Source organism: Pseudonocardia halophobica (assembly GCF_027922425.1).
Lineage (GTDB): Bacteria > Actinomycetota > Actinomycetes > Mycobacteriales > Pseudonocardiaceae > Pseudonocardia > Pseudonocardia halophobica.
In genome coordinates this window covers 1-115343 of sequence record NZ_BSFQ01000013.1, presented here as the reverse complement: position 1 = coordinate 115343, position 115343 = coordinate 1, and the positions used below count along the sequence as shown (strand labels likewise).

Below are 115343 nucleotides of genomic sequence, written 5' to 3'. Positions count from 1 at the left end.
CGAGCTTCCCGGCCAGCACGCTGCTCACGTACCCGAAGGCGCCGCCGACCAGGAACGAGATCAGCATGACCGTGAACGGGCCGGTCGGCAGCGCGAAGTCCGTGCCGGAGGCCCCGGTGAGCAGGCCGAACATCACGGTCGTGGCGAAGCCGAACACCGAGCCCGGCACGAACCCCAGCGCCGGCACCAGCGCGCCCAGGATGAACACGGCGGTGAGCCCGCCGACGATCACCCCGACCACGACCGGGCTCGTGGCGAGCCCGAGCAGGACCAGGGTCACCGTGCCGCACACGATGCCCCACACGTTGGCCGGCACCGACCTCGTCAGCGCGGCCCTGTCCCCACCGGCGGCGAAGTAGCTCGCCGCGCCGATGAACGTCGCCGGGACCATCAGTCCCAGCCCTCCCAGCGGACCCACGTACAGGTACGTGATCACCGCACCGATCACACCGATCACCAGAGCAAGGGCGACGGGCAGCCTCATACCGGAATCTCCTCGTAAAGCTCGACGAGCACGACGACACACCACCGGACGGCGGGCGACGGTCCGAACGGACGAGTGAAGAGTGATCGCGGGTCGGTGCCGCGGCAATGGAGCCGGTCGACGCGTGACCGCATGTTTTCCGGTGGCAACCGTCCGGAAATGTCCACACCGGATCGAGGGAGGCGGGCGGCCGGGCGCCGTAGCGCAGAGTTCTCCCGGTGGTTACCGGCGACTGTCAGCCGCGGACCTCGCGGAGGTCGCCCCGCTCGAGCAGCCACGTCACCCCGAACCCGGCGAGCAGCCCCCAGAAGGCGCCGCCGATGTTCAGCACGGTCATGTCGGAGACGGTCACGACGAACGTCACCAGCGCACCGAACGTGCACCGCGACCCGAACGCCGTGACGAACGCGGACTGCAGCACGCGCAGCATCGCGAGCCCGCCGAGGGTGGCCACGAAGGCGGGCGGCGCGGCCAGCACGAGCCGGGTGAACAGCGGCGCGAACAGGCCGAACACCATCGCGAGCAGGCCGCACGAGATTCCGGCGATGTACTGCCGGTGCCGCTCGCCGGAGGCGGTGAGCAGGGCGTTCGTGGGCCCGGTGAGGCAGGTCGACACCGCGCCGACGCCCGCGGTCAGCAGCGACCACGCGCCGCACGCGATCGTCACGACGTTGACCGGCGGCTCGTGCCCGGCCGTCCGCAGCACCGCCACGCCCTGCCCGTTCTGCACCACCAGCACCGTGATCGCGAGCGGCAGGACGAGCTCGACCATCGCCTGCCAGGACCACTGCGGCGCCACGAGGACCGGTGCGGCCAGCCAGCCCGCGGCGTCGCCGCGTGGGTGGAAGCGGCCGGACACCGCCACCGCGACGACGCCGACGACGAGCGCCCCGAGGATCGGCGGCACCTTCCGGCCCGCCGCGCCCCAGGCGCTGAGCAGCAGGAACACCGCGACCATCGGCGCGGCGACGAGGACGTCGCCGGTCACGGACTTCACCAGCCCGGTGCCGAAGCTCAGGAACACCCCGGCCACCATCGCCATCACGATAGGCATCGGCACGGCGGCCATTGCCCGCCGCACCCAGCCGGACAGCCCGAGCAGCAGCATCAGCAGCCCGGTCGCGAAGTAGGCACCCACCACCTGCGGGAAGCTCAGGTGCGCGAGCGCCGGCCCCACCAGCACGGTGCCGGGGATCGTCCAGAAGAACGCGAGCGGCTGCCGGTAGAGCCAGCACGCGAGCGCGGTGAGGATCCCGTTGAGGAAGAACACCCCAAACAGCCACGAGGCCAGCTCGCGCTCGGAGAGCCCGCCCTGCACGCCCACCGCGAGGATGACCGCGACGGGCCCGGTCGCGGCGAAGATCAGCCCGATCAGCCCGTTGGCCAGGTACTGCGCCCCCAGGTCCGCGCGCAGCCGGCGCGCCCCGGCGAGCGGGCGCGGCGGCCGCTCGACGCGGGCGGCTGCGGTCGGTGGGGCGTGGACATGGGGCGTGGTCACGGGGGCGCCTCCGTGCGGGTCGTACGGGTCGTGCTCCCCGGCGGGGCCGGCACCGCGACGGTACGTGGTCGGCCCCGCCGGAGCGGTCAGCAGTGGACGGACCTCAGCGAGCGGTACGCGGCCAGGCCCTCCGGGCCGAGCTCGCGGCCGATGCCGCTGTCCTCTCGGGTCGCACGGTGCTCAGCCCACCGCCGGGTCGGGCAGCACGTCGGGGTTCGCGGGCGCCGGGACCGGCGCCGCGGGCCGGGCCGTCTTCGGCACGACGACCGTGAGCAGCGCGCCGACGACGGCGAGCACGGTGAGCACGTAGAAGATCGAGTTCAGGGCCAGGCCCGAGGCGATCAGCAGGCCGCCGATCAACGGGCCGCCGATGCCGCCGAGCCGGCCGAACCCGGCGCACCAGGCGACGCCCGCGCCGCGCACGGAGGTGCGGTAGTAGGTGGCCACGAACCCGTAGATCAGGATCTGCGTACCGCTGGTGCCCAGCCCGACGACGGCGATGAATGCCAGCAGCAGACCCACCGGGAAGCTCACGGTCAGCAGCGCGATCGCCACGGCGCCGAGCAGGAAGGACCCGGCGACGACCGGCTTCGGGCCGACCCGGTCGGCGACCCGCGAGGCGATCACCGCGCCGACCACCGCGCCGCCGTTGAGCACGAGCAGGAACGCCAGCGAGCCCTTGGTGGAGTAGCCGGCGCGGCCCATGAGCTCGGGCAACCAGGTGTTGAGCGCGTAGACCAGGAGCAGCCCGACGGCGCTGAGCAGGCCCAGCAGGATCGTGGGCAGCAGGTAGGAGCGGCTGAGCAGGCCGGCGAAGCCCGCCCGCTCGCGCTCGGCGGGCGCGTCCGGCGTCGCGGCGGGCTTCTCGTCGAGCACCACGCCGGTCCGGTCGGCCACCGCGCGCGCCTCCTCGACCCGCCCGCGGGCGAGCAGCCAGGCGGGCGACTCCGGCATCGCGAACAGCGCCAGCGGCAGCAGGGTGACCAGCGGCAGCGCGCCGATCAGGAACATCCCGCGCCAGCCCACGGACTCGAGCAGCAGGATCGCCAGGAGCGCGGCGAGCAGGCTGCCGAGCGGCACGCCGGAGTAGGTGATGGCGTTGCAGAGGTTCTTGCGGCCCTTCGGCGCGAACTCGGCGACCAGGGCACCGGTGGTGGCGACCAGGGCGCCCACGCCGATGCCGGTGCCGAACCGGAGCAGGCCGAACAGGGTGGTCGTCGTGGTGACCGCGGTCAGGCCCATGCCGACGGAGAACCAGGCGTAGGCGGTGAGCATGACCTTGCGGCGGCCGATGATGTCGCCGACGGAGCCGGCCAGCAGCGCGCCGACCAGCACGCCGATCAGCGCGTAGCTGCCGAGCGCGCCGCCCGTCGCGGGCGTGACCGCGCCGATCTGGCTCGGGTCGCGCAGGAACTGCGGCAGCACCGTGCCGTAGACGACGAGGTCGTAGCCGTCGAAGACGAGGCCGACGGTCGCGAGCGCGACGATCCAGGTGACGGTCCTGCGGCGGAGCACGTCCCGGGGGACGTCCCGCTTCTCCCTGACCGAGGTCATTGTTGTCTCCCGAGGGGAAAAGGGCGTGCGGGGGCACCGGCGCCGGTCGACGCCGGTGTCGTACTGACGTGCAGGAGTGCAGGGCGCGAATGCGCAGGGCGCGAGGTGTGCAGGGCGCGAGGTGCGCGAGGTGCGCGGGGCGCGAGGTGCGCGGGGCGGCCGGGGGCCGGCGCCCGGGAGTCGTCACCGGGGGCCGGCCGCCGTCGAGCCGCGGACCGTGGTGGACGGTCAGCCGAGGTGGACGTCAGACGGGTGGCCGGCGAGCGGCGTGACCGTCATCGTCATGTAGGGGAAGAGCGGCAGGCCCCAGAGGATCTGGTGGAGCTGCTCGTTGTCCTCGACCTCGAAGATCGAGAGGTTGGCGTACTCCCCCACGCAACGCCAGATGTTCTTCCAGTGCCCGGACCGCTGCCACTCCTGCGAGTAGGCCTTCTCCCGGGCGAGGAGGTCGGCGCGTGCCGCCGGGTCCATGTCCGGCGGCAGCGCCACGTCCATGCGGACGGCGAAGAGCTGGCTCATGCCTGCGGGTCCAGGGCGAAGTCGTAGGTGACCTCGTTGCCCTCACCCGACGCGGCCGGGGTCGGACGCAGGATCAGCTCCGGCTTCACAGCCTGGGCCACGTCGTCGTCGACGTAGGCGCCGCCGTCGAAGTACAGCTGGGTGGTGACGAGCTGCTTGCCCGGGGCCGACACCTTGAGGTGCAGGTGGGCCGGGCGCCACGGGTGCCAGCCGGCGGCCTCGATGAGCTTGCCACAGGAGCCGTCGGTCGGGATCTGGTACGGCGCGGGCTGGATGGTGTGGAAGGCGAAGTGCCCGTCGGCGCCGGTGCGGATCTGCCCGCGCAGGTTCCACTCCGGGATACCCGGGGCGAACTGCGAGTAGTAGCCGGCGTCGTCGGCGTGCCAGAGCTCGACCAGCGCGCCGTCGATCGCCGCCCCGTCGAGGTCGGTCACCGTGCCCTGGAACAGCAGCGGGGTGCCCGCCTCGTCCTCGCGCATCGGCAGCGTGGCCTCGCTCGCGGACTCCGGCGCACCGGGGATGTAGTACGGGCCCTCGATGGTGCCCACGGCGCCCTTGCGGTCGGCGTTGGCGACCTCCTCGACGACGTGCTCGACCCAGACGTCGAGGAACAGCGGCCACTCGCCGTTCTCGCCGACGCTGATCAGCCACGCCTTCAGGGCGTCGTACTCGGCGTAGGTCACCTGGTGCTTGCGGACGACCTCGTGCAGCGCGGCGATGGCGTCGGTCGCGATCGCCGACACGCGGGCGTGGTCGACCGGCCCGGAGGCGCGCTCCTTGGCGGCGAACGTGGCGGTGGCGTTGCGCCCCGATCCGGCGGCGGTGGGGTTGGGCTCGGTGGTGGTCATGGGTGTGTCTCCTGACGCGTCGGTGCGGTTCGGAAGGATCAGTCCGTGCGGTAGTGCGCGAGCTTGTCGGGGTCGATCTCGATCCCGAGGCCCGGTCCCGGACGCACGGCCAGCTCCCCGCCGCGGATCTCCAGCGGCTCGGTGAGCAGGTCGTCGCTCATGTCCAGGAAGTTCGACAGCTCGCCGGCGCGCCGGGAGCTGTGCCGGTGCGCGGCACCGAAGGCGACGGTGCACGCGGTCCCGACCTGGCCGTCGACCTGGTTGCCCATCACGACCTCGACGCCCATCCCCTCGCACTGGTGGAGGATGCGCTGCGAGGTGTGGAACCCGGTGCGGGCGGTCTTGATGCTGATCATCGTCGCGGAGCCGCCGAGCAGCTCGCGGGTGACCTCGCCGGGGGTCGTGGCGCTCTCGTCGGCCACCGTCGGGATGGTGGTCTGCGCCGTGAGCCAGCGCCGGCCCAGCACGTCGTCGGCGGGGCAGAGCTCCTCGGACAGCGTGAGGTCCAGGTCGTCCATGGCACGCAGCGCACGGGCGGCCTCCGACGGCGTCCAGCCGCGGTTGCCGTCGACGTAGAGCTCGACGTCCGGGCCGAGGGCCGCACGCAGCGCCCGGCAGGCGCCGACGTCGAGGGAGACGGGCCGGCGGCCCACCTTCACCTTGAACACGGTGATCCCGTAGGTGTCCCGGACGCGTTCGGCGTCGGCGACCATCGCCTCGTCGGAGGCGAAGCCGACCATGTGCGACACCCGCATCCGGTCGGTGAACCCGCCCAGCATCTGGGTCACCGGCAGGTCGAGGGTCCGGCCCAGCGCGTCCCACACCGCCATGTCCAGGGCGGCCTTGGCGGCGGGGTTGCCGACGGTGCGCTCCAGCCGCGCGTGCATGACCTCGCGCTCGAGCAGCGAGAGCCCGACGACCTCCGGGGCGAAGATCCGGTCGATCACGGCGACGATCGACTGCTGCGTCTCCCCGTAGGTGAACGGGCGCGGGGGCGCCTCCGCCACGCCGACGACGCCGTCGTCGGTGTGCACGCGGACCAGCACGTGCTCGGCGGTGTGCACCTCGCCGGAGGCGAAGCGCAGCGGTTTGCGGTACGGGATCGCGAAGGGGATCGCCTCGATGTGCGCGATCTTCATCGGGCCTCTCCGGGGTGGGCGGGGACGCGGTCGGGGTACGGGACGGCCGGGGGCTCGGGCGGCACGAAGCCGTTGGCCTCCAGGACCTCCACCAACCGCGCGAGGGCGGGGTTCACCTCGTCCGCCCGCCAGGCGAGCGCGAGGTCGACATGGGGTGCCTCACCGTCGGCGTCGGGGGCACCGGAGCGGCCGGGGGCGATCGGCACGTACCGCACGCCGTCGACGCGCAGGGCGAGCGCGGACTCGGGCAGCAGCGCGACGCCGAGCCCGGCGGCCACGAGGGTGAGCATGACCGAGGTCTCGGCGACCTCGTGGGTGCGCCGCGGCAGGAAGCCGGCGCCGAGGCAGGCCTGCGTCACGGCGGCGTCGACGACCGAGTCCCGGGCGCCGTAGACCACGAAGTCCTCGTCGCGCAGCTCGTGCAGCCCGACGGGCTCGTCGCCGGCCAGCCGGTGCCGGGCCGGCACCGCGAGCGTCAGGCGCTCCCGGGCGACGGGCCGGGACGCCAGGCCCGGGCGGCGCAGCGGCGGGCGCAGCACGGCGAGGTCGATGCGGTCCTCCGCGAGCGCCTCCTCCTGCGCGGGCGTGAGCAGATCGGGGACGTAGCGCAGGATCAGGCCGGGCAGCTCGCGGGCGGCGATGCGGGCCAGCTGCGGCAGCTGCTTGTAGGCCGCGAGGCCGGTGCACCCGACCCGGAGCAGGCCGCTGTGCCCGTCGCCGATGCGCTGCACGCGCTCCCGGGCCGCCTCGACCGAGTCGAGGATCCGCAGGGCGTCGCGCAGGAAGGCCTCGCCGGCCGGGGTGAGGTCGACGCGGCGGGTCGTGCGGTTGAACAGGGTGGCGCCGACCTGGGCCTCGAGCTGGCGGATGGCCTGCGACAGCGGCGACTGCGCCATGTGCAGGCGCTCGGCCGCCTGGCCGAAGTGCCGGGTCTCGGCGACCGTGACGAAGTAGCGCAGCTGGCGGATCTCCACGCCGCTCTCCCTCCGTCGGGTAGCCACCGGGCTCTCCGGTGTCGGGCCTCCACGGTAGGACCGTCGACCAGCACACACAAAGACCTAGTACAGCTTCATTGAGACATCCGAAGTCTGAAAAAGTGCTGGGTCAGAACTAGGCAGAGTGCTGACGCGAAGCGATCGGCCTCCCGGAGACAGTCGGTGCCGGTTCCGAACTCGACTCACCGCCGACTCGACCGGGAGGCCCTCCCATGACCGCCACCGCCGACGTGTCCCACTCCCGGGTGCGCACGGTCGTCGACAGCAGCGTCGTCGAAGACCCCGCCGCCGGGGTCTACCGCGCCAACCGCCGCATCTTCACCGACGAGGAGATCTTCGAGCTGGAGATGCGGCACATCTTCGAAGGCAACTGGGTCTACCTGGCCCACGAGAGCCAGGTGCCGAACCCCGGCGACTACTTCACGACCTACATCGGCCGCCAGCCCGTGGTCATCACCCGCGGCAAGGACGGCGAGCTGCACTGCCTGATCAACGCGTGCGCGCACCGCGGCGCGATGCTCTGCCGCCGCAAGACCGACAACCGGATGACCCTGACCTGCCCGTTCCACGGCTGGACCTTCCGCAACGACGGCAAGCTCCTCAAGGTCAAGGACCCGGACGGCGCCGGCTACCCGGACACGTTCGACGTCGACGGCTCGCACGACCTCACCCGAGTCGCCCGCTTCGACTCCTACCGCGGCTTCCTGTTCGGCAGCCTGAACGCGGACGTCGTGCCGCTCGACGAGCACCTGGGCGACACCGTGAAGGTGATCGACATGCTCGTCGACCAGTCCCCCGAGGGCCTGGAGGTGCTGCGCGGCAGCTCCACCTACACCTTCGACGGCAACTGGAAGGTCCAGGCGGAGAACGGCGCCGACGGCTACCACGTCTCGGCCACGCACTGGAACTACGCCGCCACCACCTCGCGGCGCGGCACCGGCGAGTCCAAGAACTCCACCAAGGCGCTCGACGCCGGCGGCTGGGGCAAGTCCGGCGGCGGCTACTGGTCCTACCCCCACGGCCACCTCTGCCTGTGGACCTGGGCGGCGAACCCGCAGGACCGCCCGCTGTGGAACCGCATGGACGAGCTCAAGGAGCAGTTCGGCGACGCCAAGGGCGAGTTCATGGTCAAGGGCAGCCGCAACCTCTGCCTCTACCCGAACGTCTACCTGATGGACCAGTTCTCCACGCAGATCCGGCACTTCCGGCCGATCGCGCCGGACAAGACCGAGGTCACGATCTGGTGCATCGCGCCCAAGGGCGAGAGCGCCGAGGCCCGCGCGCACCGGATCCGCCAGTACGAGGACTTCTTCAACGCCTCCGGCATGGCCACCCCCGACGACCTGGAGGAGTTCCGCTCCTGCCAGCTCACCTTCCGCGCCACCGCCGCCCCGTGGAACGACATGAGCCGCGGTGCGGAGCACTGGCTCACCGGCCCGGACGAGGTCGCGAAGTCCCTCGGCATGGACGGCGTGATCTCCGCGGGCATGCGCAACGAGGACGAGGGCCTCTACCCCGTCCAGCACGGCTACTGGCGGCAGACCATGCTCGCCGCCCTCGCGAAGGAGGAGGAGCAGGCATGACCACGGCCGAGATCGTGACGGAGCCCCGCGTGATCACCCAGAACATGATCGAGCAGTTCCTCTACCGCGAGGCACGCCACCTCGACGACCGCGAGTTCGAGAAGTGGCTCGAGTGCTACGCCGACGACGTCGTCTACTGGATGCCCTCCTGGGGCGACGACGACAAGCTGACCGAGGACCCGCAGCGCGACATCTCGCTGGTCTACTACGACAACAAGGGCGGCCTCGAGGACCGGGTCTTCCGGATCCGCACCGAGCGCTCCAGCGCCACCTCGCTGCCCGAGCCGCGGACCAGCCACAACATCACCAACGTCGAGGTGATCGAACGCCGCGGCGACCTGGTGGACGTGCGCTTCAACTGGCACACCATGTACTTCCGGTACAAGACGGTGGACCCGTACTACGGCACGTCGTTCTACACGATCGACTTCTCCGGCGACGCGCCGCTGATCCGCCGCAAGACCGTGGTGCTGAAGAACGACTACATCCACCACGTCGTCGACGTCTACCACTTCTGAACGGAGGCGCCATGACCGCCGCACACAGCGTGGCGCTCTCCTTCGAGGACGGCGTCACCCGCTTCATCACCTGCGCGGAGGACCAGACCGTCACCGACGCCTCCTACCGGGCCCGCATCAACATCCCGATGGACTGTCGCGACGGGGTCTGCGGCACCTGCAAGGCGGTCTGCGAGTCCGGCGAGTTCGACAAGGGCAGCTTCCTGGAGGACGCCCTGTCCCCGGACGAGGAGGCCGAGGGCTATGTCCTCACCTGCCAGATGAAACCGAGGACGGACCTCGTCCTGCAGATCGCGTCGACCTCGGCCGTCGCGAAGACCAGTGCCGCGACCCACCGCGGCACGGTCACCGCGCTGGACCGGCTCTCGCCGACCACCGTCGCGGTGACCATCGAGATCACCGACCGGGACGAGCTCGCCTTCCTGCCCGGGCAGTACGTGAACATCGCCGTGCCGGGCACGAACGAGTCGCGCTCGTACTCGTTCAGCAACGGCCCGGACCAGGACGCGCTGACCTTCCTGGTCAAGCTCACCGACGGCGGGGTCATGTCGACCTACCTGGACGAGCGGGCGCAGGTCGGCGACGACATCTCCTTCACCGGCCCGCACGGCAGCTTCTTCCTCCGGGACACCTCTCCCGGCAGCGGGTCCGACGCGCCGCTGCTGCTGCTCGCCGGCGGGACCGGGCTCGCGCCGATCCTGTCCATCCTGCGCACCCTCGACGCCCTCGGCAGCGAGCGGCCGATGCACCTGCTCTACGGCGCCACCACGGACGACGACGTCGTCGAGGTGGACACGATCGAGGCGCTCGCCTCGTCGATCCCGAACCTGACCTGGGACTACTGCGTCGCGGACAGGAACACCACGGCGAAGAACCAGGGCTACGTCACCGCGCTGATCGAGCCGGAGCACCTGCACGACGGCGCCGCCGCCGTCTACCTGTGCGGGCCGCCGGCGATGGTCGACGCGGTGCGGGGTCACTTCTCGAACCAGGGCATCACGCCCGGCGGGTTCTACTACGAGAAGTTCGCCCTGGCCGCGGCGGCGAAGGACACCGAGGCGCGCGTCCCCGAGGCCGCTGCCGAGCAGCCGGCCGAGGACACCGGGATCGGCGAGGTGACCGAGGAGGGCACGGAGCAGGCCACGGTCGCCGTCCTCACCCCGGTCGAGGACGGCGACGGGCTGATCCTGCTCGGCCACGAGGGCCGCGGCGTCGTCGGGCAGGAGCTGGTTCCGGCGCTCGAGCTCGAACCGCTCGTCGCGAGCCCGAAGGTGTCGGCCGACCACGCCCGCGGGATCTGCGGGCAGGAGCTGTTCCCCACCGGGCTGCCCGAGGGCGACGCCGGCCCGCTCGACGCCGACGAGGCGCTCGTCGTCGCCGGGGACCGCGGGATGACGGGGCAGGAGATCTTCCCGGCCACGGACCTCGCGCCGCTCCACGAGCCCGCCCCGGTTCCCGCGTCCCTCCCGCCCGGAGCGGTCGGCGAGGGCGGGTACGAGATCGGCGAGGAGCACCCGTCCGTCCACGAGTCCGACGCGATCTTCGACGCCCGCCGCGCCCTGGAGCTCGGCGCGCTCGAGCTCGTCGTCGGGCGGCTGACCTCGCAGCAGGTCACCGGGTACCGGCTGCTGGCCGAGGCCACGCTCCCGTACGTCGACGACGACCGCTTCGTCGACGCCGCCGGCTACACCGAGGCCAACGCGGCCTTCCACGACTACCTGTTCACGCTCACCGGCAACGAGCACCTCTCCCAGGCCTACACCGCGCTCGGCGTCAAGGGGCACATGGAGCAGTCGTTGCGCACCGCCACCTGGTGCCACCCGCGCTGCACCCAGGACCACCTCGACATCGTCGACGCGATCGGGGCCGGGGACCGCGAGCGCGCCCGCCGGCTGATCGGCGAGCACGCCGACCGGTCCAAGGAGACGACGCGGCGGGCCATGGCCGACAACGCCGCCGCCCGTCGTCCTCGGTTCGTGACGCCGGGCCGCTTCGACCGCAAGGTCGTCGTGGTCACCGGGGCCGCGCAGGGCATCGGCCGGGCGGTCGCCGAGCGCGCCGCGGCCGAGGGCGGACAGCTGGTGCTGGTCGACCGGTCCCCCCTGGTGCACGAGGTCGCCGAGGGCCTGCTCGCCGACGGCGCGAAGGCCCTGGCGATCGAGGCGGACCTCGAGGGGTACGCGGGTGCCGAGGCGGCGATCCGCGAGGCGGTCACCTGGCAGGGCCATGTGGACGTGCTGGTCAACAACGTGGGCGGGGCGATCAACTTCAAGCCCTTCACGGAGTTCGGCCCTGCTGAGATCGACGCCGAGATCACCCGCTCGCTGATGCCGACGCTGTACTGCTGCCGCGCGGTGCTGCCGGCGATGGTGCAACGTCGCGGCGGGGTGATCGTCAACGTCTCGTCGGCGGCCACCCGGGGCGTCCACCGGATCCCCTACTCGGCGGCCAAGGGCGGCATCAACGCGCTCACGGCGTCGCTCGCGTTCGAGTACGCCGACAGGGGCGTCCGGGTGGTCGCGACCGCGCCGGGCGGCACGGAGGCGCCGCCGCGGCGGATCTCCCGGGGCACCCCGGAGGCCCGGTCGGAGCAGGAGAGGGCCTGGTTCCAGGCGCACGTCGACCAGACGCTCGGGTCGTCGTTCCTGGGCCGGTACGGCACGCTCGACGAGCAGGCTGCGGCCATCCTGTTCCTGGCGTCGGACGAGGCGTCGTACATCACCGGGTCCGTGCTGCCGGTCGCCGGCGGCGACCTGGGGTGAGCCGCCTTCTACGGTGACGGCATGAGCAGGCGGGTCGGCGACGGCGCCGGCGGGGACGGCGGGGAGCCGGCGCACGTCGTCGGGCAGGAGGCGGAGTCCGCCCGGCTCGAGGCGGCGTTGGCCGACGCCGTCGCCGGCACCCCCGTCGTCGTCGTGCTGGAGGGCGTGCCCGGGGTCGGGAAGACGACGCTGCTGCGGCGCTTCCTCGCCCGCCGGCCCGCCCTCGCGACCGTGCAGGCCGAGGGCCTGGCGTGGGAGTCGGGGCGGCCGGGCGCGCTGGTCAGGCGGCTGGGTGGGCTCCCGTCCGAGGGGCCCGTCGACCCCGGCGCCTGGGGCGAGGCCCTGGCCGCGTGCTGGCGGGCCCGCGCCGCGGAGGACCCGCTCGCGGTGCTGATCGACGACGCGCACGCCGCCGACCCGGCCTCGCTGCAGGCGGTCGCGTCGGCGGTCGTCCGGATGGCCGAGGGCCGCCTGCTGGTCGTGCTCGCCGCCCGGACCGGCCCGGACACCCCGGCCCACCCGGACACCCGGGACGTCCTCGACCGGCTGCCCGGCCGGCGGATCCGGGTGGCGCCCCTGACCTCCGAGCAGACCCGGCTGCTGGCCGCCCGCGCCGCGGGCATCGACCTGCCGATCCCGGTGGCCCGCCGGCTGCGCGAGCACACCGGCGGGGTCGCCCGGTACCTGCTGGAGATCCTGCGCGACAGCCCGCCGATGCGGTGGTCGGACTGGCAGACGCGACTGCCCGCACCCACCTCCGTGCAGCAGCGGGTCGAGGCCGCCCTCGACGCCGCGTCGCCGTCGGCGCGCGCGCTCGTCGAGGCCGCGGCCGTCCTCGGCAACACCCCGATCCTCGCCGAGGCCGCCGAGCTCGGCGGCATCGCGGACCCCATCGCCGCGCTCGACGAGGCCTTCGCCGCCGGTCTCCTCTCCCCCGCCGCGGGGCACGGGCTGGACACGCTGACCTTCCCCGGGCGCTTCGTGCGCGGCGCCGTGCACGCCACGCTCGCCCCTGCCCGCCGGCACGACCTGCACCAGCGCGCCGCCGCCGTCGTCCGGGACGAGACCGAGCGGCTCCGGCACCGGGTCGAGGCCACCCCGCTGCCCGACGCCGCCCTGGCCGACGAGCTGCTCGACCTGGCCCGCCGCAAGGCGGACGAGGGCGCGTGGGCGGTCGTCGCCGGGGCGCTCATCGACGCCAGCCGGATCAGCCCGAGCCGCGCCGACCGGGAGGACCGGCTGCTCCAGGCCGTCGACGCCCTCGCCGGGGCCGGGCTGCTGGGGCAGGCGGTCGACGCGTTGTCCGACGTCGAGGCCCTGCCGCCCGGCGCCCGGCGCGACGCCGTCCTGGCCTACGTCGCCATCCAGCGCGGCCGCCGCGCCGAGGCCACCTCCTACCTCGACGGCGCCTGGCGCAGCCGCGGCACCGACCGGGCCACCGCGGCGCGGATCTGCCAGCGGCAGGTGCTCCACGCCCTCGCCGACTGGGACGGCGCGCAGCTGGTCCGGTGGGCCGGGCGGGCGATCGAGCACGCGGACCCGGGCTCGCCGGCGGCGGTGGAGACGCGCGCGATCGTGGGGCTCGGGTACGCCGCGCAGGGCGAGATCGAGGAGGCGTTCACGGCCTACCGCGCGGCGACCCGGGAGAGCCCGGCCGGCCCGCAGCACCAGCGGGCGCGGATGGGCCTGGGCTGGCTGCTCCTGGCGCAGGACGAGCCGGAGGCGGCGCGGCGCGAGCTGGAGTACGCCGTCGCGGGCGTGGGGCAGGGCGGGTCGAACCGCATCCTGCTGTGGGCGCTGTGCTGGTTGGCGCGCACCCGGTTCGCGCTCGGCGACTGGTCCGGCGCGCTGCAGAACGTCGACCAGGCCCGGCTGCTGCTCGGCGCCACGGACCTGGAGCTCCTCCGGCCGCTGGTGCACTGGACGGGCGCGCAGGTCCACGCCCTGCGCGGCGACGCCGAGGAGGCCGCCCGGCACGTCGAGCTCGGCACGGCCGCCGAGCACGACTACCTCGTCATGACGGTGCCGGCCCTGCTGGCCCGCGCGCACGTGGCGGAGGCCGCCTCGGACTACGACGCCGTCGTCCGGCACCTCGCCCCGCTCGCCACCCGGACGCCGCGGGGCGGGCTCGACGAACCCGGCTTCTGGGCCTGGCACGACCTGTACGCCAACGCCCTCGTCGTGACCGACCGGCTCGGCGAGGCGGACGAGTTCCTGCGTCCGCTCGAGGAGCTCGTCCGACGGCGTGGGCACCGGTCCGCGGCCGCCCGGCTCGGCTACGTCCGCGGCCGGCTCCTCGGCGCGCGCGGCGACACCGCCGCCGCGGAGGAGGCGTTCGTGGCGGCCCGGGCCCGGCTCGAGGGCCTGCCGCTGCCCTACGAGAAGGCACGCGTCGACTTCGCGCACGGCATGATCCTGCGCCGGGCGGGCCGGCGGCGGGACGCGGCCACGGTCCTCGCGACCGCCCGGCAGCGGTTCGCCGCCCTCGGCGCGCGGGTCTACATGGAGCGCTGCGACCGGGAGCTCAAGACCGGCCGGCCCGGCTCCCGCCTGCACGACAACGACCTCGACGCCCTCACCGAGCAGGAGCGGACGGTCGCGGGCCTGGTGGCGGGCGGTATGACCAACAAGGAGGTCGCCGCCGAGATGCTGCTGTCGGTCAAGACGGTCCAGTTCCACCTCACGCGCACCTACGCGAAGCTCGGGGTGCGGTCGCGCTCGGAGCTCGCGGCACACTTCCCGCGGTCCACGGGCTGACCGCGGCCCGTTGCCGTGCCGCGCCGCGTGGTCCTACCGTGCGCGCATGGGAGCCCACGGGCACGGGCACGGCGTGGGGGTCGGCACCGACCGGCGGTGGCTCGGCCTGGCGCTGGCGCTGATCCTCGTGTTCATGGTCGGGGAGTTCGTCGTCGGCCTGCTCGCGGGCTCGCTGGCGCTGATCTCCGACTCGGCGCACATGCTCACGGACGCCGCGTCCCTCGTCCTCGCGCTCGTCGCGATCCGGCTCGCGGCCCGTCCCGCCCGCGGCGGGTACACCTACGGCCTGCTGCGTGCGGAGATCCTCTCGGCGCAGGCCAACGGCATCACGTTGCTGCTGCTCGCGGTGTGGTTCGTGTACGAGGGCATCGAGCGGCTGCTGTCGCCGCCGGAGGTGGCGGGCCTGCTCGTGCTGGTCACGGCGCTGGTCGGGATCGTCGTCAACCTGGCCGCGACGTGGTGCATCAGTCGGGCGGACCGCTCGAGCCTCAACGTCGAGGGCGCGTTCCAGCACATCCTGAACGACCTCTTCGCGTTCGTCGCGACGGCGGTCGCCGGGCTCGTCGTCGTGCTCACCGGGTTCGACCGGGCCGACGCGATCGCGGCGCTGGTCGTCGCCGCGCTGATGGCCAAGGCGGGGTGGGGCCTGGTGCGCGAGTCCGGGCGGATCTTCCTCGAGGCCGCGCCGCGGGGCGTCGACCCCGACGCGCTCGGTGCCCGGCTCGCCGGGGTCGCGGGCGTGGCCGAGGTCCACGACCTGCACGTCTGGGAGATCACCTCCGGGCAGGCGGCGCTCTCGGCGCACGTCCTCGTCCGGCCCGAGGCCGACTGCCACGACGTGCAGCGGGCGATCGAGGTCGTGCTGCGCGAGGAGCACGGCCTGTCGCACACCACGCTGCAGGTGGACCACTGCGAGGACGAGTCGCTCGACGACCACTGCGCCGACCCGCACGGGCCGGTGCACCTCGGCGAGCAGGTGGGGGACGCCACGCCCTGACGCCCGCTCTTCCTCCGCACCCGGTCGGTCGTTTAACGTTCGTTCGTTCAGGCCGCGAGGAGGACCGCAATGCCGGTGGAGATCGACCGCCCGCGGGAGGGCGTCGTCCAGCTCACGCTCAACCGCCCCGACCAGCTCAACGCGCTCGACGCCGGCACGGTCGCCGAGCTCACGACCGTCTTCGCCGAGATCGGCACCGACCCGTCGTGCCGGGTGGTGATCCTGACGGGGGCGGGTCGCGGGTTCTGCGCCGGGCTCGACCTCGCCCACTACGACGACGAGCCCCACCCGCCCGCCCGGCAGCGGCACCCGATCGACGGGCTGACGCGGCAGCGCCAGATCGCCAACCTCGCCGTCTCGCTGCACCAGCTCCCCCAGCCGGTCATCGCCGCGATCAACGGCCCCGCCGCGGGCGGCGGGCTCGCCCTCGCGCTGGCCAGCGACATCCGCATGGCGTCGACCTCCGCACTGTTCGCCGTCGGGTTCATCCGGGCCGGCTTCTCGGCGTGCGACATCGGCCTGTCCTGGCTGCTCCCCCGGATCGTCGGGACCGGGCGCGCCCACGAGCTGATGCTCACCGGCCGCCGCTGCTCCGCCGAGGAGGCCTACCGGATCGGCCTGGTCACCCACCTCGTCGACCCCGCCGAGCTGCTCGAGGCCGCCTACGCCGAGGCCGCCGAGATCATGCTCAACCCGCCCTTCTCGGTGGAGATGACCAAGCAGGGCATGTGGGCCTCGGTCGAGAACCCCAGCTTCGTCGGGGCGGTCGAGTTCGAGAACCGCCAGCAGATCCTCACCGCCCTCACCGAGGACCGGGACGAGGCCACCCGCGCCTTCCTGGAGAAGCGACCTCCGGTGTACCAGCGGTACTGAGGGTCGGAGGTCGGAGCGGGAGGGGGTCGGGGAGGGAGCGGGTCGGGGCGGGAGGGGGTCGGGGCCGGGCTGCTCAGCCGCCGTTGTAGCGGCGCATCGTCTCCTCGGCCCCCGGCCCCTCGCAGTACACACGGCCGTTCTCGAGCATGTCGCAGGCGGCGATGTCCGTGCGGTCGGAGTTCGGCACCACGCGGGTGGTCGTGGGCCGGGTCGTCGGGGGCGTGCGGGTGGTGGTGGGACGGGCCGTCGAGGGGGTGCGGGTGGTGGTCGGTCGTACCGCGCTGGTCGTGGGAGCCGCGGCACGCCCCAGGGTTCCGGTGATCGTGATCGTCTCCACGCCGTGCCGCCAGGTCGCGACGAGGGTCACCGGCTCCCGCGACACCTCGGCCCGGAGCACAATGCGTTTGGACCTGCCCGGGCGCAGGGGCCCCGCTGCGTCGGTCGACGAGGTGGCCGCCTCCTCCGCCGCCGCTCCTGCCGGCTCGCTCGTGAGTGAGGCGTTGTCCGCCGCCACCCGAGCTGCCGAGAGCTCGGTCGACGAGTCGTTGAGAAGGGTGAGCACCAGCTGGACGCGCCGGTCCGCGCCGCCGCCTCGCTCGACGGGAGCCGTCGCGGTGACCGTCAGGCCGTCGGGGAAGCGGTGGGACTGTCCCCACGACAACACCAGGAGCGGGGCGGCGACGGGCTGGCCGCTCACGGAGGTACTGCATCCCGCCACGAGGACACCGGCGGCCGCGAGAAGCGCGGCGAGCGCTCCGCAGAGTCTCAGCACTGTCCTCACCCCCGGGAACAGCGTGAGGCGAGCCGAGGCGTCGCGCCGGGAGCACGGGCGGTGTGTGCCCGGATGGGTGACGGCGGTCCCTGCCGGGCGGCGGCCGATCTCGCCCCATCGCCTCGCCGCGTTCGTGAAGATCGATCTGTGCCCGAGAGCTGGAAGTGCCCGTTTCTGTCGGGGGTCGAAGATATGTTCGATCCGTGCAGCTGACCGGGTGTCTTCCGGCCGGGCTGGCGGACATGCCGCCGGGTCCGGAGCTCGGTGCTGCGCTGGCCGGGATCGAGCTGTCGGCGGTGCCGGCGTCGGAGCGGTTGACGGTGCTCGAGGCGTGGCACCGCCAGGACAGCCACACCCGGGCCGGGTTCTACCGGGCCATGGTCGCGGTCGGGTACGCCGATCCGACCACACCCGACTCCGCGGAGGACCTCCCCGACCCGCACCTGGACTGGACCGACGAGGTGCGGGCGGCCCTGGCCTGGACCCGGCGCGCCGCGGACGGCTGGTCGGACGAGGCGTGCGCCTTGGTCAGGGAGCTGCCTCGGGTGCTGGCGGCGCTGCACGAGGGCCGGATCGACCCACCGAAGGCCTCCGTCTTCGTGCGGCATCTCGCCGGCCTTCCTCCGGCGCAGGTCGCGCACCTCTGCGCGCTCGTCCTCCCGCGGGCGCCGCGGTGGACCACGAGTCAGATCTCCCGCCGGCTACGGCGGCTCATCATGGAGATCGACCCGGACCATTACGAGCGGCTCTTCCGCCGCGCCCACGCCCGCCGCGGAGTGGGTGCGTACGTCACCGAGGACGGCACCGCCACGATCACCGCGAGCGGCATCACTCCCGAAACCGCTGACGCCGCGGTCGAACGGATCGACCACCTCGCCCGCAGGATCCGTCGCTGCGGCCACCCCGGCACGCTCGACCAGATCCGGGTCGACCTGTTCACCGGCTTCCTCGACGGCACCCTGCACACGTTGAGCGACGACGAGATCGTCCACGCCCTCCTCCTCGACGCCGGGATCTCCACCGGCGACGACGGCGAGACCGGAGCGACGGTCGAGGCGGACGCGACCGCGACAGGGCCGACCCAGGGCTCGACGAACAGCGCGGGGACGACAGAGCGAGGACCGGCCGACGAGGCGAGCGAGGCCGGCGATCCCTCAGCGGACGAGCCACAGCAGGCTCTTCACTCACGACATCCGGCGCGACCGCCGAATCCGCGTCGGGGCGTGCACCTGCAGATCTCGCTCGGCACGCTTCTCGGGCTCGACGATCGCCCGGCCACCCTGCCGAACCTCGGACCGCTCCCGGCCTCGCGGGCCCGAGTGGTCGCGGCGACCCAGCTACGGGCGCCCTGGCGCTATGCCGTCACCGGACCAGACGGACGACTGATCCGTGCAGGGGCACTCCGCACGCGTCCCACTGCCGGCGATCTCGGCCCCGCCGAGGACACGACCTCTCCGGAGGCTCCGGGCATGGTCGACCTGCTCGTCGACGCCGGTCTGCTCGCGCGCCTGACCGGCCCCGACAGCGACCTGCCGGCGTCGTGGCGGCCCGTCCTGGCCGAGATCCTCGCGGCCCGCGGACGCGACCTCGACGACGACCCGGACGCCCGGTTCCCGCACACCGGCTTGCGCCGCCACGTCGAGTTCCGCGACCGGCACTGCACCTTCGTCGGATGTCTGACGCCGGCCCGGAAGGCCGACCTGGACCACACGCACGACCACGCGCAAGGCGGCCGCACGACCGCCGACGACCTGGGTCCGGCCTGCCGCCACGATCACGGCCTGAAGCACCGTGGCTGGACACTCACCCAGCCCGAGCCCGGCGTCTTCGTCTGGCGCAGTCCACTCGGCCGCACCTACCGAACGCGCGCCGAACCGCTCCTCCCACCGTTACCGCCGCCGCTCCCCCGGATGCCGGACGAGGACCTCTGCTGCCCGTCCGACACCACCGACGACCTGGACGAGGCAGGAACCGACTCGCTGTTCGTGGTGTGGCGGCCTGCGCCGCCCGAGGAGCCGCGGCCTCCGCCGCCACCGGTCACCGACCTCGACGAGCCGCCGCCGTTCTGACATGGTGCCGACCCCGCGCGGACCGACACCGTCGGCCCGCGGGATCGCTGGTGCCCGCGGCCGGTGGCCGTGAGGTCAGGGGCGGGTTCGCCCTGGCACGCGGCCATGAAGGCCCGGGAGTGGGTGACCAGCACCATCCCGAGGAGGATGGGCGGGCATGAGCGTCCTGCAGCACCGTGCCCTGTTCGCCGCGCTCGACGAGTGCCGCCACGAGCCGGTCGCGAAACGCATCCGGGCGGAGCTGGGCGGGGCGACGGTCGTGGACTCCACTCGCGCGGTGCTTCTGTGGGAGCCGCGGCGGGTCGTGCCGAGCTACGCCGTGCCGGAGGAGGACATCGCGGCGCACCTCACGCCGAACGACGTGCCGAAGAGTGAGATTCCGCAGGGCGTCACCCTGGCCTCGGTCTCCGACCGGCCGGTACTGGACCCGTCCGTGCCCTTCGCCGTACACACCGTCGAGGGCCGGCCGGTCGACGTCGTCACAGACGCCGGCACCCGGCCCGCCGCGGGGCTCCGGCTCGCCGATCCCGACCTGGCGGGGTACGTGGTCGTCGACTTCGACGCGTTCGACGCCTGGTTCGAGGAGGACGAGCCGAACGTCTCGCACCCCCGGGACCCGTTCCACCGCGTGGACGTCCTGACCTCGTCGCGCCACGTCCGCCTCGAGCTCGACGGCATGCTCCTCGCCGAGTCGCGACGGCCGGTGCTGCTGTTCGAGACCATGCTCCCCACCCGGTACTACCTGCGCCGCGAGGACGTCGTCGCGCCGCTGGAGCCGACCGCGACCCGCACGCGCTGCGCGTACAAGGGCGAGGCGTCCTACTGGTCGGTGACCGTGGGCGGCCGCCCCGTGCCCGACCTGGCCTGGACCTACCCGGACCCGCTGCACGAGGCCGCGCACGTGCGCGACCTCGTGTGCTTCTTCACCGAGCGGACCGACGTCGTGGTCGACGGGCGGCGTCAGGAGCGCGCCGTCACCCCGTGGTCGTGATCAGGCCCCATGGCCGTGATCACGCAGGGGCGCGCAGGTCCGGCCCGGTCGACGGGTTGGCCATGCGACCGATCTCCTCGGCCGCCCAGCCCGAGCCCAGCACGCCCGCCCACAGCAGCTCGGGCAGCTGGCGCTCGCGGTCGACCCGCCCGCTCACCCACGACCTGGTCGCGGCCAGGCGCTCGGCCTGCACGCACAGTTCCCAGGCGCGCGACCCGCGGTCCGTCACGTCCTGCGAGAACGGGGCGCCGCAGGTGCGGTGGCGGTAGCGGCGCTCGGGACTGTCGATCGTGTGGACGAGCGTCAGCGCGAGCCCGGCGAGGCCGGTGCCCACCACGACGCCGACGGCGGCCCACAGCAGCGTGAGGAGCCACCCGTCGCCCAGCAGCAGCCCGGACACGGCCCCGACCGCGAGGACGGCGAGGGCCGTCGAGCCGGCGGGTAGCCGCGTCCAGACGAGGGTGCCGGTGTCGTCGATCTGGTAATGCGTCCCGGCGATCAGCGCCGGATCAAAGACGCGGTAACCCGATCGGGTGCGGACGAGGGTGGGCAGGCGGTCGGCCGGGGCCTGCTTGACGAAGTCGACGGACGCGTCGCCGGGGAACGTGCTCATTGCCTCTTGCTCTTGCTGGTCGCACCGGGGAGGAGGGCGGCGTTCGCGCCGGGGTAGAGCGCCGCCACGCCATTCATCGGAACTGATGAACGGCCTGTTACGACGCGGAAACGTGACCGACCCCTCACCGGAACGGGAGAGGTCTCGATCACAGGGAGGAACGCCCGGTTCGCCCGTTGAGGTCAGCCACCGAGGTGCCCGCGGCCCCGCAGCGTCGTCGTGCTCGACACCGGCGAGCTGGACGGCGTCCTCGCCCTCGGCGTCACGCCGGTGGGGGCGACCTCGCCCGTCGCGAACGGCCCGCTACGCCCCGATCGCGGCGGACGAGGTGCTCGACGAGCTGAGGACGCACGCCACCGCCTGAGCTCAGACCGTGCGGAGCGGGGCGGGCTCGCGGTCGGCCAGCGCGAGCCCGGCCCGCAGGGCGCTGGCGGCGTCGAAGGCGGCGTCGTGGGCGGCCCGGCTGAGCGCGGTGAAGCTGGCGTAGCCGTGGATGAGCCCGGGGAACCGCCGCGCGACCACCGGGACACCGGCCTCGCGCAAGCGCTCGGCCAGCTCCTCCCCCTCGTCGCGCAGCGGGTCGAAGCCGGCGGTCGCGAGGTAGACCGGCGGCATGCCGGAGAGGTCGTCGGCGCGCAGGATGGCGCCGCGGTCGTCGTCGGCGGGCACGCCCTCGGGCAGGTACATCTGCTCCATGGCGGCGAGCACCTCGGCGCTGATCCCGAACCCGGAGCCGAACGCGACGCGCGAGCCGCCGGTCCGGTCGGCGTCCGTCGCCGGGTAGAGGGCCACGACGAAGGCGGGCACGGGCTCGCCGCGGACCGCCTGCTCGTGCGCGACGACCAGCGCCAGGTTCGCACCCGCGCTGTCGCCGCCCACCGCGACCAGCGTCTTCTCCGCGTCGAGGTCCTCGGCGTGGGCGAGGGTGTGCCGGTAGGCGGCGAGGGCGTCGTCGAGCGCGGCGGGGTACGGGTGCTCGGGCGCGAGCCGGTACTCCACGGACAGCACCCGGACGCCGGCCTGCGCCGCGAGCAGCCGGCAGAGCGGGTCGGCGGAGGCGATGCTGCCCAGCACGAACCCGCCGCCGTGGAAGTAGACCAGCAGGCCGGAGCGGCCGGCCGGACCGTGCGGGCCCGGCGGTGTGTAGAGCCGGGCCGGGATCGGACCCTCGGCGCCCGCGACCTCCAGGTCCCGGGTCACGACGTCGTCGAACGGGCCCTCGGCGGCCAGTTCGGCGGCGTCGTCCGCCTGCCGGCGCTGCTCGGCCAGGGCGGCCGCACCCAGCTGCCCGCTCGCGGCGGTGAGCCGCGCGAGCCACTCCCCGGCGCGGTTGAGCAGCTGCAGGTCGAGATCGAGGAGCTGTCCCTCGAGGCGCACCTCGGACCCCGCGAGCAGCCTCTTCAGCGGCCGCGGGAGTCCGAAGAGGAACCGGAACGCGAGTCGCAGACCGAGGACCCGCACGGAGCGCGCGATCACACACCGATGTTACGCCCGGGTAGCCTTCTGCCGCGGGGACCGCGCGCGGCTCACGCCCCGAACGTGTACCGCAGGACCGGGAGCATGGCGTCGGCGTCCGTGCGGGACGAGTCGTCCGCCACGCAGGCCGCCAGCTCGGCCTCGACGGCGGCGGTGTCGATCCCCGCGCCGATCAGCACCAGGCTCGTGCGCCGGGGCTCGCCGGGCTCCCAACGGGCGCGGCGGAACCGGACGTACCGGCCGACGGTGTGCAGCACGTACTTCTGCCGGTGCCCGGGCACGCCGAACGCCACGAACCCCTTGATCCGGTAGACGCCGGCGGGCCGCCGGTCGAGCAGGTCCCGCAGCCGCTGCGGGTCCATCGGGGCGTCGGAGGTGAAGGAGACGCTGTCGTACGCGGCATGGATGTGGTCGGCGTGGTCGCCGACCTGCTCCCCGAGCAGCAGCTGCCGGCCGGGTACGACCTCGATGTCGAACAGCAGCCGGGGGTCGACGACGCCGTGCTCGGCCGGGACGATCGGGGCCAGCCCGTTGGCCTCGCGGAGCAGCCGCCGGACCCGCCAGACCTTGCCCGGGTCCACCCGGTCGACCTTGTTGAGCACCAGCAGGTCCGCCAGCCCGACGTGCGTGTCGACCTGCGGGTGCCGCCGGCGCGTGGCCTCGAACTCGACGGCGTCGATCACCTCGATCAGCCCGCCGAAGACCAGGTGCGGGTTGGCCGCCTCGAGGATCAGCTGCACGAGCGTGCCGGGCTCGGCGATGCCGCTGGCCTCGATCACGATCACGTCGATCTCGTCCCGCCGGCGGGTCAGCCGGTCGAGCAGCGGCCCGACGCCGTCCTCCCCCACCGCGCAGCACAGGCAGCCGTTGCCGAGCGAGACCATCGCGTCCGACCCGCCGACCAGCATGGCGTCGATCCCGATGGCGCCGAAGTCGTTGACCACCACGCCGATCCGGGCGTCGAGCGAGTGCGCGAGGAGGTGGTTGAGCAGGGTGGTCTTGCCCGCGCCGAGGAAACCGGCGACGACCACGACCGGAATCCTCCGCATCCCGGAAGAGTTACCAGGCGCCCCTGCGGCCGCGCCCCGCGGGTCCGGGGCAGGATGGACACATGGCACAGGTGACCGCGACCGCCGAGCGAACCGTCCCCGCCCCCGTCGAGGCCGTCCGCGCGGCCGTCGCCGACTACACGCAGACCCGTCCCGAGATCCTGACCGAGCAGTTCACCGACTACGCGGTGCTGACCGGCGGCCAGGGCGAGGGCACCTCGGCCACCTGGAAGCTGCACGCCACCAAGAAGCGCGTGCGCCACGTGAAGGCCGACGTCACGCAGCCGACGCCGGACACCGTGGTGGAGAAGGACGCGAACTCCTCGCTGGTCACGACGTGGCGGGTCGCGCCGGCCGGGGAGGGCGCCAGCCTGGTCACGATCACCACGACGTGGAACGGCGCGGGCGGCATCGGCGGGTTCTTCGAGCGGACCTTCGCCCCGAAGGGCCTGACCCGGATCTACGACGGCGTGCTGGCAAACCTGGCCTCCACGGTCGGCGGCTGAGCATCGGGAGCTGAGATCGGGCCCCGACCTCTGGCACGCTGTCGGCGTGGCTGACAACGGTGTGATCGCGGTCGCGGGCGAGGCGCTGGTCGACGTCGTCCCCGCCCCCGCCGAGGGGTACTTCGAGTTCGCTCCCGGCGGCAGCCCCGCCAACGTCGCGGTCGGTCTGGCGCGCCTCGGCGTGCCCGCGCGGATGCTCGCCCGGCTCGGGTCGGACTTCCTGGGCCGCCGGCTGCGCGCGCACCTGGAGGGCAACGGCGTCGACCTGTCCCACGTCGTCGACGCACCCGAGCAGTCCTCGCTGGCGCTGGTCGAGGTCGGGCCGGACGGGGTCGCGGACTACGACTTCCGCATCGCCGGCACCTCGGACTGGCAGTGGACGCCCGACGAGCTGACCGGCGCGCTCGACGGGATCGTCGCCCTGCACTCCGGCTCGCTGGCGCTGACCGTCGAGCCCGGCGCCGCGGTGCTGCGCGAGCTCCTGGCCAAGGCCGCGGGCTCGGCCACCGTGAGCTACGACCCGAACTGCCGGCCGCGCCTCATGGGCGATCCCGCCGAGGTGCTGCGCGGCGTGCACGAGATGCTCGCGATCGCCGACGTCGTCAAGGTCAGCGACGAGGACCTCCGCTGGCTGCTGCCCGACGTCCCGCCCGGCGAGGTGCTCGACGACTGGGCCGGCCGCGGGCCGGCGGTGGTCGCCGTGACCCTGGGCGGCGACGGCGTGCTCGCGGCGACGGCGGCCGGGATCCGGACGTCGATGCCGGGCCGGGCCGTCGAGGTCGTCGACACCGTGGGCGCCGGGGACAGCTTCTCCGCCGCCCTGCTGGCCGCCCTGCACGCGCGGGACCTGCTCGGACCCGCCCGGCGCGAGGTCCTGCGCTCGGTGCCCGCGCTCACCCTCGACGAGGTGCTCGAGGAGTGCGTGACGGCGGCCTCGATCACCTGCTCGCGGCGGGGCGCCCAGCCGCCGACGACGGACGAGCTGCGGGCCGCCCTGCACTGAGCGGCGGCACGATCCAGCGTGGACGGCGGCGAGGGCTCCCCAGCACCGCCGCCGTCCACGAGGCCGTAGGTGGCGGGACGGCCCCAGTACCTTTCGCCCCGCCACCCACGAGTCCCAGGGGTCAGCCGCCCTGCCGCGGCTTGTTCGTGCCCGGCTGCGGCGCCCCCTGCTGCGGCGACGCCGGCAGCTCGGACACGGGCTTGGGGGTGCGCTCGGGGTGCAGGTCGGGCTGGCCGGTGGCGGGGGCACCCGGCGCCAGCGACAGCTCGGCCGGCACGCTCTCCGGCAGCGACCACTGCTTCGCCCAGTCCAGGTGCATCGCCGTGCTGCCGCCGGCGGGCGGGAACAGGTCCAGCTGCACGGTCATGTTCATCGCGCCGGGCGGGAAGTGGCCGGTCTCCGTGGTGGAGTACCACTCCTTGCCGTTGAGGTAGGCGGTCACCTTCTCGGGCGTCCACTCCAGTGCGTAGGCGGTCCACTCGGTGGCGTCGTGCCGGACCGAGCCGCTCTCCTGGGAGTTGTCGGCGCCGTAGTGCAGGAAGAAGTCCGTGCTCTGCCGGTCGTCGGCGCTGATCTCCATCCAGTCGATCTCGCCGCCCACCGGCCAGTCCTCCTTCACCGGCCACAGCAGCAGCACCGGGTGGTAGCCGCCGGGGCCCGGGTCGGACTTCACGCACACCTCCCAGCGGCCGTACCACTGCCCGGGGTGCCAGCTCATGGCGCCGGTGTTGCCCTGCTCGTCGCCGCTCACCGTGACCTGGCCGTTCGCGACGGTGATCGCCTCGGGCGTCCGGGTGCCCTTCTCGTCGTGGCCCGGCTCGGGGCCGTAGGGGTGCCAGTCCGGCGGCAGCGCGGTGCCCTCGAAGTCCGCCTGCCGGGTCGGGGTGCCCCAGCCCAGCGCGTCCGCGGCGGTCTGCGGGCACTGCGACGCCGCGGCCTGGGCCGCCGTGCCCTGCGACGACGGCGCGCCCGGGACCTCCGGGGCCTGCGAGGCGCCGGCGGGACACGCGGTGAGGGTCAGCAGCGCCGCACCGCTCACCACGACGGCCAGGGTTCGCACCAGACCGGACGACCGCATCGCCAGCACCTCTCGTCACTCCTGCATCAGAACTGTGCTCATTTCACCGCAGATCGTGAGCAACGCGAGCCCTGCCACCCGGTCGGGTACCGCCCGTTCGTGCACGCACCACGGCCGCGGCCCGACATCCGTCACGGCAGGTGACAATTCCTGATCACCGGACGTGACAGGGCCGGCGGGGACCGCGAGACTCGAGCCGTGTCGCCTCCCGCCCTCGCCACCACCCTCGACCTGGCTCCCCACCCGGAGGGCGGCTGGTACCGCCGCACCTGGACCTCACCGGTGACCGTCGAGACCGACCACGGTCCGCGACCGACGGCCACGGCGATCCTGTACCTGCTCGACGGGGAGTCACGGTGGCACCGGGTGCGCTCGAGCGAGCTCTGGCTGTGGCACTCGGGCTCGGCCGTCGACCTCCGGATCGGGCAGCAGCCCGAGGCCGGGGCCTCCTGGACGTTGCAGGCGCACGCCCCGCAGCAGCTCGTCCCGGCAGGTGCGTGGCAGTCCGCGCGGCTGCTCGGGACCGAGCCGGCGCTCGTGTCCTGCGTGGTCTCCCCCGGCTTCGACTTCGCCGACTTCGAGCTGGCCGATCCCGGCTGAGCCGGGGCCGGGTCAGGCGCGGACCGCGAGCAGGTCCTGCAGCTCCCAGGTGTTGCGGATCTTCTCGGTCGGCACCCCGCACTGCACCGCCCGGGTGCAGCCGTAGTCGAGCCAGTCGAGCTGGCCAGGCGCGTGCGCGTCCGTGTCGACGGTGAACTCGCAGCCCGCCTCGACCGCGAGCCGCAGCAACCGCTTCGGCGGGTCCAGGCGCTCCGGCCGGGAGTTGATCTCGACGGCCACGCCGTGCTCGGCGCAGGCGGCGAACACCGCGTCGGCGTCGAACTCGGACTCGGGGCGCTTGCGGTTCCCGGTGACCATCCGGCCGGTGCAGTGGCCCAGGACGTCGACGTACGGGTTCGCGACGGCGGTGAGCATCCGCTCGGTCATCTCGTCCCGCGGCATCCGCAGCTTGGAGTGCACGCTCGCGACCACGACGTCGAGCTCGGCCAGCAGGTCCTCCTCCTGGTCGAGCGCGCCGTCCTCGAGGATGTCGACCTCGATCCCGGTGAGCACCCGGAACCCCGAGAGCCCGGCGTTGAGCTCCGCGATCTGCTCCAGCTGGCGCCGCAGCCGCTCCGGGGACAGCCCGTTCGCCACGGTGAGCCGTGGCGAGTGGTCCGTGACGACGAGGTAGTCGTGCCCGAGGGTGATCGCGGTCTCGACCATCTCCCACAGCGGGGAGCCCCCGTCCGACTGGTCGGTGTGGCTGTGGCAGTCGCCGCGCAGCGCCTCCCGCAGGTCGGCGGCCGCCGTGTCCAGCTCGACGCCCTCGGTGGCCTCCAGCCGCCGCAGGTAGACCGGTACCTCGCCGCGCAGGGACTCGGCGACGCACCGGGCGGTGACGTCGCCGACCCCCTTGAGCTTCCGCAGCTCCCCCGACCGCTCGAGCGCGGCGAGCTGCTCGACGTCCTTGCCGCGCAGCGCCGCGGCCGCGGTGCGGAAGGCGCGGACCCGGTAGGTCGACTCGTGCGCGCGCTCCAGCAGGAACGCGATCCGCCGGAGGTCGCCCACCGGGTCCCGTGCGTCGCTCACGCCGCCGATTCTGGCAGCGGACTCACCCCCGCCGCAGCTGCGGCAGCTGCGCCTCGACCCGCTCCGCCTCCGCCTGCGCACGGCCGTAGAGGATGCCGAAGGTGAAGCCGTTCTCGCCCTCGGAGTACGCCTGGGCGCCCAGCTCGCGCAGCAGCTGCCGCTCGACGACGACGTCCTGGTGCTCGCCGAGCGCCTTGGTGATCGCCTTGAGCTTCTTGGCCTGCTCGGGGGTGCCGGCCAGCTCCGTGGCGTAGCGCAGCCGCTTGCCGGCCTTGCGGGCGTCGTGGATCGCGGTGTCCGAGTCCTCGCCCGCGGCCAGGGCGTCGAGCGCGGCGGCGACCCGCTTGTCGAACCGCTTGTCCGCCTTCTTCAGCGCCGCCGGCAGCAGCTTCTTGCCCGCCTTCTTCGACCCGGCCGCCGACGCCAGCGGCGGGTCCTGCAGGAAGCGCTCGATCGCGCCGCGCAGGGCCGCGTAGCGCTCGCTGTCGAGCGCGGCGACCGCGGCGGCCTTGGCCTCCGCGCCCGAGCGCGCGAAGTGCCGGGTGACCTGCGCCTGCACCGGGCCGAGCACCAGCTCCGGCGGCAGCGCCCGCAGCGACTCGGTGATCAGCTCCTCCTGGACCTCCAGGTCGCGGGCGGGGGCGAGGGCGCGGCCGAGCCAGCGCAGCTCCTCGATCAGCGCCTCGGCGCGGGGGCCGTCGAAGACCGGGGCGAAGGCCTGCAGGGCGCTGCGCATCCGGCGGGCGGCGACCCGCAGCTGGTGGACGGCGTCCTCCTCGTCCCGGCGGGCCCGCAGGTCCTCGGCGGCGAGCCGGTCCGCGTGCTCGGCGAGGTAGCCGAGGACGCCGGTGGCGGCGGCGCCCTTCTTGCCCTTCCAGCGGGCCGGGGGCGGCGGGGCGGCCTCGCGCAGCAGCCGGTCGAGCTCGGCCTCGGCGGTCGCCTCCGCGGGGGCGGCGCCGGTCTGGGCCAGCCGCTCGGCCAGCACGTCGAGCAGCCCGACCGGGCCGCCCGAGATCGTCACCGCGTCCTCGGTCCAGTTCTCCAGCGTGGTGGCGTCGCCGAAGGTGGCGAGCTGCACCTCGTCCCGCCGGATCTCGGCGATCTCGCGGCGCCGGCCGTCGCGCAGCGAGTCGACGGTGCGGACGCGGCGGATCCGGCCGACGGGCCCGATGTCCGCGCCGCGGAGCACGCCCTGCACCAGCTCGCGCAGCTCGGCGGGCACCTCCGGGTCGAGGCCCTCGACCTCCGGCGGCGCGACCGGGATGCGCAGCTGCTCGCCCTCGACGGCGTCGGGCAGGTCGAGGCGCCAGTACGCCTCGGGGTGCGCCGGGTCGTCCGTGCGGTGGATCGCGAGGACGATGCCGGAGGTCGCCAGGCGCAGGTCAGGCGAGTCGTACCGTTCGAACTCGAGCACCACCGGGTCCCCGGCGACGGTCGAGCGCACCCCCTCGACCCCGGTGAGGTTCGGGGCGCCCGCCGCGGCGGGCCCGCGGTAGCTGGCCGTCGGCCGGTCGGTGTCGGTCGTCCTGATTGTCCTGGTCGTCGGGGTGCCGGTAGCCATGGGAGCAGGATGCCCGATCCGGGTGATCCACAACCATGATCGCCGCCCGAATCGTCACGGTGCGCTCACAGGAGCTTCTTCTGCACCTTCCCCATCGCGTTGCGCGGCAGCGACTCCACGAACCGGACCTCGCGCGGCCGCTTGTGCGGGGACAGCAGGGCGGCCACGTGGTCGACGAGCTCCCGCGCCTCGGGTGCCTCGCCCGCCGGCACGACGTGCGCGACGATCTTCTCCCCCAGGTCCGGGTCCGGCACCCCGACGACGGCGACCTCGGCCACCGCGGGGTGCTCGAGCAGCGCGTTCTCGATCTCCCCGGCGCCGATCTTGTAGCCGCCGGACTTGATCAGGTCCGTGGCCTGCCGGCCGACCAGGGCGAGCAGCCCCGACTCCGTCCAGCGGCCGATGTCGCCGGTGCGGAACCAGCCGTCGTCCGTGCGGGAGGCGGCCGTGGCCTCGGGCAGGTCGAGGTAGCCGGAGAACAGCTGGGGCCCGCGGACCTCGACGGCCCCCAACCCCTCGTCGGGCTGCTCGCCGTCCACGGCGGGCAGTGGCGCCAGCCGCACCTCGGTGTTCGCCAGCGGCCGGCCGACCGTGCCGACCTCGGGCTCCTCGTCCGCGCGCGCGGCGGTGAGGATCAACGTCTCGGTGAGCCCGTAGCGCTCCCGGACCGCGAGCCCCGTCGCCTTCTCGATCCGGGCGTGGTCGACGGCGGTGAGCGCGGCCGAGCCGGAGATCAGCAGCCGGGCGCCGCCGACCGTCCGTGCGGTGTCCGGGTCGGCCTCGAAGTCCGCGGCCAGCCGGTGGTAGTGCGTGGGGACGCCGAACACCATCGTCGCGCCGTCGGCGACGGCGGCGGCGAGCTTCCGCCCGTCGATCGCGCCGAGGTGGTGCAGCGAGCCGCCGCGGCGCAGCGGGCCGATCGTGCCCAGGACCAGCCCGTGCACGTGGAAGATCGGCAGCGCGTGGGCGAGCCGGTCGGCGCCGGTCCAGGCCCAGGCGTCGGCCAGGGCGTCGAGGTCGGCGGCGACCGCCCCGCGGGAGAGCACCGCGCCCTTGGGCGGGCCGGTCGTGCCCGAGGTGTAGACGACCAGCGCCGGGGCGTCCGCGGGCGGCTCGGCGGGCAACGGCTGCGGGTCGGGCCGCGCGGCGACGTCGACGTCGATCCGCGGCAGCCCGGCGATCGCCGCGGGCAGCTCGACGCCGGGCGCGACCAGCACCACCTCGGGGGCGGAGTTCGCGACGATGTGCGCGAGCTCCCGCTCCCCCGCCTTCGGGTTCACCGGCACCACCGGCACGCCGGCCAGGAGCCCGGCCGTGATGCCCGCGGCCGCGGCGAGGGTCGGGGTGGCCCAGACGGCGATGCGGGAGCGACCGGCGACCCGGGCGCCCAGGTCCGAGGCCAGGGCGGCGAGCTCGCGGTAGGTGACGGCGCCGTCGGGGAAGCGCAGGGCGGGCCCGTCCGTCGGGTCGGCGAGCGCGGGCAACAAGCGGTTCATGGTTCTACAGCACCTTGCCGGGGTTCAGGATCCCGTCCGGATCCAACGCCTTCTTGATCGCCTCCTGCATCGCCAGCGAACCCGGGTCGAGCTCGCGGCGCATGCCGGCGCGCTTGAGCAGGCCGACGCCGTGCTCACCGGTCACGGTGCCGCCCAGGTCGATCGCGGCGTCGACGATCTCGTCGAACGCCCGCTGGGCCCGCGCCTTCGCCTCCGGGTCCCCCGGCGGCACCATGATCAACGGGTGCAGGTTGCCGTCGCCGGCGTGCGCGACCGTGCCGATGAAGGTGTCGTGCCGGGCGGAGATCTCCTCGATCCGCTCCAGCATCTCGGCGAGCCGGTTGCGGGGCAGGCAGACGTCCTCCGTGAGCTGGGCGTCGCCGCGCTGCTCGAACGCCGGGTAGGCGAGCCGGCGGGCGGCGAACAGCGCGTCGGCCTCGACGGGGTCGGTCGAGACCAGGGCGTCGCGGGCGCCGTTCGCCTCGAACGCGGCGAGGATGCCGTCGGCCTCGGCCGTGGCGGCGGGCTCGGGCAGGTCGGTCTGGGCCAGCAGGAGCGCGGCGGCGTCCTCGGGCAGGCCCATGTGCTTCCAGTCGTTGACGGCCTTGAGGCAGTGCCGGTCGACCAGCTCGAAGATCGCGGGCTGCAGGCCGGCGGCGGTCACCGCGGCCACGGCGGCGCCGCAGTCGGCGAGGGTGTCGAAGAACCCGACGACGGTGCGCGGCGGCGCGGTCCGGGCCGGCCGGAGCCGTACGGTGATCTCGGTGATCACGCCGAGGGTGCCCTCCGAGCCCACCAACAGCCCGGCGAGGTCGTATCCGGCCACGCCCTTCGCGGTCCGCCGGCCGACCCGCACGATCTCGCCCGCCGCCGTGACGATCTCCAGCGCGAGCACGTAGTCGCGCGTCACGCCGTACTTCACGCAGCACAGCCCGCCCGCATTGGTCGCGACGTTGCCGCCGATGGTCGACCAGGGCGCGCTCGCGGGGTCCGGCGGGTACCAGAGGCCCTCCTTCGCGGCGGCCGCGCGCAGGTCGTCGTTCACCACCCCGGGCTGGACGACGGCGAGCCGCTCCCCGGCGTCGATCTCGACGATGTCACGCATCCGCTCCAGCGACAGGACCAGCCCGCCGTCGACGGCGTTGGCCCCGCCGGACAGGCCCGTGCCGGCCCCGCGCGGCACGACCGGGACGCGGTGGCGCGCCGCCGCCCGCACGATCGCGGCGACCTCCGCGGTGGACCGCGGCCGGACGACGGCGAGCGGGGCGCCGTACTCCGCCCACTCCGCCTCGTCGTGCACGTAGGGGCGGGCGGTGTCGGCGTCGGTGAGCACCCGGTCCGCGGGCAGCGCCGCGGCCAGCTCGGCGAGCACCGCACGGCCCGCCTCGCCCGGCTCCGCCATCCGGGCCGCCGAGGTGCCGCGGTCCCAGCCGAAGGGCCGCTCCGGGGTGGGGGTCTGCGGCGTCGCGGTCCGGGTCTCGCTCATTCCCCAGACGCTACGTCCTGCCTCCCGGCGATCGCCAACGAGAGCGGGTCAGCGCTGCAGGCGCTTCACGATCTCGCGGCCGAGCAGGGTGCCGGAGCGCCAGGCCGTCTCGATCCGCGAGCTGCCCCAGCCGTCGCCGGCGAGCCCGATGCCGTCGTCGCCGAGGTGGAAGGGCTCGGCCCGGTCCAGCTCCGGGGCGGCGAACCGCCAGCGGTGCGCGTCCGTCCACACCGGTTCCTCGGACAGTCCGAGCAGCTCGCGCACGGCCTCGATCACGGTCGGGACCGCGCCGGCCGGGTCCGCGTCGTAGGTCCGCGCGACGGCGGAGGTGGTGTGCGCCACCAGGACCGGGACACCGTCGCCGCGCCGGGCGCCGTCGTCGGCGACGAGGGTGAGCACGGGGTGGTCGTTGACGAACGCGGCGGAGAGCTCCGGCCACTCGCGGGTGGGGAAGCAGGCGGCGACCGTGAGCACCGGGCGCCACGGGCGGTCCGAGGTGAGGGCGACGGCGCCGAGGCCGGGGGCGAGCACGCGCAGCGCCTGCGGGTCCGGCATGGCGAGCACGACGACGTCGGCGGACTCGCCGTCGACCCGTGGCCCCGCCTCGACCCGTTTGACCTCGTGGTCCAGCTCGACGTCGAGGTCCTCGGCGAGCGCGGCGACGAGGCTGCGGAGCCCCTTCGGCGCCGCCCAGCGCATCGGCCCGGCCGACCGTGACCGGTCCCCGTGCTCGAGCACCGCCATCTCGGCGGTCCACGGCCGGGCGAGCCCTGCGCTGCGCCAGCCCGCGACGACCTCGGCGAACTCCGGGTCCCGCACCGTGAAGTAGGCCGCGCCCATGTCGACCGGGCGCCCGTCGTGCGGCGAGCTGGCCATCCGGCCGCCGACCGTGTGGGCGCGGTCGAGGACCTTCACCGGCAGGCCCGCCCGTGCGACCTCGCGGGCGCACGCCACCCCCGACAGCCCGGCCCCGACCACGACGACGCTCATGACGAGGTCAGCCTAGAGCGGCGGGACACCGGCCGCCGCCCGCCGGTGCCGACACGTCCGGGTGTGCCCCGCCGTGCGCGGACGAGCGTCCTCACAGGAGGGCGACCCGCTCGGCGCGGGCCCGCCACCAGGCCTCCCGCTCGGGCCCGGCCGCGACCTCGGCGCGGCGCACCGGCTCGGGGGCGGTGCGCAGCACGGGCAGCACCCCGTCGCGCGGGATCAGCCGGTCCGCGTCGGGCACGACGTCCGTGGTGAAGAGCCGCCCGGTCCCGAGCCCGCAGGCGAACTCGAGCTCGGGCAGCGCCGCGGCCAGCGCGATCTCCGCCGCCAGCCCGACGCTCGACTCCAGCGCCGACGACACCACGCACGGCAGCCCGCACGCCTCGGCGACCCGCAGCGCCCGGCGCACCCCGCCGAGCGGCAGGCACTTGAGGATCGCGACGTCCGCCGCCCCGGCCACCGCCACCCGCAGCGGGTCCTCGGCGCGCCGGATCGACTCGTCGGCCGCGATCCGGACGTCGACACGCCGGCGCACCGCGGCCAGCTCCTCGACCGACGGGCAGGGCTGCTCGACGTACTGCAGCCCACCGGCCGCCGCGTCGAGCGCACGGATCTCGCGGACGGCGGTGTCGACGTCCCAGCGGGCGTTGGCGTCGACCCGGACGTGCCCGGCCGGCCCCAGCGCGTCCCGGACCGCGGCGACCCGCTCGAGGTCCTCCCGCGCGGAGTCCGGGTGGTCGGCCACCTTCACCTTGGCCGTGGCGCAGCCGGAGGCGCGCACCATCTCCGCCGCCCGCTCCGGCCCCACGGCCGGGACGATGCAGTTCACGGGCACGGTGTTGCGCACCGGCTCCGGCCAGCCCTCCTCCGCCGCCTCACGTGCCGCGGCGAACCAGGCCGCGGCCTCGGCGTCGCCGTACTCGGGGAAGGCGCAGAACTCGCCCCAGCCCGCGGGACCCTGCAGGAGCATCCCCTCGCGCACCGTGATCCCACGGAACCGGGTGGTCATCGGGATCGCGTAGACGGCAGCGGAATGCATACCCCGGGAGGGTACTCAGGCCGGGTCTGACGCGCTCCGCGGGCCTACGCGACGAGTTCGTGGTGCCCGGGGTCGAGCTTCCGCGTGCGGCGGCGGAAGTCGAAGGTGTACCCGGGCCACAGTGTGCGGTTGCGGCCGTGCTCGTCGAGGTACCAGCTCGCGCAGCCGCCCTTGGCCCACACGGCCCTGCCCAGCCTGCGCTGGATCTCGGCGTTGAACTCGGCCTGCGACTCGCTGCGCGTGTCGATCGCGACGGCACGGTGCCGGTCGACGGTCCGCATGGCGTCGAGCACGTAGTTCAGCTGCGACTCGACCATGAACACCATCGAGCTGTGCCCGAGCCCGGTGTTGGGCCCGACGATCGTGAACAGGTTCGGGAACCCCGCGACCATGGTGCCGAGCAGAGCCTCGGGACCCTCCGCCCAGGCGTCGGCCAGCTTGACGCCGTCCCGCCCGGTGACGTTCATCCGGGCCAGGCCGTCGGCGACCTTGAAGCCGGTGCCGAAGATGATCGTGTCGACCTCGTGCTCGGTCTCCCGGCCCGCGGCGTCGACCGTGATCACACCGGTCTCGGTCACGCGCGCGATCCGGTCGGTCTCCACGGCGACGTTGTCCCGGCGCAGGGCCGGGTAGTAGTCGTTGCTCATCAGGATCCGCTTGCAGCCCATGGTGAAGGTCGGGGTGACCTTCTTGCGGAGCTCGGCGTCGCCGGCGAACACCGTGTGCAGGTAGGCGAGGCCGAGGCGCTGCACCACCTTCATGACCGTGGGGTGCAGGAAGCCGAGCACCAGCGCCTCGTGCCGCCAGTACAGCGAGAGCCGCTGGAGCCGCTGCAGCAGGGGGAACCGGCGGAACGCCCGGCGGGTGCGCTCCGGGATGGGGCGGTCCGGCTTGGGCAGCACCCAGGGGGCGGTGCGCTGGAAGAGCGTGAGCCGCCCGACCTCCGGCGCGATCGCCGGCACGAACTGGATCGCGCTGGCCCCGGTGCCGATCACGGCGACGCGCTTGCCGGCCAGGTCGTGCCCGTGGTCCCACTGCGCGGAGTGGAAGGCGGCGCCGCGGAAGCGGTCGAGGCCCTCGATCTCGGGGATCGCGGGGTCGTGCAGCGCGCCGGTGCCGAAGAGCACGTAGCGGGCGCGCAGGGTCTCGCCGTCGCTGGTGCGGACGTCCCAGGCGTTGCCGTCCCACTCCGCGCCGGTCACGTGCACGCCGAACCGGATGCGGTCGCGCAGCCGGTACCGGTCGGCCGTGGCCTCCAGGTAGGCGCGGATCTCGGGCTGGCGCGCGAAGGTGCGGGTCCACTCGGGGTTCGGGAAGAACGAGAAGGAGTAGAGGTGCGACTCCACGTCGCAGGCGCAGCCCGGGTAGACGTTGTCCCGCCAGGTGCCGCCGAGGGTGTCGCCCTTCTCCAGGATCAGGAGGTCCCGGCGACCCGCCTCGTCCAGCTTCACCGCGGCGCCCAGGCCGGCGAACCCGCTGCCGACGATCAGGGTGTCCAGCATCTCCGCTCCCCTCCGGTGGGTGTTACCGCCGGTAACTTACCACGGGTAACTTAGCTCCGGGTAGGGTCTGCGAAATGGAGACGAGCCCGGCCGCACCGTCTCCGCGGCGCCGGGTCTCCCGGGCCGAGCGGGAGCGCCAGATCCTCGACGCCGCCGTGGCGGTCTTCGCCGAACGGGGCTACGCCAACGCGTCGATGGACGCCGTGGCCGAGCGCGTCGGGGTCACGAAACCGGTGCTGTACACGCACTTCGGCTCCAAGGAGGGCCTTCTGCTGGCGTGCGTCGCGCGGGCGCGGACCGAACTGCTCGACGTCACCTCCGAGGCCGCGTTCGCCGCCGAGGGCCCGGAGGACATGCTGCGCCGCGGCACCCTCGCCTTCTTCCGGTTCCTCGACGACCGCGCCCCGGCCTTCACGCTGCTCTACTCGGAGGCGAGCATCGCGGCGGAGGCGGTCGAGGCGATCCGCGCGCAGCAGACGGACTTCATCGCCGGGCTGCTCGGCGTCGCGGCACCGGGGGCCGACCCGCTGCAGCTGCAGGGTTGGGCGCAGGTGATCGTCGGGGCCTGCGAGCGGCTCGCGGTGTGGCGCAAGCGGGACCCGCGGGTCACGGCCGAGCAGGCCACGGAGTACCTGATGGACCTGGCGTGGAGCGGGTTGGCGGGCCGCACCGACCGCAGTACGGATCCATAAGGCGTCCACAGCGGCGTCATTTGCGCAGTATGGATCCATAACGCGGTCAGAGCCGGGGTTCCGAGCGCAGTATGGCTCCATGACGCGTCGAGGGCGGGCGCCTGCGCGCGTTGTGGTTCCATGGTGCGCCGTGACCACGACCGCCCCCCGGCTGCTGCAGGTCAGCCGCAGCACCCGGGTGACCCCGAAGATGATCCGCGTGACCCTGACCGGCGAGGAGCTGGCCGGGTTCCCGGGCGAGGGGCCGGACCGGCGGATCAAGATGTTCTTCCCGGTCGAGGGGCAGGACCGGCCGGCCGTGCCGCGCGCGAGCACCGGCGGCCCCGTCTGGCCCGCGGGCGAGCCGCGGCCCACCATCCGGACCTACACCGTCCGCCGCTTCGACCCGGCCGCCGGGGAGCTCGACGTCGACTTCGTGCTGCACGACGGGTACGGCCCGGCCGCGGCGTGGGCGCAGGCCGCCGGGCCGGGGTCCTGGGTCGGGGTCTCCGAACCGGGCGGGCGCTGGGTGCCCGACCCGTCGTCGGCCTTCCATGTGGTGATCGGGGACGAGTCCGCGCTGCCCGCCGTCGCGACGGTGCTGGAGGCCCTCCCCGCCGACGTGCCCGCGCTCGCGATCCTCGAGGTCGCCGACGCCGGCGAGGAGCAGGAGCTGCCGGGCCACGCCGCCGTCACCTGGGTGCACCGCGGTGCCTCCCCGGCCGGCGAGCCGCTGGTGGCGGCCGTGCAGGCCGCCGCCTTCCCCGAGGGCGCGGGGCAGGCCTGGCTCGCCGGCGAGTCCGCCGCGGTCAAGGAGATCCGCGCACACCTGCTCGGCGACCGGAAGCTGAACCGCCGGGCCGTCTACGCCACCGGGTACTGGCGGGCGCGGTAGACGGGGTCCGTCAGGCGGGGTCCACCTGGATCCGGTCCCCGACCGGCCGCACCCGCACCTCACGCCCGACGACGGCGGGGCCCGCCAGCCGGCCGGGGCCCTCGGGGAACACCGTGAGCTCCCGGGCGCTGGCCGCGTCGCCCTCGGCCGTGCAGCCCGCGAGGCGGCGTCCGTCGGTGGTCCGGGCGACCAGGAACCCCTGCGCCGGGTGGCCGTCGCGGTCGTACTCGACGGTCGCGGCCTCGACGCGCACCGGCTCGTCCGGTACCTCCGCGAGCGGGCACGGCGCCGGCCCGGGCTCGGCGGTGTCGTGCGGCTCCGGATCGCCGATGTAGCCGTCGACGTGCGCCTCCCGCCCGAGGACGACGGCGTGCTGGCGGGTCAGGTAGCCCCCGTTGGCGTGCACGAGCGCGACGCCCGCCCCGCTGCGGATGCGCTCGGCGCAGGCCGCGAGCGAGTGCAGGGTGTAGGTCGAGAGCGGGCCGCCGAAGGACGAGTGGCCGCCGGTCGCGCCCGCGAGCGCCTTGGTGGGCAGCCCGAGGTAGCGGCTCGCGAGCCGGGGCACCACGGGGAAGCAGGAGTAGACGTCGACGACGTCGACCGCCTCGGCGGCCAGCCCCGCGGAGGCGAGCGCCCGGTCGAGCACCGAGCAGAGCGCCGGCGAGCCGGTCAGCGCGGGCCGGGCGAGGACGTCGGCGGCGTCGGCGGCCCCGGCCCCGCCCCAGACGTGCACCAGCCGCTCCTCCGGCACGCCGTGCTCGAGGGCGACGGCCCGCGAGGTCAGCAGCAGCGCCGCGGCCTGGTCGACCAGCGGGAACGCGTTGACCGCGAGCGGATAGGGCTCGCAGATCATCCGGTTGTCCGGTCCGACGCGCAGGATCTCCGCCGGGTCCCGCGGCGCCGGGTTCCAGGCGATCGGGTTGGTGGCGGCGACCTCGCTGAGCGCCGCGAACACCGCTGCGCCGGAGGCCATGGTCTCGGCGGGCGTCTCGCCGACGGAGTGCCCGAAGGCGGTGTCCACCATCGGGTAGACCCGGGTCGGCAGCACCATGCCCGCGGCCTGCATGGCGCGGCTGCCCAGGTCGTCGGCGCCGATCGGGGCCGGCCCGCCGGGCTCGGTCGTCCAGCCGAGGTCGGCGCCCGGGTCGACGCCCGCGCGCTGCAGCACGCCGAGCGACGCCGAGGCCTCGCCGCCGGCCACCAGCTCGATGCGGGACTCCCCCGCCGCGATCCGCGCGGCGGCCGCGTCGACGAGCGCCGCCGGCCACTGCCCGCCGACCGGCGCCGAGAAGGTGCGCGCCGGGCTCGCCGCGAGCCGCTCCGCGAGCAGGGCGGGCAGGTCGGCGTAGGCCCAGCTGGCGACGTGCGGGACGGTGATCGCGTCGACGTCCCGGAGCAGCCGGGTGCCGGTGCCGCAGGCGTCGGCGGCGGCCGCGTGCACGGCGTCGGCGATCAGCCGCAGCGGCTCGCGGGCCGCCGCGACGGTCCGGTCCCGGTTGGCCAGGACCTGCCCGACGCCGACGACGACCGGCGATCTCTCCGCGTGCACCGGCGAGAAACTAGTACAGGGCGGGCCGGCCGAGCGGGCCGGGACCGCCCCGTGATCGAACCGTGCCCGGACGTCAGCCGGTCGTCGCCGCGGCGCCCGGGGCTGGGGCGAGGTCGGCGCAGGCCGCCATGGCCTTCGTCCAGGTCGCCGAGTCGACACCGGGCGGGGCCTGCATCGTGCCGGCCTCGTCCACTCCGCTCCCTGCCTGCGGCGGGGTGCCACCGGCCTCGGGCGCACCGCTCGGCGGGGTGCTCCCGGCCTGCGGCGCGCCCGACGGCGGGGTGCCGCCATCCGGTCCGCCGCCCGGTCCCCCGGCCGGCGCCTCGACGCCGTTCTCGGAGAGGCAGGCCTGGAAGGCGTCGGTGTCGGCGGTGCTCGACCCGCTCGCGGCGGTCGACCCCGAGGAGCTCGAGGTCGAGTCGGCCGAGTCCGTCGACGAGCCGCAGGCCGCCAGCGCCGCGGCGGCGACCAGCGCCACCGGGAGGAGGGCGAGCCGGCGGGCCCGGCGGGAGTCGAGGAGGGACATCGCGTGCTCCTGATCCGGTCGCGGTGTGAGAAGGAGGTAAAGCGGAGATCCGCGACCGGCGCCCACCGTGCTGACGGAACCTGTCCGCGCGCTGTGCGACGGACCAGCGGAGCGTGTGCGGCGGGCGCCCGGCTCGCGCACAGGGAACGCACAGGAGGCGCCCACCGGCGACACAGCCGCGCGGGCGAGGCTCTCCTACCATGACCGAGGTGACCGAACAGTCCGCACCACTCCGCCGCGCCGACGGCAGCCCCGTCCGCGTCCTGGTGGTCGACGACGAGGCCACCCTGTCGGACCTGCTCTCGATGGCGCTGCGCTACGAGGGCTGGGAGGTGCGCAGCGCGGGCGACGGGCTCACCGCGGTCCGGACCGCGCGGGACTTCAAGCCCGACGCCGTCGTCCTCGACATCATGCTGCCGGACCTCGACGGGCTCGAGGTGCTGCGCCGCCTGCGCGCGGACAACCCCGAGGTCCCGGTCCTGTTCCTCACCGCGAAGGACGCCGTGGAGGACCGGGTCGCCGGCCTGACCGCGGGCGGCGACGACTACGTCACCAAGCCGTTCAGCCTGGAGGAGCTGGTCGCGCGGCTGCGCGGGCTGTTGCGCCGGGCCGGGATGACGGCGGCGCGGCAGGGCTCCGAGCTCGTCGTCGGCGACCTGGTGCTCGACGAGGACAGTCACGAGGTCCGCCGCGGCGACACCGACGTCGAGCTCACCGCCACCGAGTTCGAGCTGCTGCGCTTCCTGATGCGCAACCCCAAACGGGTGCTGTCCAAGGCACAGATCCTCGACCGGGTGTGGCACTACGACTTCGGCGGCCAGTCCAACGTGGTCGAGCTGTACGTCTCCTACCTGCGCAAGAAGATCGACGCCGGTCGCGCGCCGATGATCCACACCGTCCGCGGGGCCGGGTACGTGCTCAAGCCCGCCGCGGGGTGATGATGGGCCCATGGCCGCACGGGTGACCGACCGGGTCGTGGCGCGGAGCCGGACGCTGCGCGCCCGGCTCGTCGTCACCGTGCTGCTGCTGATCGCGCTGGCCTGCGCCGTCATCGGGGTCGCGACCGCGATCGCGTTGCGCAGCTTCCTCTACCACCGCCTCGACGAGGACGTCCTCGGCGCCGCGGCGCGCTTCCAGTTCTCCCGGTACGAGCCCGCCCCGCCGGGCCTCAGCCGGGCGGACTCCTTCCTCGGCCCCGCGCAGAAGCCCGGCACGCTCGGCGCGGTGGTGCGCGCGGGCGTCGTCGAGGAGGCGGCGGTCACCGACCGCCGCGGCTCCTCCCGAACGGTGCCCGAGGCCGACGTCGCCCAGCTCGGCGCGTTGCGGCCCGGCGACCACCCGCGGACCGTGTCGCTCTCGCTCGGCGACTACCACGCCGTGGCCGTGTCCGCGCCCGACGGCACCGTCCTCGTGCTCGGCCAGCCTGCGCAGGAGGTCGCGGACATCGTCAACGGGCTGGTCGTGATCGAGCTGATCGTGATCGGGGCCGCCCTCGGCGGCGCGGCGATCGCGGCGACGGTGCTGGTCCGGCGCGAGCTGCGGCCCCTCGAGGAGGTCGCGGGCATCGCCGCGAAGGTCTCCGCGATGCCCCTCGACCGGGGCGAGGTCGAGCTGGCCACCCGGGTGCCCGAGCCCGACGAACACACCGAGGTCGGGCAGGTCGGGGCCGCGTTGAACCGCATGCTGGACAACGTCGAGGGTGCCCTCGAGGCGCGCCAGGACAGCGAGACCCGGCTGCGCCGGTTCGTCGCCGACGCCAGCCACGAGCTGCGCACCCCGCTCGCGGCGATCCGCGGCTACGCCGAGCTCACCCGCCGGGACGGCGCCGCCCTGCCCGAGGGCACCGCGCACGCGCTGACCCGCATCTCGTCGCAGGCCGAGCGGATGAGCACGCTGGTCGAGGACCTGCTGCTGCTCGCCCGCCTCGACGCCGGCCGCCCGCTCGAACGCGCGCCCGTCGACCTCACCCGGCTGGTGCTCGACGCCGTCTCCGACGCCCACGCCGCCGGCCCCGGGCACCGCTGGCAGCTCGACCTGCCCGAGGAGCCGGTCACGGTGCCCGGTGACGCCTCGCGGCTCACCCAGGTCCTCACCAACCTGCTGGCCAACGCCCGCACCCACACCCCCGAGGGCACCGAGGTGACCGTGGGCCTCGGCGTGTCCGACGGGTCCGCGCTGCTCAGCGTGGTCGACACCGGCCCCGGGATCCCCGCCGACCTGCAGCCGCACGTCTTCGAGCGCTTCGCCCGAGGCTCCGCCGGCCGCGCCCGCGCGGTCAACAACACCGCCAGCACCGGCCTCGGCCTGGCGATCGTCGACGCCGTCGTCGCCGCCCACGGCGGACGGGTCGGGCTGGAGAGCCGCCCGGGCTGCACCGAGTTCCGGGTGACCCTCCCCCTCACCCCCGCAGCCGTTCCCGCCGAGGCGCCCGCGCGGGTGTGAGGAGCGCCCCCGCGAAGATCGTTCCGAGAGTCACGGGAGCGCTGCGCGCGCAGCAGTGGTGTGACCCTCGCGCGGCCAGATCAGCCGAGATCCTTCCGAGTGGCACGTGAGTGCGGCCGACACCGCGACCAGGTGACGGTCGCCATGATCAAGGACCGGCTCCCGCGGGCGCTTCCTGCGCTGGTCGCCCTTGATCGCCTCGGCGGGGGCGCTCACAGGCGGCGCACAGGTGCGGCACCGGGGCGGCACAGCGGGACGCACCAGCCTCGGGCAGCGTGACGAGCACCCTGACCGCACGGCCCGCCGATCCCCCCGTGGCCGAGGGCCCGCCCCCGCGACGGCGGCGGGAGCTGGTGGAGCGCGCCTCGCTCGCGGTCCTGCTGGTCGGGACCGGCTTCCTCTACCTGTGGAACCTGTCGGCCTCCGGCTGGGCCAACGCCTTCTACTCGGCCGCCGCGCAGGCCGGCGGGGAGAGCTGGGAGGCGTGGTTCTTCGGCTCGTCCGACGCCGCCAACGCGATCACCGTGGACAAGACACCTGCGGCGCTGTGGGTGACCGGGCTGTCGGTGCGGCTCTTCGGGCTGAGCAGCTGGAGCATCCTCGTCCCGCAGGCGCTGACGGGCATCGCGGCCGTCGGGCTGCTGTACGCGATCGTGCGGCGCACCTCCGGACCCGCGGCCGGCCTGCTCGCAGGCGCGGTGCTCGCGCTGACGCCCGTCGCCACGCTGATGTTCCGCTTCAACAACCCCGACGCGCTCCTGGTGCTGCTGCTGGTCGCGGCGGTGTGGGCGACGCTGCGCGGGCTGGAGCGCGGGCACGGGCGTTGGCTCGTGCTCGCCGGCGTGTTCCTCGGCCTGGGCTTCCTCACGAAGATGCTGCAGGCCTTCCTGATCGTGCCGGCGCTCGCGGCGGTGTGGCTGGTCGCCGCACCCACAGGTATCGGACGACGGGTCCGGTACCTGCTGCTGGCGGGCGTCGCCCTCGTCGTCAGTGCGGGCTGGTGGGTGCTGGTGGTCGAGCTGTGGCCGGCCGCGTCGCGGCCCTACATCGGCGGCTCGCAGAACAACTCGGTGATGGAGCTGGTGCTGGGTTACAACGGCGTCGGCCGGCTCACCGGGGACGAGACCGGCAGCGTCGGCGGCGGCGCGGGCGGCGGCTGGGGCCAGACGGGCATCGGCCGGCTCTTCGGGTCCGAGATGGGGTCGGAGGCCTCCTGGCTGCTCCCGGCGGCGCTGATCCTGCTGGTGGGACTGCTGTGGCTGACCGCCCGGCGCCCGCGCACCGACCGGGTGCGGGCCGCGGCGCTCGTCTGGGCCGGCTGGCTGCTGATCACCGGGCTGGTGTTCAGCTTCATGGCCGGGATCATCCACCCCTACTACACCGTCGCCCTGGCTCCGGCGATCGGTGCGCTCGCCGGCATGGGAGCGGCCGAGCTGTGGCGCCTCCGCTCCACCGCGACGGCGCGGGTCTACCTGGGCCTCGCCGTCGCGGCGAGCGCGATCTGGGCCTTCGTGCTGCTGGACTCGTGGCTGCCCTGGCTGCGCTAGACCGTCCTCGCGCTCGGCGTGGTCGCGGCCGGGGCGCTGCTCGGCGTGCACAAGCTCCCCCGGCTGCTCTCCGCCGGTGTCGTGACGGCGGCGGTGCTGGCCTCGCTGGGCGGCACGGCCGCGTGGTCGGTGGCGACCGCCGCCCAGCCGCACAGCGGCGCGATCCCGAGCTCCGGGCCGTCGGGCGTCGGGCGGGGGCCGGGCGGCACGGGCGGGCCGGGCGGCGGCTTCGGTGGCGCAGGCATGCGCGGCGGATTCCGCGCCGGGCAGGCGCCGGGTGGGCAGGCCGGCGCTCCCGGCGGCACCACGGCACCCGGCATCTCCCCGGGCACGACCGGGACAGGCGGCACCGGCTTCGGCGGCATGCGCGGCGGCATGGGTGGCGCCTTCGGCTCCCTGCTCGGCACCACCACCCCGCCCGCCGCGGTGACCACGCTGCTGCAGGACGACGCGTCCGCCTACACCTGGGTCGCGGCCGCCGTCGGCTCCAACGCCGCCGCGGGGTACCAGCTCGCGGCCGAGGCCCCGGTCATGGCGGTCGGCGGCTTCAACGGCACCGACCCCGCCCCGACGCTCGCGCAGTTCCAGCAGTACGTGGCCGAGGGGAAGATCCACTGGTTCGTCGGCGGCGCGGGGTCGGACGCCCGCGGCTCGGACACGGGCGGCAGCGACGCGGCCGCCGGGATCGCGGAGTGGGTGCAGCAGCACTTCACCGCGCAGACCGTCGACGGCGTCACGCTCTACGACCTCACGGGCGGCACGACGGCCTGATCCGAAAGCCGAAGGGGCCTGATCCGAAAGCCGAAGGGGCATGATCCGGGAGCCGGCGGGGCGTGATCGGGAGCCGGGGGGCGGGATCCCTTGCGGGACCCGCCCTCCCCCCGCAGACTGAACGCGCGTTCAGCGAGGGGACACCGCCGTCACCGGGAGGCCGCATGCAGGAGGTCGTGTTCCGCGACCTGATCGACCGCTGGGCGGCGGAGACGCCGGACCGCGTCGTCGCCGTGTTCGACACCGGCGAGCCCGAGTGGACCTTCGCGGACCTGCGCCGCCAGGTGCGGGTGACCGCCCGCGCCCTGCAACGGGCGGGCGTGCGGCAGGGTGACCACGTGGCGTCCTGGCTGGAGAACGGGCCGCTGTCGGTGCGGGTGTGGCTCGCCGTGGCCTACCTCGGCGCGGTGCACGTCCCGTTCAACACCGCGTACAAGGGCGGGCTGCTCGAGCACGCGGTGGAGCTCTCCCAGGTCCGGACCATGGTGACGCACGCCGGGCTCGCCGAGCGCCTCGCCGCCGTCGACACGGCCCGGCTGAGCACGGTGTTCACCGAGGGCGGGGAGCCGGAGCTCGCGGGCCTCGACGTGCGGCCCGTGGCGGACCTGCTCGACGGGCCGGACGACCCGGACCCGCTCGACCGCCCGCTGCAGCCGTGGGACACCGCCGCCCTGCTCTTCACCTCCGGCACCACCGGCCCGTCGAAGGCCCTGCTGTCGTCGGCGATGCACCTCGCCACCATGGGCCGGGTCTCCTACCCCGACACCGGTCCGGACGACCGCGGCCTGATCTTCACCCCGCTCTTCCACATCACCGGCATGTCGGCCGTGTGCTGGGCGCTGGTGCACGGCGGGTCCTTCGGTGTGATCACCCGGTACAGCACGGCCACGTTCTGGGAGGACGTGCTGCGGGTCGGCGGCACCTTCCTCGTGATGATGGGCTCGATCGGGACCATGCTGAACGCGTTGCCGCCGTCGGACGCCGAGCGGGACACCACGCTGCGGATGGCGCTGCTCGCCCCGATGACCCCCGACGCGATGGCGGTCTGCCGGCGGGCGGGGATGCGGTACTACAGCGTGTTCAACATGAGCGAGACCTCGGTGCCGCTGCGCACCGGGTTCGACCCGGAGACGCCGTACAGCTGCGGCGTCCCGCGGGAGGGCGTCGAGGCCCGGCTCGTCGACGAGCACGACATGCCGGTCCCGCCCGGCGCGGTGGGCGAGCTCGTGCTGCGCTGCGCCGATCCCTGGGTGATGACCACGGGCTACTTCCGCAACCCGGAGGCGACCGCGGAGGCCTGGCGCAACGCCTGGTTCCACACCGGCGACGCCCTGCGGCAGGAGCCCTCCGGCGAGTACTTCTACGTCGACCGGGTCAAGGACTCGATCCGCCGGCGCGGCGAGAACATCTCCTCCTACGAGGTCGAGGTGGAGGTCCAGGCCCACCCGGCCGTCGACGAGGCGGCCGCGATCGCGGTGCCGAGCGAGCTGGGCGAGGACGACGTGCTGGTCGTCGTGGTCCCCCGCGCGGGCGCCGAGATCGACCCGGCCGAGCTGCTGGCCTTCCTGGTCGACCGGATGCCGCACTACATGGTGCCGCGGTACGTCCGGGTCGCCGACGCCCTGCCGCGCACACCCACGATGAAGGTGCAGAAGGCGCGGCTGCGGGCCGAGGGCTCGGCGGCCGCCTGGGACCGCGAGGCGGCCGGCATCCGGGTGCGGCGCGAGGCCGTCCGGTAGCGCCCACAGCTCGCGCACAGGTCCGGCACACGATCACGACAGCCGGCGGCGGGATCGTCGGGCCCATGAGGCCCGCTCCCCGCCCCGACCGCGACCGTGTGACGGGCGTGACACCGGATCGGGGACGCTCCACAGCGGAGCCACAGGCCGACCACAAACCCGCGACAGCCCCGGCCCCGATCGTCGTCGGCATGAGCCCCGTAGTCGTCGACCACGCGACCGAGTACGCCGCCCGCGGCGGCCGGCGCGACCGCACCGTGCTGGACATCGTCGTCCCCGTCTACAACGAGGAGCGCGACCTCGAGCCGTCGGTCCGGCGGCTGCGCGAGCACCTCCTGCGCAGCTTCCCGTACTCGTTCCGCATCACCATCGCCGACAACGCCAGCGTCGACACCACGCCGTTGATCGGCGCCCGGCTGGAGGCCGAGCTCCCCGAGGTCCGGCTGGTCCGGCTCGAGCAGAAGGGCCGCGGGCGGGCCCTGCACACCGTGTGGTCGGCGTCCGACGCGTCCGTCCTCGCCTACTGCGACGTCGACCTGTCCACCGACCTCAACGCCGTCCTCCCGCTCGTCGCCCCGCTGATCTCGGGGCACTCCGACCTCGCCATCGGCACCCGGCTGGGCCGCGGCTCCCGGGTGGTGCGCGGGGCCAAGCGCGAGTTCATCTCCCGCTGCTACAACCTGATCCTCCGCAGCACGCTGCAGGCCGGGTTCTCCGACGCGCAGTGCGGCTTCAAGGCCATCCGCGGCGACGTCGCGCGGCGGCTGCTCCCGCTCGTCGAGGACACCGGCTGGTTCTTCGACACCGAGCTGCTGGTCCTGGCCGAGCGCGCGGGGCTGCGGATCCACGAGGTCCCCGTGGACTGGGTGGACGACCCGAACTCCACCGTGGACATCGTCGCGACGGCCACGGCGGACCTGAAGGGGGTCTGGCGCGTCGGGCGGGCGCTGGCGACCGGGGCGCTGCCGATCGCCGAGGTCCGCGCCCAGCTCGGTCGCGCGCCGCTGCAGGCGGACGTCGCCGGTGTCCCCCAGGGCCTGCCCACCCAGCTGGTCCGCTTCGCCGCGATCGGGATCGCCAGCACGCTCGCGAACCTGCTGCTGTTCCTGCTGTTCCGGACGTTCATGGGCCCGATCTGGGCGAACGTCGCCGCGTTGCTGCTCACCACGATCGCCAACACCGCGGCCAACCGGCGGCTGACCTTCGGCGTCCGCGGGCGGCAGGACGCGGCCAAGCACCAGTTCCAGGGCCTCATCGTGTTCGGCCTGGGGCTGGGCCTCACCACGGGGGCGCTCGCCCTCCTCGGCGCGCTCGTGCCCGGCGCCCACCAGAGCCTGGAGGTGGTGACGATCATCGTCGCCAACCTGGTCGCGACCGTCCTGCGCTTCGTGCTCTTCCGGGCCTGGGTGTTCCGCGGCCGCGCCCGCACCGCGGCCGCCGCGCCGGCCGACGTGCCCTCCGAGATCGCCGCCTGACAGTCCCGCCGCACCGAGAGGCAGCCGTGACCACCACGCTCCACACCGACACCGGAGCCGCCCGCCCCTCCGCGGGCGGCTCCGGCCCCCGGCACACCGCCGTTGCTCCCCGGCGGCGGTGGCACCGCCCGGCGTCCGTGCTGCTGCTGGTCGGCACCGCGGTGCTGTACCTGCAGAACATCGCGATCTCGGGCTGGGGGAACTCCTTCTACGCCGCGGCGGTGCAGGCCGGCACGCAGAGCTGGACCGCCCTGTTCTTCGGCTCCCTGGACAGCGGCAACGCGATCACGGTGGACAAGCCGCCGGCGTCGCTCTGGATCATGGCGCTCTCCGGGCGGATCTTCGGGTTCTCCTCGTGGAGCATGCTGGTGCCGCAGGCGCTGATGGCGGTCGCGTCGGTCGCGCTGCTGTACGCGGCGGTGAAGCGGGTCGCCGGCCCCGGTCCCGGGCTGCTCGCCGGGCTGGTCCTGGCCCTCACGCCGGTCGCGGTGATGATGTTCCGCTTCAACAACCCCGACGCGTTCCTCGTCCTGCTGCTCGTCGTCGCGGCGTACTGCACGGTCCGGGCGCTCGAGAAGGCGTCGTGGAAGTGGCTGCTGCTCACCGGGCTCGTCCTCGGCTTCGCGTTCCTGGCGAAGATGCTGCAGGCGTTCCTGGTGGTGCCCGGCTTCGCGATGGCCTACCTGTGGGCGGCCCCCACGACCGTCGGTAAACGGGTCCGCGACGTCCTGGTGGCCGGCGTGGGCATCGTCGTCGGCGCGGGCTGGTGGCTGCTCGCGGTGGCGCTGTGGCCGGTCGACGCACGGCCCTACATCGGCGGGTCCACGGACAACACCCCGCTCGAGCTGGCGTTCGGCTACAACGGCCTCGGCCGGATCTTCGGCGGCGAGGGCAACGGCGGGGGCGGAGGCGGCGGCCGCGGGTTCGAGGCGGGCGCCGGCGGGTTCCCCGGGGGCGCCGAGGCAGGCGGCGTCCCCGCGGCACCCGGCGGTGGCGGTCCCGGTGGCGGCATGTTCGGCGGCGAGGCGGGTCTCGGCCGGCTCTTCGGCACGTCGTTCGGTACGCAGATCTCCTGGCTGCTCCCCGCGGCGCTGATCCTGCTGGTCGCGGCGCTGTGGTTCACCCGGCGCGCGCCCCGGACCGACCGGATGCGCGGCTCGCTGCTCGTGTGGGGCGGCTGGACCGTCGTGACGGGGCTGGTGTTCAGCTTCATGAGCGGCACCATCCACCCCTACTACTCGGTGGCGCTGGCCCCGGGCATCGCGGCGCTGGTCGCCCTCGGTGGGCGGGAAGCCTGGTCGGCCCGCGACACCTGGACCGGGCGGGCGACCCTGGCCGTTTCCGCGGCGGTCACCGCGGTGTGGGCGTTCGTGATGCTGGGCTGGTCGCCGACCTTCCTGCCGTGGCTGCGGTGGGTGGTGCTGGTCGTGGGGCTGCTCGCGGCCGCGGCCTTCCTGATCCCGGCCGGGCGGCAGCGCTGGGGGGTCGCGGTGGCGGGTGCGGCCGTGCTCGCCGGCATCGCCGCCCCGACCGCGTCGGCGGCGGTGACCGCGACTACCGCGCACACCGGGTCCATCCCGAGCGCGGGTCCCGCGGTGGAGGGGGCCGAGGGCTTCGGCGGGATGCGGGGCGCTGACGCCCGGTTCGGCGACCGCACGGACGGACGGTCGGTGGAGGGCGCGCAGGGAGCGGTTCCCGACGGGACGCAGGGCGGGGTGCCGGGTGGTGCCGCGGGCATTGCTTCGCCCGGGGCCGTCGCGGGCCCGGGCGGTTTCGGTGGTGGTCCCGGCGGCGGGGGTCCGGGTGCGGAGTCGGTCGACGCCGAGCTCGTCACGCTGCTGCGGAACGCCGGCACCCGCTGGGCCGCGGCGACCACCGGCTCCCAGGGCGCGGCCTCGATGGAGCTGGCCTCGGGCGCGTCGGTGATGGCCATGGGCGGCTTCATCGGCTCCGACCCCTACCCCACGCTGCAGCAGTTCCAGCAGTACGTGGCGAACGGCGAGATCCGGTACTTCGTCACCGGCGGCATGGGCGGCGGCCCCGGCGGGCGCGGCGGCGCGACCTCGGAGATCACCACCTGGGTCGAGCAGCACTACACCGCGACGACCGTCGGCGGCCGCACCGTCTACGACCTCGCGGCCCCCACGGACTGACCAGCCTCGCTGCCCGTGCGCGGTGGGTGGTGCCGGAGCACCGCGCACGGCGACCCGGCGGCGGGCACGGTTGAATGGCGCCGTGAGCGACCGCCGGACCCCCTTCCTCACCGACACCCTCGGCCCGGCCGCCGCCGGCCTGCGGCACGCGGCCACCACCACCCTCGGCACCGGGCGCGCGCTGGTCGCGCTGGCCCGCTCCGGGGTCGTCCGGCCGATGCGGCCGGACCGGCTGGCCGGGGCGCTCGCCGGGCTGGTCCGGTACCGGTTCACCTTCGCCGGCGGCTACGCGGTCGGCGCCGCCCGGCACCCCGACCGGCCCGCGATCGTCGACGACTCCGGCACGCTCACCTACGCCGAGGTCCACACCCGCACGGACGGGCTCGCGCGGGGGTTCAAGGACCGCGGCGCGGCCGAACGCACCCGGGTCGGCGTGCTGTGCCGCAACCACCACGGCGCGATCGAGGCGATGGTGGCGTGCGCGAAGCTGGGCGCGGACGTCGTGCTGCTCAACACCGGCCTGCCCGCCGGCCAGCTCGCGGAGATCGCCGACGAGCTGAGGCTGCGGATCGTCGTGGTCGACGACGAGTTCCGCGACCGGCTCCCCGACGGCCTCATCCTGATCGGCGAGGGCGAGCTCGACGGGCTCGCCGAGACCCCCGGCCCGCCGCCCGGGCGTCCCGCCGAGGAGGGCCGGGTGATCGTGCTGACCTCAGGCACCACCGGCACTCCCAAGGGCGCACAGCGCCCGCCGATCTCGAACCTCGCGCCGGCGGCGTCGATCCTCTCGGTCATCCCGTTGCGGGCGGGCGAACCGACGCTGCTCGCCGCGCCGCTCTTCCACACCTGGGGCAACGCGGGGCTGCTGCTCACGCTGTTGCACGGCGGCACGGTCGTGCTGCGCCGGCAGTTCGACCCCGAGGACTTCCTGGACACCGTGGCGGCCGAGAAGATCGAGGTCGTCATCGCCGTGCCCGTCATGGTGCAGCGGGTCCACGAGACCGGGCAGGCGTGGCGCGACGGGCACCGGCCGCGGATCGTCGCGGTCTCGGGCTCCGCGCTGCCGACCGGGCTCGCCCAGGACTTCATGGACCGCTACGGCGACTGCCTCTACAACCTCTACGGCTCCACCGAGGTCTCGTGGGTGAGCATCGCTTCGCCGCGCGACCTGCGGGAGGCGCCGGGCACCGCGGGCCGCGCGCCCGTCGGGACGGTCCTGCGGATCCTCGACGACGACGGCCGCGGGGTCCCGCCGAACACCGACGGCAGCGTCTTCGTCGGCAACGACCTGCCCTTCGAGGGCTACATGCGCGAGGGCCAGGACATCGAGCGGCAGGACGGGCTGATCGGCACCGGGGACGTCGGGCACCTCGACGACGCGGGCCGGCTCTTCCTCACCGGCCGGGGCGACGACATGATCGTCTCGGGCGGGGAGAACGTCCACCCCGGACCGGTCGAGGACCTCATCGCGGCGGACGACGCGGTGCGCGAGGTCGCCGTCGTCGGGGTGCCGGACGAGAAGTTCGGTCAGCGGCTCGCCGCCTACGTCGTGCTGCGCGAGGGCGCCACCCTGGACGAGGACGGCGTGCGCGCGCTGGTCAAGGAGAAGGCCGCCCGGTTCGCCGTCCCCCGGGACGTGGTGTTCCTCGACGAGCTCCCGCGCAACCAGACCGGCAAGGTGGTCACCAGAGAGTTACCGGGTATGGACTGAACGCATCATCCGAGGTCACCCGTGCGATTTAGGGTGACCTAAGGTAGGGTCCCGGAATGGCCGGGAAGACCGACGCGCGCTGCTCCGCACTCGCGCGTGCGCTCGCCGAGCCCCTCCCCGGCACCGCCCCCGTGGGCGACCGGCTCGTCTGCGTCGAGCACCTCGGCGCGTGGCCGCGGACCGTCGACGAGCACCCCGATCCCGCCGTCGCGGGGCTTGCCGAGCGGGCCCGCGCAGCCGGCCGGCGACTGCTGCTGATCAGGCGGCCCGGGCGCCGTCCGCCGTCGGACTCACCGCGCACCGTGCTGCTCGCCGACACCGGCCCCGGGGCGGTCCGCGTCGGACGGCTGGTGGTCGAGGGGCCGTCGGAGCTCGCCTCGATCCCCCTCGACGACGCCCGCGCAGGCGAACCCGTCACCCGGCCGTTGATGCTGGTCTGCACACACGGCACCCGCGACCTGTGCTGCGCGGTCGACGGGCTCGCGCTCGCCCGCGGCCTCGCCGAGACCGAGACGGACGGGATCTGGGAGTGCTCGCACCTCGGCGGGCACCGCTTCGCCCCGACCGCGCTCGTGCTGCCCACCGGCTACCTCTACGGCCGCCTCGACCTCGCGGCCGCCATCGAGGCGCGCAAGGCCGCCGGGCAGGGCGAGGTGGAGCACGGGCACTGCCGCGGCCGCGCCGCCTGGGAGCCGGCCGGGCAGGTCGCCGAGCTCGCCGTGCGCGCGCACACCGGGCTACGGGACGTCGACGCCCTCCTCGTCGCCCGCATCGACGGCCCCGAGGTGCTGGTCATCGGCCCGGACGGCGCCGCCTGGGCCGTGCGGGTCGAACCGGTCCCCGGCCCCGAACGCCCGACCTCGTGCGGCGGCACCCTCGAACGCATGGCCCCCCTCGTCGCCACCGAGATCCGGGAGCTCGCCCGGGTGCGGTGAGGTCGGACGGCGGTGAGGTGGGACGGCGGCACACAGCTCCGACGTCGGATCCGCCCGGCTCGGGGGCGATCCGGCCGAGATCGCCAGTGCTCGGAACAGCGCGACGGGTGGCACACCCGAGCGATCGCGACACACCCGTGCGGGCGCGGCCCCGCACCCCGAACCTCCATGGCACACCCGGTCGACGGCCTGTGACTTGCGCGAGCGGGTGTGCGAACACGGGTCGTGCCGTGCCGAGCGGCCTGCGCGCCACGAAGATCGCGATCTGGTCAGCGCCACCTCGCTCCGCGCCGCCACACCCCGCCAGGATCGCGATCCAGCCGGTGATCCACGCCTCGGCAGCGAAGCGCTCGATCCCCGAACGCCTCGCTGCCCGAGCGCGGATCTTCGACTCGGCGGTGGTCCGGCTCGCGGGTCCCGACCCGGTCGCACGCCCCGGGGGGCGTCGCACATCTGGTCCACGGGATGTGCGGCCGACCGGACGGGGTGTGTCAGCGCGCCGGAACGGTGTGCCAGCCCTGCCCCTGCCTCCCGCTCCCTGCCCTCCTGCTCCGCTGCCCTCCTGCTCCCCTGCCCCTGCACTGCTCCCCTGCCTCCGACGGGCTCGGCCACCGACAGCACCCACCGCCTACCGTCTTCCCCGTGATCGCTCCCGTCCCCGTGCCACCCGCGGATCCCGTCGAGCGGGCGCGCCGACTGGCCGTCGAACTGCTGGAGCCGCACGCCGCGGCGGCCGACGATCCCGCGCGCGGGGTGCGCAGGGACCACATCCGGGCGCTGGCGGAGGCGGGTCTGCTCAGTGTGCGGATCCCGGAGGACGAGGGCGGGCTCGGCGCCGACGCGGTCACGGACATCGAGGTCACGGAGGTCCTCGCCGGGGCGTGTGCAGCGACCTGGTTCGTGGTCAACCAGCACCGCACCCCGCAGATGCTCGCGCGCGGCGGGGTGGCCGGCCTCGACCCGGCGCAGTTCGCCCCTGGAGAGGCCGGCCCGGAGCACCGCGCGGCCCTGTCGACGGCACACGAGCAGGCGGGGCTCGCGATCGCGCACCTGCGCCGCTCCGGTCAGCCCGCCGTCCGCGCGGAGCCCGACGGCGCGGGGTGGCGGCTGCAGGGGCGCGCCGACTGGTGCACCGGCTGGGGTCTGGTCGACCACGTGATGATCGCCGCCGCCGCGCCCGACGACCGGTACCTCTTCACGCTGGTCCCGGCCCGCGAGTCGGCGGGACTGGGAGCCGGCGAGCCGCTGCCGCTGGCGGTCATGGGCGGCACCCGGACCGTCGCACTGGAGATCGACGGGCTCGCCGTCGGCCCCGACGCCGTCCTCGGTCTCGCCGACGGCGCGGCCTACCGCGAGCTCGACGCCGCCCGCACCGCGAACCCCACGGCTGCGACCACCGGCCTACTGCGCCGCGTCCTGCGGACGCTCGCCGCGCTCGACCGGCCCGGGGCGGCGGAGCTCGCGGCGACGCTCTCCGACCGGGCCGAGGAACTGCGCGCCGAGGCCCTCGCCCTGCTCGTCGAGGTACCGCTGCGCGAACGGATCCCGGAACGGCTGGCCCTGCGTGGCGAGCTGGGCGCGCTGACGGTCCGCGCCGCGAACGCCCTGGTCGCGGCCCGTTCGGGCGCGGCGATGCTGCTCGACAGCCCGGAGCAGCGGTGGGCGCGGGAGGCGAGCTTCCACCTCGTCCAGGCGCAGACCGCGCCGGTGCGCGCGGCCCAACTCACCGCCCTCGGTCGACTACCGGACCGTCCGAGGTAGCGCTCGCACACTGCAGTGGACCCGGCCCGCCCGGAACCGTCCGAGGCAGCGACCTCCGCCCCGCCCTCGGCCCCACCCTCAGAGGTAGCGCTCGAGCACGGCGGCGAGGCCGTCCTCCTCGACCGTGCCGGTGACCTCGTCGGCGTCGGCCTTCACCTCCGGCGGAGCCTGACCCATCGCCACACCGAGCCCGGCCCAGCGGAGCATGGCGCGGTCGTTGTCGCCGTCGCCCACCGCGAGGACGTCCGCCTGCGCCACCCCGAGCACCCGCGCGACCTCGGCCAGCGCCGACGCCTTGGACACCCCCTCGGGCACCATCGACACCCACGGCAGCTCGTGGTCCAGGGTCACCTCGGCGCCGGGGACCTCCACGCCCTCCATCCGCTCGGCGACGTCCGCGGGCGTGCCGTGCGGCCAGTACGCGACGACCTTCGGCGTCGGCTCCCCGAGGAGCTCGGCCTCGTCGACGAGGCGGACCCGGCCGGCCAGGATGCCGTCGGGGAACGGTGCGCCCACCCGCTGCCCGCGGCCGACCTCCTCGCACCCGAACACCGCCCCGGGCAGGGCCTCGCGGACCGCCGCGACGACGGGACCCGGCTCGAACCGGATCGCGTACCGCACCTCCCGCGAGCCCGTGTCGAGCACGACGGCGCCGTTCGAGCAGACGGTCGTGTGCTCGAAGTCGGCGTACCGGTCGGTGCGGGGCCGGGCGCCCAGTTCGAGCTGGTCCAGCACGTGCCCGACGCCGAGCACGGTCCGCCCCGTGCACAGCGTGACGACGGCGTGCCGCCCGATCTCCCGGACGGCGGCGAGGACCCGCGGGCTGGGCGGATTCTTCTCGTGGACCGTGGTGCCGTCGATGTCGAGGGCGATCAGTCGCGGCTGCCATCGCGGGGGGAGCACAGCCCGACCCTACGGTGCGATGCGCCCGGCCGAGGGGTGCGGCGGCTGCTTCGAGGAGGGTCCCGCGACACGGACCCGGACGTTTCGGCAGCATGAACCCATGCAGACCGGGTCCACCGTGCCGACCGCGCTCCCGCTCCGCCCGCCCGCCCACCGGGTGGACCCGCGCGCGCGGAGCTGGTGGCGGCTGCGCGGGCTCGGCGGCACCGGGATCGTCGCGCTCCCCCAACTCGTGGTGGCGCTGGTCCTCGGCGGGCCGGGCTGGCTGTGGGGGACCCTCGCGGCGACGGTGGTCGCCGGGCTGGTCTACGCCGCTGTCGTCCCCGGGATCCTGTTCCGCATCCACCGCTGGGAGGTCACGGACGAGGCGGTCTACACGCTCTCCGGCTGGCTGGTCCGCGAGTGGCGGATCGCGCCGATCTCGCGCGTGCAGACCGTCGACACCGAGCACGGGCCGCTGCAGCAGCTGCTCGGGCTCGCCAGCGTGACCGTGACGACGGCGTCGGCGCGCGGGCCCGTCACCATCCGCGGCCTGGCCACGGCGCACGCCCAGGAGCTCGCCCGTCAGCTCACCGAGACCACCCAGGCCACACCCGGCGACGCCACATGACGGTCTCGGCCGAGCCGGTCGGTCCCACCGTCGACTCCGGCGTCCCGTGGCGGCGGCTCGACGCGCGGATGGTGGTGGTCGAGCCGGTCCGGACCCTGGTCAAGCTCGTCCCGGTGCTGGTCGTCGTGCTGATCACCGGGAGCAACGGCGACCCGGTCCGGCCGTGGATCACGCTCGGCATCGGCGTGCTGGTGGTCCTCGCCGGCGTGGTCCGCTGGCGCACGACCCGGTACCGGATCACGGCCGAGCGGGTCGAGCTGCACAGCGGTTGGCTCCGACGACAGCGGCGCTCGGTGCCGCGCGACCGGATTCGCACCGTCGACCTCACGGCCTCGCCCTTGCACCGCGCCTTCCGGCTCAGCGTGGTGGCGGTGCGGGCGGCCGACGCGGGCGGGGAGCACCGGAACGGCGGCCTCACGCTCGACGCCGTCAGCACGGCGGAAGCCGAGACCCTGCGGCGGGAGCTGCTGGACCGGCGGCGGGCGGAGCCCCGGCCCGTCGAGCAGCCGGTCGAGCCGGACGCCGAGGTGCTGGCCCGGCTCCGCTGGTCCTGGCTGCGGTTCGCCCCGCTCACCTTCTCCTCCCTGGCCGGTGTCGGCGCGATCGCGGCGGCTGCGTTCAACGTGCTCAACGAGCTGGGTGTCAGCCCCACGGAGGTCGACGGCGTCGACGACGCCGCCGAGCGGCTCGCGGCGGCCCCGCTCTGGCTGGCCGTCGGGCTGGTGGGGCTGGCGTTGCTGGTGATCGCCGTGGTCGGGTCGGTGGTGCTGTTCACCGAGCGCTGGTGGGGCTACCGGCTGACCCGCGAGGCCGACGGCACCCTGCGCGTGCGGCGCGGGCTGCTCACCACCCGGTCGCTGTCGGTCGCGGAGGAGCGGCTGCGCGGCGTGGGCGTGCACGAGCCGTTGCTGCTGCGCGCCGGCGGCGGGGCCCAGACGCGCGCCCTGTCCACGGGGCTCGGGCGCGAGGCGCAGGGCGGGGTACTGCAGCCGCCCGCGCCCCGGGCCGAGGCGCACCGGGTCGCCGGGGCGGCCCTGCGCCGGACCGGGAGCGAGATCGACCCGACGCTCACGCCGCTGGTCCCGCACCCGGCGGCCGCGCGGCGGCGCCGGTACACCCGCGCCCTCGTGCCGGTGCTGGTGCTCGTCGCGGCGGCGGTCGTCGTCGGACGGGTCTGGCCCGGGCTGAGCTGGATCTGGCCGGGAACCGTGGTGCTCGTGCCGCTCGCCGCGCTGCTGGCCGCCGACCGGTACCGGGCACTCGGCCACGCGCTCACCCCGCAGTACCTGGTCAGCCGGCTCGGGGGCCTGTCCCGCCGGACGGTCGCGTTGCAACGGTCCGGCGTGATCGGCTGGACGGTCCGACAGAGCCCCTTCCAGCGCCGCGCCGGCCTGGTGACGCTGCAGGCCGTGACGGCAGCGGGCGAGGGCGGCTACCGCATCCTCGACGTGGACGCGGCCGACGCCGTGGCGCTGGCCGACGCGACCACCCCGGGGCTGCTTCGCCGGTTGCTCGGCTAGAGCAACCGTTCCACCGCTTCCTCCGCGGGAACCCACTCCAGCAGGTCTCCGGGCTGGCAGTCGAGCACCCGGCACATGGCGTCCAGGGTGCTGAACCGGACCGCCTTGGCCCGCCCGTTCTTCAGGACCGCGACGTTGGCCGGCGTGAGCCCGACCTTCTCGGCGAACTCCCCGACGCTCATCTTGCGCCGGGCCAGCTCGACGTCGATCCGCACGACGATCGGCATCAGATGACCGCCTCCATGTCGGTGCGCAGGGCCGTGGCCTGCCGCAGCAGCGCCCGCATCACCACCATCAGCAGCCCCAGCACGGCGACGCCGACGACCATGAGGAACAGCACCATCGGCACCCCCGGGTCGTCCGCCCGGAACCCGACGTAGAGGAACACCCCGACCAGCACCACCCACGCCGCGGCGATCGCCCACACGATGGCGTCGACCCACCTCAGCGAGGCCGGGTCGAAGATGCGGTCCTTCTTCACCCGGGCGAGCAGCATCCAGGTCGCGACGACCACGACCTGGACGCACAGCACCCAGAACACCGCGAGGGCGGTCAACGGCCAGCGGAGGTACGCGTCCTCCGGGGACTCCTTCGCCATGTGCGCGAACTGCCCGGGGAGCGACATGGTCTGGAACACGACCAGCACCGCGAACAAGACGACGAGGAACACCCGGAGCGGCGCGACCGCTCGATGCTCGGCAATCATGGGCTGAGTATCGAGCGGTATCTATCGAAAGTCAATCGGTCCTAGCGGCGCCGCGTGCCGAACAGCCCGCGCGTGATCTCCCGGCCAAGCTGCGTGGCCATCGACCGCATGAAGGACTTGGCGGCGGGCGAGTTGAGGATCTGCGTGACCATCCCCGGCTCCTCCCGCTCCTCGCGGCGCCGCTCCGGCTCGGGAGCCGGGGCGGCCTCCGGCGCGGGCGGCGGGGCCGCCTCGGCGATCTTCGCAGTGAGCTTCTCGTAGGCCGACTCGCGGTCGATCGTCACGCCGTACTTGCCGTAGAGCGGCGAGGCCTTGGCCGCCTCGGTCACGGCCTGCCCGCCGATCGCGGCCATCAGCGACCGCGGGGCCCGCATCCGCGACCAGGCCACCGGCGTGGGCGCGCCCCGCTCGGACAGCACCGTGACGACCGCCTCGCCGGTGCCCAGCGTGGTGAGCGCCTCCTCCAGGTCGTAGACCTTCGACGTGGGGTAGGTCTTGACCGTCTTCGTCAGCGCCTTCTGGTCCTCCGGGGTGAAGGCACGCAGGGCGTGCTGGACGCGCGCGCCGAGCTGGGAGAGCACGGCGTTGGGCACGTCCGTGGGCAGCTGCGTGCAGAAGAAGACGCCCACGCCCTTCGACCGGATCAGCTTCACGGTCTGCTCGATGCGCTCGAGGAAGGCCTTCGAGGCGTCGGTGAACAGCAGGTGCGCCTCGTCGAAGAAGAACACCAGCTTGGGCTTGTCGAGGTCGCCCGCCTCGGGCAGGTCCTCGTAGAGCTCGGCGAGCAGCCACATCAGGAACGTGGAGAAGAGCTTCGGGTTCGCCGCCTGGTCGGCGAGCTCGACCAGCGTGACGACGCCCTTCCCGTCGACCTGGCGGAGCAGGTCGGCCGGCTCGAACTCGGGCTCGCCGAAGAAGTCCTCGCCGCCCTGGGCCTCGAGGTTCACCAGCGCCCGGAGGATGACGCCGGCCGTGGCGGCGGAGACGCCGCCGATCACCTTGAGGTCGGCCTTGCCCTCGTCGCTCGTGAGGTGCTGGATGACCGCGCGGAGGTCCTTGGTGTCGAGCAGCGGGAGGTTGCGCTGGTCGGCCCAGTGGAAGATCAGCCCGAGCGTGGACTCCTGGGTGTCGTTGAGGTCGAGGACCTTCGACAGCAGGATCGGCCCGAACTGGGTGATCGTGGCCCGGATCGGGACCGCGGAGGACTCCCCGCCCAGGGAGAGGAACTCGACGGGGAACCCGGTGCCCACCCAGTCGTCCCCGGTGTCCTTCGCCCGGGACTGGATCTTCGGCCCGTCCTCCCCCGGGCGCGCGAGCCCGGAGAGGTCGCCCTTCACGTCCGCCAGCAGGACGGGGACCCCGGCGGCGGAGAGCTGCTCGGCCAGGCCCTGCAGGGTCTTGGTCTTGCCGGTGCCCGTGGCGCCCGCGACCAGCCCGTGCCGGTTGAGCGTGGCGAACGGGATCCGGACCCGCGCCGACGGGTCCACCTGCCCGTCGACCACGACCGCGCCCAGCTCGAGGGCGGCACCCTCGGTGGCATAGCCGGCGGCGATCTCCTGGGCGGCGCTCTGCGTGTTCTCCCCCACGTCGGCGGAGCCTAGACCAGCGGTACGACAACCGGCGGGCCAGCGCATACGCTGCGGGCCATGAACGACCGGTTGGTGTGGATCGACTGTGAGATGACCGGTCTCGACCTGCGCCGCGACGCGCTCATCGAGATCGCCGTGCTGGTCACGGACGGGGACCTGAACGTGCTCGGCGAGGGCGTGGACCTCGTGATCCACGCCGACGACGACGCGCTGGCCGGGATGCCCGAGGTCGTCCGCGAGATGCACGCGCGGTCCGGGCTGACCGAGGAGGTCCGGGCGTCGACGATCACCGTGCGGGAGGCCGAGGAGGCCGTGCTCGCCTACATCCGCGAACACGTGCCCGACCCCGGCACGGCGCCGCTGGCCGGCAACTCCATCGCCACCGACCGCGGCTACCTCGCCCGGGACATGCCGGAGCTCGACGCCCACCTGCACTACCGGATGATCGACGTCAGCTCGGTCAAGGAGCTGGCCCGCCGCTGGTTCCCGCGGGTCTTCTACGCCAAGCCGGAGAAGGGTCTCGCCCACCGCGCGCTCGCGGACATCAAGGAGTCGATCCGCGAGCTCGAGTACTACCGCCGGACGCTGTTCGTGCAGCCCCCGGGCCCGACGTCCGACGAGGCCAGGGCCGCCGCGGCCGCCCTGGCACCCCCGCGGTGAAGGCGCTCGACACGACCTTGTAGAGTTCACGTCAGAACGCCGGGGCGGCCCGGAGGTTCGATGGTGGGTGTAGCTCAGCTGGTAGAGCACCTGGTTGTGGTCCAGGAAGTCGCGGGTTCAAGTCCCGTCACTCACCCGGGGTCGCGGACCCCTCGCACGGCCCGAGGAACGCCTCTGATAGCGTTTCCCCTGTCGCGCAAGGGACACCGCAGCACCAAGCAGGACAACTGAACACATGCGCCGCTAGCTCAATCGGCAGAGCAGCTGACTCTTAATCAGCGGGTTGGGGGTTCGATTCCCTCGCGGCGCACAGAAGCAGCAGGTCAGAGCGTTGTCGCTCTGGCCTGCTTCGCGTTTTCAAGGTCCAACTCGACGTTACTCACCGCAAACCCCGAAAAGGGAGTCAGCTGTTCACGCGCTCCGACCCGGCCAGTGCGTCGAGAACCGCAGCTCAGTGGCCCTCCCACCCAGCATGCCGCCGATCCTCGTGACCCGCGCCCAGCCCAGGAGTCAGCTGTTCACCGGTGTTCGAAGATGACACCGTCATCCTGACCACCAGCTCGGTTCACCGCGCTGGGCCAAGCCCGCTGCCGCGCCCGGCCCGCCCCAGTCCCCGCCGCCGCCGGCTGCGCCGTTGAGGTGTCCGACCTGACCGGGCGAACGGGTGAGCCGGCGCTCTGGCTCGACAGGGTCCCGACCGCGTCACCGTGCCCGTCAGCGCCCGCGCCACCGTTCAGCATGACCGGACCGGCATCGTCGTCGCTGTAGGACAGCCCGCCGCTCTCGCCGACGGCGCAGCCCGCGTTCCAGGCGAAGGGGCCGCCGACCGCCCCTCCGCCGCCGGAGCCGCCGTCGTGGCCCGGGCCGCAGGGGCAGCGACGACTACGGCTCCGACCACGAGATCGCGCCAACCGCGGAGCACGCCGCGGCTCGACGGCGACAGCGCCGCAGGCGAACGGTGTCGGGCCACCGGGGACAGGCACAGTTCGCGCCCCTCGGCCAGAGCACACCACTCGTCGATCGCCTGGTCACGCACTCGCGGACATGGGGGCCGACATCGTGCCCGGTCTGCGAGGACCTCGTCGTGGTCGAGGCAGTGTCCCGGCTGCCCGAGATCGTCCCCGAGCTGACGGGCGCATCGGAGTCCTCGCAGCGCCTTCGCCTCGCTTCATGGCGGCGAGTCCGGGGCGGCTGCGATCGACGCCGAGACGGCCTGACGATGGCGGGGTACCTGCGGGAGTCGTCGAAGTGGCGGGTCCGTTCCTGCTCAGCGCCCGCGCAAGGCAAAACGCTCGTCCCGCAGCGGCGCCGCCGCGAAGTCGCCAGACTCTGCACAGCACGACCGGCATCCGCGCCGGGTGGCGGACGATCCAGCCAACGCGACTGCGGACTCGCCCTGCCCACCCTCGCCGGGCGCGCGCTCCAATTGGCGCTGCCACGTCGACCTCGGGACCTCACCCCACATGGCCTGCCAGGGGATCCTCGGCGCCGAAGCACAGCGCAAGCGTCTCCTGCAGGGTCGTAGTCCGAGCTCGCCGGTCGGCGACGATGCGTCCTTCACGCATGACGAGAAGGCGGTCGCTCACCCGGAGGGTCTCCTCCAGGTCGCTGGAGATGAACAGGACGGCGCGGCCGTCGGCGACGATGTCCCGAACAAGGCGATGGATCTCCTCCTGCGCGCCGACGTCGACACCCTGGGTGGGCTCGTCGAAGATCAGAATGTCGGCATCCGTGGCCAGCCACTTCGCGATGACGACCTTCTGCTGGTTCCCGCCGGAGAGGTGGCTGAACCGGCTCTCGGCACCCACCGCCTTGATCCCGAGCCGGCCTTCGTCGATTGCGTAGCGTTCGCGTTCACGACGCCGCCGGATGAACCCACCTGAGGCGAACGACGACAGCGCGGCGAGGGTGAGGTTCTCCCGTACCGACCACTCCCCGACGGACGCCTGGTGACGACGGTCCTCGGGCAGCAGGGCAACGCCGCGGCGGATCCCCTCCCTCGGCGACGACGCCCGGAACGGGGCGCCGCCGATCTCGATCCGCCCCGCGTCGGGCCGGGCGGCGCCGAAGAGGAGATGCGCGAGCTCCGAGCGGCCCGCGCCGACGAAGCCGGCGATCCCGGTGACCTCCCCGCGGTGCAGGTCCAGATCCACGTCGACGACGCGGTTGCGCCAGCTCAGCCCGCGGGCGCTGAGCGCGACCTCGCCCGGCTCCCGATCGTCGGCCCGAACGAGCCTGCTGGGCTCCACGCCGAGGATCATCCGGACGAGGTTCTGCCGGTCCTGCAGCTCGTCGTGGTCGAGCCCGCCGACTAGCCGGCCGTCCCGCAGCACCGTGGCCCGGTCGCACAGGGCCGCGATCTCGTCGAGTCGGTGGGACACGTAGATCACGCTCAGCCCGTCCGCCCGCAGCCGCTCGACGGTCCGATACACCTGCTCGACCTCGTGCGCTCCGAGCGATGCCGTGGGCTCGTCCATGATGATGAGCTGGGCGCCGAGCAGCAGACAGCGGGCCAGGCCGACCATTGCGGTCTGGGCCGCCGACAGGGCGGAGATCCGCTCGTCGACATCGAGGGTGACCCCGAGCCGCTCCAGCATCTCGCGGCAGGTCCGGCGCATCTCGTTCCGCCGGATCAACGGGCCCACACGCGGCGGGACGAGGCCGAGGTAGACGTTCTCGTACACGGCCAGGTCCGCGACGACCTGGGGTTCCTGGTGCAGCACGGCGATCCCGGCTGCGTTGGCCGCGGCGGCGTCGGGGAAGCTGACCTGCTCGTGCTCGATCTCGATCGTCCCGGCCCCAGGCCGATGCACCCCCGCGAGGATCTTGATCAGAGTGGACTTGCCCGCACCGTTCTGCCCGATCAGCCCGTGCACCTCGCCCGCCCGGACGTCGAGGTCCACGCCGTCCAGCGCGGGGACGCCCGCGAAGCTCTTGCCCACTCCGCGCACGCGGAGCCAGACCTCGCCCGTCACCGCGCCGCGACCTTCCGGGCGAACGTGCTGATCGTGACGGCGGCGACGAGCACGATCCCCTGGGCCGCGGTGGTCCAGGCCCGCTCCACGCCCGTAACGACGAGCCCGTTGGCCAGGAAGCCCAGCATGAGCACCCCGACGATGGTCCCGCCGACATGGAACTGCCCCTCGCGCAGCGTCGCGGCACCGATGAAGCTGGCGGCGAAGGCGGGCAGCAGGTAGCTCACCGCCGCCGTCGGGTTCCCGACGCCCAGGCTCGAAGCGAGCATCAGCCCGCCGAGCCCCGCCAGCACTCCGCTCAGCACGAAGGCGAGCAGGCGCACCCGCTTGCCGTCGATGCCGGACAGCCGGGCCGCGACCGGGTTGCCGCCGACCGCGTACATCCGGCGGCCGATCACCGTCCGCTCCATCAGCAGGTAGGCCGCGACGGCCACTGCGAACCAGAGGATCACAAGGAACGGGACCGGGCCGAGCGTGCCGCGACCGAGCAGTGTGAAATCCGGAGGCAGGTCACCTGACACCTGGACGCCGCCGCGGTAGGCGAGCAGCCACCCGGTGATGATCTGCCCGACACCGAGGGTGGCGATGAAGGCGGAGACTCCCAGCCTCGTCACGATCAGGCCGTTGACCACGCCTACCCCTGCGCCGAAGAGCAGCGCTGCCGCTGTGCCGCCGACCATCCCGAAGCTCTGGGCCGTGCCTGCCGCGAGCATCCCGGCGCCAGTCGCGGTGTAGCCGATCGAGAGATCGAAGTCGCCGAGCGTGAGTACGACGGTGAGGCCGATCGACAGCACCCCCATCGCGGCCGCCGCCTTGAGCACGTTGGCGACGTTGCTCGCGGTGAGGAACGAGTCGGCGAGCACGCCGAAGACGATCAGCATCAGGACGAACCCGACCAGGGTCCCGTACCGCGAGAGCAGGACCATCCCCCGCTCGGTTGAGGCGGGACCCGCTCCGGACCTGCCGGTCACGGGTGATGCGGTGTCCGGTCTCGCGGTGTCCGTCGAGGTCGGTGTCGAGGCGTTCATCGGGCGGCTCCTTCGTCGGCCGACAGCCGTGGCGGTCCGTCAGGAACCGTGAATCTAGGTCGCGCCCGCGAGCGCCGGGCAGTCCACCAAAGTGCACAGTCGTCGCCGGGACGCGCAGGTCGCAGCGGTGCACTTTGGTGCATTGTCCGGCCCCTCAGCCCGGTCGTAGCGTTCCGCCGGCGCGGGCCCAGCTGCGCCGCCCGTCCATCGTCCCAATGGAGGTACACGATGAGTCCCCTTCGCAGGTCGCTCCCCCGAAGGGCGTTCCTCTACGGGAGTGCCGGAGCCGGTGCGGGGCTCGCACTAGCGGCCTGCAGCGTCAGCGGCGGGGCGGCCACGGCGAGCGGAACAGACGCCGCGGCGGTCCCGAGCAGCGGGACGACCTTCTCCGACGCCGACTTCGCGCCGCTCAAGGGCGCCCGGATCGGGGTCGTGGGGATCAACCTGCAGGGCCCGACGGTGGCGCGGAGCGTGCAGATCATGACCGACCTGTCGACGAAGCACGAGTTCGACCTGCAGGCCGTGAGCAGCGACTTCGACCTGGCGCGCACGAACGACACCATGCGGGTCTGGGCCGAGAACGGGTTCTCCGCGATCGTCGTCGCGAACACCGAGGCCGCGAACATCAGCGAGGGGCTGGCCGCGGCGCAGAAGGCCGGGGTACCCGTCGGCGGCTTCTACTGCGGGACCGCCCCCGGCCTGGCGTTCGACGTGGGCGCCAACGAGTTCATCTCCGGGATGCGGTGCGGGACCTACATTCAGCAGCGGCTGGCGGTCGCGGGCGGCGACAAGGGCATCGCGCTCGTCGGCTACACGCCGCTCGCGAACCTCCGGGAGCGCGAGCTCGCCGTGCGGACGCTGGCGGACTACTACGGCACGCCGATCCTGCTCCGACACGAGACCAACGCCGACTCGTCCGTGCCCGACGTGCAGAACACCACCACCGACGTGCTCACCAAGTTCCCGAGGGGCGGGCAGCTCGGCGCGATCTTCGTGGCCTGGGACCAGGGTGGCTACGCCGCCGTGTCCGCGATCGAGGCAGCGGGCCGCGACGACGTGTTCGTGGTGTCCATCGACGGCGAGCAGGCGAACCTGGACTCGATCCGCCAGCGCGGGCCGCAGGGGGCCACCGTCGTCAACGACATGGTCGCCGTGTCCAACGTCGTGCTCACCGAGCTGGCGAAGATCATCGGCGGTGCGGCCCCGCCGAAGAACGCACAGCTCTACGTCGACGCGCCCCTGATCACCGCAGCGAACGTCCCGGCGAGCGGGGTGCCCCAGGGCACGGGGCTCACCCCCTTCTACACCGGCTGATCCGCCCGCAGAGAGGAGCACCGCATGACCACCACGGAACGGTTCGTCGACGGCGTCCGGCTGGCGCCTCGGGACCTGCCGCCGCTGCCGACACCGGCCGAGTTCGCGACCGTCGAGGAGGAACGCGCGCATCGCAAGCAGAAGCTCGCCGGGGCGCTGCGGCTCTTCGGCCGCTTCGGCTTCGGTGAGGGGGTGGCCGGGCACATCACGGTGCGCGATCCCGAGTTCCCCGACCACTTCTGGGTCAACCCCTTCGGCCGGAGCTTCCGGCACATGCGGGTGCGGGACCTGGTGCTCGTCGACCACGACGGCGACGTCGTGTACGGCGACCAGCCGGTCAACCGCGCCGCCTTCGTGCTGCACTCGGCCATCCACCAGGCCCGACCCGACGTCGTCGCCGCCGCACACTCGCACTCGCCGTACGGGAAGGCCTTCAGCTCGCTGGGCATCCCGCTGGCCCCGCTGACCCAGGACGCGTGCACCTTCTACGGGGACCACGCCGTCGTCGCGGACCAGGGCGGCGCCGTCGTGCTCGATCCCGAAGCGGGGCGGCAGGTCGCCGCCGGTCTCGGCCCGCACAAGGCTGCCATCCACCAGAACCACGGGCTGTTCACCGTCGGCCGCACGCTCGACGAGGCGGTGTTCTGGTTCCTGTCCCTGGAACGCTCCTGCCAAGCGCAGCTCACTGCGATGGCGGCGGGTGAGCCCATCCAGGTCCGCCACGAGTGGGCGGCGTACACCGCGGAGCAGAACGGCACGCCGTGGGCGGGTTGGTTCAACTTCCAGCCGCTCTGGGAGGAGATCCGCATCTCCGACCCCGACCTGTTCGACTGACCTCAGAGAGGACCCCATGACCGACACCACTGTGGACGCCGGCGTCGAGACCGTCCTGGCCGAGAAGCGGGGCGGCGTGCTGGTGCTGACGCTCAACCGTCCGCACCGGCTCAACGCCTGGACCGACGCGTTGGAGCAGCGCTACTTCGCCCTGCTCGACGAGGCGGAGGCCGATCCCGACGTCCGCGCCGTGGTGGTGACCGGCGCCGGTCGCGGCTTCTGCGCCGGGGCGGACATGGATGACCTGAACGTCCTGACCGGCGCGGAGAAGAAGGGCCTGCCTGCCCGCACGGTGCCCTGTCATCGTCCGCTGCTGCTGCGCAAGCCGCTGATCGCCGCCGTGAACGGCGCCGCCGCCGGGCTGGGGTTCGTCCAGGCGCTCTACGCCGACCTGCGCTTCGCGACCCCCACGGCGAAGTTCACCACGGCGTTCGCCCGTCGCGGGCTGATCGCGGAGTACGGCTCGGCCTGGTTGTTACCCCGGATCGTCGGCCACTCGCGGGCGACCGACCTGTTGCTGTCGGCCCGGATCGTGCAGGGTGCCGAGGCACTGGCCATGGGCCTGGTCGATCGGGTCGTTGAGGCGGACGCGCTGCTCGACACCACGGTCGCGTACGCGCAGGACCTGGCCGAGAACTGCTCCCCCGCAGCGATGGCCACGATCAAGAATCAGCTCACGGACGCAGAGACGAGCACGTTCGCCGAGGCGGCCGGGGAGGCGGACCGGCGGATGGTGGTGTCGTTCGAGCACCCGGACTTCCACGAGGGCGTGGCGAGCTACCAGGAGAAGCGGCGACCCGCCTTCGTCGGACTCGGCACCGACCGCTCTTGAAGTTCGGCGACCCCTCGGTTTGAATCCGGGGGGTCGGCCTGTGTCGTAGCGGGAGGCACGCCAGTGGTGGCATCGACGAGGAGCGGCCCGGCGCTGCCGGTCGCGCACTACGAACGTGTCTTCTCGGTGCTCGAGGTGTGCGATGCGGCCCGGACGATCCCGGAGTTCAAGGAGCTCGTGCTCGAGTCCCTCGCCTCGACGTTCTCCTTCCGCAACCTCACCTGTTTCGCCGGGCCGACGATCAAGGATGCGTTCGCGGACCGGTCGCCGTCGCTGCGCGGATCGTGCGTGACCAGCTGGCCCGGCTACCGGGACCGCTGGCACGAACTCGACGTGCTGTCGTCGGACGAGTCCTGCCTGGCGCTGAGCCGGGAGGGGCTCAGCGACATCGACCGGCTGCGGACCGTGCCCGCCTGGGGGCGGGAGTACATCGACGGGCACATGCGGCAGTGGGGCTATCGCTCGTCGGCGATCATGCACCTGCGGTTCCCGCGGGGCGGGCACGCGCTGGTCGGATTGACCGATTCCGAACCCCACCTGATCGACGACGGCGCGGCCGCGGCTCTGCGCCTCCTCTCCCGGCACCTGTCGGCGATCAGCAGACGGATTCCGGCCGAGCTCCCGGCCCCGCCGGTGCTGAGCGGCCGCCTCCAGGAGGTGGCGGCGCTCGTCGGGGAGGGCCGGGCCAACCGGGAGATCGCGGCCACGCTGTTCCTCAGCCTCGACACGGTGAAGAAGTACGTCAGCCGGGTGCTGGCCGCGTCAGGCTGTCGCTCCCGAGCCGAGTACGTGGCGCGCTTCCACGTTCCCCCCTCGCGCTGAGGCACTCAGTCGAGGGTCGTCCAGAAGCGGAGGAACGCTTGGGCCGCCTCCGCCGGGTGCTCCCACATCCACCAGTGCCCGGCGCCGGGCAGCTCCAGGACCTCACTGTTCGTCCGCTCTGCCACGATCGGGGCCAGGTCCGGCATCGTGTACCTGTCCGCCGTGGCATGCACGATCAACGACGGGATCTGAGGTGCCGCGGCGAGCCGGTCACCGAGCTCGCGCATGTACGGCTGGACCGCCGACCTGTACACCGCGAGGATCGAGCGGCCCATCTCCGCGTCGAAGCGTTCGGCGATCCGGCCGGCCAGGTCCGCGGGCACGTCGTCGCTCGCCACGAGGTCCGCACCACTCATCGCGACCATCTGGGCGACCAAAGCCTCTCCCTCGCCGGGTGTCTGCCAGGTCTGGGCGGCAGGATGCCACACGTAGTCCGGGTGGATGATCCCGGCACAGTCCGCGATCCACGACCGGAGCAGGTCCGGACGGGTGGCGGCGACGGCGTAGAGGTGCCCCGCGCCCCAGTCATGGCCCACCAGGTCGACGGGTTCGCCGAGGAGTTCGAGCTCGGCGACCAGCCAAGTCCGGTACTCCTCGGCGGTGCTCCCGAATCCGGGCGGCACCGGGGCACCGAAGCCGGGCGGCGAGAGCAGCACCGGCTCGGCGGACCCGCGTGCCACGAGCTCACGCACCAGCGGGCCCCAGACCACCGAGGTCTCGGGATTGCCGTGGACGAGTGCGATCGGCATGACGGCGAACCCTACTGCGCACCGGCCGGCGGCTCCGGCATCGTGGTGAAGACGCCGCGCTCCCGCATGCGGGTGAAGAATTCGGGTCGGTAGGCACTGAGCGGGTCGGCGCGCACGGCCTCGTCGAGGATCCGCGCGTCGTCGCCGACCAGGATCCGCCACTGACCGGCCCGGACGCCCTCGAGGATCTCCTTCGCGGCCGACTCCGACGTGGTGGGGGCGTTGGCGCGGAAGTCACGATCGATGTCCCCGACGCCGTCGTCCACCCCGGAACCGTCCTTCGCGCCGAGGTAGGTCATCGAGTTGCGCACCAGCGACGTCCCCACGTACCCGGGCAGTACCACGGACACCCCGACGTGCGGAGCGCGGAGACGCAGGTCGCTGATCAGCGCCTCGCTGAACCCGCGGACCGCGAACTTCGCGGTGCTGTACGCCACGATCGACTCGTTGGGGCTCAGCCCCGCCCAGAAGCCGTTCACGCTGCTGGTGTTCACGATCCGAGCCCGCTCGCTGCGCAGCAGCATCGGCAGGAACGCCCGGACGCCGAGGTAGACACCGCCCCAGTTGACGTTGAAGACCCGTTCCCACTGCTCGCGAGGCTCGGCGACGAAGCTGTACCCGCCCCCGCCGATGCCCGCGTTGTTGAACAGCAGGTCCACGTGGTCAGTCTCGTGCGCGGTGGCGACGTGGTCGCGAAACGCTTCCAGATCGGCCTCGGCGGACACGTCGGCGACGCAGCTGCTGACCCGGGTGCCCGCGGGGGCGTCGGCCCGGGAGCGGGCGACGGCCTCCTCGAGATTGGCCTCCGAGACGTCGCAGACCGCGACGTCACACCCCTCGGCAGCGAGCATCCGGGCCAACTCGGCGCCCATTCCGGCGCCACCGCCCGTGACCACCGCGATCTTGCCCGTGAACGAGTCCATCGGCCCTCCTCCGCCTCCGCTGCCGGCGGGTACGACCGTAGGAACGGGGCCGTGACGTCGACAATGCACCTTGGTGCACTGTGCCGAGCGAGAGCCCGGTTCCTACGTTGGGCGGACCCGACGAAGGGATTGGACTGTGCAGAGCTTCAGGGCCCTGGAGGTCGAGCAAGGCGACGCCGGTTACACGACCCGCCTGGTCGAGCGCACGGACGCCGACCTCCCAGACGGCGACGTGACCGTCGACGTGCGCTGGTCCGACGTCAACTATAAGGACGGGCTGATCATCTCCGGCCGGTTCGACCTGGTCCGCCGCTTCCCGATGACAGCCGGGATCGACCTCGTCGGCACTGTGGCCGAGTCCACGGTGGCGGACTTGCCCACCGGCCTGCTGGTGACGGTGAACGGGCAGGGCCTCAGTACCGACCACCCTGGCGGGTACGCCGAGCGCGCCCGAGTCCCGCACGGGTGGGTCACGCCGGTCCCGGAACCGATCGACGACCTCTCCGCCGCCGCGATCGGCACCGCCGGGTACACCGCGGCGCTCGCCGTCCGCGCGTTGCAGGAGCACCACGTCGAGCCCGGCGGTGGGCCGGTGCTGGTCACCGGTGCCGCGGGCGGAGCGGGCTCAGTGGCGGTGATGCTCCTCGGGGCCCTGGGCTACGAGGTGGTGGCCTCGACCGGTCGCCGCGAGCAGGAGGAGAAGTCGCTGCTGCGGCTCGGCGCCACCACGGTCGTGGACCGCCTCGACCTACTCGAGGCGGGACAGCTGGGCCGCGCGAAGTGGGCGGGTGCAGTCGACACTCTGGGCAGCCGAGCGCTCGCCACTGTGCTGTCCGAGACCCGCTACGGCGGCACGGTCGCCGCAATGGGCATGGCGATGGGCGTGGACCTCCCGGCGTTCGTGGTGCCCTTCATCTCCCGCGGTGTGACCCTGGCCGGGATCGACTCGGTCTACGCACCCGCCGCCGCCCGCCGCTCGGCCTGGGCCCTGCTCGCGGAGCGGCTCGACCTCGCCGTCCTGCGCGAGATCACCGAGATCGTGCCCCTGGCCGAGGCGCCGGAGCGCGGGAACACGGTGCTGGCCGGGCAGGTCCGCGGACGACTCGTCGTCGACGTCCGGGCGTGAACGAGCCTCAGGACGTCGTCGCCGCGCTCTTCGGCACCGCGCAGCGCGTTCCCACGCGGTGCGCGCTGCGGGTCGGCGACCGGGCGTGGTCCTACGCCGAGCTGGCCGGGCTGGTCTCGGCCGCCGCGGTCCGGCTGGCCGCCGCCGGAGCGCGGGCAGGCGATCGGGTACTGCTCGTGGCCCCGACATCGGCGGAGTTCGTGGTCGCCTACCACGGCATCCTCGCCGCGGGCGCCATCGCAGTCACGGTGAACCCGTCGTGCACCGAGATCGAGCTGGGCTACTTCCTCGACGACGCGGACTGCGTGCTCGCGGTGGGCTCACCGAGCGTCGCGGCCACCCTGCGGGCAGCCGCCGGTCCGCGGGACGTGCCGGTCTGGATCCTCGACGACCGCGTCCTGGACGACGGTGGACCTGCGGTCCCGCGCGTGCCCGTCGACGATGTCGCGGTCCTGCTGTACACCTCCGGCACCACCGGGCGCCCCAAGGGGGCAGAGCTCACCCACGCAGGGATCGTGGCCGCCGCCCGCGCCGTCACGCAGGCACTCGACCTGCGCGACGGAGAGCGGATGGGGACCGCCCTTCCGCTCTTCCACGTGTACGGCCAGGTCGTCGTGATGGGGTCCGCGCTGCGATGCGGCGCCACGCTCTCGCTGATGCCGCGGTACGACCCCGGCGCGATGCTGCGGCTGGCCGCGGACCATCGGCTAACCCTGCTCGCCGGCGTCCCGACGATGTGGACGGATGTGCTCGATGCACCCGCCGAAGTCGACAGGGACGACCTGGTCGCGCTGCGCACCGCGTTGTCCGGCGGAGCGCCGCTACCGGAGACGGTCGTACGAGAGCTGTACGACCGGCTCGGCGCCACTGTGTTGGAGGGGTACGGACTCAGCGAAGCCACGGGCGTCGCCACGATGTGCCGGCCCGGCGAGGAGCGCCGCACCGGGAGCGTCGGACGGGCCCTGCCCGGGATCGAGGTGAGCATCGTGGGCGCGGACGGAGTGCCCGCGCCGCCCGGGACGGTGGGCGAGGTCGTCCTCCGCGGCCCCGTCCTGATGCGCGGCTACTGGCGTCGTCCGGAGGCGACGGCCGAGGTGCTGCGAGCGGGCCTGCTGCTCACCGGCGACCTCGGGACCCTCGATCCGGACGGCCACCTGCGGATCGTCGACAGGAAGAAGGACGTCGTCATCCGGGGCGGCTACAACGTGTACCCGCGGGAGATCGAGGAGGTGCTCCACGGGCACCCGGCCGTGCAGGAGGCCGCTGTGATCGGGATCCCGGACGCCCGGCTCGGCGAGGAGGTCGCCGCCGTCGTCGCGGCCCGCCCCGACCACGAGGTGTGCCCTGCGGCGCTCCGCGAGTGGCTGGCTGCACGGCTGGCCGCCTACAAGGTCCCCCGGGTCTACCGCGTCGTCGACGCGCTCCCCCGCGGCACCACCGGCAAGATCCAGAAACGCGGCATCGACCGCAGCGAGGTGGCGGCGCTCGGCGTACGCCCACCACGACCTGCCACACCCGCTTGACCAGCACAAACCGTCCACCTTGGTGCACTGTGCCCGCTCCGGGCCGACGCCTAGCGTGGACCACGCTCCGGAGATACCCCGGGGCGGGACACCGCGATGAGGAGTCGCCCCCATGACACAGGAACGAGCCGTGCCCGCAGCGGAGCGGGTGGGTCTCGACGTCGAGGTGATCGTCGTCGGCGCGGGGTTCGCCGGGCTCTACGCGCTCGCCCGGCTGCGCGAGCTGCGGTTCTCCGTCGTCGTCCTCGAGGCGGGTTCCGACGTCGGTGGCACCTGGTACTGGAACCGGTACCCCGGGCTGCGGTGCGACATCCCGACCACCGACTACAGCTACAGCTGGGACCCCGGGCTCGAGGAGGAGTGGCGGTGGTCGGAGAAGTACGCGACCCAGCCCGAGATCCTCCGCTACCTCTCCCATGTCGCAGATCGCCACGATCTGCGCCGCGACATCCGGTTCGACACCCGCGTCACCGACGCCGCCTGGGACGACACCGCCGCGGTGTGGCGGGTCACCACGGAGCAGGGCGAGGTCCTTGTCGCGCGTCATGTCGTGATGGCCACCGGCGCGCTCTCTGTGCCCAAGCCCGTCGATCTCGCCGGACTGGACGACTTCGCAGGCGAGATCGTGTCGACTGCACGCTGGCCCGAGGAGGGTCTCGACGTCTCCGGGCGGCGGGTGGCCGTTGTCGGTACCGGGTCGTCGGGCGTCCAGCTGATTCCGCTGCTGGCCCGGGACGCGGCCGAGCTGACGGTCTTCCAGCGGACTCCGGCGTTCTCCCTTCCCGCCCGCAACGGGCCGGCCCCCGGGTACCGGCTCCGAATGCTCGCCGAAGATCGGGCGGGGTACCGGGAGGCGGCCCGGAACTCGTCGGGCGGGGTGCCGCTGCGACCTCCGACCGCACGCGCCGAGGACCTCACGCCCGAGCAGCAGCGCGAACGCTGCGAGACCGCCTGGAGTGCGGGCGAGATCTCGGCGCTCAACGAGGTCTTCGCCGACCACCTCACCGATCCCGCAGCGAACGCGGTGCTCGCGGAGTTCCTGCGCGAGAAGATCCGTGCGACGGTCCGCGACCCGCGCACCGCGGAGGCCTTGTGCCCCGAGGGGTTCCCCTTCATGGCCAAGCGCCCCTGCTTCGACACCGGTTACTACGAGACGTTCAACGAGGCCCACGTGCGGCTCGTCGACATCAGGTCGACACCGATCACCCGGGTCGTCGAGCGCGGGATCGAGACCGCCGCCGGGGTCACCGAGGTGGACACCCTGGTGTTCGCCACCGGCTACGACGCGATGACGGGTGCCCTGCTGGCGGTCGACCCGGTGGGCCTCGGCGGACGCACGCTGCGGGAGGCATGGGCCCACGGACCGAGGACCTATCTCGGCCTGATGACCGGCGGGTTCCCGAACCTGTTCATGATCACCGGGCCGGGCAGCCCGTCCGTGCTGTCGAACATGGTCGTCGCGATCGAGCAGCACGTCGGTTGGGTCACCGACTGCCTGGCCGCACTACGCGACGCCGAGCTGGACACGATCGAGCCCACTGAGACCGCCGAGCAGGGCTGGGTCCAGCACGTCAACGACTGCGCGGACATCACGCTCTTCCCCGAAGCGGACTCGTGGTATCTGGGTGCGAATGTGCCCGGTAAGCCGCGGGTGTTCATGCCCTACGTCGGAGGTGTCGGGGTCTACCGGGAGCTGTGCGCCGCCGTCGCCGAGCAGGACTACCTCGGTTTTCGGAGGACCGGGACGGCGGGCGAGCGCTGCTCGGACGGTGTGATCGCCCGGCACCGCCCGGACGTGGCCGCCCTGCTGCGCGAGCTGGTCGGGGCCGGTGGGCCCGACCTCGGCGCGTTGCCCCGGCTCGACGGGCCCGACGGCAGGCGGGCCCTCGCCGCGGCGGCGAGTGGGCGGCGCCTGCCCCCGCAGGTCGCCGAGGTGCGGGACGGCGTGCTGCCCTGGGGACTCCCCTACCGGCTGTTCCGGCCGGAGGGTCCGGGACCGCACCCCGTCGTCGTGCACCTGGTGGGCGAGCCGTGGTCGCTCCCCGAGGCCGGGCCCGAGGCCTTCGCCCGCGATCTCGCCCGACGCGTCGGTGCGCTCGTGGTGTCCACCGCCCCGACCGCAGGCGCCGACCGTCGGCGGGCGACGACCGAGGCCGTCGACGCCGTGCGCTGGATCTCCGCGCGGAGTCCGGAGCTCGGCGGGATCCCCGGTCGGGTCGCCGTGGCGGGCTGGAGCGGGGGCGCCGAGCTCGCCTCGGGCGTCGCCCGTGCCCTACGCGGAGACCCTGCCGGCCCGGTGGCCCAGCTCCTGGTCAATCCGCTCGAGGCGAGCGATGGCGAGCCCGGCGGGCAGGCCCCGGCGATCGTCGTCCTCGCCGAGTTGGACCCCGCCCACGAGGACGGAGCCACCCGCGCCGACGCACTGGTCGAGGCCGGGGTGCCGACCACCACGATCGTCGCCCGCGGCCACGTCCACGCGTCGCTGCCGATCGTCGATCTGCTCTCCGGCGAGGCCGACCGCGACCGCGCGGCTGCTGCGCTGCGCCGCCACCTCGCGCCGCCACGACGAGCCGAAGGAGAACCCATGGAGCACGCCAGGCAGTTCTACATCGGCGGCCGGTGGGTCGACCCGGCCGGCCCTCGCACGCTGCCGGTGGTCGATCCGGCGACTGAGCAGGAGATCGAGACGATCGCGCTCGGCGAGGCCGCGGACGTCGACGCCGCGGTGGCCGCCGCGCGCGGCGCGTTCGAGACCTGGTCTCGTATAGGCGTGGACGAGCGGCTGCGGCTGCTCGACCGGATCACCGAGATCTACGCCAAGCGCGCCGAGGAGATCGGCGAGTCGATCAGCCGGGAGATCGGGGCGCCGCGGGCGCTCGCGGTCGACGTCCAGGCCGCGGTCGGTGTGGTTCACCTCGAGACCACGCGGACAGTGTTGGCGGACTTCGCTTTTGAGCGCAGGCAGGGCTCGACCCTCGTAGTGCACGAGCCGATCGGGGTCTGTGCGCTGATCACCCCGTGGAACTGGCCGATTCACCAGATCGTCCCGAAGGTCGCCGCGGCGCTCGCCACGGGCTGCACCATGGTGCTGAAGCCCTCGGAGCGCGCCCCGCTGAACGCCCTGCTCCTCGCCGAGGTGCTCGACGAGGCCGGGGTTCCTGCGGGCGTGTTCAACCTGGTAAACGGCGACGGGCCGACCGTCGGTGCCGCGCTGGCCGCCCATCCCGGCGTCGACATGGTCTCGTTCACCGGCTCAACGCGGGCAGGTATCGAGGTCGCCCGGGTCGCCGCGCCGACCGTGAAGCGGGTGACCCAGGAGCTCGGCGGCAAGTCGGCGAACATCTTGCTCGACGGGGACGACCTGCCCGCGCTCGTCGCCCGCGACGTCCGGGTCCTGTGTACCAACAGCGGCCAGTCGTGCAACGCACCGACGCGGATGCTGGTCCCGGCGGCCCGGATGGCAGACGTCGTGCGGGCGGCGGCCGACGCGGCGGAGGCCGTGGTCGTCGGGCCGCCCACGGCGAAGGACACGGTGATGGGCCCGCTCGCGTCGGAGACGCAGTTCCGCACGGTGCAGGACTACATCGCACGCGGCATCGCCGAGGGCGCCACCCTCGTTGCGGGCGGGCCCGGCCGTCCGGACGGCCTCGACACCGGCTTCTACGCCCGCCCGACCGTATTCGCCGACGTCGACAACTCGATGACGATCGCCCGCGAGGAGATCTTCGGCCCCGTCCTGGTGCTGATCGGCTACGCCGACGAGGACGAGGCAGTGCGCATCGCCGACGACTCCGACTACGGCCTGTCCGCCTGGGTCTCCGGCGAGCCGGACCGGGCCCGCGCCCTGGCGCGGCGGCTGCGGACCGGCGAGGTGCACGTCAACGGAGCCGACACGGACTTCGGCGCCCCCTACGGCGGGTACCGCCGCTCCGGCAACGGACGGGAGTTCGGCGCTGCCGGGTTCGCCGAGTACCTGGAGACCAAGTCGATCCTCGGCTTCGAGTGACCCGGAGGGCCACCATCATGTCACTGTTCGAGACCTCCGACCGCGCCAAGCGGGTGCACGAGGACCTGCTGGAGTTCATGGACTCCCGGATCTACCCGGCGGAGGCCATGTACGAGGAGCAGATGCGCGCGTCGGGCGATCCGCAGTTCCATCCCCCGGTGCTGGAGGAACTCAAGGCCGAGGCCCGCTGCCGCGGCCTGTGGAACCTCTTCCATCCCCATCCCGACTGGGGGCCGGGCCTGACCAACGCCGAGTACGCCCCGCTGTGCGAGATCATGGGCCGGAGTCCGCGGCTGGCCCCGGAGGCCACCAACTGCTCCGCGCCGGACACCGGAAACATGGAGGTGCTCACCCTCTTCGGCTCGGACGAGCACAAGGAGCGCTACCTCCTCCCGCTGCTCGACGGGACCATTCGCTCCGCGTTCGCCATGACCGAGCCCGCGGTGGCGAGCTCGGACGCCACGAACATCGAGCTGCGGATGGTCCGCCAGGGCGACGAGTACGTGCTCAACGGCCGCAAGTGGTTCGCGTCCAACGCGCTGCACAAGAACTGCCGCGTCCTGATCGTCATGGGCAAGACCGATCCCGACGCGCCGCCGCATCGACAGCAGTCGATGATGGTTGTCCCGATCGACGCGCCCGGCCTGACGCTCGTCCGCGGCCTACCGGTCTTCGGGTACCAGGACCGCGAGGGACACGCGGAGATCCTCTTCGAGGACGTCCGGGTGCCGGTGTCGGACGTGCTGGCCGGTGAGGGCGAGGGCTTCGCCATCAGCCAGGCCAGGCTGGGTCCGGGCCGGATCCATCACTGCATGCGCGCCATCGGCATGGCGGAACGAGCGTTGGAGCTGCTCTGTCGCCGGGCCCTGTCCCGCAGCACGTTCGGGACTCCGGTCGCCGACCGGGCCAACGTGCAGGACTGGATCGCCGAGGCACGCATCGACATCGAAAAGAGCAGATTGCTCACTCTGAAGGCGGCCTGGATGATGGACGAGGTCGGCAACCGCGTCGCCCGCACCGAGATCGCCGCGATCAAGGTCGACGCCCCCGCGACGGCCCTGCGGGTGGTGGACCGGGCGATCCAGGTGCACGGCGCCGCCGGCGTGTCCGACGACGTGCCGCTGGCCGCGTTCTGGGCGCACCTGCGCACCCTGCGGATCGCGGACGGGCCGGACGAGGTGCACAAGCGCACCATCGCCCGCCAGGAGCTCCGCAAGTACGCGGAGCCGACGTGACGGGCGAGCTCGCCGGCCGGGCGGCGATCGTCACCGGGGCCTCCCGGGGGATCGGGCTCGCCACCGCCGCCGCCCTGCGTGCACGGGGTGCGGACGTCGTTCTGACCTCCCGGCGTGCGGAGTCGGTCGCGGAGGCCGCGGCGGGCCTCAACGCCACCGCGCAGGCCGGCGCGGGCACGGCGGTCGGGATCGTGGCGCACGCCTCGGACCAGGCCGCCGCCCGCGCGTGCGTCGAGGAGGCCGTCGAGCGGTTCGGCCGGATCGACGTGCTGGTCAACAACGCCGGGACCAACCCCGCACACGGGCCGGTCACCGCGCAGGACCTGGGCCGGTTCGCCAAGACCTTAGAGGTCAACCTCTGGGCGCCGATCGCGTGGACCGCACTGGTCGCGGAGGCCTGGATGGGCGAACACGGCGGGGCGGTGGTGAACACGGCGTCGATCGGGGGCCTGGTCGTCGAGCCCGACCTGGGCGTCTACAACGCCACCAAGGCCGCTCTGATCCACCTCACCCGCCAGCTGGCGTTCGAGCTCGCGCCGCGGGTGCGGGTCAACGCAGTGGCACCCGGCGTCGTCCGGACCCGGCTCGCCGAGCTGCTGTGGGCCGAGCACGAGGACCGGCTCAGTGCCGCGTTCCCGCTCGGCAGAATCGGTGAGCCCGCCGACGTCGCCGAGGCGATCGCGTTCCTCGCCTCGGACTCCGCTTCGTGGATCACCGGCCAGACCCTGGTGATCGACGGCGGGCAGGGACTGGGCGACGCGAGCGACCGCGAGCCCGCCGGGCGGGCCGGCGATGGGTGAGCCGGGGGTGGACGCCGCCGCGGTCCGGCGCGCCTTGGTCGGACTCGGCCGGGAACCGGTCGGCGAGCTGACCCTGCACAGGGTCGGGCTCGGCCAGTCCAACCTGACCTATCGCGTGACCGACGAGCGGGCCGGCGTCTGGGTGCTGCGGCGCCCACCGCTCGGCGAGCTGCTGGAGTCGGCGCACGACGTGCTCCGCGAGGCCCGGGTTCTCACCGCGCTCGCCGGCACCGGGGTGCCGGTCCCGCAGGTCTTCGGTGTGCTGGAGCCCGGAGCGGTGGGTGCCGACGCTGCGCCCGCGTTCGTCATGTCCTGGGTCGACGGCACGGTCGTCGACCGGATGTCGGTGGCGCGCGATCTCGCCGCCGGGGACCGGCGCGCGCTGGCACTGTCCCTGGTCCGCACGCTCGCCGAGGTCCACCGTGTCGATCTCGGGGCCACTGGTCTCGACGGGCTCGCCACCCGGCGCCCGTACGCGCCGCGGCAGCTCCGGCGTTGGTCGGCGCAGTGGGAGAGCTCCCGCACCACGGCGCTACCCGAGGTCGACGCCCTCACCGAGCGGTTGCACGCCGCCCTGCCCGACGAACACGAGACCACCCTTGTCCACGGGGACTTCCACCTGAGAAACGTGATCACCTCGGCGGACCGGGTCGTCGCCGTGCTGGACTGGGAGCTGAGCACGCTCGGGCACCCGTTGGCCGACCTCGGGTCGCTGTTGGCCTACTGGGCCGAGCCGGGTGAGCAGGGCCTCGACGACTTCCTACCCTCCACGCTCGAGGGCTTCCCGTCGCGCGCCGAGATGGTCGCCGAGTACGCCGCCGCCAGCGGTCGGGACGTCTCCGACATCGGCTTCTGGCACGCGCTCGGGCTGTGGAAGCTGGCGATCATCGCTCAGGGCGTGCTACGCCGCGCCACCGACGACCCGCGCAACCGCGCAACCGAGGGGACCCCGACCACCGAGGGCATCGCCGCCGTCGTCACCCGCGCGATGGCGGTCGCCGACGAGCTGGGTACCGCCCCATCCACCGCCGGCACGAGCCCGGCACGACACCGAGGGATCCGCACGTGACAGACACACCATCCGCCCGGGTCGCGATCGTGACCGGAGCCGCCCGTGGGATCGGGGCCGCCGTAGCAGCCCGACTCGCCGCCGCTGGCCACGCCGTCGGAATCGTGGACCTCGACGCAGAGACGTGCGCCGAGGCCGTCGAGAAGATCCGAGCCAACGGCGGGACGGCGCTGGCCGTGGGCGCGGACGTCGCCGACGAGGAAGCCGTGACCGCCGCCGTCGCGACGGTGGCGGCCGAGCTCGGCCCGCCGACCGTACTGGTCAACAACGCGGGGGTGCTGCGGGACAACCTGCTGTTCAGGATGACCACCGCGGACTGGGACACCGTCATGGGCGTGCACCTGCGCGGCGCGTTCCTGACGAGCCGGGCGGTGCAGGGGTTCATGGTCGAGGCGCGGTACGGCCGCATCGTGAACATGTCGAGCATCTCGGCGCTGGGCAACCGCGGCCAGGCGAACTACTCCGCGGCCAAGGCCGGCCTGCAGGGGCTCACCCGCACCCTGGCGATGGAGCTGGGCCGGTTCGGGATCACGGTGAACGCGATCGCGCCCGGATTCATCGTCACCGACATGACCCGCTCCACCGCGGACCGCATCGGGCTGGACTTCGCGGAGTTCGAGGCGTCGCTCGTGGCGGGCATCCCTGTCGGTCGGGCCGGGGTGCCCGAGGACGTCGCGGCTGCCGCCGAGTACCTCACCGGCCCCGACGCCGGATTCGTGTCCGGCCAGGTGCTCTATGTGGCGGGCGGCGAGCGGACGTGAGGCGCGCGATGATCGTGTCCACGGCGCGTACCCCTATCGGCAGGGCTCACCGCGGCGCCTACCGCGAGACGCAGGCGCAGACCCTGGCCGGACACGTCGTCCGACACGCGGTCGAGCGAGCGGGCGTCGACGGCGGCGAGGTGGAGGACGTGGTGCTGGGCGCGGCACTGCAGCAGGGCTCGACCGGGTTCAACGTTGCCCGCCAGGCCGCCCTCCGGGCCGGGCTACCCGAGACCGTGGCGGGGATGTCCGTGGACCGGCAGTGCGCCTCCGGCCTGATGGCGATCGCGACGGCCGCCAAGCAGGTCGTCGACGACGGCATGCGGATCGTGGTCGGTGGCGGCGTCGAGTCGATCTCGCTGGTGCAGAACGCGCACCAGAACACCCACCGCGCCGAGGACACGTGGCTGCGCGAGCACGTCCCGGACCTGTACCTGCCGATGCTCGACACGGCGGAGATCGTGGCCGAGCGGTACGGCGTGGACCGAGACCGCCAGGACGAGTTCGCCCTGCTGTCCCAGCAACGAACGGCGGCAGCGCAGCAGGCGGGCCGGTTCGACGCCGAGATCGTGCCGTTCGGGGACCTCACGGCGGACGAGGGCAACCGGCCGTCGACCACCCTCGAGGTCCTCGCCGGGCTGAAGCCGGTGCAGGTCGCCGAGCGCTCCGGGGCCACGGTGACCGCGGGCAACGCCTCCCAGTTGTCCGACGGTGCGTCCGCCGCGGTGCTGATGGACGCGAGCGAGGCCGAACGCCGCGGGCTCGAACCGCTCGGCGGCTACCTCGGCATGGCGGTGACCGGCTGCGCCCCCGGCGAGATGGGCATCGGCCCGGTCACCGCGATCCCGCGGCTGCTTGCGCGGCACGGACTGACCGTCGACGACATCGGCCTCTGGGAGATCAACGAGGCGTTCGCCTCCCAGGCCGTGTACTGCCGGGACACCCTCGGGATCGACCCCACGCTGTGCAACGTCGACGGTGGGGCCATCGCCATCGGCCACCCCTACGGCATGTCCGGCGCGCGGATGGTCGGGCACGCGCTGATCGAGGGCAGGCGACGAGGGGTGAAGCACGTCGTCGTCAGCATGTGCATCGGTGGGGGCATGGGCGCCGCGGGACTGTTCGATGTCCACTGACCCCGGCACGGTCACGGTCTCCACCCACGACGACGGGCTGGTCGCGACGGTCCTTCTGGACCGCGCATCGCGGCGGAACGCGCTGGCCCCGGAGCTGCTGCTCGAGCTCGAGGCCGCACTTGAGGAGATCGCCGCCTCCGCGTCGCGCGTCGTCCTGGTCCGGACCGCGGGCACCCGAGCCTTCAGCGTGGGCGCGGACATCACCGCGTTCACCGCGCTCGCGCCCGTGGACATGTGGCGGCGCTGGACGGCCGTCGGGCATCGGGTGTTCGCCCGGTTGGCGGCGCTCCCCCAGCCGACGATCGCGGTGGTCGACGGGCCAGCCCTCGGCGGCGGCCTGGAACTCGCGCTCGCCTGCGACTTCCGCATCGCCCACGCGGCCGCGGAGCTCGGCCTGCCCGAAACAGGGCTCGGGCTCATCCCGGGCTGGGGCGGCACCGAGCGGCTGACCCGGCTCGTCGGACCGTCCCGCGCGAAGGAGATCATTCTGACCCGTCGGCCGGTCGACGCGCGCACGGCGCTGGCCTGGGGTCTCGTCACCCGATCCCCCGTCGATGATCTCGACGCCGAGGTCGACCGCTTCGTCGCCGATCTCCTCGGTTCGGGGCCGCTCGCCCAGCAGGTGGCGAAGCAGCTCGTGGACGCCGCCGTGGGCGGAGCGCCGTCGTCCGTCCTGGAGGCGGTCGCCTGCGGGTTCGTGGCCACCACCGAGGACTTCGCCGAGGGAGTCGGCGCGTTCCTCGACAAGCGGACGCCAGGCTTCCTCGCACGCTAACAGCTCAGCAGACACGACCACCCGAGCGACGATGACGGCGGCGGCCGACCAGCCGGTCGCTCCCAGGCTGCGAGGCAGCTGAGGATCACCGTTCTGGTCACCGCTTACGCCCGATCGCGACCACTGCAGCTGAGCATCGGCCAAGATGGCCAGCTTCGAGGTGTCGCTCGCACCAGCGCGGATGCTCATCAAAACCGGCAGCGGAACACCCGACTCCCCTCCAGCGGGTTCTCGGTTCGAGTCCGAGGCGGTGTACCAGTACTCGCCGGTCAGTGCCTCGTGCGCCGAGATCTGTCAGGTCCTTCAAGATCAAATCGACGCCTTGGTCGACGCAAAACTTGTGAGCCCACGGCGAGGGAGATCGACGACCATGGCCGACGGCGCCGTTGAACACGTCCGTCCCAGGGCGCGACGCCGACGAGGGACAGACCGTTGACGACCGTGCTTAGGAAGTAGAGCGCGATCAGCGTGCCGATGACGTTGTACGTCCCGGGCCGCCAGGTCGTCGCGCCGAGGAAGGCCGCGGCCAGGGCCGGGAGGATGAAGTTGATGCTCCCGACCTGCGGGTCGGCGTTCCCCTGCGCCGCGATCTGCAGCACGCCGGCCACGCCCGCGAGAGCACCGGCGAGCACGAAGCTCAGCATCACGACCCGGCTCACCCGGATGCCGGTGAGGCGCGCGGCCGCAGGTTCGACCCGACCCCCTGCAGGTACCGTCCGTACGGGGTCTGACGCAGGACGAACCACGTCACGACCGCGACGAGCAGCATCAGCACGCACAGCGCCGGCGCGATGGCGACCACGTGACGCTCAGCCGGGTGAGCACCGGGCTGAGCCCACTGCTGATCGGTATGCCGCCGGTGTAGGCGACGACGGCCCCTGGATGACGATCGTGACGCCGAGGGTGCAGATGATCGCCCTACATCGCATGCTCGAGCGCCTCCACCGCAGTCAATCCGGCCGTCGAAGAAGTCGAGCGCCTTACCGACCGCCGCCTCGATCTGGGCCTCGTCCCGCACGTCACACGGCAGACCGATGCACCGGACGCCGCGCTCCTCGACCCCGGCGACGGTCGCCTCCATCATCTCCGGGGTGGCAAATGCGTAGGCCTCCTCGACCGGTTCGGTCACATCGAGTACGGCGATGCTGCAGCCGGCCCTCGGCCAGCGCGAGCACGTGGCTGAGGCCCTGCCCTTTCGCCCCGCCCGTGACGAGCGCGTTCCTGCCTTCGAGTCCCCGCAGTACGGACATCGGTGTCCTTCCTCATTGGTGGTATGCCGGTCCGCCGGGGCGCAGTCGCCGCGTGGATCGCCGACGCGGTGTGCCGATCGCGGCGCTTCGTCTCCGGGCGCGGCGGATGGATCGACCTCGTCTCGGAAGTGAGAGTCTCTCCGACCGTCGGACGGTAACGCCGTGATCGGAGCCACAGCCAATATCGCCTGGCGATAGCGCCCATGACAGGTCGGAATGGCCGCGAGGCCACTGCACACCGGATCCCTGACGTATCTTCGCCGATGCCCTCACGTCGTGATCGAGGCTCACCCATTCTTCGATGAAGGAGTGCAACCGTGCGCGTATTCGTCACCGGCGCCTCAGGCTGGATCGGCTCGGCCGTCGTCCCGGAATTGATCAATGCCGGCCACCAGGTCCTGGGCCTGGCGCGGTCCGACAGCGCAGCGGCCACGCTCGAGACCCACCGAGCGGAAGTGCTGCGTGGCGACATGCGCGACCTCGACCTGCTGCGCGAGGGCGCCCGCAAGACCGACGCGGTGCTGCACCTCGCCTACAACCACGACTTCTCACAGATGGAGCAGGCTGGGCGCGCCGACCGGGATGCCCTCACCGCCTTCGCCGAGGAGCTCGCCGGGTCGGACCGGCCGGTGGTGATCGCCTCCGGTTTGCTCGGCCTGCCGGTCGGTCGTGAAGCCACCGAGGAGGACCTGCACGAGGCACACGAGGGGTTGCCACCGCGGTTCCGTGCCGAGCTCCTCGCCAAGGAGTGGGCGCGGGAGCGGGGCGTCTACACCTCGGTCGTCCGACTCGCCCCCACCGTGCACGGTGTCGGGGACTGGGGCTTCATCACCAGCTACGTCGCCATCGCCCGGCAGCTCGGTACGGCCTTCTACATCGGGGACGGGTCGAACCGGTGGCCCGCGATCAGCCGAGCGGACGCGGCGACGCTCTACCGGCTCTCCATCGAGCGGCCCCGAGCGGGCGCCGTGCTGCACGGTGCTGCCGAGCACGTCGCCTTCCGCGACATCGCCGAGGCCGTCGGTCGCAAGTTGGACCTCCCCGTCGCCTCGTTGGCCCCCGAAGCCGCGCAGGAGAAGTTCGGGGCACTCGCGACCTTCTACGCCCTCGGCGTCGCCGCCTCGACCGCGGCCACCCGGGAGCACTACGGGTGGGAACCGTCCGGCCCCACCCTGCTCCAGGACATCGCCGACGGCGCCTACACCGACTGAGCCACCGGCTCTGCTCGTCCACCACCCCGGCGCCGTGGTCGGTACCGGCCAGGCGTCGTAAGTTGTCCCAGGGCCGGGACCACAACTGCACGGTGCGCCGCTCCGCGACCGGGCCGAGGAGGCCCAGGTGCGAGCGGAGAGCGGGTGACGAGGTGGAGATCAGGCAGTTCGAGTACTTCGCGGCCATCGCCCGCGAGGGCAGCTTCAGTCGAGCTGCTCGAGTACTGCACGTGAGCCAGCCCGCGCTGAGCAAGCAGATCCAGGCGCTGGAGCACGAGCTCGGTGTGCAGCTGCTCATCCGTGATGCGGAAGGCGTGCGCCCGACGGCGGCGGGCGCACGGTTGGACGAGCTGAGCGAGATCCTGCTGGACCTGGTCGCCGGGGTCCCCCAAGCGGTCCGGGCCGCCGCCACCGAGCTCGTCGGCACGGTGACCGTCGGCCTCGCGCCGTCCTTGGCGCCGGTCCTCTCCGACCAGCTCCGCACCGCGCTCGGGGCGGCGCACCCGAAGATGGGCCTGCACATCGTCGAGGCGCCGCCGATGTTCCTGATGGAACGGCTCGAGGCCGGGCGCCTCGACGTCGGCCTGTTCTCCCGCTGGCCGCCGCACGACGAGAACCCGCGCCTGCGCTACACCGACCTGGGGGCCGACGAGGTCGTGCTGGTGGGCACCCCCGAGCTGCTGCGACCCCTCCACAAGGGACCGGTGGAGCCCGCCGCCCTACGCGGGCTTCCCCTGGCCCTGACACCGGGTTACCGCGACCTGTGGCGTCGCATGGATCTCGCGGCGGCACCGGACGACCTCGGGATCGAGATCGACTCCATCCACCTGGTCGAGCGACTCGTCCTGCGTGGCGAGTACGTCTCGGCGCTCCCGGCGTCGTACGTCCAGGACGCCGTTGCGAGCGGCGAGCTCAAGGCGTTGAGCTTCGAGCCGCCGCTGCGCCGCCACGTCGCCGCCGTCACCCGGGCCGGGCGGGGCCCGTCCGCCGCGGCCGAGGCCGTCACCGCGATAGCCCGGGCTCGAATGGCGGAGCTCACCGGACGGTGAGCCCGACGCGCATCGGTCCACCGTTTCCGCCGAGGATGTCGGGTGGCCGCTCACCCCTGGCGGAGGAGGAACCGCTGGATCTTTCCGCTCGGGGTCTTGGGCAGCGTGTCCACGAAATGCACGGCACGCGGGTACGCGTGGCGTGAGTACGTGTCGCGGACCAGGTCCTGCAGCTCGCGGGCGAGCGCCTGCCGCCCAGCGGGTGGCGCGCTCGTCACGACGAAGGCCTCGACGACCTCTCCCCTGACCCCCTCCGGGTCCGGCCTGCCCACCACCGCGACGTCGGTCACGGCGGGGTGGGCGCTGAGCACGCTCTCGACGTCGAACGGGCCGATCCGGTACCCCGAGGCCAGGATGACGTCGTCGTCGCGGGCGGTGAAGGTGAAGTAGCCCTCGTCGTCCACCCGGCCGGTGTCCCCGGTGAGGTACCACCGCCCGCCTCGGGCGAAGCGCTCGGCGGTCTTCTCGGGCTCGCCCTCGTAGCCGCGGAACCAGAACGCCGGGCTGGCGGCGGCCTCGATCGCGATCTGGCCGTCCAAAGTGCCAGCCACGTACCCGGGTAGCGGATGGCCCATCGAGCCGGCCCGGATCGGTCGCGCCACGTCCTCGTGCCAGTGGTTGCCGATAGCCATGCCGAGCTCGGTCTGGCCGTAGTGGTCCCCGATCGGCACACCGAAGGTCGCCCGCCCCCACTCCACCACGTCCGGGGTGAGCGGTTCGCCCGCCGAGGAAGCGCGCCGCAGCGGGATCGGCTCGGTCGACCCCGACCTGCTCATCGCCCGGTACATGGTCGGGGCGCCGGCGAAGGAGGTGACGCCGAAGCGCCTCATTACCGTCGCCGTCGTCTCCGGGGTGAACGCGCCGCGGGCCAGGATGTTGGCGCGACCGCCCACCAGCGGCGCGACGACGCCATAGTAGAGCCCGTAGGCCCAGCCCGGGTCGGCGGCGTTCCACAGCACGTCTTCGGGCCGCACGTCGAGCCCGTAGTGCAGGTAGCTGTGGAAGGCCACCAGCGCCCGGACCGGGACGACGACGCCCTTCGGCTTCCCGGTCGTCCCGCTCGTGTACAGCTCTAGGAAGGCGCCGTCGCCACCGACGGTCTCCGACGTGGCCGCCGGCGCGCTCGTGGCGACGAGCCGGTCGAACCCGGCTCCGGTCTCGAGCACGTCCACGCCGTCGAGCGCGGCGAGCTTCGGCCGCTGCTCGGGCTCGGTCACGACCAGCCGCACCCCGGCGCTCTCCACTCGTACTCGGATCGCCCCGTCGGCGAAGGCCGTGAAGAGCGGTACGTGCACCGCACCGAGCCGCCACAGAGCCATGAGGGTGAGGACCAGCTCCGGGCGCTTCGACAGGAGGACGGCCACCCGCTCCCCGCGCGCCACTCCACGCTCCGCGAGGGCGGTGGCCAGTCGCCGGGACCCGTCGGCCAGCTCGCCGTAGGTCATCGTGGACCCGGCCAGATCCTCGTCCACGAACCGGAACGCGATGCCGTCCGGGTCGTGGCGGTCGCAGAGCAGCGTGGCGACGTTCGCGCCGGGCGAGTCGTACTCGGTCAGCCATCGCGCGACGGTGTCGTCGATGTCGGGCACGGAGGTCCTCCTGAGGTCGGTGATGACGGGCGCCGGTCCCCTCACCGGGGACGCAGGCCCAGGAAGTCGAGGGCGTTGTCCACCTGCGCGGCCCTGCGGGACCCGTCCGGCAGGGCGTCGACGCTGCGCACCGCGTCGAGGAGGTAATCGGGCATGAAGGGGCTGTCGGAGCCCACCAGCAGCCGGTCCGCCCCGAATCGGTGCGCGAGCACCGGCAGCAGTGCCGGGTCCTGGACCAGGGTGTCCACGAAGAGCCGCCGGACCGCAGCGTCCCAGCGCTCGTCGCCACCCGCCGCCGACCGCAGCCGCGGTTCGACCCAGGGGAACGCGCCGCCGCCGTGGGTGAGGGCCACCCGGATGTCCGAATGGCGGTCGAGGACACCCCCGGCGACCAGGGCGAACGCCGGCGCCGCTGCGTCGGTGGGCATACCGAGCCCGATCTCGAGCGGCACCCCGGTGCGACACAGTACCCCGTGTCCGCGCCCCACCGGATGGACGAGGACCGCGGCGCCCGCGTCCGCGCACGCCGCCCAGAGCCCGGCCGTCCGCTCCGCATCGAGCTCGTGGCCGGCCAGCCGGGTGCCGGTCTCCACCCCGCGCAGACCGAGGGCCAGACAGCGCTCGAGCTCGACCCGCGGGTCGGCGCGGTGCAGACAGCCGAGCCCGAGCAGGCGGCCGCCGGACTCGCGGCACGCCTGCGCGATCTGGTCGTTCACCGCGCGCGCGTAGGCGGGGTCGGCCGTCCACGCCCGCTCCATGACCTCCGGTACCGGCGAGATCACCTGGTGGGACAGGCCCACCCGGTCCATCTCGCCCAGCCGGGTGGGCACGTCCCACAGCGCGGTCGGGGCGGGCCGGGCGCCGCCCCGGCCGTCGACGATCCGCGCGGCCCCGCCGTTCACGACGAGCCGCGGCACCTCGGGGAGCTCCGGGAGCCCGGGTCCTAGGTGGTGGGCGTGCACGTCCACCGCCGTGTAGGGCGGGCCACTCACGCGGGCGAGTCCGAGCTCTGCGGCATGGGCGAGATCCGGCCGCCGAGCGCCGTGAGGTCGTCGCCTAGGACGAGGTCGCCGATCCTCACGGGCAGCGCGTCGACCAGCACGAACAGCACCCGGACCGGCTCGTCGCCGCGGGCGACCCAGGAGTGCATGGTGCCGCGCTGGACGAGGACATCGCCCGCGGTGAGCTGGTCCACGACCTCGCCGCTGTCCAGGACCATGTCGAGCCGACCGGAGAGCACGACGGCGACGTCCTGGGTCTCGGTGCGGTGCATGTTGGTGTGCTCGGCCTCGGCCGGGTCGAACTCCGCGATCCGGAACAGCACGCGCGAGCCCTTCGGCCCGGGTGCGCCGTCGTCGAAGTGCTCCTCGTCGTTGTCGGCCGGGATCTGCCCGGTGCACCAGACGACCCGCGCCTCGTACCCCCGCAGCCGCGGCTGCGAGGTGACGATCTCGTCCGACCGGACGACCGCCGTGCCGTCCGCGGCGTGTCCCGTGACCACTCGCCGGAACCGGAAGCTCATGTCCCCCTCCTCAAGCCGCCGCACGGAGCGGGACCACCTCGGTGGCCGGGAGCACGGCCTGCCGGGTCTCCCCCAGCCCCGTCCCGGCCAGGCTCACCACGTCGCCCGGGCGCAGCCAGCGCGCGAAGTCCCCCAGGTCCGGGGTGTCGACGTGCTCCAGCAGACAACCGCCGGGAACGGTCCCCGACCCGATCACCGCCCCCGGTGTGAGGTCCGCACCGCGCGAGACGTAGGCGAGGAGCTCGCCGAACGTCCAGTCCATCTGGCCCAGGGATCCGCGGGTCAGCTCGACACCGTTGACCGACGCCGTCAGCTCGAGCCGCCCGTCGCGGCGAAGCGGCTCGAGCTCGTCGGCGGTGACGAGTGCCGGGCCCAGCGTGATGGCCCCGTCCTTGCTCTTGGCCATCCCGATGCCCTGCGCCATGTCCACGACCTGGTGGTCGCGCGCGGTCCAGTCGTTGTACAGGGTGAAACCCGCGATGTGCTCCTCGGCGCGCTCCGGATGCAGGTCACGTCCGCCGCGCCCGATCACCACCCCAACCTCCAGCTCGAGGTCGAACATCGACGATCCCGGCGAGACCGGCACGTCGTCGTACGGGCCGACGACCGCATCGGCGTTGGCGAAGTAGAAGGCGGGCCTCTGCGACCACACCGCGGGCAGCTCGGTGTCCCGGCCGAGCGCCCGGTAGCACCCGCGGAGGTGATCCAGGAAGCACAGCCCGTCCCGGACGGACGGCGGCCGCCGGAGCGGGGCGAGCAACCGGACGTCGGCCAGGTCGCGGGTCTCGGCGGGCGCGCGCCAGGCGTCCGCACCCGCTTCGACCAGCGCGTCGACCGTTAGAAGGGACTCCAGAGTCGTCCCCGCGGCAAGCCCGCGGACGGACTCCCCGTCGAGCACGCCGGTGCGGACGCCTGCCTCCGCCTCGTAGGTCACCCACCTCATGACGGCTGTCCCTCGCTGCGCGTGGCCTCGGCCGTGACCGCGCGGCGGGCTGCGCGCCGCGACCCAGATAGGTCCGGATCCGTAGGACGGCCACCGAGGCGACCAGGACGAGGACGCACGCGACGAGCACGGTGTACATCGGCGCGCCGAGGCCCACGGTGGCGACCAACCACACCAGGATCAGGTTGAGGAAGCCGCCCAGCACCGCGATGACGACGTTGTACGGCAGCGAGAAGCCCGTCTGCCGGACCTCGGTCGGGAAGATCGACGAGATCATTCCCGGGGCGGCGGCCGGGATCCCGGCCGCCGCCATCGCCGCCGGCAGCGGGATCCAGATCGCGAGCGCGGAGTCCGGGGGCAGCGTGGGCAGCACCAGCAGCAGCAGGACGGCGGTCACCGCGGTGGCCAGGGAGGCCCAGCGCAGCATCCGGCTCCAGCCGTACCGATCCGCGAGGTACCCCCACGCCGGCATGGCCGCCATCGCCGCCGCGATCGCGACCAGGCTCGCAAGCAGCGCCGAGGTCGAGGAGAGGCCGAGGGAGGTCTGCAGGTAGGTGGGCCAGAAGTTGAAGTAGGTGACGTTGACCAGGGTCAACGCGACGGCCACCAGGACCGCGAACAGCACCGCGGGGCGGTGCCGCAGCAGCACCTCGCGCACCGGTGCCGCCGGGCGGTTGTCCTGCTCGACCGTCTCGTTCACGAACGCGGGGGTCTCGTCGATCCGGCGCCGTAGGTAGATCGCCACGACGCCGAGCACGCCGCCCACGAGGAAGGGCAGGCGCCAGGCGAGCGACGGCGTGTCGGGCGTCAGGTGGGTCGCGACGAGACCCGCCACGAACGCCGCACCCGCGCCGAACAGGAACCCGCTGTACGCCGTCATCTGCTGGAAGGCACCCGCCCGCGCGACGCCGTCCGGCCGGGCGTGCTCGGTGACGAAGACCGCGGCCGCGGGGATCTCCCCACCGACCGCGCAGCCCTGCGCCACCCGCAGCAACAACAGGAGGACCGGCGCGGGCCAGCCCACCTGCTCGTAGGTCGGCAGGAGGCCGATGCCCAGCGTGGCCACCGCCATGACCACGACCGTCAGCATGAACAGCTGCTTTCGCCCCACCCGGTCGGCGACCCGCGCAATGAGGATCCCGGCGACCGGCCGGATCAGCAGTCCGGTCGAGTAGATGGCGAGCGTCTGCACCAGCCTCATCGTCGGCGAGAGGTCCGCGGGGAAGAACGCCTGGCCGATCAGGGTCGCGACGTAGAGGTAGACGACGAAGTCGTAGTACTCGAGGGCGGCGCCCAGCGAGCCCAGTCGGATGTTCCGCCTGGCCCGCCGTGCGGCCTCGGTCGCTGATGGTTGCGTCATTGCAGGGGCATCCTCTGTGAGGCGGGCGCCATCGAAGGACGGCGCCCGCTGAGTGGGGTCGGGCTGGGCTGGCTAGTCGTCGAAGTCGACGGCGGCGTGGGGCCAGTTCACGGCGCTCAACAGGTGGTCGTGGGACGCCTGCACGCGGCGTCGGACCTCTGCCAGGTCGACACCGAGCAGCCGCCCCTGCCACTTGACGACGCGTCCGTTCACCAGCACCGTGTCGACGGACTCCACGCCGGCGCCCTGCACGACGGTGGCCAGGACGTTGTTCCGCGGGAACAGGTGCGGCGCCGTGGTGTCGACGAGGATGACGTCCGCCTTCTTCCCCGGCGTCAGCGAGCCGGTGACATCACCGACGCCGCAGTTGTCCGCGCCCTTGCGGGTCGCGGACTCGAGGATCTCCCGCAGGGTGGGCGAGGCGCTGCCGTCGCGGTGCGCGTCGACCCGGTGCACCAGGTGGAGCGCGCGCATCTCGGCGAACATGTCGATGGCGAAGGTCATCGGGTTGTCGTTGCTCAGGCCCGGCCGCAGGCCCTGCTCGACCCATTCGTTGTACGGCACCCGGCCGAACCGGAACTGTGTCTCGATGCGCGGACAGACATTCACCTGCGCCCCGTTGTCGATCACGACCTGCCGCTGCTCCGCCGACAGGAAATTCCCGTGGTTGATCGCCTCCCGGCCGTCGAAAGAACCGTCGTAATACAGTTTCCGGAGGTCCTGCTTCTCGATTCCGCTGTCGAAGGAGAACCACAGGTCGAGCTCTTTCCGGATCGGCAGCAGGTCCGTGAGATCATCGAACCCGGGGGCATACAGGCGCATCGAGCAGAGTTCGCCCGCGCCGGCGAAGTACTGGTCGCGCAACCGCCTCACGTCCGACGGGAAGGACTCGGCCCACGCGCCCGCCCGCGGGCGCCCCACGGCGTGCACACCCCGTACGCCCGACGCGAGCAGGGCCTCGACGCCCGCGTCCGAGTGCTCGGGCGACCGAGCGTTGTGCATGTTGTCGACGACCGTGGTGATCCCACCGTTCAGGGCGGCGAGCAGGGTGTTCAGGGTCCCGGCGTAGACGTCCTCGGGCCGGCACGCCGGGGCGAAGGCGCGGTGGGCGGCGTACATGTAGCTGCGCCCCGAGAGGGGGGCCCCACCGATCGCGTCCTCGGTGTCCTGCGGGACGTTCTCCGGGATGATCCGACCGAGGGCGCCCTCCCAGGCGTGGATGTGCGGGTCGCAGAAGCCGGGCATGACGATGTGGTCGCGCGCGTCGACGACGACCGCATCCGGCGCCAGGACGGAGGGCGCCACCTCGGCGATCCGGTCTCCGTCGATGAGCACGTCGCCGACGGCGAAGTCGCCCACCGCCTCGTCCATCGACAGCACGGACCCGCCCCTGAGGAGGATGCGCCGGGCGCCGTCCGACCGCCCGGCGGCGTGGTCGCGAAGGAGCGCCTCGAGACGCCGCCCATCGGACGTGCTCACCGCTTCACCTACGGACCCACTCATTCAAATCCCCGTTCCTACAATCTACGATCAGCCGACCATACCGTCACAAGATCTTAAATCGCCAACGTGGCAACACCGAAACTAGCACTCACACGCCTCGGAGCAAAGTTCCAATTTCTAATCGCACATATTCCGGAAGGGAATACATGATTGAGGTCGACCACTCTTCGATTACGCACGCACCACCCGCTGGCCAGTCGACCTGATTGAAATAGTTGTACATCTCCGGCAACGCGACACGACTCCGAGCCCTCGGGGGCACGTGCTGCCTCGGATCTTCGGCACGGCCGCGTTGAGGAAGGCGATGCGACTCTGCAGGTCGGCGTTATTGCTGCCGGGCAGGAAGACCGCGAGCCGCTGCGGCCGCAGGTCGGGACCGTGTAGGCGGTCGACGAGTTCACGCAGAGCACCGGCCGCGCCGTCGCGGAGGTCGGCGGGGCCGCCCGGGGCAAGGCCATCATCGTCCTCAACCCGGTCGGTCCGCCGATGATCATGCGGGACACCTTGTTCTGCATGATCGGCGCCGGCGCCGACCGGGCGCCGCCGTGCAGCAGGTCGGAGCCGCGCTGCGCTTCGATCCCGACCTGCCGCCCAGGCTTCGTGAGCTGGCGATCCTCACCGTCGCCGCCCACACCCGCTCCGAGTTCGAATGGACCGCTCACGAGAGCGCCGCCCGCGATACCGGGCTCACCACCGAGCATCTGCAAGCGTTGCTCGACGGCGCGATCCCCACCGGACTCGCCGTTGAAGAGGTCACCGCCATCGAGTTGACCAAGGCGCTCCTCGACGACCACCAGGTCGAGGACGACCTCTACCGGCGGGCCGCCGCGTCATTCGACGCCGCCGGTCTCGCAGCACTCACCTGGCTGGTCGGCTACTATGCCATGCTTGCAGGCGCCCTCGCGGTCTTCCGACTCCAGACCGAGCGAGGCGCCGACGACATCCGCGGCCAACGATGGCAGCGAGATCACGAATCTCGTCCCGGTGCGGCGGGCCGACTTCAGCCATCGTTCTCGTCACCGCTTACGACGGATCACAGTGACGAACAGTCATCGCCTCTGATGATCGAGAAGGACGCGGAAGCCTGCCTGACAAGCAGGAATGAGTTCCGGTGATTCCGGGTGAGTACCCGACTCCCCTCCAGCGGATTCTCGGTTCAAGTCCGAGGCGGTGTACCAGTTTCTCCTGGTCAGGAAGCTACAACCTCCGTATCCAGCAGTTCAACAAGATCGAACCCGACGCTTTGCTAGCCGGATATCCAGATGATGTTCAGCGGAGATCGCGTGGCCCCGACTTCGTGCGCATCACGGCGTGGAGGCTCGACGCGACGCCCTCGACCGACGCCCTCGACGCGGGCCGCGGCCACCGGCCCCGAGCAGTGCACGACTGATCGACCTCCGAGGTCGCGGCGACGATCGTCGTACCCCGCGGCATACGGGCGGTCGCCCACCACGGCGGCCCCGTGACCTGCGCTGCGCGAACGTCTTCTCCAGCGGGTGCACTACGCGTTGGAACTGCGCGGATCCATCCCGCCGACACCGGGGAAGTCGATCGCCGAGGTCGGCGACTCGTACTGCAGCTGCGGCACGTGCCGGCGCTTCGCGATCTTCCATCCAGACGGCCGACGGACGAGCTCATCCGTCACCCGGACCCATCGGACCAGCACGACCGGCTCGTCTTTGAGGGCCATCGTGGCGCAGAGATGCACGTCCAACGCGGCGACGTCGCCGTCGACCGTGATCCGGGGGCTGCTGACGCTGTGGTCGATGAAGCCGAAGGGCTCGAGGGAGGACACGAACGTGTCCGCGAACTCGCTGCCGGTGAACCGGCGCAGTCCTCCGAAGTAGGAGAGGTCGGCATCCGGGGTGAAGCAGCTCCGCATGAGGTCGGCGTCCCGGCGGTCCATCGCGTGGGTGTAGCGCTCGAGGACGTCGCGGACGGCGAGCCGCTCGGCGAGGTCGCCGTCCGGCACCGAGCTCGTCGACGTCGACGGGGTGACTGTCATCGGGTCGTTCTCCTTCCGGGTGGCGCCGCTCCCGGCGCCCCCTCGAGAGAATAATTCAGCTACCGAACACATCACAAGCATGCTTGCATTAAGGGTGTTGCTCGGTTAGCGTCCCGTCGACCTTGCAGCCCCGCACATCGCCTGTTGCATCGCCTCGAAGGAGAGGTCGCCATGTCGGCACCATCCGAAGCGGAACCCGTACGCGAAGGTACGGTGCGCCGCACCACCTTGGCCGCCGCGATCGGCAACACCGTCGAGAACTACGACTACGCGGTGTACGGCCTGGTGGCCACCGTGCTGGCGAAGAACTTCTTCCCCGGCTCCACCCCAGGCGCCGCCCTGCTCTCGACGTTCGCGGTGTTCGCCGCCGCGTTCGTCATCCGTCCCATCGGCGCCCTACTACTGGGCTCGCTGGCCGACCGCATCGGCCGCAAGCCCACGCTGGTCGTGACGCTGATCGGGATGGCGGTAGTCAGCACGCTGATCGGCCTGCTGCCCACCGCCGCGTCGATCGGAGTGGCCGCGCCGATCCTGCTCGTGCTGCTGCGCGTCGGCCAGGGCCTCGCCGCGGGCGGGGAGTACGGCACCGCGATCATCTACGCCGCCGAGTTCGCCCCCGCCCACCGCAAGGGCGAGATGGCCAGCCGGGTCCAGATGGGCAGCCTCGCCGGCCTGCTCCTCGGCGCGATCATCGTGGTGGGGCTGAGCCTGGGCCTCGGGCCGGAGGCCATGCAGACGTGGGGCTGGCGGGTGCCGTTCTTGCTGGCTCTGCCCCTGGGGGCCATCGGGCTCTACCTGCGGAATCGCCTGGGCGAGACCCCGGAGTTCGAGGAGGTCAAGGAGGTCGCGGAGGACCTACCCACGGTCGACCGCAAGCTGTGGCGCGGCCTGTTGCTGATCGGGGTGGCCGCCACCCACGCCGTGGGCTTCTACCTGGCGTTCACTTACGTGCAGAACCTGATCATCCAGCTGAAGTTCTCCCTGGTCACGGCAACCGTCGTGATCGGCATCGCGCTGGCCGTGGGGATCGGCCTCGTGCTCGCCGGGGGACGTGTGTCGGACCGGATCGGACGCCGTCCCGCACTGCTCATCGCGACCGGGGTGATCATCGTCGCCTCGTACCCGCTGATGGCCGGGCTGACGTCGTCGACGAACCCGTGGGCGCTCGGCATCTTCGCGGTGCTGCTGGCCGCTGCCCCGTCCTTCTACACCGGCATCGCCCCGATCACCTACATCGAGATGTTCCCGGTGCACGCCCGCGGCATCGGTGTGTCGTTGGCCTTCAACATCTCCGTCGCCGTCTTCGGCGGGACCGTCCTGTACGTGACCCAGTGGCTGGTCCAGACGACCGGGGACAACCGCGCCGGCGCATTCGTCCTCATCGGATCCGCCGTGCTCAGCGGCCTGACCGCGCTGGCCCTGCCCTCCGTCCTGGCGCCCCGGGCCCCACGGCCCGCCGGACGGGTCGCCCCCGAGCCGGCCTGAGGCTCAGTCGCGGCTCACGCGGCGCGCGTCCTTGATCTCGGTCTCGACCGCGACGGCGCAGCGCCGCAGGGTGGCGACGAGCTCGGGGAACTGGCCGGGCTCGAGCATGCCGCCGAGTGTCGACTCGATCTTGTCGACCTCGGCGGCCATCTCGGTGAGACTGGTGAGCCCGGCCGGGGTGAGGGCCAGCGACATGGCCCGCTCGCTCTCCGGATGCGGGCTCCGCTCCACCCATCCCCGGCGCTCGAGCTCGGCGACGATCCTGGTCATCGTCTGGGGCTTGACGAAGCAGCGGCGGGACAGCTGAGCCAGCGACAGGTTCGGCTGGCGCTCCAGGATCTTGAGGGCGGCGTATCCGGACAGCGTCATCCGCCAGGGCTTGAGGCGCATCGCCCCGATGTTCGCCACGGCACGCTCCAGGCGAGTGACCGCATCGGTGAGGTAGTCCGACTGGCCCGCAGCTGTGTCCACGCCCCAAGCTTAGACAGCATCCTTACAACTGGAGGTTCTGACATGCCCGGCTCGACCACCACCTCCGCACCGACGGTCGTGCTCACACTGGACGACGCCCTCCGCGTCCTGACTGAGGCGCTGGTCGGCAGCGGATACACCACCGTGGAGGCCGCGGTCATCGCCGACCACCTGATGGACTGCGAGCTGCGCGGGCTGTCCTACGCCGGGCTGGCCCGCGCGGTGTCGATCATCGAGCGCCTCCGCGCCACCGAGCCGCCGCAGCCGATCCGGGTCGACCGGCAGACCCCGGTGTCGGCGGCCCTGGACGGCGGGGACCACGTCGGCTACCTCGTCGCGGCCCGAGCGATGGAGATCGGTCTGGAGAAGGCCCGGGCCCAGGGCGTGGCCGTGGTCGGCGCGCGCCGGACCTGGTACACGGGAATGTTCTCCTACTACCTCGAGCGCATCGTCGACGCCGGATTCGTCGGCATGATCGCAGGCAGCGGGCCCGCCGTCGTCGCGCCGTACGGCGGCACCGAGGCACGGTTCAGCACCAACCCGATCGCCTTCGGCTTCCCGACCGCCGACGGCCCGGTGATCTGGGACATCGGCACCTCGTCCATCACCCACGCCGAGGTCACCCTCGCGGCCCGGCTCGGCGAGCCGCTGCCGGAGGGGAAGGCCTACGACCCAGCAGGCCACCCGACCACCGACCCCGCCGCGGCCCTGCAGGGAGCATTCGCCGTGTGGGGCGGCCACAAGGGCTCCGGGCTCGCCCTCGTCGTGCACCTGCTCGGCATGCTCGCGGGCGCCTCGGCGGCCCCCGAGGGCGTCTCCGACTGCGGCCTCCTGGCGGTGATCGTCGATCCGTCCGCCCTCGGCGACGCCGCGGACTTCGGCGCCCGCGCGGCGGACTTCGCCGAGTCCGTCCGTGCTACCCGTCCACTCGAGGGCGGGACGGCGGTCCGGGTTCCCTTCGACCGCTCGGCGGCCCTGCGGGCGGAGACCCTCCGACGGGGAACGATCGAGGTCACGGCTCCCGTGGTCGACACTCTGCACCAGATCGCCCTGGCGCATTAGACAGCATGCTTATATAGTCCAAGCATTCTGCTACGGGAGGGTGAGTCATGGTCGACTTCTTCACGGGGATCCAGCCGCTCGAACCGGGCGAGAGCGACCCCGCCCGGCTGGCCGAGCGGGTGCGTGAGCTCGACGCGTCGGAGGCGATCGACCGGGTGCTCGTGGGGTACTCGTCGATCTGGCCGCACAACCACGCGACGGCGCCGTACATGCTGGCGATGACCGAGAAGTTCTCGCCGATCGTGGCGCACCGCCCCGGGGTGATGGCCCCGACGGCGGCGGCCCGGTACTTCGCCACCCTGGACGTGCTGGCCCGCGGCCGGCTGGCCATCAACGTGGTGGTCGGGGGCTCGGACAAGGACCTCCACCGCGAGAGCGACGACACCCCCAAGTCCGAGCGGTACGAGCGGGCGATCGAGTACCTCGATCTCGTCCGCCGGACCTGGACCGAACCGTCGTCGTTCGACCACGAGGGCCGGTTCTACACCGCCGGGGGCGTCAAGATCCTCACCCGGCCGGTCCAGGGCCAGGTCCCGATCTTCATGGGCGGCGAGAGCGACGCAGCGGTCGACTTCGGCGCCCGGCACGCCGACCTGTACATGCTCTGGGGCGAGCCGTTCGCCGGGACGGAGGAGCGCATCGCACGCGTTCGGGCCGCCGCGGACGGCTACGCGCGACCGATGGACTTCTCGCTGAGCCTGCGGCTGTTCCTCGGCGAGACCGAGGACGACGCGTGGGCCAAGGCCCGCGCCGTCGAGCAGCAGATCGCCGCCGCCCAGGGCGGCCACGCCTTCCTCCGCTCCTCGGCCACCGACAACTCCATCGGACGGCAGCGCGCCCTGGCGCTGACCGACGAGGAGCTCCACGACACCTGCTTCTGGACCGGGCTGACGAAGCTCCTGGGCGGGTTCGCCAACTCCCAGGCGCTCGTCGGCACGGAGGAGCAGGTCCTGGACACCCTCGGCACCTACCACGACCTGGGGATCGGGACCTTCCTGGTGACCACCGGGGCGGAGGCCGGCTGGGATCCTGCCCTGGAGGACTTCCTGCTGCGCGCCAAGAAGGAGCTCTGACCGTGCTCGACCTGCCATCGCTGGGCGGCGGAACGGTGGGCGGACTGCTCACCGACCGTGCGTCCCGCACCCCCGACAAGCCGGCCCTGGTCTTCGACGACGAGCAGCTGAGCTATGCCGAGCTCGACGCGGCCGCGTCCGCGGTCGCCCGCGGCCTGCTCGGCCTCGGCCTCGCTCCCGGCACGTCCGTCGGCGTGTTCCTGCCGAACCGCGTCGAGACTCTCGTCGCGTTCTTCGGGATCGCCCGGGCGGGGCTGGTCGAGGTGCCGGTGAACACCGCCTACAAGGGCACCTTCCTCGACCACGCGCTGGGCCACACCGACGTGCAGGTCCTGATCACCGAGCCCGGGCTGCTCGACCTCGTCGCGGCCCTGCCGGAGCGGCCCCCCGCACTGCGGATCGTCGTCCTCCTGACGGACCGGGAGCGTGCGGACCAGACCATGCACACCGACGGGGAGGGTGCGGGCCGGACCATCAGCCCTCGCTCCGTGCCCTCGGGGGTGTCGCTGCCCGGCGTCGAGATCCTCACCTGGCACACCATGATCGCCCGCGGCGACCGGGGCCAGGTGTTCCCCGCCGTCGGCATCGACGATCCGGTGGGCATCATGCTGACGTCGGGGACCACCGGCCGAAGCAAGGGCGCGATCTACCCGGCACTGATGCCCGTGGTCGCCGCGCACGAGTTCGCCGTGGCCATGGAGACCACCGCCGACGAGCGGCTCTACACCTGCCTGCCACTGTTCCACGGCGCAGCGAAGATCAACATCTCGTTGCACGCGATCGTCGCGGGCGCCACCGTCGTGCTCGGCCGCCGGTTCAGCGCGAGCCGCTTCTGGGACGACATCCGCCGCCACGGGGTCACCCAGTTCAACGCCCTCGGCTCGGTGCTGCCCATGCTGCTCGCCCAGCCCCCGTCCGACCGCGACCGGGACCACTCGGCCCGCAAGGTCTTCGCCGCCCCCGCCCCACCCCCGGTCCTCGCCGCGACCGAGGACCGCTTCGGCGTGCACGTCGTGGAGGGCTACGGCCTCACCGAGATCAAGACGATCGTCTGGAACCCGATCCGGGAACGCAAGATCGGCTCCATGGGCGTCCCGTCCGCCACGACCCTCCTCGAGGTCCACGACGACCTGGGCTTCCCCGTGCCGCCCGGGCAGGTCGGCGAGATCGTATTTCGGCCGCGCGTCCCGCACGTCATGTTCTCCGGCTACCACCGGCAGCCCGAGGCCACCGTGGAGACCTCGCGCGACCTCTGGTGGCACACCGGGGACCTCGGCTTCACCGACGACGACGGCTACTTCTACTTCGTCGACCGCAAGAAGGACGCCCTGCGCCGCCGCGGCGAGAACGTGTCCTCCCAGGAGGTCGAGGCCGTCCTGCTGGACCATCCCGCCGTTGCCGAGGCCGCCGCGGTGGGCGTCGCCTCCGATCTCGGCGAACAGGAGGTGATGGCCGTCGTGCAGGTCACCGAGGGGACCGAGCTGGACCTGAAGGACCTCTTCGCGCACTGCGACCGGGCCCTGCCGCACTTCATGGTGCCCCGCTACTACCGCCTCGTCGAGCAGTTCCCCGCCACACCCACCGGAAAGATCCGCAAGGCGGTGCTGCGGGAGACCGGGCTGACCGACGACACATGGGACGCCGAGACCGCAGGCCTGACCCCGACCCGGATCCGGTGAGCGAGCCTGTGAGCGAGTCATGGACCCAGCGCCCGTGCCCGCGCAGCGGGCGAGAGCGGTGAGCACGGTGCACCTGCGGGAGATCGCGCCCCGACTGACCTTCCAGGCGCATCCGGTACCGACCGAGGTGAAGATCGAGCTCGTGCAGCGGCTCGTCCGCGCCGGGGTACGGGACTTCGAGCTGTCCTCGTTCGTACGCCCCGACCTCATCCCCGGCCTCGCCGACGCCGCCGAGGTATTCGCCGCGGTGCGTGCGGTGCCCGGGCTGACGTTGGGCTGCTGCATCGGCAACGAGCGCGGTCTGCGGGCCGCCGCCGACGCGGGAGCGGACTCCGCCGCCTTCCTGCTCTCGGCCGACGAGGACTTCGCCCGGGCCAACGTCGGGCGTAGCACCGAGGAGTCCCTCGTCGAGCTGGGACGCCTCGCCGCCGTCGCCGCGGACCTCGGAATCACCCTCGGCACCTACGTGATCTTCGCGTGGGGCGGCCCCACCGGGCCCGCACGCGGCCGGGCCGAGCTCGAGCCGATCGCGCGGCGGCTCGTCGACATCGGGGTCACGGACTGGGTGCTCGCCGACTCCTTCGGCTACGCCGCACCACCCCAGATCCGCGAGCTGCTCGACACCGCCGCACAGCACGTGCCGCCGGAGTCGCTGACCGTCCAGGTCCACGACAACCGGGGGCTCGGCGTGGCCAACGTCCTCACCCTCGCCGAGCTCGGCGTCGGCACCATCGACGTTGCCCTCGCCGGGAGCGGCGGGCACCCCGCGATGCCGGGTCAGCGGGGCGGCGGGGTCTGCACCGAGGACGCCGCGCAGGCCCTCGAGCTCGCCGGCCACGACACGCGCCTCGACCTCACCGCACTCGTCGACACGGCCAACTGGCTGGCGGACGCTGGCGTGCCCGGCCTGGGATTCGTCCGGCACGTCGGCCCCGTCCCGGCAGCGGCAGGGACAACGGCCGCACTGACCTTCGCCTGGAAGAACACGACCCACGAAAGCGAGCCAGCACAGTGATGACCCCTTCCGCCATCGACGGACTTCGCACGAGCGACCAGCGCTACACCATCGCCGTGATCGACGGGCCGAACGTCTCCAACCTCGCCCGGCGGAACAAGCGGATGTACGGCCCCGCCGTCTCCGCCGAGGGTCTGGGCCGGTTCACCGAGGAGTGGGGCGCCCGCCTCGGCGTCGTGATCGAGCGGTTCCTGTCGAACCACGAGGGCGACATCCTCGAGTACATCCACGAGTCCGGCGATCGCGTGGACGGGTACCTCGTCAACCCGGCAGGGTTGACCACCACCAGCCACTCGGTCCCCTTCGCCCTCTACGACACCGGGAAGCCGGTGGTCGAGGTGCATTTCGCCAACATCAGGGCGTCGGCGGCGACTGCGCGCGGCCCGGTCTACGGCCCGGGTGAGTCCACCTTCACGCCGTTCGTGTCCGGCCAGTTCATGGGCATGCGCGAGTACAGCTACCTGGGTGCGCTGCTCTCCCTGGTACTCGCCCTGGACGACGAGACGTTCTTCGGTGCCAAGTCCGAGTAGCGGCGCGATGAGCACCGAGCTCACCGGCGAGGACGTCCTCGCCCGCATCCGCGCGGACCGTGGCCATTACCCCGAGGTGTTCGAGGTCGCCGCCCGCTTCGATCCGCAGGCGCTCCTGGACTTCCACGCCGGCTACCGGCACGCGATGGGACCGGGCACCTCGCTGTCGGAACCGGTGCGCCAGCTCGTCCTGCTCGCGCTGGACGCGGCCGCCCACTTCCACCGGGGCTGCCGCTTCCACATGCTGGAGGCCCTGCGGGCCGGGGTGGAGCCCGAGGAGATCGTGGAGACGTTGCGGCTCACCGGGTTGACCGGTGGCTACCACGTTCCCCTTGTCGCCTATCCACTGCTCGCCGAGGCCCTGGCCGAGTTCGAGGCAGAGCGGCCACCCGGTTCCTAATCACGATCGCCACCCTCCGGCCCACCGACGAGGCGGTCGGCCGCGAACAGTGCGCAGCCGACCGTCTTGCGTTGCCGAGAATGAGGGCACGTTCGCGCTGAAGTCCTTGATCCAGTACCGACGGTCCGACAAAGACCACGGCGGCAGCGACGGGAGGCGTGACCGAAACCGGCGAAGCGGCTGAAACCGTTGGGGAGCCGGACCCCAGGACGCGCAGGCCCGTCAGGGGTCCCTCGGGTAGTAAGGCCGAAGCGCAGTCACCGTTTTGGTCACCGCTTACCACCGATCACCGTGACGAACTACGAGCACCGCCGATGATCGACTGAGCCGATATACAGCAACTGACCAGCACGAACAATCTTCGGAGATCCTGGGCCAGCACCCGACTCCCCTCCAGCGGGTTGGGGGTTCGATTCCCTCGCGGCGCACAGAAGTAGCAGGCCAAAGCGTTGTCGCTCTGGCCTGCTTCGTATTTCAAGATCATAGTGACCGCTTGTTCGCCGGTACAGCGGAAAAGGAGTCAGCTGATCACGGCTGACAGTCCGGTCTTACAGGCTCCGATCCGAGTAGCCGCGGCCCACCGCGGACCCGACCACCGCGAGAACTGCCCTCAATCCGCAGATCTCACGCTGTGCCCCCTCGGGTTCGCCTACGACCGGTCGCGAGTCTGGGCCGGACGAAGAAGCGGACGGTCTCGGCGCCGACGAAGCCGGTGTCCGTCCGCGCCGTAGCCACTTGTTCGCAGCTCCCCAGCCAGCGGGCGCTACTCACCTGAGGCGAGCGGCGCATCAGCCCGCGTTGGAGGCCAGGACGCGCAGGAGCCCCTGGTCAAACGACGCGACCGCAATTCTGGAGAGGGAAAGCCGCCGCACGAACTCGGCGACTCTGGACTTGTCGAGGGACACGGGGTTGCTGATCGCGACGACCACCACAACCGCGCCTGCACAGACCTATGTACCGGCGGCGACTTATCATTCGTCCGGAAGCGCGTTGACGAGGTCGGCGAAGACGCTGCGGATGTGCTCACGGCACGCCGCCTCGGCGGCGGCGGGATCCCGCTTCGTGATGGCGGTGACAATCTCCTCGTGCTGGCGGACCGAGGCGTCGAGGCGGCCGGGCACGGCGACCGTGAGGTTGCCCAGCCGCTCGAGGTGGGCGTCGAGCTCGACGAGCATGCCGCCGATACGGTGCCCGGCCGCCTGCCGGTAGAGGATGCGGTCGAAGCCGTCGAAGAGCGCCGGGATGCCGTCCAGCTCGCCCGCGTCGAGCTGCCCACGGCTCTGCCGCACGTTGGCCCGCAGATCCGCCTCGTCCGCGTCACTGATCTGCATGGCCGCCCGCCGCGCGCAGAAGCCCTCCAACAGCTCACGGAGCTCATAGATCTCGCGGATGTCCGCGTGCGTGTAGCCGCGAACGATTGCGCCCCGGTACGGGGCCACCGTGACCAGGCCCTCCTTCTCCAGCCGGACCAGCGCCTCGCGGATCGGGGTCTTGCTGACCCCCATCTGCTCAGCGAGCTGGCGCTCGCGGAGCTGGGTGCCCGGCTCGAGCTCCAGCTCGACGATCGCCCGGACTAGGCGGCGGTACACGACCTCCTTGATCTGGAGGTGGGTGTCCGCGCCGGGCTCCGGCAGGGTCAGGCCGGTGAAGTCCGGCGTCGACCTGCGGGTGGACGCCTTCGGCGCCGGGGGCGTGCCCACGCTCGGCCTCATGATCGTCTTTTCCTTCGCACTCCCCCGGCGGGTCGGGGTCTCCGGTGATCCTTGTGGTGGTACAACCTTGCACTCTCCGCGCCCGGTTCGCGGTGACGAAAGGGCCACTGCCGTTAACTTTGTGATTCTCGCGGACGCGAAGCGGCCCGTGCGGGACCGAGGACGTCCTGGGCGTGGGCCGCGAAGCCGAGGACCCGGTCGTCGTGCGCCCACGGCCCCACAACCTGCAGCGCCACCGGGAGCCCGTCTCCCGCGAGCCCGCACGGCACGGTGACGGCGGGCTGGCCGGTGATGTTGAACGGGTACGTGTACGGAGTCCAGGTGATCCACGGGAGCGGCGCGTCGGCCTCCCCGCCCTCGGGGACCTCCGCGTCTGCGGCGAAGGCGGTCAGGGGCATCGTGGGCATGACGAGCAGGTCCCACTTGTCGAGCGTCCGGGCCATCGCGGTGTTGAACGCGCGGCGCGCGGCCAGCGCCTCGTAGTAGTCGCCCAGGCTGTAGGTCTCGGCGAGCGGACCGAGCCGGACGAGGCCCGGGTCCATGACCGCGGCGTGCTCGCGGGCGAGGTCGCGGAACCCCAGGCCACGTCCGGTCACCCAAAGCGCCTCGAACACCGCGCGCGGCAGCGCCGCGGGCAGCTCGACCTGGCGGTATTCGGCGCCGCCCGCCGCCACGACCGCGTCGAGGGCAGGATCGACGACCCGGCCGACCGGCGCCTCCGGAGCGATCCCGAACGGCGCCCGGACGACGCCGATGCGCAGCCTGCGCCCGCTGTCGGGAGCGGGTGGACGGGACCAGTACGACTGGGGGTCGCGCGCGTCGGGTCCGCGGGTGAGGTCGAGGACGGCTCGTGCGTCCCGCACGTCGCGGGTGATCGGACCAGCGTGCGAGAGGTTCTCGTTGACGGTGCCCGGCCAGACCGGTACGGCGCCGAGCGTCGGCTTGAGCCCGACGGCGCCGCAGAACGCGGCGGGGATCCGGACCGAGCCACCCGCGTCCGTGCCGGTGGCTATCGGCACCGCGCCACTGCCGACGGTCGCGCCGGAACCCGCGCTGGAGCCACCGGAGCTGCGGGTCGGGTCCCACGGGTTGCGGGTGACGCCGGTGCGCGGCGAGATCCCCGTGCCCTTCCACCCGAACTCCGGGGTGGTGGTGCGTCCGATGACCACGGTGCCCGCGTCGAGGAGCCTGCCCACCATGGGCGACGATGCGGCGGCCGGCGTGTCCGAGCTGGTCAGGGAGCCCTTTCCGGCTGGGAGCCCCTCCTCCAGCATGTTGTCCTTCACGGCGATCGGGACCCCGTGCAGCGGACTGCGCACGCGGCCAGCCCGCACCTCGGCCTCGAGATGCACCGCCGCGGCGCGGGCCCGCTCGGGGAGCAGGACGGCGTAGGCGTTGAGCGCGGGTTCGGCCTCCGCGGCCAGGCCTAGGGCCAGCTCGGCCAGGTGCACCGGGGAGATCTCGCCGGCAGCGACCCGGCGCCCGAGCTCCAGCCCAGACGCCGCCCGGTACTCCTCGGCGTCGAGTTCGGTGTAGCGCGCCGCCGCGGTCAAGCCTGGCTCGCAGGGGTCGACAGGTCCGCCCAAGCCGCAGCGAACCGCTCGCCCCACTCCTCGGGGACCGATGTGCTGACCTTCACGAAGCGCTCGCCGAAGCGCGGGGACTGGTAGGTCCCGGGCCGAATGAACACGTTCCGCTCGAGCATGGCGGCGCACAGCGCGTCGGCGGACCAGCCGCTACCCGCGATGTCCACGGCGACGAAGTTCCCGTGTGAGGGGAACACCACGAGCTCGCCGAGCCCGCTGCGCTGCACGGCGAGCCGGACCGTCTCCTGGTTGGTCCGGTTGGTCGCGCGCACGCGGGCGAGCCACGGTTCCTTCACCGACAGCCCCGCCATCGCCGCGCGCTGGGCCTGAATGTTGGCGCCCAGCGGGTTCGACGGAACCTCGGTCAGCCGCCCGAGCAGCTCCGGCACCGCCACCACCGCGCCGAGCCGCAGCCCGGCCAGACCCAGCCACTTGGAGAACGAGTAGGTGGTGAACGTGCCCTCGGGGTAGAGCTCCGCCGCGAGGGTGTGGTCGCTGGCGAAGTGTCGGTAGGTGCAATCGTGCACGACGAGCGAGCCCGTCTGTCGGGCGAGGTCGGTGATCGCGACGAGCTCGGCGCGGGTGTAGCGGCTGCCGAGCGGATTCAGCGGGTCGATCAGGTAGATCAGCGAGCGGGGCTCGATCACCTCGGCGATCTGCTGGGCGGTGACGCGGTAGCCCTGCTCGGCGGAGTACAGCTCCAGGGTCGTGACAGGCACGCCCTCCAGACCCGCGAACCGGGCCGGCCATGGCCATCCCGGGTCGCTCGTGACCACCTGGGAGACCGACCCGGCCAGGCCGGTGCAGATGTGGTGGAGCCCGCCCACCGCGCCGTCGGTGATCCACGCGTCGGCACCGGTCAGCCCGAGGTCCTCGACGATCTGTGTGCGCAGCCGCTCGAAGCCCAGCGCCGGGGCGTAGAGCTGGAACTCGCGGCGCCGGGTGCTCTCCTCCAGCGCGGCGAGCACCTCGGCGGGCGGTTCCAGGTGGGTGGTGTTCTGCCCCATCCACACCAGGTCCGGACGTTCCAGCAGGTGCTCGAACGACGGGGCAGCCGTGGCCGGGGCGCTCACGTCAGCAGCGCCAGCGTCGCGAAGGCGGTGTAGACCTTGGTGGCCTCGACGATGTCCGCGACCGAGAGCCGCTCGTTCGGGCAGTACACCGGCTCGCCGCCCGGACCGAAGATCACCGTGGGGATCGTGTCGCCGAAGCTGGCGGTGTCGCCGAGCCAGCCCGCGGCCTGCAGGGTCGGCTCCGTGCCGCGGACCTGCTGGACGGCGTCGACCATCGTCTCGACGACGAGGCTGTGCGGGTCCGCCACGTAACCGGACTTGACGTCGGCGAGCTCGACCCGCGCCGCGAAGCGCGGGTCGGCGGCCTTGACCGCGTCGAGGCAGCGGTCAAGCTCGGCACGCACGGTCTCCACCGACACCCCGGGCTGCGGGCGGCAGTCGAGCCGGATCACGCACTCGTCCGGGATCATCGACGGCCCGCCCGGCGGCAGACCGCCGTAGACCCGGCCGGGCGCCATGTAGGTCTCCTCGCCGAACAGGTCGCGGACCCACGGCTCGAGCTCGGGGGTGAGCCGGGACGCGTCGAGCTCCAGGATCGCCTTGGCCGCCAACATGTTCGCGTTGACCGCGAGCGGCTTGTGGCAGGTGTGCGCCGACTTGCCCTGCGCGGTGATGTCGAAGTAGTAGCGGCCCCGGTGGCCGAGGTAGATCTCGTTGTCCGACAGCTCCCCTAGCACGCACAGGTCGGCGGAGTACTCGTCGAAGTAGCGGATCGAGCCGAGCTGGTCGCCCATGTGGTCGCTGACGCCGGCGAAGGCGAGCCTGCCCGACACCGGGACGCCCGAGGAGCGTACGGCCTCGGCGGCGACGATCTGGCAGACCAGCGCCGCCTTCATGTCCATGATCCCGTGGCCATAGACGTGCCCGTCGATCAGCTCGCCGGAGTAAGGCGTCGTGTCGGTCCAGCCGATGGACTCGGGCTTGGTGTCCATGTGTCCGGTCAGGACGACCCGGGGGCCCGTGCCGAAGTCGAGCTCGCCGATGGCGTTCGGCCGGTCGGGCAGCACGTCCTGCAGCCGGACGTCGGTGAAGCTCGAGTCCTTCATGACGTCGACCAGGTACTGAGCGAACGCGAGCTCGTCGCCGAGCACGCTCGGGATCCGGCAGACGTCCTGGACCAGGGACACCACACGCGCCTCGTCGATGCTGGCGAGGGCCTGCTCGACCGCTGCTGACTTCTCCATTGCACTCCCACTTCGATTTGAGATCTCAAATCTGCGGGGTCGGTCCACAGACTGTCAAGGGCGGTGGACGTCACGTCACGGCACGTTAACCGAGGTTGGTGTTGCGTGCTGGTTACGCATCCGTGCATGTCTTGACGGCCAGTGAGCCCCGAGGACACGATCCGTGGCACTAGATGCGATCTCAGGATCTCAGCCGCCGGCGGATCGGTCGCGAAGAAGGAGAGTCAGATGATCCGAGTGCCTTCGTGGCTGCGCAGCACCCGTGTGCTCGCCGCGCCCGTTCTCGGCGCCGCGCTCGTGCTGAGCGCCTGCTCCAGTGGCGGGTCGACGGCCGCGCCGGAGACCGGTGCCTCCGGGGCGCCGACCAAGGTCGGTGTCGTGCTCGCCGGCCCGCGCAACGACAAGGCGTTCTACCAGTCCTACCTCGACGGCGTGCAGGCCGTCGCGGACCGGGAGGGCATGACGGTCTCGGTCGTCGACAACGTCGGCTCTCCGCAGGCCGCGATCGACGCCCTGACCAACCTGGCCGCCGACAACCAGCTGATCATTGCCGGTGGCAGCTCGCTGGTCTCCGCGGGCAACACCGTCGCCGCGCAGTTCCCCGACGTCACCTTCGTGATGTCCGGGGTGGTGCAGGCCGGGGTGCCGAACCTGCACACCTATGCGACCAGGCAGGGCGTTCCGGCCTACGTCGCCGGCGTCGTCGCGGCACAGGAGAGCGCCACGGGCACGGTCGGCTACGTGGGCGGCACCGACATTCCGCCGAACTCGCAGTCGTCGATCGACTTCGCCGCGGGCGCCAAGTCCGTCAAGCCAGACATCAACGTCGCCTCGGTGACCGTCGGGTCCCTCAGCGACGCGGCCAAGGCGAAGGAGGCCACCGCGGCCCAGATCGCGAACGGCGCCGACGTGATCTACGCCTTCCAGGACGCCGGCCTGCCCGGTGTGCTCGACGCGGTCACCGAGTCCGGCAAGGACGTCAAGGTCTTCAACCCGACGACCGACCGCTGCGAGGAGTCTCCCGCCTTGATCGGCTACGCGTTCCAGGACACCAAGATCATGGTCGGCCACGTGCTGGAGGACTTCAAGGCGGGCTCGCTGCCGGTCGAGCCCCGCTTCTACGCCCTCGACGACCCCGCTGTGCAGGCCCTGAAGCTCTGCCCGTCGGCCTCCCAGTACGAGTCCGTCGTCGCCGACACCACCGCCAAGCTGAACTCCGGGGCCATCACGCTGCCCCAGGGCGGCTGAGCGTGCCGGCCCCCTCTCGCACGTCCGACGGCGCCGCCCCCGCGGCGCTGTCGGCGCGTGCGGTGACCAAACGGTACGGCGCGCTGGTTGCGAACGACGGGATCGACCTCGACGTCCGCCCTGGAGAGATCCTCGCGCTGCTGGGGGAGAACGGGGCCGGCAAGTCGACGCTGGTCAAGATCCTCTCCGGGCTGGTGCGGCCGGACTCCGGTGAGGTGACCGTCGGGGGCGCACGGCTGCCGGCCGCGGACCCGCAGGCCGCGCGTGCCGCCGGGATCGGCGTGGTCCACCAACACTTCATGCTGGTCCCGGACATGACCGCCACGGAGAACGTGGCGCTGGCCCAAGGTACGACCGGCCGGTACGACGCAGCCGCGATCCGGGCCCGGCTCGTCGAGATCGGCGAGCGGCACGGCATGCCGGTCCGCCCGGACGTCCCGGTGGAGACCCTCCCGGTCGGCGAGCGGCAACGGGTCGAGATCCTCAAGTGCCTGCTCAGCGACGCCCGGGTGGTCTCCTCGACGAGCCCAGCGCCGTGCTCTCCCCCGCCGAGTGGGACCGCCTCGCCGAGGTCCTCGCCGAGCTGGCCGCAGCGGGCCTGGCCATCGTGCTGATCACCCACAAGTTGGGCGAGATCGCGGCCGTGGCCGACCGGTGCACCGTGGTGCGGGGCGGGCGGGTCGTCGACACCGTCGAGGTCGGTACGACTCTGCCCGAGGAGCTCGCCCGGATGATGGTCGGCCGGGATGTCGTGCTGCGCACCGAGCGGCCGGTGGTCCAGCCGGGTCCCGTGGTGCTCGACGTCGACGGGCTCACCCTCGCCCGGTATCGCGGCGACCGCGACCTCGGGCCCGTCGACCTGCGGGTGCGGGGCGGCGAGGTGCTCGGGATCGCCGGTGTCGAGGGCAACGGGCAGAGCGAGCTCGCCGACCTCGTCGCGGGCGTCCGTACCGCCACGGCGGGCACGGTCACCGTCACGGCCCGCACCGGCGGTGGCCCCGGCCGCACCGGGACGATCGCCGAGGACCGACACTCCGACGGGTTGGCGCTACCGCTGTCGGTGACCGACAACCTCATGATGCGGGCGATCGGCGAGCCCGCCTTCAGCCGCGCAGGCGTGCTGCGGCCGGGCCGCATCCGCCGGCACTGCGCCGACCTCGTCGCCCGCTTCGACGTACGCACCACCGGGCTGGACACCCCCGTCGCGAGCCTTTCCGGCGGCAACCAGCAGAAGATCGTCTTGGCCCGGGAGATGCACGGCGAGCCCGATCTGCTCGTCGCCGCTCAGCCCACCCGTGGCCTCGACGTCGGCGCGATCGAGTTCGTGCACGCCCAGATCAACGCCCACAAGACCGCGGGCGGGGCGACCCTGCTCGTCTCCGCCGAGCTCGACGAGATCTTCGCCCTGTCCGACCGCATCGCAGTGATGTCGTCGGGCCGGGTCGTCGCCGTGCTCGACGCCGCGGACGCCACCCGCGACCGGATCGGCGAGCTGATGGCCGCCGGCGCAGAAGGAGCGACCCCATGAGACGGCTCGCCGTCGACCGGCGGGCTCTGCGCGGCGCTGCCGTCAGCCTGCTCGCCGTCGTCCTCGCGCTGGCGGTGTCCCTTCTGGTCATCGCACTGAGCGGAGCCCCCGTGGGCGACGCCGCCCGGGCGATGTGGGACGGGGTCTTCGGAAGCCCCGCCCAGTTCGGCGCCACCCTGACCAAGTTCGTCCCCCTCGTCCTCGCCGCGGTCGGCTGGGTCGTCGCCTCCCGCGCCGGTCGGCTCAACGTGGGGCTGGAGGGTCAGATCCTCGCGGGCGGCACCACCGCGGCGGTGGTCGGACTCCACCTGTCCGGCCTGCCAATGGCGGTGCACCTGCCGCTCGCGGTCCTCGCCGGCGCGGCTGGCGGCGCGGCACTCGGCGGCATCGCCGCCTGGCTGTGGGCTCGCCGCGGGGTCAACGACTTCATCGCCACGCTGCTCCTCACCCTGATCACGACCCAGATCGTGTCCTGGCTGGCCAACGGCCCGATGGAGGAACCGACCGGCACGCTCGGCCAGAGCTCCCCGGTGGCCGACTCGGCGCGCTGGCCGGTCCTGTTGGCGCGCACCACGCTGCGCTGGGACATCGTGCTGGTCGTGGTCGTGGTGCTGGCTGCCGCGTATGTGCTGCGCCGCACCGTCGTGGGCTACCGGCTGCGGCTGACCGGCGCGAACCCGTCCGCAGCCAAGGCCACGGGCACCCGGACCCGGCTGGTCGGGGTGGGCGCGCTGTGCACGTCGGCCGCCGTCGCCGGCGTCGCGGGCTCGTCGCTCGTGCTGGCCGCTCCCGCGGGCAACCTCGCCCCCGGCTTCTCCGCGAACTACGGCTTCGACGGCATCGTCGTGGCGCTGCTCGCCCGCAACAACCCGCTCGCCTGCATCCCGGCCGCGCTCCTGCTGGCCGCGCTGCGCCAGGGCGGCGGGCTGATGGAGGCCAGGGTCGGCATCTCCTCCGGCCTGGTCACCGCAACCCAGGCTGTGGTGATCCTGCTGGTCACCGGCTCCGCATGGCTGGTCGAGCGCCGCCGTTCCCGGCGGCCCGCAGCGACCGCGGCGGAGCAACCCGCACGCGTCACCGAAGGAGCGAACTCGTGAACCCGTTCGACGTCGCCCTCTTCGCCGCCGCGATCCGGCTGTCGGTCCCGCTGCTGCTCGCCGCGCTCGGTGAGCTGATCTCCGAACGTGCTGGTGTGATCAACATCGGGCTCGAGGGGATGATGCTGTTCGGCGCCTACGCTGGCTTCCTCGCCGCTTACGCCACCGGCAGGGTCGGGCTCGGGCTGCTCGCCGGGATCGGCCTCGGGCTGGTCCTCGGCGCGATCATGGCGTTTGTGTCGGTGACCCTGCGCGGTGACCAGATCGTCGTCGGGGTGGCGCTGAACCTGCTGGCCGCCGGGCTCACCCTGTTCCTCTACCGCCTGCAGTTCGGCGGCACCCAGCCCACTACGGTGAAGATGGAGCCGTACGCGGTGCCGCTGCTGTCGGACATCCCCGGCATCGGGCCGGTGCTGTTCCACCAGCTGCCGCTGGTCTATCTCGCCTACGTGCTCGGCCCGGTCGTCGCGTACCTTCTCTACCGGAGCAGGCGGGGCCTGCGCCTGCGTTCCGCCGGAGAGAAGCCCGAGGTGCTGGACTCGACCGGTGTGGACGTGGCGCGGGTGCAGTGGAGCGCCGTCCTCGCCGCCGGCGCCCTCGCCGGGCTGGCCGGAGCGTTCCTGTCCGTGGGCCAGGTCGGGTTGTTCGCCGAGAACATGACCGCCGGACGCGGGTTCCTCGCGCTCGCCGCCGTGGTCTTCGGCCAGTGGCGGCCCTACGGCGTGGTCGCGGCCTGTCTGGTCTTCGGCTTCACCGACGCTCTCCAGCTGCGCCTGCAGTCGATGGGTGCGGTGCCGCAGCAGGTGTGGGTCGCGCTGGTCGCACTCGGGCTCGTGATCGGCGCCGTCGGGGCGTGGCGGGCCCGGCGCTCGGGTTCGCCGCTGCGGTGGGTGCTGCTCGGGGCGGTGCTGTGTGTCGCGGTGGGGGCTCTGGGAGCCGCCCTCGTGCCCGGTTTCGCGCTGCCGTCGCAGTTCTGGCTGAGCCTGCCCTACGTGCTCAGCCTGGTCGCACTCGCCGCCTCGGCGCGGCGGGTCCGCGCCCCCGCCATGCTCGGGCGGGCGCTCCCCGTCCGAGGCTGAGCACACCCGAGACGAGGGCCCCGCAGCCGATCGGCTGCGGGGCCCTCGTTCGAGCGCGGAGATCAGATGTGGCCCTCGTCGCGCAGGCACTCCGCGAACGCGGTGACGGTCGCCAGCCTGCTGTCGGCGTCCCCGCCGAGCGGGAACACCGCCATGCTGTCGATGCCCAGCTTGTCCAGCGTGCGGATGTGCTCGCGGGCCGCGGCCCGGTTGCCGGACAAAGACATCCGGCGCACGAAATCGTCGGGCAGGAGCGCCGCTGCTCTCTCCGCCTCCTGGAATTCCCCGCCCGCGTACTGCGCACGGACCTGCTCGACGAGCTCCGGGGACAGGCCCGCGAGCCCGCAGTAGACCGGCGCCGTCATCGGGAACCACGCGGCGATCGTGCGGCCGGCGGCGAGGGCGACGTCCTCGTCCTCGTCGATCGCGCCGTAGGCGAAGACCGTGATCTTCGGGCGCGAGTCCCGGCCCGCCATGTCCACGCCGCGGTCGATGTGCTCCAGGGCATAAATCAGCCCGTCCGGGTGCAGGCCCGCCAGAAGGATGACGCCGTCGGCCACCCGCCCGGCCAACTCCAGAGTCTTCGGGCCGCTCGCCGAGATGTAGACGGGGATGTCCTGGCGAGCCGGGAAACGCAGGTGCGCGTCGTCGAGGGTGAACCCGCGCGCGGTCATGTCGACGTGCTCGCCGGTCCACAGCCTGCGAGCGGCGGTGATGGAGTCCTCCAGCAGGGCGAGCCGCGCGGGCTTGAGGCCGAGTGCCTCCAGCGGCCGATCACCCGCGCCGATGCCGTAGACCGCGCGACCGCCGGAGATCTCGTCGATCGTCGAGATCCCGACGGCCGCCATGGCGGGGTGCCGCGTCACCGGGTTGGTGACCGCGGTGCCTAGTCGGAGGCGCTGCGAGTTCGTCGCCGCGAGGGTGAGGTAGGAGTAGCAGTAGCGGGAGTGCAGGGACGAGTCGGTGAGCCAGAGGTCGGCGAGTCCGACCTCCTCGACCCGCCGGACCATCGAGACGAACTGCTCGGGTGCGTAGACCGGCTGGAGCGCGACGCCGCCGTACATGTGGGGAACCTTCCGGAGTGAGGGTCAAACGACCGGCCAGGCGGGCGCCGGGTCGATGCCGATCTTTTTGAGGATCCTGCGGTCGGTGGCCTCGACCTCCTCGCGCAGGGCGTCCTCGTCGAACACGGTGCTCTTCTTGTTCTCCAACACCACCTGTCCGCCGATGAGGACCGTGTCGACCGAGTGGCCGGTGACCCCGTAGGCGAGGTTGGCGATGGGGTTGTGCAGGGGGCGCCAGTCGTAGTCGTTCGTGTCGAACACGACGAGGTCTGCCTGCTTGCCGACCTCCAGGGACCCGGTGACGTCGTCGAACCGCAGGGCCCGGGCGCCGCCCAGGGTGCCAAGCTCCACCGCGGTCTCGGCGCTGACGGCCGTGGGATCCTCTCGGGCGTCTCGCGGCAGCAGCGCGGCGAGGTAGATGGCGCGGCAGATGTCCTGGTGGTTCGAGCAGTTCTCCGCGTCCGTGCCCAGTCCCATCGGGACGCCCGCGGCGATCAGCTCCGGCCACCTGCTGTGCTGGGTGGTCCCCTTGGCCAGCTTCAGCGCCGTACTGGGGTTCCACGAGACGGTCGCGCCGGTGTCCGCGATGGCGGCCACGTCCTCCAGGTCGAGGCTCGTGACGTGGTTGAGCAGGGTGTACGGGTTCAGCGCCTTGATGCTCGCGGTGTGCTGGATCGGGCGCTCGCCGAAGACCTGCAGCTCGAGGGCCACCTCACGCTCGCTGGTCGACTTGTGCTGCACCGCGAGGGTCTGCGACTCCTCGGCCAGCCGAGCGGCGGCGACGGTCAGCTCGTCGGAGCACGTGGTCACACCCTCGACGCACACGGCCGGGCGGATCCGCTCGTTGCCGAAGGCCTGCACGGTCTCCAGGCCGTGCTCGAGGCGCTTGATCGCGGCGGCGGTGTCGAGCGCCAGCCAGTCCGGCAGGCCGGCGTCCCCGCCGGAGCCCCGCTGGTCCCACGTCCACAGGCCTATGCGCGCGCGTATCCCGGACTCGGCGATGGCGGGAAGGACCGCGTCGATGTGGTTGCAGCCGGGCTCCTCGAACAGCGTGGTGCCGTTGCGGATCATCTCGGCCGTGGCGTGGCGCGCGTAGACGTTCATGTCCTCGGGCTCGAGCGACGAGAACGACGGATAGATGAAGCGACGCAGGGACTCCAGCGTGGTGCCACCCTCGGGCATCGCACCCTTCGCGCAGCACAGCAGGTGCCGGTGGCCGTTGGCCATGCCGGGCAGCACGACGGCCTCCGGTCGGTCGATCCGCCGAGTGGGCCGGTAAGCCCGGTCCAGCTCCGCGGCCTTGCCGACGGCGACGATGACGCCGTCGGTCACCGCGACGGCACCGTCCCGGACGATCCGCCGCTCGGCGTCCACCGTGATCACCCACCCGGCCGTGACGAGCAGATCGCAGGACGCTGGGGACGCGGTGGGGTCTGTCATGAGATCTCCAGAGGCCGGGAGCACTTGAGATCGCAAAACTCCCTCAGGCCTCATGGGCGTGTCAAGAGCCCACGACTGACACCACTGCCCTCATGTGTTACCAGTACGTTACTGCTGCTCAATGCGACTACACGACTCACTACATCGGTCTTGCCAGCTATGAGATCTTGAGATCTCATTTCGATGTGAACCCTTCAACGCGCCCAGCAGGCGCGATCACCACCCTCTACCACTGGGCCAACGGCCAGAAGGTCGATGGCAAGTCCGGCCGGTTCTCGGACGTGACGAACCCGGCCACCGGCGAGGTCTCCGCGTCGCTGCCGT

At 73.0% G+C, this 115343-nt stretch carries 96 protein-coding genes, 2 tRNA genes and 2 pseudogenes (1 of these 100 running past the window's edge); 55 read left to right on the top strand and 45 right to left on the bottom strand.

Features of this window, described 5'->3' with window-relative positions; translation table 11 throughout:
* The 7 genes from PKE99_RS17235 to PKE99_RS17205 all read right to left on the bottom strand — a co-directional run.
* Window positions 1-484, bottom strand: the 5' portion of a protein-coding gene (locus tag PKE99_RS17235) for a DUF1097 domain-containing protein (RefSeq protein WP_037045596.1). Its footprint begins 50 nt before the window's first position; the window shows 484 of its 534 coding nt (coding positions 1-484); its start codon is at window positions 482-484; the stop codon falls past the left edge of the window.
* Window positions 485-719: 235 nt separating this feature from the next.
* Window positions 720-1982: a benzoate/H(+) symporter BenE family transporter gene (locus PKE99_RS17230; RefSeq protein ID WP_037045594.1), complete on the bottom strand. Its 1263-nt coding sequence runs from the start codon at window positions 1980-1982 to the stop codon at window positions 720-722.
* A gap of 180 nt (window positions 1983-2162) precedes the next feature.
* Window positions 2163-3536 carry an MFS transporter gene (locus PKE99_RS17225; RefSeq protein ID WP_037045592.1) on the bottom strand — a complete coding sequence of 458 codons (1374 nt, stop codon included), beginning with the start codon at window positions 3534-3536 and terminating at the stop codon, window positions 2163-2165.
* Window positions 3537-3764: 228 nt separating this feature from the next.
* Window positions 3765-4055, bottom strand: a complete 291-nt coding sequence (gene catC, locus PKE99_RS17220; protein ID WP_197040614.1) for a muconolactone Delta-isomerase — start codon at window positions 4053-4055, stop codon at window positions 3765-3767.
* Entirely contained in the window at window positions 4052-4903 is an 852-nt protein-coding gene (catA, locus tag PKE99_RS17215) for a catechol 1,2-dioxygenase (RefSeq protein WP_037045590.1), read from the bottom strand. Before catA ends, catC begins: the two co-directional genes overlap by 4 nt.
* 38 nt (window positions 4904-4941) lie before the next feature.
* Window positions 4942-6042 carry a mandelate racemase/muconate lactonizing enzyme family protein gene (locus PKE99_RS17210; RefSeq protein WP_037045588.1) on the bottom strand — a complete coding sequence of 367 codons (1101 nt, stop codon included), beginning with the start codon at window positions 6040-6042 and terminating at the stop codon, window positions 4942-4944.
* Window positions 6039-7016 carry a LysR substrate-binding domain-containing protein gene (locus PKE99_RS17205; protein ID WP_051737403.1) on the bottom strand — a complete coding sequence of 326 codons (978 nt, stop codon included), beginning with the start codon at window positions 7014-7016 and terminating at the stop codon, window positions 6039-6041. Before PKE99_RS17205 ends, PKE99_RS17210 begins: the two co-directional genes overlap by 4 nt.
* Before the next feature lie 233 nt (window positions 7017-7249).
* Here PKE99_RS17205 and benA point away from each other — a divergent pair, with 233 nt between their 5' ends.
* The 6 genes from benA to PKE99_RS17175 all read left to right on the top strand — a co-directional run bounded on the left by benA (window position 7250) and on the right by PKE99_RS17175 (window position 16527).
* Window positions 7250-8620: a benzoate 1,2-dioxygenase large subunit gene (benA, locus tag PKE99_RS17200; protein ID WP_037045586.1), complete on the top strand. Its 1371-nt coding sequence runs from the start codon at window positions 7250-7252 to the stop codon at window positions 8618-8620.
* Window positions 8617-9138: a benzoate 1,2-dioxygenase small subunit gene (gene benB / locus PKE99_RS17195; RefSeq protein ID WP_037045585.1), complete on the top strand. Its 522-nt coding sequence runs from the start codon at window positions 8617-8619 to the stop codon at window positions 9136-9138. Before benA ends, benB begins: the two co-directional genes overlap by 4 nt.
* An 11-nt stretch (window positions 9139-9149) precedes the next feature.
* A complete protein-coding gene (gene benC, locus PKE99_RS17190; protein ID WP_037045579.1) occupies window positions 9150-11900 on the top strand; it encodes a benzoate 1,2-dioxygenase electron transfer component BenC in 2751 nt (916 codons plus the stop codon).
* A gap of 21 nt (window positions 11901-11921) precedes the next feature.
* On the top strand, window positions 11922-14657 hold the full coding sequence (locus PKE99_RS17185; protein ID WP_051737402.1) for a LuxR C-terminal-related transcriptional regulator: 2736 nt from the start codon (window positions 11922-11924) through the stop codon (window positions 14655-14657).
* A gap of 46 nt (window positions 14658-14703) precedes the next feature.
* Entirely contained in the window at window positions 14704-15654 is a 951-nt protein-coding gene (locus tag PKE99_RS17180; RefSeq protein ID WP_037045577.1) for a cation diffusion facilitator family transporter, read from the top strand.
* Window positions 15655-15723: 69 nt separating this feature from the next.
* Window positions 15724-16527, top strand: a complete 804-nt coding sequence (locus PKE99_RS17175; RefSeq protein WP_037045575.1) for an enoyl-CoA hydratase/isomerase family protein — start codon at window positions 15724-15726, stop codon at window positions 16525-16527.
* A gap of 73 nt (window positions 16528-16600) precedes the next feature.
* Here the strand turns inward: PKE99_RS17175 and PKE99_RS17170 are convergent, their stop codons facing one another.
* A complete protein-coding gene (locus tag PKE99_RS17170; RefSeq protein ID WP_037045573.1) occupies window positions 16601-17224 on the bottom strand; it encodes a hypothetical protein in 624 nt (207 codons plus the stop codon).
* Window positions 17225-17463: 239 nt separating this feature from the next.
* Here PKE99_RS17170 and PKE99_RS17165 point away from each other — a divergent pair, with 239 nt between their 5' ends.
* On the top strand, window positions 17464-19368 hold the full coding sequence (locus tag PKE99_RS17165; protein WP_156067572.1) for an HNH endonuclease signature motif containing protein: 1905 nt from the start codon (window positions 17464-17466) through the stop codon (window positions 19366-19368).
* A 157-nt stretch (window positions 19369-19525) separates the two neighbouring features.
* Window positions 19526-20359: a DUF427 domain-containing protein gene (locus PKE99_RS17160; RefSeq protein ID WP_037045570.1), complete on the top strand. Its 834-nt coding sequence runs from the start codon at window positions 19526-19528 to the stop codon at window positions 20357-20359.
* A 19-nt stretch (window positions 20360-20378) separates the two neighbouring features.
* On the opposite strand, the gene PKE99_RS17155 is transcribed toward PKE99_RS17160, so the two are convergent.
* From PKE99_RS17155 to PKE99_RS17145, 3 genes are all read right to left on the bottom strand, one after another.
* The gene (locus tag PKE99_RS17155) at window positions 20379-20972 is read right to left on the bottom strand and encodes a hypothetical protein (RefSeq protein ID WP_037045569.1); all 594 of its coding nucleotides are present in this window, start codon (window positions 20970-20972) and stop codon (window positions 20379-20381) included.
* A gap of 366 nt (window positions 20973-21338) precedes the next feature.
* On the bottom strand, window positions 21339-22448 hold the full coding sequence (locus PKE99_RS17150; RefSeq protein ID WP_231498204.1) for an alpha/beta hydrolase: 1110 nt from the start codon (window positions 22446-22448) through the stop codon (window positions 21339-21341).
* Window positions 22449-22498: 50 nt separating this feature from the next.
* Complete coding sequence (locus PKE99_RS17145; RefSeq protein ID WP_037045567.1) at window positions 22499-23497, bottom strand: CobW family GTP-binding protein; 999 nt, start codon at window positions 23495-23497, stop codon at window positions 22499-22501.
* A 62-nt stretch (window positions 23498-23559) separates the two neighbouring features.
* On the opposite strand from PKE99_RS17145, the gene PKE99_RS17140 reads away from it, so the two are divergent.
* Window positions 23560-24003 (top strand): SRPBCC family protein, encoded by a 444-nt coding sequence (locus tag PKE99_RS17140; RefSeq protein ID WP_037045566.1) that lies wholly within the window; start codon window positions 23560-23562, stop codon window positions 24001-24003.
* A gap of 46 nt (window positions 24004-24049) precedes the next feature.
* Entirely contained in the window at window positions 24050-25006 is a 957-nt protein-coding gene (locus PKE99_RS17135; protein ID WP_231498203.1) for a carbohydrate kinase family protein, read from the top strand.
* Window positions 25007-25127: 121 nt separating this feature from the next.
* On the opposite strand, the gene PKE99_RS17130 is transcribed toward PKE99_RS17135, so the two are convergent.
* Window positions 25128-26084: a glycoside hydrolase family 16 protein gene (locus PKE99_RS17130; protein WP_156067570.1), complete on the bottom strand. Its 957-nt coding sequence runs from the start codon at window positions 26082-26084 to the stop codon at window positions 25128-25130.
* A 198-nt stretch (window positions 26085-26282) separates the two neighbouring features.
* Between PKE99_RS17130 and PKE99_RS17125 the strand changes: the two genes are divergently transcribed.
* Window positions 26283-26684 (top strand): cupin domain-containing protein, encoded by a 402-nt coding sequence (locus PKE99_RS17125; RefSeq protein ID WP_037045562.1) that lies wholly within the window; start codon window positions 26283-26285, stop codon window positions 26682-26684.
* A 12-nt stretch (window positions 26685-26696) separates the two neighbouring features.
* Here the strand turns inward: PKE99_RS17125 and PKE99_RS17120 are convergent, their stop codons facing one another.
* From PKE99_RS17120 to PKE99_RS17090, 7 genes are all read right to left on the bottom strand, one after another.
* Window positions 26697-27716, bottom strand: a complete 1020-nt coding sequence (locus tag PKE99_RS17120; RefSeq protein WP_037045561.1) for a PHP domain-containing protein — start codon at window positions 27714-27716, stop codon at window positions 26697-26699.
* Between the two features lie 22 nt (window positions 27717-27738).
* Entirely contained in the window at window positions 27739-29277 is a 1539-nt protein-coding gene (locus PKE99_RS17115; RefSeq protein ID WP_271214887.1) for a CYTH and CHAD domain-containing protein, read from the bottom strand.
* Between the two features lie 65 nt (window positions 29278-29342).
* Window positions 29343-30773, bottom strand: coding sequence for an AMP-binding protein (locus PKE99_RS17110; protein ID WP_037045557.1), 1431 nt, complete (start codon window positions 30771-30773; stop codon window positions 29343-29345).
* Window positions 30774-30777: 4 nt separating this feature from the next.
* Window positions 30778-32175, bottom strand: coding sequence for an FAD-binding oxidoreductase (locus PKE99_RS17105; RefSeq protein WP_051737425.1), 1398 nt, complete (start codon window positions 32173-32175; stop codon window positions 30778-30780).
* 132 nt (window positions 32176-32307) lie between these two features.
* The gene (locus PKE99_RS17100; protein ID WP_037045555.1) at window positions 32308-33249 is read right to left on the bottom strand and encodes an NAD(P)/FAD-dependent oxidoreductase; all 942 of its coding nucleotides are present in this window, start codon (window positions 33247-33249) and stop codon (window positions 32308-32310) included.
* Between the two features lie 91 nt (window positions 33250-33340).
* Window positions 33341-34288 (bottom strand): o-succinylbenzoate synthase, encoded by a 948-nt coding sequence (locus tag PKE99_RS17095; RefSeq protein ID WP_037045554.1) that lies wholly within the window; start codon window positions 34286-34288, stop codon window positions 33341-33343.
* 44 nt (window positions 34289-34332) lie between these two features.
* Complete coding sequence (locus PKE99_RS17090) at window positions 34333-35790, bottom strand: flavin-containing monooxygenase (protein WP_037045552.1); 1458 nt, start codon at window positions 35788-35790, stop codon at window positions 34333-34335.
* A gap of 74 nt (window positions 35791-35864) precedes the next feature.
* Here PKE99_RS17090 and PKE99_RS17085 point away from each other — a divergent pair, with 74 nt between their 5' ends.
* Window positions 35865-36482, top strand: coding sequence for a TetR/AcrR family transcriptional regulator (locus tag PKE99_RS17085; protein WP_037045551.1), 618 nt, complete (start codon window positions 35865-35867; stop codon window positions 36480-36482).
* Window positions 36483-36612: 130 nt separating this feature from the next.
* On the top strand, window positions 36613-37356 hold the full coding sequence (locus tag PKE99_RS17080; RefSeq protein WP_037045549.1) for a siderophore-interacting protein: 744 nt from the start codon (window positions 36613-36615) through the stop codon (window positions 37354-37356).
* 10 nt (window positions 37357-37366) lie between these two features.
* On the opposite strand, the gene PKE99_RS17075 is transcribed toward PKE99_RS17080, so the two are convergent.
* Window positions 37367-38905: a TLP1 C-terminal extension domain-containing protein gene (locus PKE99_RS17075; protein WP_037045547.1), complete on the bottom strand. Its 1539-nt coding sequence runs from the start codon at window positions 38903-38905 to the stop codon at window positions 37367-37369.
* Between the two features lie 73 nt (window positions 38906-38978).
* Entirely contained in the window at window positions 38979-39431 is a 453-nt protein-coding gene (locus PKE99_RS17070; RefSeq protein WP_051737399.1) for a hypothetical protein, read from the bottom strand.
* Window positions 39432-39631: 200 nt separating this feature from the next.
* Here PKE99_RS17070 and PKE99_RS17065 point away from each other — a divergent pair, with 200 nt between their 5' ends.
* The 9 genes and pseudogenes from PKE99_RS17065 (at window position 39632) to PKE99_RS17025 (ending at window position 53965) form a co-directional block, all read left to right on the top strand.
* Complete coding sequence (locus tag PKE99_RS17065; RefSeq protein ID WP_037045546.1) at window positions 39632-40369, top strand: response regulator transcription factor; 738 nt, start codon at window positions 39632-39634, stop codon at window positions 40367-40369.
* Window positions 40370-40379: 10 nt separating this feature from the next.
* The gene (locus PKE99_RS17060; RefSeq protein WP_051737398.1) at window positions 40380-41873 is read left to right on the top strand and encodes a sensor histidine kinase; all 1494 of its coding nucleotides are present in this window, start codon (window positions 40380-40382) and stop codon (window positions 41871-41873) included.
* Between the two features lie 314 nt (window positions 41874-42187).
* Window positions 42188-44191, top strand: a pseudogene (locus PKE99_RS17055) (ArnT family glycosyltransferase).
* 164 nt (window positions 44192-44355) lie between these two features.
* Complete coding sequence (locus PKE99_RS17050; RefSeq protein ID WP_037045545.1) at window positions 44356-45930, top strand: AMP-binding protein; 1575 nt, start codon at window positions 44356-44358, stop codon at window positions 45928-45930.
* 191 nt (window positions 45931-46121) lie between these two features.
* Window positions 46122-47405, top strand: a complete 1284-nt coding sequence (locus PKE99_RS17045; RefSeq protein WP_081924129.1) for a bifunctional glycosyltransferase family 2/GtrA family protein — start codon at window positions 46122-46124, stop codon at window positions 47403-47405.
* A gap of 26 nt (window positions 47406-47431) precedes the next feature.
* Window positions 47432-49558: an ArnT family glycosyltransferase gene (locus tag PKE99_RS17040; RefSeq protein ID WP_037045544.1), complete on the top strand. Its 2127-nt coding sequence runs from the start codon at window positions 47432-47434 to the stop codon at window positions 49556-49558.
* A gap of 82 nt (window positions 49559-49640) precedes the next feature.
* On the top strand, window positions 49641-51269 hold the full coding sequence (locus tag PKE99_RS17035) for an AMP-binding protein (protein WP_231498201.1): 1629 nt from the start codon (window positions 49641-49643) through the stop codon (window positions 51267-51269).
* Window positions 51270-51325: 56 nt separating this feature from the next.
* Window positions 51326-52204: a ferredoxin family protein gene (locus PKE99_RS17030; RefSeq protein ID WP_037045543.1), complete on the top strand. Its 879-nt coding sequence runs from the start codon at window positions 51326-51328 to the stop codon at window positions 52202-52204.
* 642 nt (window positions 52205-52846) lie between these two features.
* Window positions 52847-53965 (top strand): acyl-CoA dehydrogenase family protein, encoded by a 1119-nt coding sequence (locus tag PKE99_RS17025; RefSeq protein ID WP_051737397.1) that lies wholly within the window; start codon window positions 52847-52849, stop codon window positions 53963-53965.
* A gap of 78 nt (window positions 53966-54043) precedes the next feature.
* Here the strand turns inward: PKE99_RS17025 and PKE99_RS17020 are convergent, their stop codons facing one another.
* Window positions 54044-54868 carry an HAD family hydrolase gene (locus PKE99_RS17020; RefSeq protein ID WP_037045541.1) on the bottom strand — a complete coding sequence of 275 codons (825 nt, stop codon included), beginning with the start codon at window positions 54866-54868 and terminating at the stop codon, window positions 54044-54046.
* Window positions 54869-54968: 100 nt separating this feature from the next.
* Here PKE99_RS17020 and PKE99_RS17015 point away from each other — a divergent pair, with 100 nt between their 5' ends.
* Window positions 54969-55478, top strand: coding sequence for a PH domain-containing protein (locus PKE99_RS17015; RefSeq protein ID WP_037045540.1), 510 nt, complete (start codon window positions 54969-54971; stop codon window positions 55476-55478).
* Entirely contained in the window at window positions 55475-56998 is a 1524-nt protein-coding gene (locus tag PKE99_RS17010) for a PH domain-containing protein (protein ID WP_037045539.1), read from the top strand. Before PKE99_RS17015 ends, PKE99_RS17010 begins: the two co-directional genes overlap by 4 nt.
* Here the strand turns inward: PKE99_RS17010 and PKE99_RS17005 are convergent.
* The 3 genes from PKE99_RS17005 to PKE99_RS16995 are packed head-to-tail and all read right to left on the bottom strand — an operon-like array spanning window position 56995 to window position 59290.
* Window positions 56995-57225, bottom strand: a complete 231-nt coding sequence (locus tag PKE99_RS17005) for a helix-turn-helix domain-containing protein (protein ID WP_037045537.1) — start codon at window positions 57223-57225, stop codon at window positions 56995-56997. The genes PKE99_RS17010 and PKE99_RS17005 overlap by 4 nt on opposite strands.
* A complete protein-coding gene (locus PKE99_RS17000) occupies window positions 57225-57704 on the bottom strand; it encodes a DUF2975 domain-containing protein (protein WP_037045536.1) in 480 nt (159 codons plus the stop codon). Before PKE99_RS17000 ends, PKE99_RS17005 begins: the two co-directional genes overlap by 1 nt.
* Before the next feature lie 41 nt (window positions 57705-57745).
* Complete coding sequence (locus tag PKE99_RS16995) at window positions 57746-59290, bottom strand: helicase HerA-like domain-containing protein (RefSeq protein ID WP_037045535.1); 1545 nt, start codon at window positions 59288-59290, stop codon at window positions 57746-57748.
* Between the two features lie 60 nt (window positions 59291-59350).
* Between PKE99_RS16995 and orn the strand changes: the two genes are divergently transcribed.
* The 3 genes from orn to PKE99_RS16980 all read left to right on the top strand — a co-directional run bounded on the left by orn (window position 59351) and on the right by PKE99_RS16980 (window position 60263).
* Window positions 59351-59953 carry an oligoribonuclease gene (gene orn / locus PKE99_RS16990; protein ID WP_037045533.1) on the top strand — a complete coding sequence of 201 codons (603 nt, stop codon included), beginning with the start codon at window positions 59351-59353 and terminating at the stop codon, window positions 59951-59953.
* A gap of 63 nt (window positions 59954-60016) precedes the next feature.
* Window positions 60017-60089 (top strand) — tRNA-His (locus PKE99_RS16985).
* A 101-nt stretch (window positions 60090-60190) separates the two neighbouring features.
* A tRNA-Lys gene (locus tag PKE99_RS16980) sits at window positions 60191-60263 on the top strand.
* Window positions 60264-61407: 1144 nt separating this feature from the next.
* On the opposite strand, the gene PKE99_RS16975 is transcribed toward PKE99_RS16980, so the two are convergent.
* Both PKE99_RS16975 and PKE99_RS16970 read right to left on the bottom strand, forming a co-directional pair.
* Window positions 61408-62928, bottom strand: a complete 1521-nt coding sequence (locus tag PKE99_RS16975) for a sugar ABC transporter ATP-binding protein (protein ID WP_037045532.1) — start codon at window positions 62926-62928, stop codon at window positions 61408-61410.
* Complete coding sequence (locus PKE99_RS16970) at window positions 62925-63854, bottom strand: ABC transporter permease (protein ID WP_051737396.1); 930 nt, start codon at window positions 63852-63854, stop codon at window positions 62925-62927. Before PKE99_RS16970 ends, PKE99_RS16975 begins: the two co-directional genes overlap by 4 nt.
* A gap of 330 nt (window positions 63855-64184) precedes the next feature.
* Between PKE99_RS16970 and PKE99_RS16965 the strand changes: the two genes are divergently transcribed.
* The 4 genes from PKE99_RS16965 to PKE99_RS16950 all read left to right on the top strand — a co-directional run bounded on the left by PKE99_RS16965 (window position 64185) and on the right by PKE99_RS16950 (window position 67758).
* Window positions 64185-65270, top strand: a complete 1086-nt coding sequence (locus PKE99_RS16965; RefSeq protein ID WP_081924125.1) for a sugar ABC transporter substrate-binding protein — start codon at window positions 64185-64187, stop codon at window positions 65268-65270.
* Window positions 65271-65294: 24 nt separating this feature from the next.
* Complete coding sequence (locus PKE99_RS16960; RefSeq protein ID WP_037045528.1) at window positions 65295-66104, top strand: class II aldolase/adducin family protein; 810 nt, start codon at window positions 65295-65297, stop codon at window positions 66102-66104.
* A 16-nt stretch (window positions 66105-66120) separates the two neighbouring features.
* The gene (locus tag PKE99_RS16955) at window positions 66121-66936 is read left to right on the top strand and encodes an enoyl-CoA hydratase-related protein (protein WP_037045527.1); all 816 of its coding nucleotides are present in this window, start codon (window positions 66121-66123) and stop codon (window positions 66934-66936) included.
* Between the two features lie 66 nt (window positions 66937-67002).
* Window positions 67003-67758 (top strand): helix-turn-helix transcriptional regulator, encoded by a 756-nt coding sequence (locus PKE99_RS16950; protein ID WP_037045706.1) that lies wholly within the window; start codon window positions 67003-67005, stop codon window positions 67756-67758.
* A gap of 5 nt (window positions 67759-67763) precedes the next feature.
* Here the strand turns inward: PKE99_RS16950 and PKE99_RS16945 are convergent, their stop codons facing one another.
* Together PKE99_RS16945 and PKE99_RS16940 are read right to left on the bottom strand one after the other, a co-directional pair.
* Window positions 67764-68507, bottom strand: coding sequence for an alpha/beta fold hydrolase (locus tag PKE99_RS16945; protein ID WP_037045525.1), 744 nt, complete (start codon window positions 68505-68507; stop codon window positions 67764-67766).
* Window positions 68508-68518: 11 nt separating this feature from the next.
* Window positions 68519-69430, bottom strand: a complete 912-nt coding sequence (locus tag PKE99_RS16940; protein ID WP_051737394.1) for an SDR family NAD(P)-dependent oxidoreductase — start codon at window positions 69428-69430, stop codon at window positions 68519-68521.
* A gap of 136 nt (window positions 69431-69566) precedes the next feature.
* Here PKE99_RS16940 and PKE99_RS16935 point away from each other — a divergent pair, with 136 nt between their 5' ends.
* From PKE99_RS16935 to PKE99_RS16895, 9 genes are all read left to right on the top strand, one after another.
* The gene (locus tag PKE99_RS16935; protein ID WP_037045524.1) at window positions 69567-70556 is read left to right on the top strand and encodes an acrylyl-CoA reductase family protein; all 990 of its coding nucleotides are present in this window, start codon (window positions 69567-69569) and stop codon (window positions 70554-70556) included.
* Window positions 70553-72079 carry an AMP-binding protein gene (locus PKE99_RS16930; RefSeq protein ID WP_037045522.1) on the top strand — a complete coding sequence of 509 codons (1527 nt, stop codon included), beginning with the start codon at window positions 70553-70555 and terminating at the stop codon, window positions 72077-72079. The genes PKE99_RS16935 and PKE99_RS16930 overlap by 4 nt, the downstream gene beginning before the upstream one ends.
* 112 nt (window positions 72080-72191) lie before the next feature.
* Entirely contained in the window at window positions 72192-76085 is a 3894-nt protein-coding gene (locus PKE99_RS16925) for an aldehyde dehydrogenase family protein (RefSeq protein WP_081924124.1), read from the top strand.
* A gap of 17 nt (window positions 76086-76102) precedes the next feature.
* Window positions 76103-77320: an acyl-CoA dehydrogenase family protein gene (locus PKE99_RS16920; RefSeq protein WP_037045521.1), complete on the top strand. Its 1218-nt coding sequence runs from the start codon at window positions 76103-76105 to the stop codon at window positions 77318-77320.
* Window positions 77317-78120 carry an SDR family oxidoreductase gene (locus PKE99_RS16915; RefSeq protein WP_037045519.1) on the top strand — a complete coding sequence of 268 codons (804 nt, stop codon included), beginning with the start codon at window positions 77317-77319 and terminating at the stop codon, window positions 78118-78120. The genes PKE99_RS16920 and PKE99_RS16915 overlap by 4 nt, the downstream gene beginning before the upstream one ends.
* A complete protein-coding gene (locus tag PKE99_RS16910) occupies window positions 78113-79189 on the top strand; it encodes a phosphotransferase family protein (protein WP_051737393.1) in 1077 nt (358 codons plus the stop codon). Before PKE99_RS16915 ends, PKE99_RS16910 begins: the two co-directional genes overlap by 8 nt.
* Entirely contained in the window at window positions 79186-79950 is a 765-nt protein-coding gene (gene fabG, locus PKE99_RS16905) for a 3-oxoacyl-ACP reductase FabG (protein WP_037045518.1), read from the top strand. The genes PKE99_RS16910 and fabG overlap by 4 nt, the downstream gene beginning before the upstream one ends.
* Before the next feature lie 14 nt (window positions 79951-79964).
* Complete coding sequence (locus PKE99_RS16900) at window positions 79965-81086, top strand: acetyl-CoA C-acyltransferase (RefSeq protein ID WP_271214886.1); 1122 nt, start codon at window positions 79965-79967, stop codon at window positions 81084-81086.
* Entirely contained in the window at window positions 81076-81861 is a 786-nt protein-coding gene (locus PKE99_RS16895; RefSeq protein WP_037045515.1) for an enoyl-CoA hydratase/isomerase family protein, read from the top strand. The genes PKE99_RS16900 and PKE99_RS16895 overlap by 11 nt, the downstream gene beginning before the upstream one ends.
* A 269-nt stretch (window positions 81862-82130) precedes the next feature.
* Here PKE99_RS16895 and PKE99_RS16890 read toward each other — a convergent pair whose 3' ends face one another.
* On the bottom strand, window positions 82131-82520 hold the full coding sequence (locus tag PKE99_RS16890; RefSeq protein ID WP_051737392.1) for an ABC transporter permease subunit: 390 nt from the start codon (window positions 82518-82520) through the stop codon (window positions 82131-82133).
* Entirely contained in the window at window positions 82517-82990 is a 474-nt protein-coding gene (locus tag PKE99_RS16885; RefSeq protein ID WP_197040612.1) for a hypothetical protein, read from the bottom strand. The genes PKE99_RS16890 and PKE99_RS16885 overlap by 4 nt, the downstream gene beginning before the upstream one ends.
* 438 nt (window positions 82991-83428) lie before the next feature.
* Between PKE99_RS16885 and PKE99_RS16880 the strand changes: the two genes are divergently transcribed.
* Together PKE99_RS16880 and PKE99_RS16875 are read left to right on the top strand one after the other, a co-directional pair.
* Window positions 83429-84322 carry an SDR family oxidoreductase gene (locus tag PKE99_RS16880; RefSeq protein WP_037045514.1) on the top strand — a complete coding sequence of 298 codons (894 nt, stop codon included), beginning with the start codon at window positions 83429-83431 and terminating at the stop codon, window positions 84320-84322.
* A gap of 152 nt (window positions 84323-84474) precedes the next feature.
* Window positions 84475-85371, top strand: coding sequence for a LysR family transcriptional regulator (locus tag PKE99_RS16875; protein WP_051737391.1), 897 nt, complete (start codon window positions 84475-84477; stop codon window positions 85369-85371).
* A gap of 50 nt (window positions 85372-85421) precedes the next feature.
* On the opposite strand, the gene PKE99_RS16870 is transcribed toward PKE99_RS16875, so the two are convergent.
* The 6 genes and pseudogenes from PKE99_RS16870 to PKE99_RS16845 all read right to left on the bottom strand — a co-directional run bounded on the left by PKE99_RS16870 (window position 85422) and on the right by PKE99_RS16845 (window position 92264).
* Window positions 85422-86960, bottom strand: a complete 1539-nt coding sequence (locus PKE99_RS16870) for an AMP-binding protein (RefSeq protein ID WP_231498200.1) — start codon at window positions 86958-86960, stop codon at window positions 85422-85424.
* Window positions 86961-87001: 41 nt separating this feature from the next.
* Entirely contained in the window at window positions 87002-87952 is a 951-nt protein-coding gene (locus tag PKE99_RS16865) for an amidohydrolase family protein (RefSeq protein WP_051737390.1), read from the bottom strand.
* Window positions 87949-88482 carry a cupin domain-containing protein gene (locus PKE99_RS16860; protein ID WP_051737389.1) on the bottom strand — a complete coding sequence of 178 codons (534 nt, stop codon included), beginning with the start codon at window positions 88480-88482 and terminating at the stop codon, window positions 87949-87951. The genes PKE99_RS16865 and PKE99_RS16860 overlap by 4 nt, the downstream gene beginning before the upstream one ends.
* A gap of 10 nt (window positions 88483-88492) precedes the next feature.
* Window positions 88493-89425: a fumarylacetoacetate hydrolase family protein gene (locus tag PKE99_RS16855; RefSeq protein WP_037045512.1), complete on the bottom strand. Its 933-nt coding sequence runs from the start codon at window positions 89423-89425 to the stop codon at window positions 88493-88495.
* A gap of 94 nt (window positions 89426-89519) precedes the next feature.
* Window positions 89520-90785 (bottom strand): annotated as a pseudogene (locus tag PKE99_RS16850) (MFS transporter); the annotation flags it as partial.
* A gap of 72 nt (window positions 90786-90857) precedes the next feature.
* The gene (locus PKE99_RS16845; RefSeq protein ID WP_051737388.1) at window positions 90858-92264 is read right to left on the bottom strand and encodes an amidohydrolase family protein; all 1407 of its coding nucleotides are present in this window, start codon (window positions 92262-92264) and stop codon (window positions 90858-90860) included.
* Between the two features lie 569 nt (window positions 92265-92833).
* On the opposite strand from PKE99_RS16845, the gene PKE99_RS16835 reads away from it, so the two are divergent.
* The gene (locus PKE99_RS16835; protein ID WP_051737387.1) at window positions 92834-93403 is read left to right on the top strand and encodes a carboxymuconolactone decarboxylase family protein; all 570 of its coding nucleotides are present in this window, start codon (window positions 92834-92836) and stop codon (window positions 93401-93403) included.
* Window positions 93404-93789: 386 nt separating this feature from the next.
* On the opposite strand, the gene PKE99_RS16830 is transcribed toward PKE99_RS16835, so the two are convergent.
* Window positions 93790-94293 carry a nuclear transport factor 2 family protein gene (locus tag PKE99_RS16830; protein WP_037045509.1) on the bottom strand — a complete coding sequence of 168 codons (504 nt, stop codon included), beginning with the start codon at window positions 94291-94293 and terminating at the stop codon, window positions 93790-93792.
* A 213-nt stretch (window positions 94294-94506) separates the two neighbouring features.
* Between PKE99_RS16830 and PKE99_RS16825 the strand changes: the two genes are divergently transcribed.
* Window positions 94507-95778, top strand: a complete 1272-nt coding sequence (locus PKE99_RS16825) for an MFS transporter (RefSeq protein ID WP_037045507.1) — start codon at window positions 94507-94509, stop codon at window positions 95776-95778.
* Between the two features lie 3 nt (window positions 95779-95781).
* Here PKE99_RS16825 and PKE99_RS16820 read toward each other — a convergent pair whose 3' ends face one another.
* Window positions 95782-96249 (bottom strand): MarR family winged helix-turn-helix transcriptional regulator, encoded by a 468-nt coding sequence (locus tag PKE99_RS16820; protein ID WP_037045506.1) that lies wholly within the window; start codon window positions 96247-96249, stop codon window positions 95782-95784.
* A gap of 42 nt (window positions 96250-96291) precedes the next feature.
* Here PKE99_RS16820 and PKE99_RS16815 point away from each other — a divergent pair, with 42 nt between their 5' ends.
* Genes PKE99_RS16815 through PKE99_RS16790 form a run of 6 tightly spaced genes read left to right on the top strand, consistent with a single transcriptional unit; the run spans window position 96292 to window position 102008 of the window.
* On the top strand, window positions 96292-97311 hold the full coding sequence (locus PKE99_RS16815; RefSeq protein ID WP_051737385.1) for an Ldh family oxidoreductase: 1020 nt from the start codon (window positions 96292-96294) through the stop codon (window positions 97309-97311).
* A 47-nt stretch (window positions 97312-97358) separates the two neighbouring features.
* Window positions 97359-98384 carry an LLM class flavin-dependent oxidoreductase gene (locus PKE99_RS16810; RefSeq protein WP_037045505.1) on the top strand — a complete coding sequence of 342 codons (1026 nt, stop codon included), beginning with the start codon at window positions 97359-97361 and terminating at the stop codon, window positions 98382-98384.
* A 2-nt stretch (window positions 98385-98386) separates the two neighbouring features.
* Complete coding sequence (locus tag PKE99_RS16805) at window positions 98387-100063, top strand: AMP-binding protein (RefSeq protein ID WP_037045503.1); 1677 nt, start codon at window positions 98387-98389, stop codon at window positions 100061-100063.
* 58 nt (window positions 100064-100121) lie between these two features.
* Window positions 100122-101078, top strand: coding sequence for a hydroxymethylglutaryl-CoA lyase-like TIM-barrel protein (locus tag PKE99_RS16800; RefSeq protein WP_037045502.1), 957 nt, complete (start codon window positions 100122-100124; stop codon window positions 101076-101078).
* Complete coding sequence (locus tag PKE99_RS16795) at window positions 101078-101608, top strand: type II 3-dehydroquinate dehydratase (RefSeq protein WP_197040611.1); 531 nt, start codon at window positions 101078-101080, stop codon at window positions 101606-101608. The genes PKE99_RS16800 and PKE99_RS16795 overlap by 1 nt, the downstream gene beginning before the upstream one ends.
* 7 nt (window positions 101609-101615) lie before the next feature.
* On the top strand, window positions 101616-102008 hold the full coding sequence (locus PKE99_RS16790; protein ID WP_037045501.1) for a carboxymuconolactone decarboxylase family protein: 393 nt from the start codon (window positions 101616-101618) through the stop codon (window positions 102006-102008).
* Window positions 102009-102979: 971 nt separating this feature from the next.
* Here the strand turns inward: PKE99_RS16790 and PKE99_RS16785 are convergent.
* The 4 genes from PKE99_RS16785 to PKE99_RS16770 form a co-directional block, all read right to left on the bottom strand.
* Entirely contained in the window at window positions 102980-103720 is a 741-nt protein-coding gene (locus PKE99_RS16785) for a GntR family transcriptional regulator (protein WP_081924118.1), read from the bottom strand.
* Between the two features lie 113 nt (window positions 103721-103833).
* Complete coding sequence (locus PKE99_RS16780; protein ID WP_051737382.1) at window positions 103834-105273, bottom strand: amidase; 1440 nt, start codon at window positions 105271-105273, stop codon at window positions 103834-103836.
* Entirely contained in the window at window positions 105270-106379 is a 1110-nt protein-coding gene (locus tag PKE99_RS16775; protein ID WP_037045500.1) for a pyridoxal phosphate-dependent aminotransferase, read from the bottom strand. Before PKE99_RS16775 ends, PKE99_RS16780 begins: the two co-directional genes overlap by 4 nt.
* A complete protein-coding gene (locus PKE99_RS16770; protein ID WP_037045498.1) occupies window positions 106376-107563 on the bottom strand; it encodes a M20 family metallopeptidase in 1188 nt (395 codons plus the stop codon). The genes PKE99_RS16775 and PKE99_RS16770 overlap by 4 nt, the downstream gene beginning before the upstream one ends.
* Window positions 107564-107791: 228 nt before the next feature.
* Between PKE99_RS16770 and PKE99_RS16765 the strand changes: the two genes are divergently transcribed.
* The 5 genes from PKE99_RS16765 to PKE99_RS16745 are packed head-to-tail and all read left to right on the top strand — an operon-like array spanning window position 107792 to window position 112515.
* Entirely contained in the window at window positions 107792-108811 is a 1020-nt protein-coding gene (locus tag PKE99_RS16765; RefSeq protein WP_037045497.1) for a BMP family protein, read from the top strand.
* 2 nt (window positions 108812-108813) lie between these two features.
* Window positions 108814-109425: an ATP-binding cassette domain-containing protein gene (locus PKE99_RS16760; protein ID WP_197040610.1), complete on the top strand. Its 612-nt coding sequence runs from the start codon at window positions 108814-108816 to the stop codon at window positions 109423-109425.
* Window positions 109347-110339 carry an ATP-binding cassette domain-containing protein gene (locus PKE99_RS16755; RefSeq protein WP_197040609.1) on the top strand — a complete coding sequence of 331 codons (993 nt, stop codon included), beginning with the start codon at window positions 109347-109349 and terminating at the stop codon, window positions 110337-110339. The genes PKE99_RS16760 and PKE99_RS16755 overlap by 79 nt, the downstream gene beginning before the upstream one ends.
* On the top strand, window positions 110336-111436 hold the full coding sequence (locus PKE99_RS16750; protein ID WP_051737381.1) for an ABC transporter permease: 1101 nt from the start codon (window positions 110336-110338) through the stop codon (window positions 111434-111436). Before PKE99_RS16755 ends, PKE99_RS16750 begins: the two co-directional genes overlap by 4 nt.
* Window positions 111433-112515 carry an ABC transporter permease gene (locus PKE99_RS16745; protein ID WP_051737380.1) on the top strand — a complete coding sequence of 361 codons (1083 nt, stop codon included), beginning with the start codon at window positions 111433-111435 and terminating at the stop codon, window positions 112513-112515. The genes PKE99_RS16750 and PKE99_RS16745 overlap by 4 nt, the downstream gene beginning before the upstream one ends.
* Window positions 112516-112577: 62 nt before the next feature.
* On the opposite strand, the gene PKE99_RS16740 is transcribed toward PKE99_RS16745, so the two are convergent.
* Together PKE99_RS16740 and PKE99_RS16735 are read right to left on the bottom strand one after the other, a co-directional pair.
* Window positions 112578-113579: an LLM class flavin-dependent oxidoreductase gene (locus tag PKE99_RS16740; RefSeq protein WP_051737379.1), complete on the bottom strand. Its 1002-nt coding sequence runs from the start codon at window positions 113577-113579 to the stop codon at window positions 112578-112580.
* A 24-nt stretch (window positions 113580-113603) separates the two neighbouring features.
* Window positions 113604-115019 carry an amidohydrolase family protein gene (locus tag PKE99_RS16735; protein ID WP_037045495.1) on the bottom strand — a complete coding sequence of 472 codons (1416 nt, stop codon included), beginning with the start codon at window positions 115017-115019 and terminating at the stop codon, window positions 113604-113606.
* Window positions 115020-115343 lie beyond the last annotated feature (324 nt).

Excerpts from the sequence above, each read along its gene's own strand:
- catA (WP_037045590.1), bottom strand. The coding sequence starts at position 4,903 with ATGACCACCACCGAGCCCAACCCCACCGCCGCCGGATCGGGGCGCAAC.
- PKE99_RS16965 (WP_081924125.1), top strand. The coding sequence starts at position 64,185 with ATGAGTCCCCTTCGCAGGTCGCTCCCCCGAAGGGCGTTCCTCTACGGG.
- PKE99_RS17045 (WP_081924129.1), top strand. The coding sequence starts at position 46,122 with ATGAGCCCCGTAGTCGTCGACCACGCGACCGAGTACGCCGCCCGCGGC.
- PKE99_RS17105 (WP_051737425.1), bottom strand. The coding sequence starts at position 32,175 with ATGGCGGAGCCGGGCGAGGCGGGCCGTGCGGTGCTCGCCGAGCTGGCC.
- PKE99_RS17100 (WP_037045555.1), bottom strand. The coding sequence starts at position 33,249 with ATGAGCGTCGTCGTGGTCGGGGCCGGGCTGTCGGGGGTGGCGTGCGCC.
- PKE99_RS16960 (WP_037045528.1), top strand. The coding sequence starts at position 65,295 with ATGACCACCACGGAACGGTTCGTCGACGGCGTCCGGCTGGCGCCTCGG.
- PKE99_RS17000 (WP_037045536.1), bottom strand. The coding sequence starts at position 57,704 with ATGATTGCCGAGCATCGAGCGGTCGCGCCGCTCCGGGTGTTCCTCGTC.
- PKE99_RS16860 (WP_051737389.1), bottom strand. The coding sequence starts at position 88,482 with ATGAGCTTCCGGTTCCGGCGAGTGGTCACGGGACACGCCGCGGACGGC.
- PKE99_RS17130 (WP_156067570.1), bottom strand. The coding sequence starts at position 26,084 with ATGCGGTCGTCCGGTCTGGTGCGAACCCTGGCCGTCGTGGTGAGCGGT.
- PKE99_RS17185 (WP_051737402.1), top strand. The coding sequence starts at position 11,922 with ATGAGCAGGCGGGTCGGCGACGGCGCCGGCGGGGACGGCGGGGAGCCG.
- PKE99_RS16815 (WP_051737385.1), top strand. The coding sequence starts at position 96,292 with ATGCCCGGCTCGACCACCACCTCCGCACCGACGGTCGTGCTCACACTG.
- PKE99_RS17030 (WP_037045543.1), top strand. The coding sequence starts at position 51,326 with ATGGCCGGGAAGACCGACGCGCGCTGCTCCGCACTCGCGCGTGCGCTC.
- PKE99_RS16970 (WP_051737396.1), bottom strand. The coding sequence starts at position 63,854 with ATGGTCCTGCTCTCGCGGTACGGGACCCTGGTCGGGTTCGTCCTGATG.
- PKE99_RS16925 (WP_081924124.1), top strand. The coding sequence starts at position 72,192 with ATGACACAGGAACGAGCCGTGCCCGCAGCGGAGCGGGTGGGTCTCGAC.
- PKE99_RS16895 (WP_037045515.1), top strand. The coding sequence starts at position 81,076 with ATGTCCACTGACCCCGGCACGGTCACGGTCTCCACCCACGACGACGGG.
- PKE99_RS16940 (WP_051737394.1), bottom strand. The coding sequence starts at position 69,430 with ATGGACTCGTTCACGGGCAAGATCGCGGTGGTCACGGGCGGTGGCGCC.
- PKE99_RS16735 (WP_037045495.1), bottom strand. The coding sequence starts at position 115,019 with ATGACAGACCCCACCGCGTCCCCAGCGTCCTGCGATCTGCTCGTCACG.
- benA (WP_037045586.1), top strand. The coding sequence starts at position 7,250 with ATGACCGCCACCGCCGACGTGTCCCACTCCCGGGTGCGCACGGTCGTC.
- PKE99_RS16855 (WP_037045512.1), bottom strand. The coding sequence starts at position 89,425 with ATGAGGTGGGTGACCTACGAGGCGGAGGCAGGCGTCCGCACCGGCGTG.
- PKE99_RS16910 (WP_051737393.1), top strand. The coding sequence starts at position 78,113 with ATGGGTGAGCCGGGGGTGGACGCCGCCGCGGTCCGGCGCGCCTTGGTC.
- PKE99_RS17060 (WP_051737398.1), top strand. The coding sequence starts at position 40,380 with ATGGCCGCACGGGTGACCGACCGGGTCGTGGCGCGGAGCCGGACGCTG.
- PKE99_RS16790 (WP_037045501.1), top strand. The coding sequence starts at position 101,616 with ATGAGCACCGAGCTCACCGGCGAGGACGTCCTCGCCCGCATCCGCGCG.
- PKE99_RS16810 (WP_037045505.1), top strand. The coding sequence starts at position 97,359 with ATGGTCGACTTCTTCACGGGGATCCAGCCGCTCGAACCGGGCGAGAGC.
- PKE99_RS17015 (WP_037045540.1), top strand. The coding sequence starts at position 54,969 with ATGCAGACCGGGTCCACCGTGCCGACCGCGCTCCCGCTCCGCCCGCCC.
- PKE99_RS16750 (WP_051737381.1), top strand. The coding sequence starts at position 110,336 with ATGAGACGGCTCGCCGTCGACCGGCGGGCTCTGCGCGGCGCTGCCGTC.
- PKE99_RS17010 (WP_037045539.1), top strand. The coding sequence starts at position 55,475 with ATGACGGTCTCGGCCGAGCCGGTCGGTCCCACCGTCGACTCCGGCGTC.
- PKE99_RS17115 (WP_271214887.1), bottom strand. The coding sequence starts at position 29,277 with ATGGCTACCGGCACCCCGACGACCAGGACAATCAGGACGACCGACACC.
- PKE99_RS17180 (WP_037045577.1), top strand. The coding sequence starts at position 14,704 with ATGGGAGCCCACGGGCACGGGCACGGCGTGGGGGTCGGCACCGACCGG.
- PKE99_RS17095 (WP_037045554.1), bottom strand. The coding sequence starts at position 34,288 with ATGCATTCCGCTGCCGTCTACGCGATCCCGATGACCACCCGGTTCCGT.
- PKE99_RS17090 (WP_037045552.1), bottom strand. The coding sequence starts at position 35,790 with ATGCTGGACACCCTGATCGTCGGCAGCGGGTTCGCCGGCCTGGGCGCC.
- PKE99_RS16955 (WP_037045527.1), top strand. The coding sequence starts at position 66,121 with ATGACCGACACCACTGTGGACGCCGGCGTCGAGACCGTCCTGGCCGAG.
- PKE99_RS16795 (WP_197040611.1), top strand. The coding sequence starts at position 101,078 with ATGACCCCTTCCGCCATCGACGGACTTCGCACGAGCGACCAGCGCTAC.
- PKE99_RS16765 (WP_037045497.1), top strand. The coding sequence starts at position 107,792 with ATGATCCGAGTGCCTTCGTGGCTGCGCAGCACCCGTGTGCTCGCCGCG.
- PKE99_RS16785 (WP_081924118.1), bottom strand. The coding sequence starts at position 103,720 with ATGAGGCCGAGCGTGGGCACGCCCCCGGCGCCGAAGGCGTCCACCCGC.
- PKE99_RS17070 (WP_051737399.1), bottom strand. The coding sequence starts at position 39,431 with ATGTCCCTCCTCGACTCCCGCCGGGCCCGCCGGCTCGCCCTCCTCCCG.
- PKE99_RS17085 (WP_037045551.1), top strand. The coding sequence starts at position 35,865 with ATGGAGACGAGCCCGGCCGCACCGTCTCCGCGGCGCCGGGTCTCCCGG.
- orn (WP_037045533.1), top strand. The coding sequence starts at position 59,351 with ATGAACGACCGGTTGGTGTGGATCGACTGTGAGATGACCGGTCTCGAC.
- benC (WP_037045579.1), top strand. The coding sequence starts at position 9,150 with ATGACCGCCGCACACAGCGTGGCGCTCTCCTTCGAGGACGGCGTCACC.
- PKE99_RS17005 (WP_037045537.1), bottom strand. The coding sequence starts at position 57,225 with ATGCCGATCGTCGTGCGGATCGACGTCGAGCTGGCCCGGCGCAAGATG.
- PKE99_RS17210 (WP_037045588.1), bottom strand. The coding sequence starts at position 6,042 with ATGAAGATCGCGCACATCGAGGCGATCCCCTTCGCGATCCCGTACCGC.
- PKE99_RS16920 (WP_037045521.1), top strand. The coding sequence starts at position 76,103 with ATGTCACTGTTCGAGACCTCCGACCGCGCCAAGCGGGTGCACGAGGAC.
- PKE99_RS17160 (WP_037045570.1), top strand. The coding sequence starts at position 19,526 with ATGAGCGTCCTGCAGCACCGTGCCCTGTTCGCCGCGCTCGACGAGTGC.
- PKE99_RS17065 (WP_037045546.1), top strand. The coding sequence starts at position 39,632 with ATGACCGAGGTGACCGAACAGTCCGCACCACTCCGCCGCGCCGACGGC.
- PKE99_RS17155 (WP_037045569.1), bottom strand. The coding sequence starts at position 20,972 with ATGAGCACGTTCCCCGGCGACGCGTCCGTCGACTTCGTCAAGCAGGCC.
- PKE99_RS17175 (WP_037045575.1), top strand. The coding sequence starts at position 15,724 with ATGCCGGTGGAGATCGACCGCCCGCGGGAGGGCGTCGTCCAGCTCACG.
- PKE99_RS17110 (WP_037045557.1), bottom strand. The coding sequence starts at position 30,773 with ATGAACCGCTTGTTGCCCGCGCTCGCCGACCCGACGGACGGGCCCGCC.
- PKE99_RS16770 (WP_037045498.1), bottom strand. The coding sequence starts at position 107,563 with ATGGAGAAGTCAGCAGCGGTCGAGCAGGCCCTCGCCAGCATCGACGAG.
- catC (WP_197040614.1), bottom strand. The coding sequence starts at position 4,055 with ATGAGCCAGCTCTTCGCCGTCCGCATGGACGTGGCGCTGCCGCCGGAC.
- PKE99_RS17225 (WP_037045592.1), bottom strand. The coding sequence starts at position 3,536 with ATGACCTCGGTCAGGGAGAAGCGGGACGTCCCCCGGGACGTGCTCCGC.
- PKE99_RS17050 (WP_037045545.1), top strand. The coding sequence starts at position 44,356 with ATGCAGGAGGTCGTGTTCCGCGACCTGATCGACCGCTGGGCGGCGGAG.
- PKE99_RS17145 (WP_037045567.1), bottom strand. The coding sequence starts at position 23,497 with ATGCGGAGGATTCCGGTCGTGGTCGTCGCCGGTTTCCTCGGCGCGGGC.
- PKE99_RS16945 (WP_037045525.1), bottom strand. The coding sequence starts at position 68,507 with ATGCCGATCGCACTCGTCCACGGCAATCCCGAGACCTCGGTGGTCTGG.
- PKE99_RS16830 (WP_037045509.1), bottom strand. The coding sequence starts at position 94,293 with ATGACAGTCACCCCGTCGACGTCGACGAGCTCGGTGCCGGACGGCGAC.
- PKE99_RS17140 (WP_037045566.1), top strand. The coding sequence starts at position 23,560 with ATGGCACAGGTGACCGCGACCGCCGAGCGAACCGTCCCCGCCCCCGTC.
- benB (WP_037045585.1), top strand. The coding sequence starts at position 8,617 with ATGACCACGGCCGAGATCGTGACGGAGCCCCGCGTGATCACCCAGAAC.
- PKE99_RS16740 (WP_051737379.1), bottom strand. The coding sequence starts at position 113,579 with ATGTACGGCGGCGTCGCGCTCCAGCCGGTCTACGCACCCGAGCAGTTC.